Origin of the sequence: Flammeovirga sp. SJP92 (assembly GCF_001583495.1) — a bacterium.
Taxonomy (GTDB): Bacteria; Bacteroidota; Bacteroidia; order Cytophagales; family Flammeovirgaceae; genus Flammeovirga.
The window spans coordinates 57672-173014 of record NZ_LQAQ01000090.1; the positions used below are offsets into that span (position 1 = coordinate 57672).

86 protein-coding genes and 3 tRNA genes (2 of these 89 cut by a window edge) are annotated in these 115343 nt (G+C 33.1%); 61 read left to right on the plus strand and 28 right to left on the minus strand.

Translation table 11 applies throughout. The annotated features are described in order from the left end of the window. The 3 genes from AVL50_RS19125 to AVL50_RS19135 all read right to left on the minus strand — a co-directional run. Window positions 1–1312: the 5' portion of a hypothetical protein gene (locus AVL50_RS19125; RefSeq protein ID WP_062618093.1), read on the minus strand. 1022 nt of this gene lie to the left of the window's left edge; 1312 of the gene's 2334 nt are visible here — the first part of the coding sequence; the start codon lies at window positions 1310–1312; its stop codon lies off the left edge, out of view. Window positions 1313–1331: 19 nt separating this feature from the next. Continuing rightward, window positions 1332–3500 carry an OmpA family protein gene (locus AVL50_RS19130; protein ID WP_082795921.1) on the minus strand — a complete coding sequence of 723 codons (2169 nt, stop codon included), beginning with the start codon at window positions 3498–3500 and terminating at the stop codon, window positions 1332–1334. An 81-nt stretch (window positions 3501–3581) separates the two neighbouring features. Further along, window positions 3582–5138 carry a hypothetical protein gene (locus AVL50_RS19135; protein WP_062618095.1) on the minus strand — a complete coding sequence of 519 codons (1557 nt, stop codon included), beginning with the start codon at window positions 5136–5138 and terminating at the stop codon, window positions 3582–3584. A gap of 222 nt (window positions 5139–5360) precedes the next feature. Here AVL50_RS19135 and AVL50_RS19140 point away from each other — a divergent pair, with 222 nt between their 5' ends. After that, complete coding sequence (locus tag AVL50_RS19140) at window positions 5361–6251, plus strand: 3-hydroxyacyl-CoA dehydrogenase family protein (protein ID WP_062618096.1); 891 nt, start codon at window positions 5361–5363, stop codon at window positions 6249–6251. Window positions 6252–6305: 54 nt separating this feature from the next. Here the strand turns inward: AVL50_RS19140 and AVL50_RS19145 are convergent, their stop codons facing one another. Then, on the minus strand, window positions 6306–6902 hold the full coding sequence (locus AVL50_RS19145; protein ID WP_062618097.1) for a hypothetical protein: 597 nt from the start codon (window positions 6900–6902) through the stop codon (window positions 6306–6308). Between the two features lie 246 nt (window positions 6903–7148). Continuing rightward, the gene (locus AVL50_RS19150; protein WP_157491446.1) at window positions 7149–8372 is read right to left on the minus strand and encodes a glycerol acyltransferase; all 1224 of its coding nucleotides are present in this window, start codon (window positions 8370–8372) and stop codon (window positions 7149–7151) included. Between the two features lie 290 nt (window positions 8373–8662). Between AVL50_RS19150 and AVL50_RS19155 the strand changes: the two genes are divergently transcribed. After that, entirely contained in the window at window positions 8663–9109 is a 447-nt protein-coding gene (locus tag AVL50_RS19155) for a hypothetical protein (RefSeq protein WP_062618099.1), read from the plus strand. Between the two features lie 140 nt (window positions 9110–9249). On the opposite strand, the gene AVL50_RS33735 is transcribed toward AVL50_RS19155, so the two are convergent. After that, entirely contained in the window at window positions 9250–9381 is a 132-nt protein-coding gene (locus tag AVL50_RS33735; protein ID WP_256366134.1) for a hypothetical protein, read from the minus strand. 286 nt (window positions 9382–9667) lie between these two features. Between AVL50_RS33735 and AVL50_RS19165 the strand changes: the two genes are divergently transcribed. Together AVL50_RS19165 and AVL50_RS19170 are read left to right on the plus strand one after the other, a co-directional pair. Beyond that, window positions 9668–10186, plus strand: a complete 519-nt coding sequence (locus AVL50_RS19165; protein ID WP_062618101.1) for a DUF4442 domain-containing protein — start codon at window positions 9668–9670, stop codon at window positions 10184–10186. A 353-nt stretch (window positions 10187–10539) separates the two neighbouring features. Then, window positions 10540–11211: a DNA alkylation repair protein gene (locus tag AVL50_RS19170; protein ID WP_062618102.1), complete on the plus strand. Its 672-nt coding sequence runs from the start codon at window positions 10540–10542 to the stop codon at window positions 11209–11211. A 38-nt stretch (window positions 11212–11249) separates the two neighbouring features. Here AVL50_RS19170 and AVL50_RS19175 read toward each other — a convergent pair whose 3' ends face one another. Together AVL50_RS19175 and AVL50_RS19180 are read right to left on the minus strand one after the other, a co-directional pair. Next, complete coding sequence (locus tag AVL50_RS19175; RefSeq protein WP_062618103.1) at window positions 11250–12053, minus strand: 3'-5' exonuclease; 804 nt, start codon at window positions 12051–12053, stop codon at window positions 11250–11252. Between the two features lie 84 nt (window positions 12054–12137). Continuing rightward, the gene (locus AVL50_RS19180; protein ID WP_062618104.1) at window positions 12138–13973 is read right to left on the minus strand and encodes a hypothetical protein; all 1836 of its coding nucleotides are present in this window, start codon (window positions 13971–13973) and stop codon (window positions 12138–12140) included. 320 nt (window positions 13974–14293) lie between these two features. Here AVL50_RS19180 and mtaB point away from each other — a divergent pair, with 320 nt between their 5' ends. After that, window positions 14294–15613 (plus strand): tRNA (N(6)-L-threonylcarbamoyladenosine(37)-C(2))-methylthiotransferase MtaB, encoded by a 1320-nt coding sequence (gene mtaB, locus AVL50_RS19185; protein ID WP_062618105.1) that lies wholly within the window; start codon window positions 14294–14296, stop codon window positions 15611–15613. 88 nt (window positions 15614–15701) lie between these two features. Here the strand turns inward: mtaB and dnaN are convergent, their stop codons facing one another. Beyond that, complete coding sequence (dnaN, locus tag AVL50_RS19190) at window positions 15702–16832, minus strand: DNA polymerase III subunit beta (protein WP_062618106.1); 1131 nt, start codon at window positions 16830–16832, stop codon at window positions 15702–15704. Window positions 16833–16850: 18 nt separating this feature from the next. Further along, a complete protein-coding gene (gene trpS, locus AVL50_RS19195) occupies window positions 16851–17819 on the minus strand; it encodes a tryptophan--tRNA ligase (protein ID WP_062618107.1) in 969 nt (322 codons plus the stop codon). Window positions 17820–18139: 320 nt separating this feature from the next. Between trpS and AVL50_RS19200 the strand changes: the two genes are divergently transcribed. Next, window positions 18140–18667 carry a gamma carbonic anhydrase family protein gene (locus AVL50_RS19200; RefSeq protein WP_062618108.1) on the plus strand — a complete coding sequence of 176 codons (528 nt, stop codon included), beginning with the start codon at window positions 18140–18142 and terminating at the stop codon, window positions 18665–18667. 72 nt (window positions 18668–18739) lie between these two features. On the opposite strand, the gene AVL50_RS19205 is transcribed toward AVL50_RS19200, so the two are convergent. Next, a complete protein-coding gene (locus AVL50_RS19205) occupies window positions 18740–19087 on the minus strand; it encodes a 4Fe-4S dicluster domain-containing protein (RefSeq protein WP_062618109.1) in 348 nt (115 codons plus the stop codon). Between the two features lie 416 nt (window positions 19088–19503). On the opposite strand from AVL50_RS19205, the gene AVL50_RS19210 reads away from it, so the two are divergent. Continuing rightward, the gene (locus tag AVL50_RS19210; RefSeq protein ID WP_062618110.1) at window positions 19504–20430 is read left to right on the plus strand and encodes a hypothetical protein; all 927 of its coding nucleotides are present in this window, start codon (window positions 19504–19506) and stop codon (window positions 20428–20430) included. A 410-nt stretch (window positions 20431–20840) separates the two neighbouring features. Here the strand turns inward: AVL50_RS19210 and AVL50_RS19215 are convergent, their stop codons facing one another. After that, on the minus strand, window positions 20841–21764 hold the full coding sequence (locus AVL50_RS19215) for a DUF3078 domain-containing protein (protein WP_062618111.1): 924 nt from the start codon (window positions 21762–21764) through the stop codon (window positions 20841–20843). A gap of 142 nt (window positions 21765–21906) precedes the next feature. Between AVL50_RS19215 and AVL50_RS19220 the strand changes: the two genes are divergently transcribed. The 3 genes from AVL50_RS19220 to AVL50_RS19230 all read left to right on the plus strand — a co-directional run bounded on the left by AVL50_RS19220 (window position 21907) and on the right by AVL50_RS19230 (window position 25897). Further along, window positions 21907–22362, plus strand: coding sequence for a thioredoxin family protein (locus tag AVL50_RS19220; protein WP_063850800.1), 456 nt, complete (start codon window positions 21907–21909; stop codon window positions 22360–22362). Between the two features lie 59 nt (window positions 22363–22421). Then, window positions 22422–24548, plus strand: coding sequence for a carboxy terminal-processing peptidase (locus AVL50_RS19225; protein ID WP_062618113.1), 2127 nt, complete (start codon window positions 22422–22424; stop codon window positions 24546–24548). A gap of 227 nt (window positions 24549–24775) precedes the next feature. Next, window positions 24776–25897 (plus strand): GNAT family N-acetyltransferase, encoded by a 1122-nt coding sequence (locus tag AVL50_RS19230; RefSeq protein ID WP_062618114.1) that lies wholly within the window; start codon window positions 24776–24778, stop codon window positions 25895–25897. A 54-nt stretch (window positions 25898–25951) separates the two neighbouring features. Here AVL50_RS19230 and AVL50_RS19235 read toward each other — a convergent pair whose 3' ends face one another. The 12 genes from AVL50_RS19235 to AVL50_RS19290 form a co-directional block, all read right to left on the minus strand. Further along, entirely contained in the window at window positions 25952–26563 is a 612-nt protein-coding gene (locus tag AVL50_RS19235) for a PH domain-containing protein (RefSeq protein ID WP_062618115.1), read from the minus strand. 243 nt (window positions 26564–26806) lie between these two features. After that, window positions 26807–27478 (minus strand): D-alanyl-D-alanine carboxypeptidase family protein, encoded by a 672-nt coding sequence (locus AVL50_RS19240; protein ID WP_062618116.1) that lies wholly within the window; start codon window positions 27476–27478, stop codon window positions 26807–26809. 102 nt (window positions 27479–27580) lie between these two features. Then, window positions 27581–28582, minus strand: a complete 1002-nt coding sequence (gap, locus tag AVL50_RS19245) for a type I glyceraldehyde-3-phosphate dehydrogenase (RefSeq protein ID WP_216595892.1) — start codon at window positions 28580–28582, stop codon at window positions 27581–27583. Window positions 28583–28956: 374 nt separating this feature from the next. After that, window positions 28957–29559 carry a sigma-70 family RNA polymerase sigma factor gene (locus AVL50_RS19250; protein WP_062618117.1) on the minus strand — a complete coding sequence of 201 codons (603 nt, stop codon included), beginning with the start codon at window positions 29557–29559 and terminating at the stop codon, window positions 28957–28959. Window positions 29560–31399: 1840 nt separating this feature from the next. Next, window positions 31400–31924 (minus strand): hypothetical protein, encoded by a 525-nt coding sequence (locus AVL50_RS19255; RefSeq protein ID WP_062618118.1) that lies wholly within the window; start codon window positions 31922–31924, stop codon window positions 31400–31402. A 159-nt stretch (window positions 31925–32083) separates the two neighbouring features. Next, the gene (locus AVL50_RS19260; protein WP_062618119.1) at window positions 32084–33208 is read right to left on the minus strand and encodes an ABC transporter permease; all 1125 of its coding nucleotides are present in this window, start codon (window positions 33206–33208) and stop codon (window positions 32084–32086) included. 56 nt (window positions 33209–33264) lie between these two features. Then, complete coding sequence (locus tag AVL50_RS19265; RefSeq protein WP_062618120.1) at window positions 33265–34383, minus strand: ABC transporter permease; 1119 nt, start codon at window positions 34381–34383, stop codon at window positions 33265–33267. A gap of 2 nt (window positions 34384–34385) precedes the next feature. After that, complete coding sequence (locus AVL50_RS19270) at window positions 34386–35132, minus strand: ABC transporter ATP-binding protein (protein WP_062618121.1); 747 nt, start codon at window positions 35130–35132, stop codon at window positions 34386–34388. 2 nt (window positions 35133–35134) lie between these two features. Next, window positions 35135–36055: an ABC transporter ATP-binding protein gene (locus AVL50_RS19275; RefSeq protein WP_062618122.1), complete on the minus strand. Its 921-nt coding sequence runs from the start codon at window positions 36053–36055 to the stop codon at window positions 35135–35137. 6 nt (window positions 36056–36061) lie between these two features. After that, the gene (locus AVL50_RS19280) at window positions 36062–36979 is read right to left on the minus strand and encodes an HlyD family secretion protein (RefSeq protein WP_062618123.1); all 918 of its coding nucleotides are present in this window, start codon (window positions 36977–36979) and stop codon (window positions 36062–36064) included. Between the two features lie 29 nt (window positions 36980–37008). Further along, window positions 37009–38283: a TolC family protein gene (locus tag AVL50_RS19285; RefSeq protein WP_062618124.1), complete on the minus strand. Its 1275-nt coding sequence runs from the start codon at window positions 38281–38283 to the stop codon at window positions 37009–37011. A gap of 3 nt (window positions 38284–38286) precedes the next feature. Next, window positions 38287–38871, minus strand: coding sequence for a TetR/AcrR family transcriptional regulator (locus tag AVL50_RS19290; protein WP_062618125.1), 585 nt, complete (start codon window positions 38869–38871; stop codon window positions 38287–38289). A gap of 1080 nt (window positions 38872–39951) precedes the next feature. On the opposite strand from AVL50_RS19290, the gene AVL50_RS19295 reads away from it, so the two are divergent. From AVL50_RS19295 to AVL50_RS19440, 29 genes are all read left to right on the plus strand, one after another. Then, window positions 39952–40470 (plus strand): Pvc16 family protein, encoded by a 519-nt coding sequence (locus AVL50_RS19295; RefSeq protein WP_062618126.1) that lies wholly within the window; start codon window positions 39952–39954, stop codon window positions 40468–40470. 14 nt (window positions 40471–40484) lie between these two features. After that, on the plus strand, window positions 40485–41342 hold the full coding sequence (locus AVL50_RS19300) for a hypothetical protein (protein ID WP_062618127.1): 858 nt from the start codon (window positions 40485–40487) through the stop codon (window positions 41340–41342). 126 nt (window positions 41343–41468) lie between these two features. Next, window positions 41469–42953, plus strand: a complete 1485-nt coding sequence (locus AVL50_RS19305; RefSeq protein WP_062618128.1) for a phage tail sheath C-terminal domain-containing protein — start codon at window positions 41469–41471, stop codon at window positions 42951–42953. Window positions 42954–42973: 20 nt separating this feature from the next. Continuing rightward, the gene (locus AVL50_RS19310) at window positions 42974–43435 is read left to right on the plus strand and encodes a phage tail protein (RefSeq protein WP_062618129.1); all 462 of its coding nucleotides are present in this window, start codon (window positions 42974–42976) and stop codon (window positions 43433–43435) included. Between the two features lie 209 nt (window positions 43436–43644). Beyond that, a complete protein-coding gene (locus AVL50_RS19315; protein ID WP_062618130.1) occupies window positions 43645–43824 on the plus strand; it encodes a hypothetical protein in 180 nt (59 codons plus the stop codon). After that, on the plus strand, window positions 43824–46487 hold the full coding sequence (locus tag AVL50_RS19320; protein WP_062618131.1) for a hypothetical protein: 2664 nt from the start codon (window positions 43824–43826) through the stop codon (window positions 46485–46487). The genes AVL50_RS19315 and AVL50_RS19320 overlap by 1 nt, the downstream gene beginning before the upstream one ends. A 12-nt stretch (window positions 46488–46499) precedes the next feature. Next, window positions 46500–49517, plus strand: coding sequence for a hypothetical protein (locus tag AVL50_RS19325; protein ID WP_062618132.1), 3018 nt, complete (start codon window positions 46500–46502; stop codon window positions 49515–49517). 10 nt (window positions 49518–49527) lie between these two features. Next, window positions 49528–50661 (plus strand): hypothetical protein, encoded by a 1134-nt coding sequence (locus tag AVL50_RS19330; protein ID WP_157491447.1) that lies wholly within the window; start codon window positions 49528–49530, stop codon window positions 50659–50661. A gap of 1 nt (window position 50662) precedes the next feature. Then, a complete protein-coding gene (locus AVL50_RS19335; protein ID WP_062618134.1) occupies window positions 50663–55438 on the plus strand; it encodes a contractile injection system tape measure protein in 4776 nt (1591 codons plus the stop codon). An 11-nt stretch (window positions 55439–55449) separates the two neighbouring features. Further along, complete coding sequence (locus AVL50_RS19340; RefSeq protein WP_062618135.1) at window positions 55450–58989, plus strand: baseplate J/gp47 family protein; 3540 nt, start codon at window positions 55450–55452, stop codon at window positions 58987–58989. A gap of 5 nt (window positions 58990–58994) precedes the next feature. Next, window positions 58995–60848: a glycosyl hydrolase family 18 protein gene (locus AVL50_RS19345; RefSeq protein ID WP_082795922.1), complete on the plus strand. Its 1854-nt coding sequence runs from the start codon at window positions 58995–58997 to the stop codon at window positions 60846–60848. Window positions 60849–60851: 3 nt separating this feature from the next. After that, on the plus strand, window positions 60852–61055 hold the full coding sequence (locus AVL50_RS19350; RefSeq protein WP_062618137.1) for a hypothetical protein: 204 nt from the start codon (window positions 60852–60854) through the stop codon (window positions 61053–61055). 12 nt (window positions 61056–61067) lie between these two features. Continuing rightward, window positions 61068–62852 (plus strand): phage baseplate assembly protein V, encoded by a 1785-nt coding sequence (locus AVL50_RS19355; RefSeq protein WP_062618138.1) that lies wholly within the window; start codon window positions 61068–61070, stop codon window positions 62850–62852. A 12-nt stretch (window positions 62853–62864) separates the two neighbouring features. Further along, the gene (locus AVL50_RS19360; RefSeq protein WP_062618139.1) at window positions 62865–63131 is read left to right on the plus strand and encodes a hypothetical protein; all 267 of its coding nucleotides are present in this window, start codon (window positions 62865–62867) and stop codon (window positions 63129–63131) included. Between the two features lie 4 nt (window positions 63132–63135). Then, window positions 63136–63702, plus strand: a complete 567-nt coding sequence (locus AVL50_RS19365; RefSeq protein ID WP_062618140.1) for a hypothetical protein — start codon at window positions 63136–63138, stop codon at window positions 63700–63702. A 1-nt stretch (window position 63703) separates the two neighbouring features. Continuing rightward, complete coding sequence (locus AVL50_RS19370) at window positions 63704–64291, plus strand: hypothetical protein (RefSeq protein WP_157491448.1); 588 nt, start codon at window positions 63704–63706, stop codon at window positions 64289–64291. 11 nt (window positions 64292–64302) lie between these two features. After that, window positions 64303–65388: a hypothetical protein gene (locus AVL50_RS19375; protein WP_157491449.1), complete on the plus strand. Its 1086-nt coding sequence runs from the start codon at window positions 64303–64305 to the stop codon at window positions 65386–65388. Window positions 65389–65390: 2 nt separating this feature from the next. After that, complete coding sequence (locus AVL50_RS19380) at window positions 65391–66125, plus strand: hypothetical protein (RefSeq protein WP_062618143.1); 735 nt, start codon at window positions 65391–65393, stop codon at window positions 66123–66125. Window positions 66126–66136: 11 nt separating this feature from the next. Beyond that, window positions 66137–66520, plus strand: a complete 384-nt coding sequence (locus tag AVL50_RS19385) for a GPW/gp25 family protein (RefSeq protein WP_062618144.1) — start codon at window positions 66137–66139, stop codon at window positions 66518–66520. Window positions 66521–66522: 2 nt separating this feature from the next. Then, entirely contained in the window at window positions 66523–67089 is a 567-nt protein-coding gene (locus AVL50_RS19390; RefSeq protein ID WP_062618145.1) for a phage tail protein, read from the plus strand. A 122-nt stretch (window positions 67090–67211) separates the two neighbouring features. Next, complete coding sequence (locus AVL50_RS19395; protein ID WP_157491450.1) at window positions 67212–70367, plus strand: hypothetical protein; 3156 nt, start codon at window positions 67212–67214, stop codon at window positions 70365–70367. Window positions 70368–70489: 122 nt separating this feature from the next. Beyond that, window positions 70490–80578: a T9SS type A sorting domain-containing protein gene (locus tag AVL50_RS19400; RefSeq protein ID WP_157491451.1), complete on the plus strand. Its 10089-nt coding sequence runs from the start codon at window positions 70490–70492 to the stop codon at window positions 80576–80578. A 782-nt stretch (window positions 80579–81360) separates the two neighbouring features. Then, a complete protein-coding gene (locus tag AVL50_RS19410; RefSeq protein WP_062618149.1) occupies window positions 81361–81846 on the plus strand; it encodes a DinB family protein in 486 nt (161 codons plus the stop codon). After that, window positions 81846–82238 carry a hypothetical protein gene (locus tag AVL50_RS19415; protein WP_062618150.1) on the plus strand — a complete coding sequence of 131 codons (393 nt, stop codon included), beginning with the start codon at window positions 81846–81848 and terminating at the stop codon, window positions 82236–82238. The genes AVL50_RS19410 and AVL50_RS19415 overlap by 1 nt, the downstream gene beginning before the upstream one ends. A 108-nt stretch (window positions 82239–82346) precedes the next feature. Then, the gene (locus tag AVL50_RS19420; protein ID WP_062618151.1) at window positions 82347–82907 is read left to right on the plus strand and encodes a DUF1572 family protein; all 561 of its coding nucleotides are present in this window, start codon (window positions 82347–82349) and stop codon (window positions 82905–82907) included. 14 nt (window positions 82908–82921) lie between these two features. Beyond that, complete coding sequence (locus tag AVL50_RS19425) at window positions 82922–83374, plus strand: DUF4174 domain-containing protein (RefSeq protein WP_172826884.1); 453 nt, start codon at window positions 82922–82924, stop codon at window positions 83372–83374. A 72-nt stretch (window positions 83375–83446) separates the two neighbouring features. Beyond that, a complete protein-coding gene (locus AVL50_RS19430; RefSeq protein ID WP_082795924.1) occupies window positions 83447–84124 on the plus strand; it encodes an outer membrane beta-barrel protein in 678 nt (225 codons plus the stop codon). A 119-nt stretch (window positions 84125–84243) separates the two neighbouring features. Continuing rightward, entirely contained in the window at window positions 84244–85095 is an 852-nt protein-coding gene (locus tag AVL50_RS19435) for an SDR family oxidoreductase (protein ID WP_062618154.1), read from the plus strand. Between the two features lie 154 nt (window positions 85096–85249). Beyond that, window positions 85250–86317, plus strand: a complete 1068-nt coding sequence (locus AVL50_RS19440) for an ATP-grasp domain-containing protein (protein ID WP_062618155.1) — start codon at window positions 85250–85252, stop codon at window positions 86315–86317. 58 nt (window positions 86318–86375) lie between these two features. Here the strand turns inward: AVL50_RS19440 and AVL50_RS19445 are convergent, their stop codons facing one another. Continuing rightward, window positions 86376–88904, minus strand: a complete 2529-nt coding sequence (locus AVL50_RS19445; protein ID WP_157491452.1) for a glycoside hydrolase family 2 protein — start codon at window positions 88902–88904, stop codon at window positions 86376–86378. 442 nt (window positions 88905–89346) lie between these two features. Here AVL50_RS19445 and AVL50_RS19450 point away from each other — a divergent pair, with 442 nt between their 5' ends. From AVL50_RS19450 to AVL50_RS19495, 10 genes are all read left to right on the plus strand, one after another. Continuing rightward, window positions 89347–90420 (plus strand): DUF4856 domain-containing protein, encoded by a 1074-nt coding sequence (locus AVL50_RS19450; protein WP_062618156.1) that lies wholly within the window; start codon window positions 89347–89349, stop codon window positions 90418–90420. 76 nt (window positions 90421–90496) lie between these two features. After that, entirely contained in the window at window positions 90497–91576 is a 1080-nt protein-coding gene (locus tag AVL50_RS19455; protein WP_062618157.1) for an imelysin family protein, read from the plus strand. A 3-nt stretch (window positions 91577–91579) separates the two neighbouring features. Further along, window positions 91580–92926: an HTTM domain-containing protein gene (locus AVL50_RS19460; protein WP_062618158.1), complete on the plus strand. Its 1347-nt coding sequence runs from the start codon at window positions 91580–91582 to the stop codon at window positions 92924–92926. A gap of 5 nt (window positions 92927–92931) precedes the next feature. After that, window positions 92932–95322 (plus strand): TonB-dependent receptor domain-containing protein, encoded by a 2391-nt coding sequence (locus tag AVL50_RS19465; RefSeq protein ID WP_062618159.1) that lies wholly within the window; start codon window positions 92932–92934, stop codon window positions 95320–95322. 219 nt (window positions 95323–95541) lie between these two features. Then, window positions 95542–96123, plus strand: a complete 582-nt coding sequence (locus tag AVL50_RS19470) for a TetR/AcrR family transcriptional regulator (RefSeq protein ID WP_062618160.1) — start codon at window positions 95542–95544, stop codon at window positions 96121–96123. Window positions 96124–96513: 390 nt separating this feature from the next. Continuing rightward, window positions 96514–99528, plus strand: a complete 3015-nt coding sequence (locus tag AVL50_RS19475) for an N-acetylmuramoyl-L-alanine amidase (protein ID WP_062618161.1) — start codon at window positions 96514–96516, stop codon at window positions 99526–99528. A gap of 321 nt (window positions 99529–99849) precedes the next feature. Further along, window positions 99850–101187 (plus strand): dihydroorotase, encoded by a 1338-nt coding sequence (locus AVL50_RS19480; RefSeq protein ID WP_062618162.1) that lies wholly within the window; start codon window positions 99850–99852, stop codon window positions 101185–101187. Between the two features lie 191 nt (window positions 101188–101378). Beyond that, window positions 101379–101452, plus strand: a tRNA-His gene (locus tag AVL50_RS19485). Between the two features lie 163 nt (window positions 101453–101615). Further along, window positions 101616–101689: transfer RNA gene (locus tag AVL50_RS19490), tRNA-His, on the plus strand. A gap of 160 nt (window positions 101690–101849) precedes the next feature. After that, a tRNA-His gene (locus AVL50_RS19495) sits at window positions 101850–101923 on the plus strand. A gap of 178 nt (window positions 101924–102101) precedes the next feature. Here the strand turns inward: AVL50_RS19495 and AVL50_RS19500 are convergent. Then, window positions 102102–102506, minus strand: a complete 405-nt coding sequence (locus tag AVL50_RS19500) for a DUF1987 domain-containing protein (RefSeq protein WP_062618163.1) — start codon at window positions 102504–102506, stop codon at window positions 102102–102104. A 123-nt stretch (window positions 102507–102629) separates the two neighbouring features. Further along, window positions 102630–103322, minus strand: coding sequence for an NAD-dependent deacylase (locus tag AVL50_RS19505; protein ID WP_062618164.1), 693 nt, complete (start codon window positions 103320–103322; stop codon window positions 102630–102632). A gap of 97 nt (window positions 103323–103419) precedes the next feature. Here AVL50_RS19505 and AVL50_RS19510 point away from each other — a divergent pair, with 97 nt between their 5' ends. Beyond that, window positions 103420–104337, plus strand: coding sequence for a 1,4-dihydroxy-2-naphthoate polyprenyltransferase (locus AVL50_RS19510; protein ID WP_062618165.1), 918 nt, complete (start codon window positions 103420–103422; stop codon window positions 104335–104337). 244 nt (window positions 104338–104581) lie between these two features. On the opposite strand, the gene AVL50_RS19515 is transcribed toward AVL50_RS19510, so the two are convergent. Then, a complete protein-coding gene (locus tag AVL50_RS19515) occupies window positions 104582–106249 on the minus strand; it encodes an OstA-like protein (RefSeq protein ID WP_062618166.1) in 1668 nt (555 codons plus the stop codon). 386 nt (window positions 106250–106635) lie between these two features. Between AVL50_RS19515 and tilS the strand changes: the two genes are divergently transcribed. From tilS to AVL50_RS19570, 11 genes are all read left to right on the plus strand, one after another. Next, the gene (gene tilS / locus AVL50_RS19520) at window positions 106636–107988 is read left to right on the plus strand and encodes a tRNA lysidine(34) synthetase TilS (RefSeq protein ID WP_062618167.1); all 1353 of its coding nucleotides are present in this window, start codon (window positions 106636–106638) and stop codon (window positions 107986–107988) included. A gap of 16 nt (window positions 107989–108004) precedes the next feature. After that, entirely contained in the window at window positions 108005–108526 is a 522-nt protein-coding gene (locus tag AVL50_RS19525; RefSeq protein ID WP_062618168.1) for a cyclic nucleotide-binding domain-containing protein, read from the plus strand. 124 nt (window positions 108527–108650) lie between these two features. After that, window positions 108651–109679: a heme A synthase gene (locus AVL50_RS19530; RefSeq protein ID WP_062618169.1), complete on the plus strand. Its 1029-nt coding sequence runs from the start codon at window positions 108651–108653 to the stop codon at window positions 109677–109679. Between the two features lies 1 nt (window position 109680). After that, a complete protein-coding gene (gene cyoE / locus AVL50_RS19535; RefSeq protein WP_062618170.1) occupies window positions 109681–110580 on the plus strand; it encodes a heme o synthase in 900 nt (299 codons plus the stop codon). A 6-nt stretch (window positions 110581–110586) separates the two neighbouring features. After that, window positions 110587–111156 (plus strand): cytochrome c oxidase subunit 3, encoded by a 570-nt coding sequence (locus AVL50_RS19540; protein ID WP_062618171.1) that lies wholly within the window; start codon window positions 110587–110589, stop codon window positions 111154–111156. 129 nt (window positions 111157–111285) lie between these two features. Next, entirely contained in the window at window positions 111286–112041 is a 756-nt protein-coding gene (locus AVL50_RS19545; protein WP_062618172.1) for a cytochrome c oxidase subunit 3, read from the plus strand. Window positions 112042–112081: 40 nt separating this feature from the next. Beyond that, on the plus strand, window positions 112082–112420 hold the full coding sequence (locus tag AVL50_RS19550; RefSeq protein WP_044203502.1) for a cytochrome C oxidase subunit IV family protein: 339 nt from the start codon (window positions 112082–112084) through the stop codon (window positions 112418–112420). A 93-nt stretch (window positions 112421–112513) separates the two neighbouring features. Next, window positions 112514–113188, plus strand: coding sequence for an SCO family protein (locus AVL50_RS19555; protein ID WP_062618173.1), 675 nt, complete (start codon window positions 112514–112516; stop codon window positions 113186–113188). Beyond that, a complete protein-coding gene (locus AVL50_RS19560; RefSeq protein WP_062618174.1) occupies window positions 113188–113775 on the plus strand; it encodes a DUF420 domain-containing protein in 588 nt (195 codons plus the stop codon). Before AVL50_RS19555 ends, AVL50_RS19560 begins: the two co-directional genes overlap by 1 nt. Before the next feature lie 64 nt (window positions 113776–113839). After that, window positions 113840–114010 (plus strand): hypothetical protein, encoded by a 171-nt coding sequence (locus AVL50_RS19565; RefSeq protein WP_371259045.1) that lies wholly within the window; start codon window positions 113840–113842, stop codon window positions 114008–114010. An 88-nt stretch (window positions 114011–114098) separates the two neighbouring features. Continuing rightward, window positions 114099–115343 carry the beginning of an ATP-binding protein gene (locus AVL50_RS19570; RefSeq protein WP_062618176.1) on the plus strand. The gene runs 2478 nt beyond the window's last position, so only the first 1245 of its 3723 coding nucleotides appear in the window; it begins with the start codon at window positions 114099–114101; its stop codon lies beyond the right edge, outside the window.

Below are 115343 nucleotides of genomic sequence, written 5' to 3' on the forward strand. Positions count from 1 at the left end.
CAATGAAAGCTGGTAGGTTATCATTGTATTTAGCTTGGAAATATTTTGCGTGCTTTTTATAACCCACACTTTCCTTGTCTGTAGGAATATTATTGATTCTATCCATCGCCTTCTCACTTTCAGTCCAGACATCAGCTTGAGAACGAATGTATTTCAAGTCGCCTTTCAGACCAGAATTGATCACTTTAGAATAAGCAATCTGATTCAGTAAGTTGATCTTTTGTTCCTTATACTCATAGATGTTTACAGGATATGCGTTCGGGTCATATTTTTTGATTTTCCCAACAGTATACAAGTCCAAGTAAAACCTTTCTTCGCTTGGTGTGGCTGTATTTTCTTTTAAACGAACCAAAGCTTCTAATTTTTCATCATAGCTTGTCACCATTGAACGCATAGAGATTATTTCATCTTTATAGAATTGAAGTACCTCATCGTACCACTTTTCATAATTCCACAACCTGATGTCATTCGTCAAGAAACTGGTTCTTGTTAATCCGTGAATTCTATAATCATCAATTGGTAGAATGGTATAAGTGGTGGTGTAGCCTTCCATTGGATGTACTTCCAATGCTTTTTTGTAAAGGTCAAAATAGAATAAACTCTTCTTGTAATGTTCCTTCATGGGAGCAATTTTTTCAAAAAGAGAGTCGTACTCCGCCATAATATATAATTCCTTGATCGTAGGGTAGGTGCCGCAAACCTCACGGAAAATTTCATTAGCCGTTAAATATTCATTGATACTCGCTTTGAAATTGAGATAAATGCTATCTACCTCTACTTTCTGTTTTGCTAATACTTCTTTTCTTCGGTTTAACTCATTAAAGATATGAGTCATATTTACTTTTTCATCCGTTAGGGAATCATTGGCAGGGAATTGTAGGAATTCCATATAATAACGTTTCCCTTTTTTCTTTACTTCTTTTTCATCTAATCGTCCTTCAAATAACTCTATGTATCTTAAAGCAGAGTCACATGTAGAATGGATCGCCTGATACTCCCTTAGTACATCAAAATCATTAATTCTTTGGAAATAATAATCACTGACTTGAAAAACAGGGTTCAATTCCAAAGGCTGATATTTCATGACTTTTTTCAAATCTTGAAACGTCAAGTCATCGATTTTTGTATCAAAAGTGGGTTTGAATAGAGGGTAAAACTTTTTATAGTCCAAATCCTCATATTTTTCTCTTTCTGCTTTTGTTGCTTCGTCTTCTTCTACCTGTTGAGCAAACACAATGTTATTCAAACCAAGAAGGAGGAACATTAAGAGTAAAGTAATCTCTTTTGATCTATTTTTGCTAAAAGTCTTCATTACTTTCTTTGTTTTTATCTTAGTTGTTGACAGAAAGAACCATTAATTCAACCCTTCTATTTTTGGCTTTATTTTCTTCAGTATCATTGGCTACTGCAGGTTGAGTTTCACCATAGCCTTTAGGAACCAATCTTGCCTTTGGAATACCAAATTGCATCACATACATGGAAACGCTTTTGGCTCTACTTTCTGAAAGTTTCATGTTGTATTTATCACTTCCCACATCATCAGTGTGTGCCGCAAGTTCAACAGTAATGTTCGGGTTATCTTTCATTAGTTTAACCAAACGCTTCAATTCTCTGTAACTACTTTCAATAATTTCAGAAGAGTTGGATTCGAACAGAATGTCTTTTAGAGGTAATTTTGTATTCGGTTTCAATTCTGTAAGGGCAACGTCAAAGTTTTTCTTCGTACCCGCTTTCAATTTTGAAGAGAAGAAAGAGTAACCTCTTGGGCTTCTTACTTCCACTTGATAGTTGGCACCGTCTCTTACTTCCACTTTATACTTGCCATCTTCGCCTTTTTCAGCGGCAATAGCTATTCTTTCATCAGTATCGGTGTTATGTAAAATGATCATTGCTTCAATACCTTCTGCCGTCACAGCATCTTCGATATTGAATTGCATTTCAATTTTTACAGGATCTAACTCAATTGATTTTTCAAAAGTTTGATAAAGTAAAAATCCAGTTAAGTCAAATTGAAACGATTGATCCTTGAAGTTCTCTTTAGCAATAGAGATTTCATATTTATCATTCAGAGGTAATGACAGTTGGTACGTTTTATTTTCCTGCTTAAAGAAAATGGTTTCTAAATACTCCTGAGTAGTCAAACTTTTTACCTTTATTTCTGCAGGGATTTTATGCATAATGTCTGCATCAAAAACTTCTAAGTTTAGTGTGGCAGTACTGAATAAACCAAAATCTCTTTCTTCTTTAGCATAGTGATCTAATCCAATCAAATTCTCTGAAAAAATAGTTGTAGAATATCCCTTTTTATTAACGGTGATTTCGTAGTCAATTCCTTCTGTTAGCACCAATGCGAATTGTCCATCTTCACCCACAGGTAACTCAAATAACTTTTCTGTAGTAGAACGGTCTCTTACTGTGAAAGAAGCTTGTACAGGTTCGTTATTGGCTGTGTCAAAGATTTTACCTTGAATGGTCTTGTTTTTATATTGTTTGAATTCCTCTGGGATGTAAACCGTAAAGATGTCTTCTTGCCCTTTTTCTTCAGGGAATTTCTTTAAGACTTTAGGGTCAACAGCTCCTCTGTTCAAGAAATAAAGGTCTTCGCCTGAAGCAGAGATGGATGCATAAAGATCTGCAGTTTTTGTATTTACAAAATGCATGTTGATGGGTTCAGACCATTCACCATTGAAACCTAATTTACTCATCCATAAATCATAATCGCCTTTACCACCAGCTCTGATTGATGAGAAAATTAATGTTCTACCATCTGAAAGAATTCTTGGAGCTTTTTCACAGCCAATGTTGATAGGAGCGGGTAGCGCTTCTGGTTCTCCCCATGTTCCGTCGCTTTTCTTATGAGAGACCATGATCTCAAAGCAATTTGAACCGTTTTCATTTTGAATGGTATCCATTCTCATAAAATACATTTGCTGACCGTCTGCGGTTACAGATGGGAAGCTTTCATGAAATTCTGAATTGATTGGAGCTCCAATATTTTTAGGAGCACTCCATTTATCACCAATTCTTGTAGAATAGTAAATATCTTCAGCGCCCATACCATTATCGAAATGAGCAAAATAGTATAATGTATTACCATCATATGAGATGGAAGGACCTCCGATAAGGTCATTTTCAGCTCCATAATTATTTACACTATCTACACCAATTGGATCAGACCAAGTTTTACCTTCATCTTCAGTGATCGTTTCATAAATTCCCCACTGTCTGTTCTCGCCTCTGTTGGCTTGGAAGATTAGTACATTACCTTCAGCGTTCAAAGAGGGAGCATACTCTCTGTACATCGGAGAACTTACGTTATCAGGTAATTTGATTTGTTTTTTTTGCTGAGTTTGAGCTATTGAAATTGTACTCATACCCCAAAAGAGCAACAGTGTTAACCAAATTACAATAGTATAGCTTTTTGTATACTTATATAATGGTATAGAATCAATCATAAGTGATACTTGACGTTTTAAAGAAGTTGTTGTAATAGTGTGCATCTTAGCATGATTTCTAAATAACAATCACACAAATTTATTAATATTGTTAAAATATCTTTCTTTTTGGAAGTGATATTTGCATTAATTTGCGGGTAGAGTTGTAATTAGTACTCTTTTCTCAGCGAAAGCGACTTCAGTACCTCCTTCTATTTCACTATTTTCAGGTGTCACTTTTCTATTTTTCGCATTGATTGTTTCAATGTCATCATTAATGAAAATATATCCTTGCTGATCAGTTGTGTTTAGAGGTTCAAAGTTAGCCCCTGTTTTGGCAAACGCTTGAAGTGTTTCAATTCCAAATGGAGGATAGCATTGAAATTCCTGACTTACTTTTACCATTTGGTTCACTTGATCTTGGTTAATAGTATAATTATCAAGTAATAACACTTTTGTACCATCCGCCATATGATAAATAAATCTCACTTTACAAGGACGATTAGCTTTGACAAACAATGACATGATATCACCCATTGCGAAAATCGGACTATTGTTTCCTTTATTGGTAATTACTTCAAGTGATAAACCACTGTTCTCCATCACATCATTTGAGAACTGTTGCTGTACCATCATAGCCTGTTGTAGGTTCTGAGGTTTATATGAAAGGTTGTTTAATGCAGTAATTTTGATTTTACTGTCTGTACTTCCAATAATACTTCCTGTTTCAATATCTCTTAAAATTGAAATGATTGAAAGCTGATCATCGTTCTCCCAGATTGTTCCAGTAATCACATATTTATTTGAAGGGCTTTCTGTATTTGTAACTTTGAACATGCCATCTGTACTTAAAGACAGTTCTAACAACTGATTGAGTTTCCTTGAAAACTTACTGCCCATTTTTGTGTCTTCAAAAGTAAAATTCTCTAACAATAATCCTTGATTAGAGATTTTTACTTGATCTGATAAAGTAGAAGAAATCTCAGCAGATAACTCTTTGATAGATGCAATTTCTCTGTTATTCAATTGAGCTAATAACTTAGAAATATCTGTTTCTAATGTTAAAAACTCATTGTAATTCAAACCTACTTTATCACCCAATGTAATGGAAACAGAATAAAGTTCTTCAATTTCTCTGAAAGTAGGGAAAACGCGTCTTAATTCTTTCTTTGCCAATGCTGGATTCCCGCTTGTAATATTATTTTCCGCTTGTTTTTTACTGCTTTTGATTTTTTCAAGGTAAGAAGAAATGCGATCTCTATTATTTTGAAGAAGATCTTTAATATTGACATAAGCAAATACATAAAGAATCTGTTCTTTTTCATCATAATAATCCTCCACTTTCACACCCGTAAGACTTACATTGGAGAATGAAGTGCTATTCTGTTTAAAATTCTCATATGAAGCACCACTTGCAGACCCAATATCCAGTTTACTCACACTCTCAATACGTACAGAAACGCTTTCTGCCAATTCATTTTTTGCAAGTTGTTTTAAATTGATAAGGTTTTCCTCTTTTAATTCAATAGTGATATTTTCAGCAACTTGAAATCCAACCAAGAATTTATCCTTTGGGAAATAGGCATCTCTATATTCCCTTCTTATCCATGTGGGATCTCCTTTTTTGACGGGCTTGAATGAAGAAAAAGTAATAGATAGAAATACACACAACGTAACATATAACAGTTTCTTGGATGTTTGCATAAGAGATGATTGTATATTGAAGTTATGAACAGTAAAAAAATCTTGAGGTAAATATATGAAAAGGCAATTTTATATAATAATTTATAATGTTATTCTGCGAAATAATTGGATATTATTTATTGTTTTCTGTTTCTTTGTTAGGTACTTAAATTAATGAATGTTTTTTCATTTAATTTAAACTTTAATTTACCAATAAACACAAAATAGACAACAGAATAATTGATGAACAAGATTTCAGTAATCGGTTCAGGTACTATGGGTAATGGAATTGCTCATGTATTTGCTCAACATGGATATGATGTTTCTCTCATAGACATCAACGAACAGGCATTGGATAAAGCAATTGCCACTATTTCTAAAAACCTAGACCGTTTAATCAAGAAAGAAAAAATCACGGAGGAGGTTAAAGCACAAACTTTAAATAACCTCACTACATTTACCTCTTTAGAAGATGGGGTGAAAGATGCTGACTTAGTGGTTGAGGCTGCTACTGAAAATGTAGAAATCAAGCTTCAAATCTTTAGAGATCTCGATCGTTTGACAAAACCATCTGCGATTTTAGCATCGAACACCTCTTCAATTTCCATTACAAAAATTGGTGCCGTAACTCAACGACCTGAAAAGGTAATAGGAATGCACTTTATGAATCCTGTACCTATGATGAAACTGGTAGAGGTAATCAATGGCTACTTGACAGCAAAAGAAGTAACTGATCAAGTTGTGGAGGTTTCAAAGAAAATCAATAAAGTACCGGTGCCTGCTAATGATTATGCTGGCTTTGTGGCCAATAGAATCTTAATGCCAATGATCAATGAAGCCATTATTTCATTGCAAAATGGTGTGGCTGGAGTAGCAGAAATTGATACTATCATGAAGTTGGGAATGGCTCATCCAATGGGACCACTGCAATTGGCAGATTTCATAGGCTTGGATGTTTGTTTGTCCATCATGAGAGTATTACAAGATGGGTTGGGAGATGATAAATATGCTCCATCACCTTTACTTGTGAATATGGTAGAAGCAGGGATTTTAGGTGTGAAATCTGGAGAAGGATTTTATGATTGGGTCAAAGGAAATAACAAAGAATTGGTCGTAAGCCAACGTTTTGAATAGACATAAAAAAGGGGGATTGATCTTAATTGGTCAATCCCCTTTTTATTTTTTCAACTATTGTTGTTGTGTTTTTGCATAAGTGTCAGCCAGTGGCCCTAAGTTAAGGATGTCATAAATCTGCCAACCTGTTGCGGTTTTTCTAAATTTCACTGGTACTTCGTTGGTTTCGGTAGCTCCATCGAGAAGAATAATAAAAGTGATTTCAGCTTGATTTTCTGTCACTTTTCTATCCTTAACGCCTTTGAAATTGGCACCATCACCATTGGCTAATGTCATTAAACCTAATACTTCAGAACTTATACTAACTTCAGTGGGAATTTCTATTTTCCCTTGCTCAATATTATTTTGAATTTCTTGCTTCACCATTTCAATGATAGATGGACGCATAAATGCAATCAAACCTGTAGCAATATCAAGCTCACCATTATTTTTTGTCGTCATGTATTGGATATATTGATCGATTACACTGTTGACAACCTGATCAACATCAACACACTGATTAAATGTTTCTAAATCTTTATTGTCTATTGACCTTTTAATTTTGATAAAGGTCATTTCTGGAGAATCATTTTGAAGATAATAATATGCTCCTCCACCAATTAACAGAAGTACTAAAGCACCTAAAAGTATTTGGACAGTTTTTTTACTCATTCTAGTATTTTTTCATTTCAAAAGTACTCAATCAAAAAATAGTTTTTATTCATTCTTTTTTTGTAAGCACAACGCAAAAATGCCCCTAAAAGGGTTCTATTGAAAGTTTTCTCAAGGTTGTAAGCACAAAATATTAAGAAGAAGCAATATAAAATAATTTCGATTAGTTACTTAATTAGCCCTAAATAAACAAAAACAGCACTTGAAATCATATTCCAAATGCTGTTTTATTACTATTTAAGATTTTTATTTTGATGAAAACAGATGTAGTAATCCTGCAATTGGAGTGTAGAAAAGTACAATTCCAGGATTATCTAATAAAGTATCAACAACTGTCTCAACGGTAATTTCTATGTCTTTATCATGATCAACTATTGGCTGAACCATTTCTAATTGTTCTTCCATCTTTTTAGGATATTTTCCTCCATTACTAATAGCGGCTTTCTCTTTTGTCTTCTCAAAATCATCTTTATGTTTATTAAAAAGAATAGGCCATAAAGCTGGGAAGAACTTAAATGTTCTGCTCATATTTTTCAGGCTGACTTCTAGTAAATCCCAAAGGTTGTAAGGCTTCTGACCGTACAAATCTACAGCCTTCTGCAATTCAATTTGCATCTGATCATGAATCACTTCACTCAATTCTAATATTTCCTCTTCTGAAATATCCTCAATATTTCTATTGCCCAACATCTCATAAGGCTTGATTCTTTTGCCTCTCACAAAAGTAAGATTGGCAGGGAAGGCAAAGTAAAACAACCAAGGTTGAATTGGGATTAAAGTTGTCATAAACCCAATTGGTAAAAACGGTATTCCAAGTTTCTGCACAAAATCATTCAACAAAGAAACACTGTAGCTGAATGGGTTAATGAACTCTCCATTTACTGTGGCAAACGGAATAATATCAGTTTTGTATTTAATACTCATTCTTAGCGTTGAAGTAGCCAATCGCTGTAAAGTATATTTATTATTGAATCCTTTTCCAATACCAGGTACACCTTCTGGATAAACTAAAATATTGGATCCATTATAGTGCATAGCCGTTTCATAATTCAACCATGTAGCATCGATAGCTCCAAGTCTTTTCCAGAAGTGTTTGATCATGAAAGGATTCATAAATTGACTTCTAGATAATGCAGGAGCGGTAATAGCCCTTACACTATTTTTCATCTCAAAATTATTTTTCTCAAATAATCCAGAAACAAAGCTGATGGCATCCCAAGGGAAAGCCATGCCTGAGTGATTACTCGCGAAAATTAAGGGATGATCTGGATTGTTTCTTTCAGGAATGTTGTCAAACCCAACAAACTTGACTCTAAAATAGCCTTCATTGATATGTTTCAGTAGGATTTGAGTAATACTGTAAGCATATCCAGCATCAAAGTAATCATCTAAGATGTGTGCATTATCTTTAATTTCTTTGGGTGCTGATTTAATAATTAGATCCTCACTTACTGACGTACTAGTACTCATGTTTTTGGTGTTATTATCTACACTGTCATTTTTTATATTGTGAAGATCAGTTTGTTGAGTGGTCATTTTTTGAATTATTAAAGGTCAATCAATTGGACTTGTTGTAAACAAAAGTAAAGCTTTTCCTCCAATAAATTCAAAATAATAACAGAAATAACCATTCATTTATAGTATTTAGAATAAAGGTGAATTATAAAATATATCTTTAATACAAATTATATTTCCAAATCTATAATTACTTTTAATCCTATATTAGGAAAAAGTAAACTTTAAGAAAGCCATAGCCATAGATGAAAAACAAAAGCATACTTACCATCATATTATCTTTCACAGTGTCTTTTGCCTTTGGTCAAATTGACGCAGTAAGTGATAGTTTAGATGGTGTAATCACAACTTCTATTGATGCTTCCCAATTCAAATTCCAGCACTCTCAAGAAATTGAAGAAGGTTTTTATGAAGTGATAAAAATAGATGAGCTTTCCGATTTTTATCTGGTTTTTATTCAAAAGGATAGCTTGAAAAGGACTATACATTCTGAGAAGAAACCTTTTAGAAAGGGAGAACAGTTGAAGGAAGGAAATCGCTATTTTTTTAAATTATCATGCAAGGACACGTTGAGGAATGGACTTTGTGTGCCGACTATTCCGCATGTCACTTACTTTAATAAATATATAGGTCATGAAATAGGACAATTGATGGTAGCGGAGAATCTTGTTGGATTATCTTTGAAAGAATAATATTGGGAGTACATACATCCCTTTTTTCTAAAGAAATTATTGTGATATATATGAAAGATTAGATGGATTATTTTTTTACAAAAAAAACCTCAAATACTCAGAGAAGTAAATGAGGGGTTTTGAATTTTATATTCTTCTTCTTAAAGCTCAGTTAATACGCCAAACCATTCAGTGCCATATCCTTCTGTTACTTGTGCGTAGAAATAAAGATCTACAGAGATCAAACCTACTATGATTAAGCCTAATGTGATAAATGCATTTCTAACTAGCATTTTACTCAAGAAAACTTTATAACATTTAATGATTATTGCAATGTTGGCAACAACTAAATAAAGTGTAATAAACGGAGCCATATTAGTTTTTTTCGTGAAACATAATTTTATCTTCATTAACGTAGCTCAGAAAAAAGGTTAAGTATTTTCACTTAATAAACTCAAATGAATATTTATTCATGTAGATTATTTAAGGTTGTTATGATATGGAAAGTTTTGTTTATTGATTATATTGTGAAACAAATCATTCATTATTACCAATAAACACAACACTTTAGACACAGAAATGAATACAACAGAAACTCAGAAAATAGAATTGACTGAGGGGCAAAAAGCGTTTTCTAAGAAAATGCTAAGTCCTTTTAAGTTCAAACTATTTACAATGACACAAGTACCTCTTGGTTTTATCGCAGGGATGAAATTAGTAGAGTTAAATGGCAATCAATGTTCAACTACCTTACCTTATAAATTCTTAAATAAAAATCCATTTAAGTCAACTTATTTTGCAGCACAAAGTATGGCAGCTGAACTTTCTACAGCTGCGTTAGGAATGCTTCATCTCAATGAACATTTAAAAAAGATCGCATTTATCATTGTAGATATGGATGCAGAGTTTCACAAAAAAGCTGTAGATAAGGTGACTTTCGTTTGTAAAGATGGACACTTGGTGAAGGAGGCCATTGCAAAGGCTTATGAAACAGGTGAGGGACAGGTAGTGAAAATGGAAACAATTGGGACTATGCCTGATGGAACTATTGTTTCTAAATTCCATTTTACATGGTCTTTTAAAACAAGGAAAAGATAAAAATATGATATTATAAGTTTTAAAATAATGCACTTCGGAAAGGAGTGCATTTTTTATGCCTTGATGATCACGGAAATTAGGACAAAAAAAAGCAGATCATTAATGATCTGCTTTTTTTAGTGTTGTGTGTGCGATTGTGTGTTTCAAACATCAAGATTATATTTCTACAATCTCGATTAGCATTGTGTGTTATTACTATGTTGTTTATCGGTAGTACAAATATTGCAAAAGTGTACTTAATACACAAGTTTTAAATGTAATATTTACATTTAAGTTTGTGTTTTAACTAAAATTAACATTAATAATCCAAAATCATCTATTATTTAGAGGATTATCATCAAATAATCATATTTATGAAGGAATACATCACGACTTTAGAAGAGTTATTTAAGGAGAATTCTGATGCTGAAAGAGCCTTACAGCAGAAGGCTTATATGAGGAATCAGTTTGAATTTTATGGATTGACTTCTCCAAAAAGAAAGGAATTGCAGAAACCATTCTTGCAGAAAGGGTATTTGCCAGAAAAAGAAGAGGCCTTTAAAATAATCAAAATACTGTGGCAGAAACCGCAAAGAGAGTTTCAATTATTTTGTTTGGACTTGTTGGATAAATATCAAAAAAAGTATGAACCGGAAGATATTACTTTTTTAGAATGCCTTATCACTGAAAAATCATGGTGGGATACAGTTGATTTTTTAGCGTACAAACAAGTAGGAGCTCTTCTTAAGAAGTTTCCCAAACTGCAAAAAGAGTACTCTTTAAAGTGGTTAGCTTCTGATGATATGTGGTTGCAGCGAACAGCAGTATTGTTTCAGTTGAAATATAAAAAGGAACTTAATACTAGTTTGTTGGTGGAGAATATTGAACCATTGTTAGGTTCCAAAGAATTCTTTATTAATAAAGCAATTGGGTGGGTGCTTAGAGAATATAGCCGAACTGATCCTGAATGGGTGATTGAATATGTAGGCCAGACAGAGTTAAGTAATTTGAGTCGAAAGGAAGCGTTGAGACTTTTGGAAAAATAAAAAGGTTGATACACTAAGTATCAACCTTTTTGAAGATTTTATGAGAACTGACTCTTTAATCTTAATTGAGTCAACTTGTTTTTAGTGTCTAAAGCAAAATCATTATTAATGATCCAATCATAATAATGAGGATCTTTCTTTAAGGTATCAACCACAGATTTGCCTTTATATTTTCCGAAGTTGAAAATAGCATCACCTTCATTATTCAAGACCATTCTTCCTGCAAAATCAACCAAATTACTTGCTGTAAGGTCGTGAAGTGCATTCATGTCATTTTTTACAGGTTCATAATCTTTTCCATGTTTGTCTTTGATGGTTACACCTTCATAATGCTTCACCTGAGCATCAATAACATCTAGTGTGGCAATGGTGTCTGCTTCTGCTGAGTGAGCATCTTCAAGCTCTCTACCACAGTAGAATTTCAACGCTGCACCTAGTGTTCTAGGTTCCATCATAAAGAAGATTTTTTGAGCATCCACAATTTTTCTGTTGCTAAAATCAAATTCAATTCCTGCTCTCAAAAATTCTTCTGTCAATACAGGTAAGTCAAAACGAAGAACATTATAACCGCCAATATCACAACCTTTCATGAAAGCGGCTATTTCTTTAGCAATTTGTTTGAATGTGGGTTTGTCTTTGATGTCATCGTCGTAAATACCATGAATTTTACTTGATGATGATGGGATATGGCATTCTGGGTTTACTCTATACGTTTTAATAGTTCTATTGCCATTGACATCAGCCTTCACCATGGAAATTTCAATGACTCTATCTTTTGTAACATTAGTACCAGTTGTTTCTAAGTCAAATACCACTAATGGGTTACGTAAATTCAAATTCATTCTTTGTCTTTCTTGTCTTTAGTTGTTCCTAAGTAGCAGACGTCATCATTGTGATTTAATGCTGTCATATTACTTACTAAAAATTTATTTTTGAAGCCATTGTCTATATAAAAACTGTTGTTCTTTGGATGGATTTTCTTCTTTATAAAAGACATCATACTCCTTTTCTTCCAAGATAAGAGTTTTGGACTTCAGATTTATTATTTTCCCATTTCTCCTAACTTGGAGTTTCAATTTAGGGAATTTTTCAGGGTGATTGATGTAATTATTCATTAAATCACCAATATTTTCCATAGTAACTGGAGTGTTATTCATTTTTAAAAGAACATCTCCTGTTTGATAACCGATTTGTTTACCAAATTCATCCATATCAACAACATCTTCTACAAATATTTCATCCTCGTCATTGATTGAAATTCCAATATTTCCAAAAGTGGCAAAAGTATTGATTTCCTCAGGATTGTAAGTTATGCCTACTTTTTCGAAAGTTTCTGTGTAGGGGAAGGTATTGGGAGCATCAACAAATTTTTCTAGAAATACTTTTACTTCAGGAACACCTGTAATGCTATCAATCACGTTGAATAATTGGTCGTCTTTAAATGAACGGTCTGAGCCATAAGTGGTGCTCAGTTCTAGCATCAAATCTCGCAGGTTGTATTTTCCTTTACTATTTTCAAGTAATATAAGGTCAAGTGCTAAGCCAATAATTGCTCCTTTTTGATAGACATTTCCATACTCACTGCCATATTCATCCAAACATTTTTTACTTAATTCTGTAAATGGAAGATCGTCTTGATAAGTTGACTTTGCTGTAATAATTTTACCTCTCAGTGCATCAAGATATGTTTCCTCATCAATTAAGTTGTTTTGAACTAATGCAAGCCCTGCGAAGTATTCTGTTACACCTTCATACAGCCATAAGTGCTTCGACATTTTAGGTTCCATGTAATCAAAATTAGCAATCTCTTCAGAGTGAATACTTAATGGAGTAATGATATGAAAGAATTCGTGTGCGGCAATTTCCTGTATTACTGGAAGAATAACGGAAGGACTTTCTTCTGGAAGGAAATAAAAAGAACAATTCCAATGTTCTAATGCCCCCATGGCTCCAGATACGCTTGGCTTATCAGTAAGGTAAATTAAGAAAGAATAATGATCAGTAGGAAGTTGATCTTTCAAAAATGTTTTTTGAGCCTCTAATACATCAATCAGTTTTTGTCCCACCAAGTCTGCATTCAATTTATTATTGGGAGAGTAGATGCTCACAAAAACTTTAGTTGTGCCTACATTTAAAGTGATAGTATCTGCCTCTGTGTAAATAATTGGATTATCTACAAGGCGATGATAGTTGATGACATTGAAATGATCAGTTGTGGCATCTCCTTTAGCTCTAGTAAGGGCACTGCCACCATACAAATTAGAAGGTTTTTTGACTTCAATGTGAAAAGGAAAGTTTTCCATTCCATCAAAATAGCCAAAGAATCCATGATTATTAATAACAAATACGTCTTCTTCTTCAATGTTGGTACCGGCAGGCTCAAATACCTTATTAGGCAAAGATGAGTCCCACGTGTCATCAACTATGTATTGAATCTTACTTAAATCAGTAATGTTGGCAATTTTATACTGATTCTCATTCAGCTTATTTACTTCAATAGTTTTTCCTTTTGAATCATAAGCAATTAGATTAGAAACAAACCTTCCGAAATCATAGATTTTATAGGTTCCAGGAACAATAGCTGGAAATTGGAAGATATCACTTAATGGCGGAGAGTCAATGGTTAAGGACACTTCTAATTTGTCCTCTTCAACATTATTCAAATCTATATTATAGTGATATTGGAATGTTTTGTCTTGTGAAAAACATTTTGTGTTGCATAACACCGATATTAATATAATAAGCAGTAAATAATTCTTCATTCCAAAAATTATAACATAGGACTAAAAAGTGAGTTTGGTACCCTTAAATGGATGTCAAACTTGCTCCAAAAAGCATAAAGTCTTCAAATTTAATAAAGTCTGAAAATTATTATTAACACTCTTGTCACTTTCTATTCTATTTAGTATTAAATATTTGACTTTGAATTATTTTAATTTGAATTAACATACGTTCGTCTATTAATTTCCAATTCAGTAACATTCTCCGTACTTTTGTACTCCTTTATAAAATAAGTACTGAAGCAGAATTAAAATATATTGATTTTGTTTGAGTGCTCACAGGTGATTAACAGTCTGTTAGTATGAGAAAAGTTGCGTTCTACACGCTTGGTTGCAAGCTGAATTTCTCGGAGACGTCTACAATTGGTCGTCAGTTTGAAGAGAAAGGCTATAAAAAAGTTGAATTTTCGGATACACCCGATATATATATTATAAACACTTGTTCTGTGACTGACAATGCAGATAAGAAGTGTCAAAAGATTGTTCGTGAAGCGAAAAAAATTGCTCCAAATTCATATGTGGCAATTATTGGCTGTTACGCTCAATTGAAACCGAAAGAAATTTCTGAGTTGGAAGGTGTGGATGCTGTATTGGGCGCCGCTGAAAAATTCAGATTGCTAGAATTGTTGGATGGTTTTGTGAAAGACGAAGCTCCAAAGGTTTTAGCTACGGAAATTAAAGAAACGAAAGAGTTTGTTTCTGGTTATTCGATGAATGACCGTACAAGAACATTCTTAAAAGTACAAGATGGATGTAACTACAAATGTTCATTCTGTACTATTCCTTTGGCAAGAGGGAAGTCAAGAAGTGCTACTATTGCTGATATCATTAAAAATGCTGAAGAAATTGCTGCTACTGATACAAAAGAAGTAGTATTGACAGGTGTGAATATCGGTGATTTTGGTATTATTGATGGAAGACGTCAGGAAAGATTGATTGACCTTTTAAAAGAGTTGGATAAAGTAGAAGGAATTGAAAGATTTAGAATTTCATCTATCGAACCTAACTTATTGGATGAGGAGATCATTGAATTCTGTGGTCAGTCGGATAAGTTTGTTCCTCATTTCCATATTCCATTACAATCAGGTTCTGACAAAATGTTGGAACTGATGAGACGTAGATATAGAACGGATTTATATAAATCACGTATCACTGAAATCAAATCTCAAATGCCTGATGCTTGTATCGGTGTGGATGTGATCATTGGTTTCCCAGGTGAAACGGAAGAAGACTTCTTGGATACTTATAACTTCTTAAATGAATTGGACGTTGCTTACCTTCATGTATTTACTTATTCAGAAAGACCGAATACAGATGCAGTTCACATGGATGGAGTAGTTCCTAAAGCGGAAAGAGCAAAACGTTCGAAGATGTTGAGAATCTTATCGGATAAGAAAAAGAGAGCATTCTATGAGTCTCAAATCGGAACACAAAGAACTGTTCTTTTCGAGCATGATATTGAAGAAGGGAAAATGTTTGGTTTCACTGAAAACTACGTGAGAGTAGAAGCGAAATATGATCCTGCTTTAGTCAACGAGTTGAAAGATATTGAATTAGTGAAGGTGAATGATCAAAATATTGTAGAGATCAAAGAGCCAGAAATCGTTTACGAAAAACACTAATTTTTCATTTAGATATAAAAAAATCCTCTTTTCAAATCGAAAAGAGGATTTTTTGTTTTCAAGCAGTTGCTTAATGTATTCTTACGGATTAGTAAGAAAAGTTGTGAAGCATGATTGGCATCACAAGCATTAAAATATTTTCATCTTCACCTTGATCTTCAGGAACAATCAATCCTGCCATACCTGGCTCAGACAATTGTAAAGTGATACGATCAGAAGCGATGTTGTTTAAGATCTCAATTAAGAATTTAGCATTAAAACCAATTTCTAAATCTTCACCATCGTGCTCACAGAATAAACGCTCTTTTGCTTCATTAGAGAAATCTAAATCTTCAGCAGAAACGAATAATTCATTGTCTTGGATTTTGAAACGTACTTGGTTGGTAGTCTTGTTAGCATAAATAACAATACGCTTTAAACAACCTAATAACGCTTGGCGATCCAATGTGATGTGATTAGAGTTGTTTAATGGAATTACGTTCTCATAATCAGGGAAACGCTCATCAATTAAACGAGCAATCAACTTCATGCTACCGAAAGTAAACACAGCGTACTGCTCATTGAACTCTAAAGTAATATCTAAAGATTCTGAAGGAAGGATATTTTTCAATTGCGTTAATGCCTTTTTACCCATAATAATAGGAGACATCACACCATTTACTTGAATATCGTTTCTTCTGTATCTTACTAATCTATGAGAATCTGTAGCCACAAAATCAGAGTGCTCTTCAGATAAGTTGAAGAATACGCCGTTCATGTTAGGCTTCATGTCGTCATTACTTGTTGCAAATAAAGTATACCCAATTGCATCGGCTAATGCTTCACTTGTCATTGACAAAGTATTTGACATTTGAAGATCAGGATTAGTAGGGTAGTCCTCAGCATTTTCACCTGCTAATTTATAACGACCGTTGTCTGAACTGATCTCAATTGTATACGTTTCGAAATCAATTGTAAAAGTAACAGGTTGCTCTGGTAAGTTCTTTAATGTATCCGTAAGCATTTTTGCAGGGATAGCAACGTTACCGTCAGAGTTAGCCTCAACGTTCACTTCAGAAATAATTGTCGTCTGCATATCTGATGCAGTAATTCTTAATACCCCACCTTGAATTTCAAATAAGAAATTTTCAAGAATAGGCATAGATGGGTTATTAGGGATAACACCATTCAACATCTGAATTTGCTTCAGAATTGTAGATGTGGATGCAATAAATTTCATTATCTTTTTCTTCTATTTTTAGAAACCAACTTTTTGACGAACTTCCTCCAGCTTCTTCAAAGCAATTGCTTTTGCTTTTTCTTCTCCAATGCTAAGTTCTTTTTCCAACTCATCAAGATTTGACATATAGTAGTCAAACTTCTCTCTTGCTTCAGCGTATTTGTCTAAGATAAGATTCAATAAAGCAGTTTTAGCATGACCGTAGCCATAGTTACCACCTGTATAGTTATTTCTCATCTCTTCGATTTGCTCTTCAGAAGCAATCAATTTATACATTGCAAATACATTACAAGTATCAGGGTCTTTTGGAGACTCTAATGGTAATGAATCTGTTTGGATCTTCATCACTTGCTTTTTCAGCTGACCTTTTGGTAAGAAAATATCAATTACGTTACCATAAGACTTACTCATTTTACTTCCGTCAGTACCAGGGATTGTCATGATCTCTTCATCGATGACAGCCTCAGGCATTACGAAAGTTTCACCATATTGACGGTTGAAAGCAGAACAGATATCTCTTGTGATTTCAATATGTTGCTTTTGATCTTTACCTACAGGTACTTTCTCAGCATCATACAACACGATGTCAGAGGCCATAAGTACAGGATATGTAAATAAACCAGCATTGACATCAGATAACTTGTCAGATTTATCCTTAAATGAATGCGCATTAGCTAACATCGGGAAAGGTGTTAAGCAGCTCAAGTACCACGTTAACTCACAAACCTGAGGAATCTTCGATTGTCTGTAGAAAATATTCTTTTTAGTGTCATAACCCAAAGCCAGCCATGTAGCAGCAGTAGCATACACGTTGTTCTTTCTTTCTTCTGCATCTTTGATGGTTGTCATCGAGTGCAAATCAGCAATAAAAAGGAACGCCTCGTTATCGTCTGACTTTGAAAGTTCAATTGCAGGTTGGATTGCACCTAAAACATTTCCTAAATGTTGTCTTCCAGAGCTTTGTACTCCTGTTAGAATTCTTGCCATGTTTAATCTCTGACTAGTCTAAATTTTTGTCTTTAATTTAATGTGCGAAATTAACAAAAAAATACTCCAACAAAAACTAAATACTTCACAACATTTCGCTTTCTTTTTCAAAAAAGTGAACACTTGAGATAATTACGGTCTTCATTTTAGAAATTTGTAAGATTTTATTCAATGAAAAATAATCAGGTTTTAGATTCTAAGATGAAATAGGAATTATTATTTAATAAAGCTGAGAATATATGTCTATAACCATGAGTGACTTTAAACATTGTTCTTCATATTGCAGACATATTACCTTTAAGTAGTTAAAACAAATAAACATGGCATTAATAAAAAAAGTAAAAGGCGTAGCTCCAGTGATTCCTGAGAGCTGTTTTCTAGCAGACAATTCAACAGTAGTAGGAGATGTGATAATGGGTGAGGAGTGTAGTGTGTGGTTTAGTGCTGTTGTAAGGGGTGATGTAAATAAAATCACTATCGGTAATAAATGTAATATCCAAGATGGTGCGGTAATTCACGCAACATATCAAACTTCAGCAACAACGCTAGGCAATAATGTGTCTATTGGTCATAATGCTTTAGTACATGGCTGTACAATCCATGATAACGTTTTGGTTGGAATGGGTGCCATTGTGATGGATGATGCTGTGGTAGAGGAAAATGTATTGATAGCAGCGGGTGCAGTTGTATTGCAAAACGCCCGTTTAGAGTCTGGTTACCTCTATGCAGGTATTCCAGCAAAAAAAATTAAACCATTAGATGACAAATTGAAAGCAGTATTTGAAAGAACAGCTAACAATTATGTAATGTACAGCAGTTGGTTTGATGAAGAAGAAGTGGAAAGATAAGCGATTAAAAAAAGGGTTTCATAGTTTGAATTATGAAACCCTTAATTTATAGAGATGAATTAGACTAAAATCTTATTCATCGTGAAGCCATTCTTTTTTGGCTAATAATTCGTCTTCAGTTTCTCTGTAGTCTGGGTCATCAACACAGCAGTCTACAGGACAAACAGCAGCACATTGTGGCTCCTCATGGAAACCAATACATTCTGTACATTTGTCTGGAACGATGTAGTAAAACTCATCCGATACAGGTTCTTGCTCCTCTTCTCCATCAATTGCAGAACCGTCTTCTAATTCTACAGAAGTAAGAGCTGTTCCTTCACCCCAAGACCAATTTACACCTCCTTCGTAAATTGCTGTATTTGGACATTCTGGTTCACACGCCCCACAGTTGATACACTCGTCTGTGATAATAATCGCCATATTGTTTTTCTATTTTAAAAAAGAGTCAATCGGTTAGTGGTTCGCTAACATCAAAGCTGATTTGACATCTTTGTTTGTTTACTATTTCAAACATATCAACTTTATTAGCCGTGATATGTTTTACAAATTTGCATCTTGTATTTACAAAAAACAATAGTAATTGGATTTCATTGATGAAAAACTGCAGGATTATGGGGGTGTTATTATCAAAAATTATAATTTAATAACAAAAAGTTATAACTGAAGAGATTTGATTGATCTTGGTCTAGTACAAATAAAAATAGTATTTTTTTAAGGGTCTTTTGTGAAAAAAATCGGTTTTGGAACTTTTTCCATAACATTTATTTACAATTTAATTTTAAAATCGTTAATATTAGTTATTATAAATTTTACTGATTTCTAAACTTGAAGCTCTTATGATTAAATTAAGAACCCTACTCTTATTAGTCCCATTTTTCGCATTATTTTCATGTTCTGATGACGAAAGCAATGGGCCGGGTCACAACACTTCACCAATAACAGCAGACTGTAAACTGTCCTCTTATTCTTATGTTGAGTCTTATGACAGTTCAAGCATAAACCTGCTTAGATATGAAGAAGCTAAAACCTATACCTACAACGAAGATAAGTTAATTTCTTACCTAGATGAGGCTACACTAAGCGGCTTAGACTCAGCAGGTGATAGACAAGAAAGCTCACAGTCATTTTTATTTGAATTCGAGTATTCTGGAACTGAATTGGTGTCAATATTGAATAATGACCGAGAAATATTAGGTATAAGAAATGTGGATGGAAGACCTTACATCATTTTCGCTGAATCTACTTCTGGTGGCCTAATAGAATTTGTTTTAGAATATGACGGTCAAAATAGATTGCAATATATTTATAATAGAGAAGACGAGGGAGATGACATTGCTTCAATTCCTCATTATGAGATTGTTTATGGTACAGATGGAGATATTGCTGAATTTAGTCAGGTAGCTTCAAATGGAACAAAAGAATTAATTAATGATTTTAATTATAATGATACGATGAAAAACCCTTACCAAGGTTTTGTTTTCTTTCTCCTTTCTATTTTTGAAACCTCTTTTGAAAATGATGGGATATTTTTTGCTGATGCTTCCAAATTAAGCCCAGGTATAACAGAGTCTTATAGATTAAGCATTTATAATGTTAATACAGAAAGGTATGAGAGATTCAATTTCGCGGGAGAATACAGTGAAGATATGACTTATACTACTAATGTTAATAATTATCCTAAAACAGGAAGTATGAGCTTTAATATAACAGCAGGTATTGTAGCTTCAATTAATGAATCCTATTCTTATACAAACTGTGATTAATTTCCTCGCTATTTGTAATACTTTACTTTAAGTGTTATACTTACGTTACACACTTGAACTTTCGTATTACTACTATGGAATTATTCATCGGCATTATACTCATCTCGATGCCAATATTATTTGCTATGGGATTATTGGCGTTTATGATGACTGGGCCAAAAGAAAAGCAGGAGGTAGCCTCTGATTATACTGAGGCTAACAATGAGTAACTATTAAGAATACTTGCAATAATCCAAAACGGGATGCCTTTTACAAAAGCATCCCGTTTTTAGTATTATTCAAAACAAAGATCAATTCAATGATTGTTCTTTTTACAAAATAAGAAATTGTAATACATGTTTTGAATTTGTTTTATAAGGTTGTAATAATTTGATCTTGATATATAGTATATTTTAAATCAATAATTAAACTTATTCAGCAGTTCCTAATCTGTAGACCAATCCAACATTGAGTGCGTGTTTGAATTGTACTGCTTGTCCTTCAGTACCATCATTTCTTGTTACTACTACATCTGGGTCATAAATCAATTGACTTGTAAAGTTCACATTCAAGAATTTATTTACTTTCATATCCAAAGTTAAATCCCAATTGACTACCCATTCTGTTAGACGGCTGTACTGAGAAAACATGTTGTAAATACTTTTGAGTGTTACGTTTTTGACAATTTCTTTATCAAAACCAACTTTAACATTCATACCCAATTGATCTCTAAATTTTTCTCCTGCTTCAAGACCATACTTTTCAGAGAAGATAGTGTCTCTTACAAATGTCATACGATTGGCAACAGGTGAAAATGTAATGTAAGCAAACTCTACAGGAGTGTAAGTTATACCTACATTCAAGTTCAAATAAGCAGGTGCCATGAAGTCTGAAATTTGTGTTTCAATTTCAACTCCTGTTGCATCATCTACGGCATATTCATAACCCTTGTCAAATTGTGTTCTAAAATCACCTGCCGCTGTAAGAAGTACTTTTTTATGCCATTTGTAGCTATAATCAGCTCCAAGATTTAACTGGTCATCTGTTTTCTTGAATTGAAATGCACTATTATCTTGATGGATTAAACCGTAAGCTAGGTCTGTGTAAAGACGTGTAATTGCTCTATCCGTATTTCTGATGGCTTTGTAATTTAAAACACCGCCAAATGAGTACGAACTTTCACCACCACCGGCCCAGTTTACTAGACCCACATTGGAGAAGTTTGCACCTACCTGTCCTGTGTGTTTCCATTTCTTTGGAGGCTGGTCAACGGATGTGGAATCCTGAGCAAAAAGAGAAGATGTAGTGAAAATGAACAGTACAAAAAGAATTAGATTTGAATTTTTAAATTTCATTATAAAAAAAATGATTGAAAATTTTAAAATAGTATTGAAGACTAAATGTTCTTATAAAGAAAAACAATATAAAGAAATAAATAAAAAATAACGTCGATTAAAAATTTCTTCATATATTTCATAATCATCTCCGTTAATTAATATGAACAAGATATCATTATTTTTTCTAATTGGTTTTACCATGATTTTCAGTTATTCTTTTAATGCTTTGAAAGTCAATGGAGAAATTAGTTGGAAGACAGCAGAAGAAGCGATCACTTTATCAAAAAAAGATGGAAAACCCATTTTTATTGATGTGTACACAGATTGGTGTGGTTGGTGTAAAATTCTTGATAAAAAAACTTTTCAAAATAGCGATGTTGTAGAATATGTCTCAGAAAACTACCATGCAGTAAAACTTAACCCCGAAAAAGAAGGATCATTTCAATTCAAAGGAGAAGAGTTCACCAATGAATCGTTTGCGGTGTCTCATGATGTAAACAGTTACCCTGCTATAATTGTTATACATCCTAAGGGGAAGAATAAAGTATTCGTTGGTTACAGAGATTCTGAAAGTTTTTTAGAAATTTTAAAAAAATATAAACGCCAAGTTGATTAGATTTATAGTTTGAAAAATATACCCATTTTAAAGAAATAAAATAACGAGAATAATTTAGGATGATAAACAGAAAAAAAGCACTCATTTTACCTGTACTATTAGTTGGGTTGGGATTATTTGGGTTTTCATTATTAGCACGGATAGAAGCTCCAGAAGATAGCAATAAAAACGCAATTAAAAGAAGTCTATTATTTACTGCATTAAAACAAATGCACTACAATAGTGTGGAAATTGATGATGACTTCAGTGAAAAGGCTTACGATCAATATTTAAAGAATTTAGATCCAAACAAAAGATACTTTCTTAAAAGTGACATTAATAAGTTCAGCAAGTCTAAAGATAAATTAGACGACGAAATTAAGAACAATTATAATACTGAATTATATGAGCTTTCGGTTTCTATCTTCAATCAAAGAAGAAAAGAAGTGGAAGAAATCACTGCTGAAGTTTTATCAAAGCCATTTGACTTTACAAAAAAGGAAGAAATTCTTTTTGATAGAGATGAAATGAGCTTTCCGAAAAATGAAAAGGAAAGATATGACCGTTGGAGAAAGTCATTAAAATATGCCGCTCTTTTAAGAATGAACTCTAAACTAAAAACAGAGGAGTCTAAAAAGAAGAGTGCTGAGGAAAAAGGAGAGGATTACACTCCTATGACCTATGAAGAAATTGAGGCAGATGTAAGAGAAAAAGTCTTGACTAACTATAAAGACGTTTTTGATTATATGAAAAAGCAGGATGAAGAAGATCACTATGCATTATATATTAATTCTATGATCTCTATCTATGGTCCTCACACAGAATATTTCCCACCAGAAAGAAAAGAACAATTTGATACTGAAATTTCTGGTCATTTTGAAGGAATTGGAGCTAGATTACAGCAAACGGGTGGTGAAGTGAAAGTAGTAAGTATTATCACAGGTTCAGCATCTTGGAAACAGGGTGATTTAGAGGCAAATGATTTTATTCTTAAAGTTGCTCAAGGAGAAGAAGACCCTGTAGATATTTCTGGTATGTCTTTGAAAAACTCAATCAAGCTAATTAAAGGACCAAAAGGAACTGAAGTTAGGTTAACAGTGAGAAAGCCTGACGGAAGAATTGTTGTGATTCCAATTATCAGAGATGTTGTAGTGATTGAAGAGTCGTATGCAAAATCTGCGGTTATTGAAGATAAAGAATCAGGAAAGAAAATTGGTTTGATTCACTTACCAAGTTTCTATGTTGACTTCCAAGATAGAAATGGTAGATCAAGTGGAAAAGATGTTTATCAAGAAATAAAGAAACTGAAAGCACAAAATGTAGACGGTATTGTTCTTGACTTGAGAAATAACGGTGGCGGATCTTTAGGTGATGCTGTTGAAATGGTAGGTCACTTTGTAGGTAGAAGCCCAGTAGTTCAAGTGAAGAGTAAAATCTCAGGTTCTAAAACATTAAAACCTGAGTCAAATAATATTGAATATGATGGTCCACTTGTAGTGATGATCAATAGAATGTCTGCTTCAGCTTCTGAAATTGTTTCAGCTGCGTTACAAGATCATGGACGAGCAGTTATTGTTGGTTCTAACTCGTTTGGTAAAGGTACTGTTCAACGTTTCATTGATTTAGATAGAATGTCTCGTTTAGATGACTACAAGCCATTGGGATCATTGAAATTGACAATTCAGAAGTTCTATAGAATTAATGGTGGTGCTACTCAAGTAAGAGGGGTTAGTCCTGATATCAAACTTCCGGATACTTACGCCTATTTAGAAGTGGGAGAAGAAGATCTGCCTTACGTTTTACCTTGGGATGAGGTAGAGCCTTCTAAATACTCTATGTGGCCTCAACAATTACCGATAGCTGACTTGAAAGCAAAATCTGAGCAAAGAGTTGCAAACAATGATGTGTTCAAAATGGTAGAGGAAAATGCACTCCGTTTGAAGAAACAAGATGAGAAGAAATATTATACTTTGAATTTAGAAGAGTTTAAAGTAGAACAAAAAAGATTGGACGAAGAGTCTAAGAAATTAAGAGAAGCTACTGATACACATGATGAGTTTGAGGTGACTGTAATGAAAGACCATTACCAAACTTCTAAACCTGATTCAGTGATTCAAAAATCTGCTGATAAGTGGGCTGAAGCTATCAAGAAAGATGAATATCTTAAGGAAGTAACATTGATTATTTCTGATATGATGGTACAATAAATCAACTCTATCTTTTATCAAAAGGTCATATTTCTATTATGGAAGTATGACCTTTTTTAATTCTTAATTTTTGATGCGGTCTCTCATCCTCAATTTGTAAATTTTAACCTTAAATTTTTCCAAGAAAATAACTTTTCTATCATATTTTTAACCGAATCAATAAAATGGTTTTTATATTGCGTTCCTATTAATGAATCAAAAAAGAACGATAGGAATAAATATAGATCATGAGTATTGAGATACGTCCAGTAGTAACTAAAAAAGATCAAAAGAAATTCGTAGACATTCAATTTGAACTTTATAAAGGAAGTGAATTTTGGGTGCCGCCAATCAAAAAAGATGAACTTTCAATTTTCGATGCAAACAACCCATTTGAAAAATTTTGTGACACTCAATATTGGTTAGCCTACAAAGAAGGAAAGTGTGTTGGTAGAATAGGTGCTATTATCAATTCAAAATACAACGAGAAGGCGAATGAGTCTAACGTTCGTTTTACAAGGCTTGAATTTATCAATGATAGAGAAGTTGTTCAAAAATTATTAGAAACAGCAGAACAGTGGGGTAAGGATAAAGGAATGACAGGTATTGTTGGACCTTTAGGATTTACAAACTTGGATCATCAAGGTATGATGATTGAAGGGCATGATCATCTTCCTTCTGTGGCTTCTGAATATCATCTTCCATATTATAAAGAACACCTTGAAGCTTTAGGGTATGATAAATTAGTGGATTGGATTGAGTTCAGATTAACAATGGACGATGCTGTAGTTGAAAAAGGTATTAAGGCTTCCACTTTATTGATGAAGAGAACAAAAACAAAAATTGTATCTTTCAATTCATCGGACGAATTAGTGGCTTATGCTGATGATATTTTTAATCTATTAGGAGAGGCTTTCAAAGAACTTTATAGTGTTATCACTTTCGATAAAGAGATGGTAGATTACTATAAAAATAAATTCTTGAAACTTCTTTCTCCTAAATATGTGAAATTGTTAGTTACTGAGGAAGAAGGTGAATTAATGGGCTTCGTGATTGGTATGCCTTCTCTTTCTAGAGCACTTCAAAAGGCAAACGGGAGTATTCTTCCATTAGGTTGGTATCACATTTATAAAGCATTAAAGAAAAATGATACTTGTGATATGTTACTGACTGCTGTTCATCCAAAATTACAACGCCTAGGTGGTGGTGCAATGTTAGTTGGGCAGTTGCAAAAGACAATGAGCGATAATGGTATCAAATATCTTGAGACTACAGGTATGTTTGAAACCAATCAGAAAGCGATCCAAAATTGGAAGAATTACGATCACATTCAACATAAGAGAAAAAGATGCTTTACCAAAGCACTTTAATATAAAGAGAAAAAAGAAACGGCCAATGATTAATCATTGGCCGTTTTCGTATGATTAGTTGTTGATATATAAATCAAAAACCTCTGAGAAATCTTCCCTATGGAATTCCTTGTATTTACTTGTTTTCCATGAGAAAATATAGTCATTCAATTTCTCGAACTCTTCAGCATTTGTATTGCTTCCCAAAGTTCCTTTCAATGTTTCCATTGCCAATGTTACACTTTCTTGAGATTGAGTAAATTGGTTGAAATCGCTATCTTGAAGAGAGGCAATTTTAATTAAGCTTTTGTATAAGTCTTTAAGCCTCTCAATCTGTTTTCTGTCAACATCAATGCTGAATGCACTTTCTCCAAGGTTAAACTTAATTTCTACATCCAAATCAATATTTCCAGCTGTTTCAAGTTTTACACCTGAGAAGAAATATTTTTTATAAGGATATCTGTAAAGAGTTCTTCGAGTATTGATAGCTGAAGTGCCATCAAGGTGGATTAGTGCTGTGTTTGTAAAGCAGTATTCGTCTGTTTTAGATTTGATCAAGAAGAAGATTTTTTCTCCATCTTCGTGCATGATATAATCATCTGAGTCAACTTTGTCATAATCAACTGGGTCGATGATTTTTCCGATGTCACTAAGACCCATGACATCTGAAGCTAGTTTTTTAAACATAAGATTACGTTTTTGAATTGTTAAAAAATGGAGGGTTACAAAGTACCAGCTTTCTCAAGCAACTATTTTGATTTAGTTAGAATACATTACTTGACTGTAGTAACGTTTTTATCTATGTGTTTATAGTCTCAAAATAGGTGCATGAAGTTTCTAGGTTACTTCCATTTATCTCCTAGAGTATAATTTAAATTGCTTGAAAGTAATACAATAAATATTTTTGAAAAAGAATATTTACACTATTAACTAAATTCTTCCAAAAGTATGGCTTAATCTATTAATTTCATGGTCAATTTCTGTTTTCCATGCACATCTAAACCATTGTGCCGCTTCTTCTCCAACATATCTCCAGTGCCAAGCCTCTTGTCTGATGTTTTTTTCAATTCTGAAATAATAAGTTGGTACCCATCCATAATCAAAAGCATGATTTAAGAGCCATAGAAATAGTTTGGTGTTTTCTCCAGCGTATCTTATATCTATGGTCGTTAAGAGGTGATGCTCTGAATATCCAGGACGCTCAGCCCTAGTAGCACCATGCTTGTTGAAGACAATCTGTTGTGTTCTTTTATTTCTATAGGAAGAGCGGATGTTTATATGGATATTTTTTTGAAATGCTTCCTGCTTCATTTTTGAATAGGCCTCATAAGCAGGGTAGAGGAGTTGGTTATTTTCAACCTCTTTGTATTTAAAGTCTTTGATCTGAATAAAATCAACATAATTGAAAGGGACTCCAATTGGCATTCTCATAAAATCATAATAGATTTTTGTCGGATTAATGTCTATTCCTTCTTTTTGGCTGATGAATGTACTTAGGTTTACTCTGTATTTCCAGTTCTTTTTTGAGAGTTCTGAATCACATTCTTGGGCTATAATTGAATGAGTAAAAAAAGTTAGAAGGATAAAAAAATATTTGTGCATTTGTATGAAATATTGAATCAAAAAATCTGTACAAATGTGATAATAAAAAAGGGCAAATCCGAAGATTTGCCCCTTATATTTAGACTTGTGTCTCTCTACAAATTAAGCGTTGTAGATGTGAGCTACAAGGTCAAGAACTTTGTTAGAGTATCCGATTTCGTTGTCATACCAAGAAACAACTTTTACGAAAGTATCAGTTAAAGCGATACCAGCGTTAGCGTCAAATACTGAAGTTTGTACTTCACCGATGAAGTCGTTAGAAACAACCATATCCTCAGTGTAACCAAGAACACCTGCTAATTCACCTTCTGATGCTTCTTTCATAGCAGCACAGATTTCTTCGTAAGTAGCAGCTTTCTCTAAGTTCACTGTTAAGTCAACTACAGAAACGTCTGGAGTTGGAACACGGAATGCCATACCAGTAAGTTTTCCGTTTAATTCAGGAATAACTTTACCTACTGCTTTAGCTGCACCTGTAGAAGAAGGGATGATGTTTTGACCAGCACCACGGCCACCTCTCCAGTCTTTCATTGAAGGACCGTCAACAGTTTTTTGAGTAGCAGTTGTAGCGTGAACTGTAGTCATTAAACCGTCTTTGATACCCCACTTGTCGTTAAGAACTTTAGCGATAGGAGCTAAACAGTTAGTAGTACAAGAAGCGTTAGATACGATATCTTGACCAGCATATTCTTTGTTGTTTACACCCATAACGAACATTGGAGTTGCGTCTTTAGAAGGAGCTGACATAACAACTTTCTTAGCACCAGCAGTGATGTGCTTACGTGCAGTCTCGTCAGTTAAGAATAAACCAGTTGATTCAACAACAACCTCAGCACCTACTGCGTCCCACTTCAAATCTTCAGGGTTTCTTTCAGCAGTTACACGTACAGTTTTACCGTTAACAACTAAGTTACCGTCAACAATTTCAACAGTACCGTTAAAACGTCCGTGAGTTGAATCGTACTTTAACATGTAAGCCATGTACTCAACGTCGATAAGGTCATTAATTCCTACTACTTCGATATCTTCTCTTTCTACTGAAGCACGAAATACGAAACGTCCGATACGGCCAAAACCGTTGATACCTACTTTAATTGCCATAATTTTATTTAAATATTAAATTGAATAAATAATTCTTCAAAAATTGAGAGTCTATGACCTTGGATAAACTTGTTTGCCCTTGTCAATAACTACATTGCAAACGTACTTACATAGTTTGTCTTGTGGAATGATAAATATCATTATTTGTTGGCAATTTTACACAAAATGCAACCAAATATAAGTGTATCAAAAACCTTTATTTCAGTAGTTTATCCAAAAAAATAAAGGGGTTACAGAATATTGTATCTGTAACCCCTTTATTATGAATGTAATGCTTTTGTAGAGTGGAAAAAAATACTTTTAATGTTTGGTGTTTAACAACTTGTTAATTGATTTGGGTTGCTAAAACTTATTAACGATATTTTTTTCAACTTTTATTACTTTTTCTTATTTCCAAAAATAAAATCAACAAGATTTCTGACTTCGCCGTCTTTGTTGGCTTGTTGAAACTTTTTATAAATCTGAAAATGTCGCTCTGGATCGACATTGAATTTATCTTTTCCTTCCTCTAACTTCTGTTTTGATCTATGAAAAAGCTGTCTGCAGTGGTCTGCTTTTTTTCTAGCAATTTCAGTGATCTCATTATAATTTAAATTAAATGCTTCTTTCATAAGGTAAACTCCCAATTCAGCATCATTTAATTTTTTCATCATATTTCTAAGACCTTCAGAAATTTCAGTGGCTTTGTCTGATGACCAGTGTTCGATAGGATCAAAATGGAAGTTATGGGTAATGTTTGCCCAATTATCAACTAGGTGTTCTTTTTTTCTCTTTAATGCTTCAAGATGATTTAAACACGTATTAGTGATTGTCTTTATTAGGTAATTCTTAATGTCTGCAATCTTAGAGAGATCAACCTTAAGAATTTTGATAAAAGTGTCTTGCACCATATCCTCAGCATCGCTGGCTACTCCAAGTATCCTATAGGCTACGGCATACAATAATGGACGATATTCTGTTATTGCTTGTTCAGCTGACATAGTGGTGGTTACAAATGATAGTTTAAAATTGATTTCATAATTAAGAAATCTTCATTATATCTTATTTCCCGCAAAATAATAAAATAAATTTTCCTATGAGCTATAAAATCAAATATAAATACTATTTCTAAGGTTTATTAAAAAATGAATGTTTGTTCATTGTTTTGTTATATTTCCATAACAACGAGCAATTGTGTTGAATCTAGTCAATGAAAGGTTTGAAAGGGGAGCTGTTGCACTTAAGGTTACGATTTGAGAATAATAAAAAAAAGAGTCTGAAGAAACTCCAAACTCTTTATTCATAACCCAAAAACTAACTATTACTCTTTTTCTTTTATATCTTAAAATCACTTCTAAGAGTGATCGTTTTTTCAAAATTTACATTACAATAAACGGTCTATAGATATGCTAGGTTTGTCATTTTCAGTGAACAAACTTTAATAGTTGAACTTTTCTTTCTTCGTTTTTTTTGATTGATGAAATTCTACCCTTCTAGAAAAAAATGTATACAAAAAAAAGAGTTCGAAGAAACTTCAAACTCTTTTTCATAACCCAAAAACTAACTATTACTCTTATTCTTATATATCTTAAAATCACCTCAGAAAGTGATTGTTTTTTCAAAACTTACAATTGAATTAACGGTACATATAGAGGTCAGGTTTAGTGATTTAAGTGAACAAATTTTAATACTGCTACTTTTTTTGTTTTGATGCTTTTTTACGTTTGTAAAGCGATTTTTTTTGATTTGAGGGTAACAGTAAAACCTAATTTTAGTGTATAAAAAAAGAGTTCGGAGAAACTCCAAACTCTTTCCTAACCCAAAAACTAACTATTACTCTTTTTCTTATATATCTTTAAATCACCTTGAAAAGTGATTGATTTTTCAATATTTACATTATTATAAACGTCCTGTTGTAGAGAAGGGTTTGGTGCTTTGCGTGAACAAGTTTTAATGTTTGAACTTTTTTCTCAACGTGACTTAGAAAATAAAATGTATAAAAAAAGAGTTCGAAGAAACTTCAAACTCTTTCTAACCCAAAAACTAACTATTACTCTTTTCTTATATATCTTATGCTCATTTTAAATGAGCCTCTTTTAATCAACTTACATCTATATTAACGGTGAATCATCATTCACTGTTCTAATATTTGTGTGAACAAATTTTAACGAAGAAACTTTTTTTGATTATGTCTAAAACCGTATTAGAATTTAACATTGAATACAAAAAAAGAGTTTGAAGAAACTCCAAACTCTTTCCTAACCCAAAAACTAACTATTACTCTTAACTTTTATATTTTTAGATGCCTTTATCGACATGTTTAAATCAAATTTTATAATTGTTTTAACGGTGAATCGTCATTCATGTTTCACGTTATTTGTGAATAAAATCTAAAGGTTTTGTCTACTGCTGTAAACAAAAAAAGAGTTTGAAGAAACTCCAAACTCTTTTTCATAACCCAAAAACTAACTATTACTCTTTTCTTTATATATCTTTGATTTCAAGTGTATTACTTGTACTTTTTTATCTTTTTATAATTATACAAACGGGAGATGTTTCTTGTGGTTGTGTTATTTTTGTGAATGAATTTTAAAGTAATTTTAGATAAATATTTTAATTTTCACACTTCACTTTTCATGCATAAAAAAAGAGTCCGAAGAAACTTCAAACTCTTTCTCATAACCCAAAAACTAACTATTACTCTTAATCTTATATATCTTGAAACTTATACAATGATAAGTTGTTGTTCTCTTTGTTTAATTAACTTAACGCAAAGTAAATCTATCCGTTTCAATATTCTATTTAACAAAAGGTAATGCTAATTAATGAGTGTGAATTTCTTTAAAATAAAGTACCAACTTCCTCTTTCAGCTTCATTAATGAGACATCTAAAGCAGATGCTTCATCACTTATACTTTTTTCTAACAGTGCTTTAGCTAAATCAAAACCTGAAGCATTTTCAGGAAGATCTTTTGCAACGTTATTGATAAAGGAAATACTTTCTTCTTTGGCACCTCTGATCATTTCCCAAAGTTCTGGACTAACATATATCTGCTGAGAGAGATTATGGTTGAACTCATCTCTGATAGTGATCAGTAAGCTTTGTTGGAAAAGTGTTGCAGAGATTTCATCATAGTTGATTCTGTCTAATAATTCTCTGTAAGTAATTCTTTCTAGAAATAAGGCTAATCTTTCATAGGCTTGTAACCTCAAAGGTAAAGTCTGTTCTATCTGACTACTCTTCACTTTTATTGAAAGAGTATCATATTCTTTCTGTAAAAACATTTTTACAATAAAGAAAGCACCGTATAAGACAAATCCAGCTGGAATTGTCATTTTTAATAAATCTGCTATGTCTGTTGTCATATCCTAAAAAATTTGATGCAATATTAGTAACCACATTCGTGTATATCAATTTTTAATGCTATAGAATGACAATTCATACAGATTAATCATTCGATTTACTCAAATGAATGACAAAAGTCTTGTAGAAGAGAGAGTAATTGTAACTTTTGAGTTACTGTTTTACCCATTTGTTTTTCGATAAGCAAGAACAGACATCGTATTAATGATGATGGCATAGATCCCTATGATCAGGAAATTTATTTTGATATCATCCCAAGTAGCTCCTTTCAGTAAAACACTTCTCATCACTTCAATAAAATACCTGAAAGGATTTAGGTAAGTAATCTGCTGTGCCCATACCGGCATATTTTCAATAGGGGTAAACATACCGCTGAGCAAAACAAAAATGACCATGAAAAACCAAGCAATAAACATGGATTGCTGTTGTGTATCTGCTAGTGTTGATATAAACAACCCAATTCCCAAAACGACTAGAAGGTATAACATGGCAAAAAGAAAAATCAAATAAATTGGCCCCAGCATAGGAACGCTAAAAGCAAGTTTTGCGATGATCAAGCCAAGACTTAAAACAAACATGCCTATACACCAAAATGGCAAAACCTTTCCCAGTATAAATTCTCCTTTGGTAATTGGCGTTACATTTAGTTGTTCGATGGTTCCAATTTCCTTTTCTTTTACAATATTCATTGAAGTCAGGAACATCCCAATCATACTTACTAATAAGACAAGTAATCCTGGTACCATGTAAAACTTGTAGTTGAGTGTAGAATTGTACCAGTTTTGCATGGAAAAATTAACTTTGAAAGGTGTTTTGTTTTGAGCAAGAAGTGCTTTGTTCTTATTAATGTACTCTTCTCTAAATTCTTGAATGATAGATTGAGCATAAGATGCCGAAATACCAGCTGTCATACCGTCTATTGCATTTACTTTAGCAGATAAAGAGACAGGTGTGTTTTGTGTCAAACTTTTTTCAAAATCATTAGGGATTTCAAGACTGATATTTACTGAGCCTTCTTGCAGTGATGTTCCTTTAGTGTCGGTGGCATGTTTAAACTCAACTATATTAAAATATGCTGAAGCTTCATACTTTTCTATTAAAGATTGAGATAATTGAGAATGATCTCTGTCTACTATTTCTAGTTGTATGTTTTTTACATCAAAAGTGGCGGCAAAAGAAAGGACCATTAATTGCATGATAGGCATTACAAAAATGATAGGCAACATTCCTTTGTCTCTAAATATTTGTTTGAATTCTTTTTGGAGAATGAATTTTAATGCACTCATAAGATTTTGATTGAAATAATTAATACAAGATGTTTTAACCCAAGTCAAACCTGTTGTTATTCCAATCTGATTTTAAAGCGCTTTATACTTACACCCATTAGTAAGAAGAAAATGCCAACCAAGATCAATGTTTCCTTTAATATAAAACTTAAAGTAGCTCCTTTGAGCATTATACTTTTGATGATGATATTAAAGTAAGTTGCAGGGACAATCTTTGAAACTATTTGAAGCGGAAGTGGCATATTTTCAATGGGGAAAATGAAACCAGACAGTAGCATTGTAGGTAGAAAAAGGGCAAATAATGAAATCATTAATGCGAGTTGCTGCGTCTCCGCAACTGTAGAAACAAAGATTCCTAATGCTAAAACTACCAAACAGTACAAAATGATCTCTCCAATCAATAAGGCATAACTTCCCATAACTGGTACTTCAAAAATAAATTTCCCCAAAGCAATGATAAAGGAAGCATTGACAAAGGAGAGTAGAAGATAAGGAATAACTTTCCCTAACAATATGATAGAAGCATGCATAGGCGAAGCCAGAAGTACCTCCATAGTTCCAGTTTCTTTCTCTCTTGTAATTGCAATTGATGTCATCATGGTACAGACCAGCATTAATATAATCGTAATGAGTCCAGGTACAAACATGTATACAGATTTAAGCTCTGGATTATACCTCATTTCAACTTCTGTATTAATAAGAGCAGGTGGAGGCATTGAAGTAATTTTTAATTCTTGTTCCATCAAATACTGCTGTACTTGCAATTGTAAATAACTACCTATTTGTGTACCTGTGTTGGGATCTGTGGCGTCAGAAATGATTTGTACATCGGCTTTATTCTCTTTTCTTAGGGTTTCCCCAAATTTTGGAGGGAAAACCAATGCGGCTTTAATTCTACCTTTCTGGAAACCATCATCTATCTCATCAAAAGTTGTAAGGTAACTGTCTAAATCAAAATAGGAGGTAGATAACACTTTGTCAGTGATTTGAGTACTATGTTCATCTTTTGATAAATCAAGCACTGCAATCTTCACATTCTTAATCTCATTGGAGATCGCAAAACCAAATAAAACGATTTGTACAATAGGAATTCCAAACAAGATCAATAATGTACGTTGATCTCTAAAAATATGATAGAATTCTTTTTTGATTATTCCTTTTAATCGATCAAACATAATTATTGGAGTTTATAATTTTCACCTCTTGCAATTTTCACGAAAACCTCATCCATATTTTCAGAGTTGAAATCAGATTTCAACTCTTTTGGAGAGCCATAGCCAGCAATACGTCCATCTACCATCATAGAAATACGGTTACAATATTCTGCTTCATCCATATAATGTGTCGTAACAAAAACGGTAGTCCCATTGTCAGCAGCTTCATAAATCATTTCCCAAAATTGGCGTCTTGTGATAGGGTCAACACCTCCTGTAGGTTCATCAAGAAAAACAATTTTAGGTTGATGTAGTGTGGCTACAGAAAATGCAATCTTCTGTTTCCAACCCAAAGGCACTTCTTTTAATAGTTTATTCCGAACATCAGAAAGCCCTAGCCTTTCAATCATAGTGTTACCTCTTTCGTTGAGTTGTTCTTTGGATAGACCGTAAATTCCTCCAAAAAACTTAATGTTTTCCAAAAGGCTCAAATCATCATACAAAGAAAATTTCTGACTCATATAGCCAATGTTTTTCTTGATTTTTTCTTGTTGGGTAAAAACATCAAAACCAGCTACAGTTGCTTCACCTGAAGTGGGTGAAAGAAGCCCGGTCAACATTTTCATAGCAGTGGATTTACCAGCTCCGTTAGCACCTAGAAAACCGAAAATTTCTCCTTTTTTCACATCAAAAGAGATCTCATTAACTGCTTTGAAGTCACCAAAAGCTTTGGTAAGTTTTGTTGTTTCAATTATTTTTTCTGAATCCATAACTACTGCTTTTGATTGTTCATTAATCGGATGAAAACATCTTCAGTATTTGAGGCTATTCTCTCAATACTGATTTTACTAAAACCTTTATCTTTGAGGTAGCTATTTAACTCACTGGAAATATCATTTTCTCTTTGGTCTGTATAATGCAATTTTTCTCCAAACGGAAATACACTATCCATATATGGATATTCTCTCAGTGCTTTGATTAATTTGTAATTCCCTTCATTAGTTTCTAAAGCATATAAAGTTTTGCCCAAAGAACTAGCTACATTCTGTGGGGTGTCAATTCTAAGTATTTCCCCATCATTCATCAATGCCACTCTATCACAAAGATCTGCTTCATCCATATAAGGTGTAGAAACAATGATGGTTATGTTGTGTTGATGCAGTCCCTTAATGATTTGCCAAAACTCTTTTCTGGAAACAGGATCAACTCCTGTAGTGGGTTCATCAAGAAACAAAACTTTTGGGTAATGTATTAAAGCTGAGCACAAGGCTAGTTTTTGTTTCATTCCCCCTGATAAAGCCCCTGCTTTTCTATCATTAAAAGGTTCAATTTGTTGGTAAATATCCTTTATTAAATTGTAACTCTTTTTAATAGTAGTACCGAAAATTGTGGCAAAGAACTCCAAATTCTCTTTCACAGATAAATCTTCATATAATGAAAATCTCCCAGGCATGTAACCGATGTGATTCCGGATGTATTGATACTGTTTATTCGGGTCTTTTCCCATTACAGAAACATGCCCTTCATCTGATAGGATCAGAGAGTTTAATATTCTAATCAATGTGGATTTACCAGCTCCATCTGGTCCAATCAGACCAAATATTTCATTTTGTTTTACATCAAAAGAAATCCCTTTTAGAGCTTTCACCTCCCCATAGCTTTTTCTTAAGTTTTTTACTTCAATAACCGCCATAATGCATTATTTAAAGTTAACTTCAGCAGGCATCCCAATTCTGTAAAAACCGTCCTTGTTTTCTACTTTTACTTTAAAAGCATAAATAAGGCTTACTCTTTCTTCTTTTGTTTGAATTGTTTTAGGAGTGAATTCAGCTTTATCAGAAATCCATTCAATTACACCTTGAGTTTGTTTCATTGCACCTTCTTTAGTGTCAGTTAAAACAGTTACTTTTTGTCCTACTTTAATAGTAGACAATTGTGAAGCGGATGTATATGCTTTTACTTTTAAAGTGGAAAGATCTGCTACTTTATAAAGAGGTTTTCCAATGGAAGTCATTTCACCTTCTTCCGCAAATTTCTGTAAAATTGTGCCTTTAACAGGGGCGATGATTTTGCAACGACTAATTTGTTCATTGATCAGATCTACTTTTCGACTCAAAGGTTCATACTGACTCATCGTCGCTTTATTAGAATCCTTAATTTGCCTTTTTGTCGCTTCGAGCTGTTTTTCATTAATAGCTAAGGATGAATTTACATTATCTAGTTGTTGTTGCGTTGCCGCTTCATTGGCGAAGAGTTTTTCTAACCTTTCTTTATCAATTAAGAGTTTCTTTTTCTGTGCTTCAAACACTGCAATTTGTTCATGAATACTCATTACCCTTGATCCAAGTGCAGCAATATTGGCTTCTACCTCTTCTTTTTGCAACTGAAGTAGCACCGTGTCTATCTGTCCAACAGTTTCTCCATTTTTTATTTTGTCACCTTCTTCAATATCAAGATTGATAATTCTACCTTGACCTTCAGAAGAAATAATTACTTCTACTGCTTCAAAATTTCCGTAGGCGTCAGATTTCTCATCACTTGAATTACAACTGAAAAAGGTTCCTGTTATGGCGATACTAATTAATAATGATAGGGGATGAATTGATATATTTTTCATTAGAATTGATTTTAAAAGTGAAAGGAAGGTTAAAGGAGTCCTTTTGTCATTGCTAAATGATATTGAGTCTGCAATAACTCAAGCTCATGGTTAGAGAGGTTTAACTTGGCATCAACCATGGCATTTAATGAAGAAATGTACTCAGAGGAAGTAACTGCGCCATTATCCAAAGCTCCTTTTGACCTTTTCGTTTTTCTTTCATGAATTTTTATTATTTCATGATCTTCCAAGATTAAGCTATTAAGTTGATCAATACGGGACTGAATTTGTGAGATTTGAATATTTAAGCTTTTATTAAAAGTTTCCAATTCAGAATCAATCACCTCTTTCTGAATTTGAGTAATCTGTCTTTCTTTTTTATTCTTTCCATAATCGAATGGAGACCACTTCACTCTTACACCAAATTGATAAAAAGTGTCCCCATTAATTTCAAAGAAGTTATAAGGATTGGGATTGCCATATCCACCTAAAGCATAAAGAGAAATTTTGGGCATTCTTTCGGTTTGCAATAGGTCTTTACTTCTATCCATTTTAGAAGATTGAAGCTGATACATTTTTAACTCAGGGCGGTTAATAGCAGTTGAGTTTTGATTGAGAATTGTAGGTCTAACCAATACAAATTCATTCCATTCATTTTCTCTTTCCAACCAAATTCCAAGTACTCTTAGTGCACCCTTTTTTTGAGCCTGAATAGAGAGAAGTTTTTGTTTAGCCTTATGATATTCCACTCTCAACGCATCAGTTGTATTAGGGAGAACGACACCACCCTTTTCAAGTGTTTCAATTTCTTTTAATTGATTTTCAATTTCCTTAATTACACCTTCTTTAATTAGAAGTTCTTGTTCTTGATAACTTAAGGCAGCGAAATAAATCTGAGATACAGATTCTTTTATTTTGAATTGGCTGACTTCATTTTCTTGTAATTTGATATTAAAGTCAGCGTCCTTGTCGGCTAACCTTTTCTTTTTGATGGCTCCATCATAAAGTAAATAATCTACAGAGGCATAAGTTTGCCATTGTGTTTTGGGGATTTCAGGAAATAACCCAATTTGTGCCACCTCAGGATCAGTAGGAGCAACAACGTCAGAAAAGTATCCTACTTGACCTTGAAGGTTGAATTGGGGTAGTTTATTTTTCTGGATTGATTCTACTTCATTGGCGTGGATTCTTTCAAACATTTCTCTTTGCTGAGAAATGGGATGCTTTTCCAAAGCTTCTTGTTCTGCTTGTTTAAAAGTGATGGTGGTTTGTCCGAGTAGTTGATAACTAAACCCAAACAATAATAAAATTAGTATACGTTTCATTCTTTATTTGATCATAATTCCGGAAAGGATGATTTGAGGAAGTATTTTTTTTCTTTCTTCAAGGAATTCTTCGAAAGTGGTTGTTTTTTCAAGCCCTAATCCAAGAAGCATTGGTTTTGCAATAAATGGGAATACACAACTTCCTAGTACTGTAGTTGTCAATTGAAAAGGGTCTATGTGTTTAAACTCCTCATCGTTTTTCAGTTCCATTCCCAATTTCATGATACCTTCAGCTATTTCAGGAGGAGGAGTTAATGGCATTTTATTCATTGTGAGTTCCCCAAGAATAAAGGTCAAAAGGAGTGGATTTTCTTTGAGAGAGTCAATGTAACCGTCTACAAAGTTTTGAATTCTCTTATCAAGAGGAAGTTCTTTTTGAAACAACTCTTGTTTTAAAGGAAGGAGCATTTTTCGAATCAATCCCACAAAGACCTCTTTAAATAATCCTTCCTTGTTTTTAAAGTAATAATGCAGGAGGGCTTTATTTACACCAGCCGCATCTGCAATCTCTTGCATTCTTGTTCCACTCTTTCCTTTCTTTTGAAAGATATCTCTGGCCACTTCAAGTATTTTTTCTTTGGAATCCATTTAACTATTTGGTTGATGAATTACCAATTTAACCATATGGTTAACATGAGTCAATTTTTTTAACCAAAAAGTTAAAGTATATTTTTATGATTACTTATTTAGTATACTTTCTTAAGTTTTGATTGCATTATTTAAATATTACAATTCTAAGAATTATAGGAGTGGTCACTCAGTCTTGCTAATAGTTAAGCCCAAATGACTCATCTGCTCTTAAATCAAGATTATTCCCCTTAATAAGAATAAAATTGTTGCTTTTAAATCTCGAAGTAATGTTATGTAATTCGACTTTTACGCTTATTTCCTACTCAATTTAATGAAACAGGTTGAAAGATGAAATTATTTGTTTAGACGAAGAAATTATTTCAAAAGGACTTTAAAATATTACTATTCTTAGATTCTATTGTGAAGTATGAATATATTTTCATTTTATTGAAAATATATCGCGTCGTTTATTTTTATTTTTTTGATTAAACATTACATTCGAATTGCGAAAGTAAAATGATTACATTTTTTACTTCATAATACAGCAGGTAAACTATTTTTTTTACAGTGTACGTTTCTCAATTCAAACGCTAAAATTAAAAACTTTTAGAATATGAAGAACAAACTTAAAGATGCTAGGTGTTTTCAATGTTACAATATTATATACAGATCATGATAACATTATTATAGACTGACAATAAATATGTTACAGTAAATAATCTCAAACTTTGACAAAAGCAGGTTATTGTTAATACCTATAACAAAAAGTTCAAAATTTATTAAAAAATCTATATCATTTGTCCGAAATGTTTTGTGTATTTTGTGATCGAGTTCAGTAACAGGACTGAGACTCAAAAGTCTAATGGACAAACCGTTTCAACAATAAATTAAATTAATATCGTTTATAACGTTCATCTTTCAACAAGATGGAATAGGTACAAATCCAAAAGGTTATTATTTAATACTCTTGAGAAGAAACCAATTAAAGCAAAGTAGAACTCTCTAATTAACGTTTTAATATCAAGCAATTCGAAAGAAAATAATAAGAAATACTCTTAGAAGTACTTAAAAAGTAAACGCTAAAAAACCAAACAGCTGATGATTTCTATACTGACTGAGTTTTTACAAAACGAACTAATTGATCTAATTTCAACATCAGGAAAAAATGTTAAGGTTCATGTAGGTCCCATTATTGGAGCTGAAGGGGAAGTGCATGTTATGAATGCTGCAGGTGAGTCTTTACTGCTAATTAACTTGATTAATTTATCAGAAGAGATTTATGGCACCGTCAAGATGCAACCTAATGCTACTGCCTTGAATTTGAAGTACATGTTTTCCGTTTCCAATAATGACAATTACTTGGAATCCTTAAGCATTCTATCGGATGTTATTGCTTTTTTTACTGCAAACCATACTTATACACCTGAAAATGGTCCTGGTATTGAAGGTTTAAGACAGATGAATTTCAAGATGTTTAACATGGAAGATAAAGATCTTTCAGGTGTGTTTATTAGCATGGGTATGAAAAAGATACCTACTGTTTTTTACGAGTGTAGAATGGTGACTATCAAAAATGCAACCACTGCACCAATAGGAGGAAGTTTAGCCGGCTGGTAAACATAATGTAAATCATGGCATCATTACAAAAAATAACTTCGATACGTTTCCTGCCTGTACTGAGCTTAAAAACAAACTTTTCAGGTTTCGATACTGATATTCCTTTTTTTGATATTAAGCCTCTAAACAGTACTGAAAATCTTTTAAGGGAGATTGGTGCAATCCATCGACCTATTGATAATCAATGGCAAAGCAGTATTGCACAAGGAGACATTCAAAGGAGCCTTTTGATTTTAGAACAATTGGATGATGAATACCTTTATTTTTCCGTTTCCTACAAATCAATAGAAAGTTATTACTTGGCAGATTTTCCATTAGAGAATATGGAGGATACCCTTTTTCAGGGAGAAATTGTTTTTGACAAGAAATCAGCTCAATTACAATTTAATCAGGCCTTGACTACGAGTAGTAAATTGAAATCTTTTGATCAGATTGGTGCTCATGAGTTACCAGTGCAGTATGCTCAACTTCAGTCAATTTTTGCTATTGTTAAACTAAGTAAGAAATCTTTTGTGGATTGTTTAACGCACCTGGAAAAGACATACAAACCTTGGGTGGTTGATTTAGCAATCAATAGTCGAAAATTAAAATTCAAGTATGTTATTCAAAAACCAGTATTTGAAAAATATAAGCTTTTAGTTCCGAAAGGAGAAAAAGAATATAAGCAGATTATAAATGAGGGGAAATTGGAGTTTATTTCTTCTGTAACCACAAGTGCTTCGCCATTGGTTCTCAAAGGGAGACAATTGCAGTTAAGTGTTTTGATGGAGGGAGAATGGAAGGTTATCAAACAAGCTTTGCCATCACCTACGACAGGGAATTTAAACTTTGATCCAAAAACAAAAGAACCTCAATGGATAATGAATATGTAGTATTTCAATGGGTTAAAAAACTAACGGTCATTTCTTCAATCCAAGTGATGGCAACTTCTTCCCAATGCAAATGCTAACTATTATACAGCAGTTAATTTTTTAACGAAAAACAAAACAATTGTCATCATGGCTATTAGAATTGCAACGCCGGGTGTTTACATTCAAGAGAAGAATGCTTTCGGCAGCTCAATTGTAGCTTCGCCCACAGCTATTCCTGCTTTTGTTGGATACACTGAGAAAGCAGACAAAAATGGGAAACCATTACAAAACGTTCCAACCGTGATCGATTCTTTAGATGCTTTTGAAAAGTTATATGGTAGAGCTTGGGTGCCTACATATGCTCTTCAAGAAACAACAGCTTCTGAATCAGATATTAAAGTTGGTGATAAGAAATATGAGCTGTTCACAGCTGAAGATAGATATTTCTTATACGATAGCTTACGCCTTTTCTTTACAAATGGAGGTGGTAAAGCTTACATCGTTTCAGTTGGAGTTTACGGAGAAGAAGTCGATAGTGATAAAATCATTAGAGGTATCCGTACTTTAAAGACTGCTACTGAACCTACACTTCTTGCTATTCCAGATGCAGTAGCTTTGGCTGCTCAAGCATGTGCTGGAGTACAACAAGAGATGTTACAACATTGTGAAGCTGATGATAACAGATTCGCTGTACTTGATGTACAAGATGGTTTATCAGCACGTTCATATGATGAAGAGGATGCTATTGATAACTTCAGAAATAACCTTGGTAAAGTAGGATTGAAGCATGGTGCTGCATACTACCCTTGGTTAAACGCTACTGTAGTATCTGATAAAGAATTCTCTTATGTTCACTTTGATTCAGTTGAGCAAATTGTTGAAATCTTAACAGACGAAGCAGAGTTATTGTACGATAACGACAGAAAGAAACAAGAAGCAGCAACTGAGATTCAAGGTTTATTGGAGGCAGATGGTTATAACGCTGATTTACATCAGACATTAAAATCGATTTCTCCTACTTACAAAGCGTTGATGGTTGCTTTGGCAAATAAACTTAACGTATTACCTCCTTCAGGAGCTATTGTAGGTGCTTATGCTAGAGTTGATGCTGTTCAAGGTGTATGGAAAGCACCTGCAAACGAAGGTTTAGCAGGCGTAGCATCTCCATATGTTTCTCTAACAAACGAAGATCAGGAAGACCTTAACCTTACTGTTGGTGGTAAGTCTGTAAATGCTATCCGTTCTTTCGCAGGAGAAGGAACAGTAATTTGGGGAGCAAGAACTCTAGATGGCAACTCTCAAGATTGGCGTTACATTAACGTTCGTAGAACAATGTCATTTATTGAGGATTCAGTAAAAGCTAGTGTGAAAAGCTATGTTTTTGAGCCTAACACACCAATGACTTGGGTAGCTGTTAAAGGATCAATCGATGCTTTCCTAACTACACTTTGGAATCAAGGTGCTTTGGTTGGTACTAGCCAGTCTGATGCATTCGTTGTAGACGTTGGATTAGGATCTACAATGACACAAACTGATATTTTAGATGGTATGATGAAAGTAAGTGTAAAAGTTGCTATCTCAAGACCAGCTGAATTTATCGTATTGACTTTCCAACAACAGTTACAATCATAATTTTTAAACGAGAATAAGAAATGGCACAAGAGCTAGAATATCCAATTCCAAAGTTTCGCTTCACTGTAGATTTAGGTGGAGAAGAAGTTAGTGCTCAAGAAGTTACTGGCTTAGAATCAGAAGTGGAATTTATTGAATATAGAACAGGTGATCATCCAACAGACGTTAAGATGAAAGTTCCTGGCTTACAAAAAGTGAGCAACATTACTATTAAAAGAGGTCTTTATAATGGTAATAATTATCTATTTGATTGGTTCCAGCAAGTAAAAGATGCTCGTAATGAGAATGGATCTTTTGAGGAGCACAAGCGTCTAGTAACAATTACTTTGATGGATACAATGGGTAACCCTGTGTTCAAATGGACTTTAACTAATGCTTTCCCTGTGAAACTTTCAGCTCCAGACTTGAATGCCGAAGATAACGGTATTGCAATTGAGACGATTGAATTAGCACACGAAGGCTTGATGCAAGAAATCGCTTAAACCTGTTTAGAACATCAATTTTCAGTTTTGAAGGTCTCTATCGACTGGTTTTATAACTAGTGGAATATTTATAAATATTCAGTAGGGCAGAGTTTTCATTAAAGGAAAGTTTTGAACATACTATACTATTTCTCTCAGAAGAAGTATGAAACAATGTGAATTGTTTCTGCTTCTTCTTTACTGATTAATCACATTGATGATTTTTAAACATGGAAGAAAGTAACAAAAAAGTGAGTTTATCATTCACGTTAGAGGAATTACAGTTGATAATAGGAGGGTTAGGAAAGCTTCCATTTGAGAAAGTATACCAGCTTATTGGTAGAATCAATGCAGAAACCAACCTTCAGTTATTGGAGGAAAAACAAAAAGAGGAGATCGATAATAAGTAATGAGTGCGAAAGAGGATTTAATACCATTTGATATAGTAAAAGAGGGTAACCCCTATGTACTATTAAATGAAGCAAAAAAGTTTTTAGCGACACTTCAAAATGAGAAGTGGACGGACTTTGATACTCATGATCCAGGTGTGACTTTATTAGAATATTTGTCAACTGGGATGACTGAGATGAGTATTCGTGCTGCTTCAGGTATTGAAAACTACCTTACTTATGCTCCTTATAAATCTGCAATTCTAACACAGGAAGAAGCTTTTTCTGTACTTCCTGTGACGATGAATGACTTGCGAAAGGTATTGATCGATAAATTTGTGGAAATCGAAAATATTTGGATTGAACCAGTTTCTTCAGATGTCACTTCTTTTGAAGGGCAATATCAACTCATTGTAAAATTTAAAACTCAATATCAAGGTAGAATTGATGAGGAAGTTTTATTGGACAATATTCTGGAACATGCGCAGCAATATAGAAATTACTGTGAAAAAGTAATGAGTATCACTACTGCTAAAGAAACAAAAGTAGTAGTGCAGGCAGATATTGAAATTGTTACAGATGTAGCTGTAGAAGATGTTTTTGCGAAAACACTTTATGGGCTCAATCGATTTTTTTCTCCGCAAGTGGTGATGTCTTCTTATGAAGAACTCATTGGACAGGATAAAACTACTTCTAAAATATTTGAAGGACCTCTTTTAGGCAGGGGTTTCATTCAAGAAGAACAATTACATGATAGACAGTCTTCAATTTTAACTTCTGCAGTGATCAGAACCTTAATGGAAATTGAAGATGTTGTTGGTGTAAAAAACTTAAGCTTACTATCAGAAGGGATAAAAGAAAATTCTCTTTTGAAACTTGAAAATGCAATACCAATTTTTGATGAAGATGATATACAAAGTATTCACTTTTTGAAAAATGGAATTCTAATCACACAGATAGATTTTGAAAAGGTATATGCATTATTGGATCAATTAAAAGCTTCAAAAGAAGGTTTGTCAAAAGGGAATAAGAGAAGAAAAACAACGTCTGTTATTTCAAAAACTAACCCTATTCCTAATAAATACCTAAAATCATTAAACCTAAAAGAAATGTTTCCTACAGTGTATGGCGTAGGAAAATTTGGTCTAACTAGAGGAGCTACTTCAGAAAGAAAAAGAGCAGTCGACCAATTTAAGACATTCATCAATTTTTTTGAAAACCAAAGCAATGAGTTTTTTGCTCAGCTGTATGACCTTCCTAAATTATTTTCAGCGAAAGGTCTGGTTTCAAATGATGATCTAACATACAGTGAACAAGGGTTTTTAAAATCAGCTCATTTCAATAATGACAAGAAGAAAAATCGAATCCTTGATTACCTAATAGGTGTACATGGCGAAAAATTTGATAACGAATTGATCAGTTCATTTACACCTTATCACTCTCAAGATGAAATAATACAACGTCTGATCTTTTTTAAAGCCTATTTTTTAAGATATATACCGTTGTTACTTAGTTCAAAATCAAGTGTACAAAAAGTAAATTCATCTTTGGGAGATTGGGGTATTACTCCATTGCACCTACGCCTAATGCTCTTTACAGGAGTAGGTAAAAATAATGACGCATCTATTGCTTTAGATCAGCCTCCACTTTTATTTGATTCAAATAACTCACTTTTTGAATTTGAGGAATGGAATACACAAAGAGCAATTAAAGAATATGATACTTTAGAGGGACATACATTTGATTGTATTGATACAGATCTTATAGTAAACCCTCGTAAGGCAGAACAACTTATCAAAGATCATCTGACTTTAGATTTGATGCATCAGTGCATTTATTCTAAAAACTTATATGTGGTCAAAACAGTGGATAAGCAATATGGAATTGTTTATCACAGTGCTGAAAAATCCAATTATCTACAGTTGGAAACGTATTCTACTTGGGATGAAGCTGAAAGAATGTTAGTAGCCCTTCACAAGAGAATATTAAGACTTCATGATGAATTTGAAAGTTTTCAAATTGTAGAGCACCCAAACCTTCAACCGTCAACAGAGGAAGAGTGTTTTGGTGTTTATGTTTTGAACGAAGAACAAGAACATATTTTAATGAGTGATGTTTCTCTTGATTTTGAAAAAAGAGAACAGCTTATGAAACTTTTACCTACCTATTTCACTGAATTTGATCGCTTTGATGTAGAAAGATTGAATGACGGTAATTTTAGAATGCTTTTCAAAGTTCCTGAATTTGGATTGAACTGCATAGGGATGTATGATGATGAATCTGTTCAGAAAATTCATAAAGATAAAGAGCGGTTATTCAATTACCTCTCTGATAAATTTGATACAGTCAGTTTAGACCGCAAAGTAAGCAGACATATTACCTTGGATAATGCTTCTGTTCAACAACAAGATGGTGTTGAGCGTGTTGTTGAGCAGTTTTTCAACTTCACAATTTCCATTGTTTTTCCTTGTATTTCTCATCGATTTAGAAACAATGAATTTAAGGTAATGATGCAAAATCTTTGTCGTGAGGAAACTGCAGCTCACATTCAAGTTAATACAAAGTGGCTTGAGCCAGAACAATATTACACTTTTGAATCTTACTTGTCTCAATTGAAATCAAATGATATTTCAAAAGAAGATCAAGTAATACTAAGGGACAATATGCTATCACTTTTACATTAATAGAACCCAAAAATGAAGACAAGTACAATAGAAATATCACAATTGGAAAACCCTTTTTTAGGGTTGCAACCTTTCTCAAGAGACAAAGCACATTTATACTTTGGTAGAGAAAAACATGTAGAAGAAGTAGTGAATAAATTGATGGAACACCGCTTTTCTGCAGTTTTAGGTAGATCAGGTATTGGTAAATCCTCATTTATTTTCTGTGGTATTTTCCCTTTACTGGAAAGTAGGTTAGATCACATTACTTATATTTTTACACCAGGAACTCACGGTCCATTGAGAAAGTTGGTGGATGAAGTTTTTAAAGAAGAAAGTGATGATGTGAGATTGACCATTTTCCAAAGTCTTTTGGTAGATGGTACTTCATTTTTTGAGTTTTATAGCCGATTAAATCATACACAGATACCTGTGATGTATATCGATCAATTTGAGGAACTTTTTAGCTATGATCTAAGGACCAATAATATGGACTTGGAGATTGTGAAGTTTGTAGAATTGATAGTATTACTTGCTACATCACCCGTTTCCAATTTTCATATCTTGCTTACAATGCGTTCTGATTTTATCGGAAATTGTGCAGATTACCCAACTTTAACGCAATGTATCAATCAAAGTCAGTTTTTGATTCCTCAAATGTCGATTGAGGAGAAGAAAGAAGCGATAATTAAACCTTTAGAATGGGTAGGTGTAGGCATTAATGATGAATTGGTAGAATTAATCCTTCAGGATTTAGGAAATAAGCAAGATCAATTACCTTCAATGCAACATGCAATGATGAGAACTTTTGAGCATTGGAGAAATGAGCAAATCTTATCAGAACCGATAAAACCCAAAAATTACCTTTCTGTAGGAGGTATCAAGGAAAGTCTTTCTATTCATGCCAATGAAGTTTTTAATACTTTAAATGATGAGCAGAAAGTAGTTTGTGAAAAGATATTCCGTTGTATCACAACAATTAATAAAGAGGGAAAAGGTGTAAGAAATCCTTCTTCTTTGCAACGAATTATTGAAATTACAGGAATTGAGGATATTACTATTTTAAAAGAAGTAATTGATACATTCAGAAAAAAGGAAAGAGCCTTCTTACAACCTAGAGAACATATTGAAATTTATGAGCAATCAGTAATTGATATTACTCACGAATCACTAATGCGTTCTTGGGCTTTACTGAAAGAGTGGACTCTGAAAGAAACAGAATCTATAAAGAGGTATTTAAAGTTAGCTGAAGATGCTGAGGAATATCAAAAAGGCAATAGGTCAAGATTAAGACAGCCTGAGCTTCAGATTACTATTAACTGGAGAGAAGAACAACAGCCTACTTATGAGTGGGGTGTTAGACATAATGCTTCTTATGAGAGAACAATGGAGTTCTTGTCATTTTCTGAAAAAGAAGAAATCAAGGAACTGGAAAGAACAAAGCTGATTCAAAAAAGAAGAACAAAAATATCAAGAATACTTGTTGTTATTTTCTTGTTTTTGGGATTAGGAGGAATTCTATTAGGTACACATGCTTATCAAAAAAGTAAGCAAGCTGAACAGAAGAAAGAAGAGGCGGAAGCTTCAAGAATTAAAGCTGAAGAGTCTCAAAGAATTGCAGAAGGTAACCGTAAGATTGCTGAGGAAGAAAAAGTAAAAGCACAAGTTGAAAAACAAAAGGCGGAGAAGGAGAAAATAAGAGCGGAGAGAGCTACCATTCTTGCAAGAATGCAGAAAAAGAAAGCTTTGGATGCAATGGTGCAAGCTGAAGCATCATTTAAGGAAGCAAACGTTCAAAAAGAAAAGGCAACAGAAGCAATGTTCCAAGCAACTAAAGCTCAAAGGCGTGCTGAGAGTGCCAACTTAAGAGCAAACAGATTGCAAAACTTATCAACTGCAAGGGCTATGGCATTGAACTCTTATCAAGTGGATGATGATGAAATCCGTTATTTATTGGCAAAGCAAGCAATGATAGGTTATATCAATAATGATGGCGATGGTTTTGAAGCTGAATTTTATGCTGCCTTTCATAATGCCGTTAAGCATTACGAAGGTGATAGTTATAATTTAGTCGGACAATCTAAAGGAATGGTGAGAGAGTTTATTCAGCATGACCAAAAAATTTGGGTAGCAATGTCAACGAATAGTTTAATTGAGCTATCTGCTGATGTTAGTTCTGCCAATCAAGTTGAAGGTGTAGTAAGAGGTATGGTGAAGCCTACCCAAAACCATAAAATTGATTATTTCAATTACAGTAATTCTTTAGTTCAATTTGATATAGCAAATTCGACAACGGAAACAATTATTAAATCTTTAGCAGATGAATCTGTATTGGGGGTATATCGATTGGAGGACGAGGTATTTATTGTTTTTGACGTCAATGGAACAGTTACTAAATGGAATAAGAAGAATGATAAATATTCTTATCGTGAAATTGATAATGCGGCAGTAGGTAAACTCGGAGAACTTACTACTTCACTTTACGATGAAGAAACACAAAATATATTTATCTCTTCAAGAAAAGGAGAGATAATCGAATTGTCACAAGATGCTGAACGTGTAATTTCTTCCTTTTCTGTTGGAAGTCATCACATCTGGTCTATGACTAAGAAAGGTGATAATTTATGGGTAGGAACTGAATCTGGAGAAATCATGTGTTGGGTGAAAGACGGTGATCAGTGGACGAATACTTTCAAAACTGATAATCATAAAGCAAGAGTAAATCATATTGCAGTTCACCCAACAAAAGATAATCTTGTAGCAACTGCAGGTTTTGATGGTTATATCAGACTATGGGATATTAATGACCCTCAAAAAGAGAAACTATTGATTACAGAAGATGTTTGGTTAACAGCCTTAACTTTTTCAATTGACGGTCAGCATTTAATTACAGGTGATAAGATTGGTAGAATTAAGAAATGGTCATTAACTATTGAAGATCAGCTAGACAACCTATCACATGTAAACAGTAATATTTTATCAACTGAAGATTGGGATAAATATGTAAGTGATGAGATTGAATATGATTCAACTTTCTATCATTTCAACTAATGACATTAACATGCAAAAACTTCATTTTTTAATCTTAATACTACTTTTTAGTAGTTGTTTAAACGAGAAAACAGGCTTACGTGATGAATCATTACAGATACTTAGTAGTGATGGAAATTACCTTGCTAAAAACTTAGTGAATTATGATAACGATTATCTGATTACGGGTGTTAGGAATGAGAAGTCTGATGTTTCTTCCATCAATTTTTTGGATGTAAAAACTTGGGACGAAGGACAGGGATATATTGCTGTTTTAAATAATGTAGGTGAACCAATTATAACTTATACAGATGATAGTGTTGGGTCCATTTATTCTTCGATAAACTATGATAAAGATACTATCTATGTGGGAGGGACACATGATAATGAATTTATGTGGCTCAAGTTTTTGAAAGGCGAAAGCTCTTTTAATGACCCATTAGAAATTAAATGGAAAAATGAAGAGTTTTCTGAGGGTGTTATTAATCTAATTCAAAAAGTTGGAGATAGAATTATTGTTGTTGGAAGAGGAAGTCTCAGAAGTGGAGGGGAGAAAGTTTATCTAGCCGGTTTCTCAACTGACGGGGAATTGCTATGGGAGAAAATGAACGATAGATTATCACAATATATTCTTCCCAAAGAAATCAAAGAAGAAAATGGAAAGGTTAAAGCACTTGTTTGGGAAATCAAAGAATTTGAAACAAAAGAAGAAGTTGCCGAATACACAATTGACCCTGAGTTGGGACTTATTGAATCAGTAAACTTTTTATCTGTCGATGACTATTACTTTACAGATGCCACATGGCTATATAATGGAATAGTTGGTTTAGCAAAAAGTGAAGGTAAAGAAGATAAACTTTTTTGGATGCCTTCTTCAGGTGAAGCTAAAGAGATTGAATATGATTATGGTGGAACTGAATTGGGATATCTAATTGGTAAGGAAAATTACTTTATCGTAACATCTCCACTTGAAGGAGACTCTGAAATCAAATACCACAATATTACAATCAATGGCTCAGGTGATGTATTATCTCATGAAGAGTTTATTAACTCAGTGGATAGTAGATTAATAGGTGTTGATTATTTGCCTGGAGATGATCAATATTTAACGTTGACATCTTCATTGTTAAAGTTCAAATATGTATTAGAGTTTAGAAAAAACTAATATGAACGAATTGGTCAAAGTAAATATAGATTTTATATCAGAAGGTTCTTTACATGAAGGGATTATAAAGTTGGAGCTAACGAACTTTATTGAATCCCAATTGTTGCCTATGGTCGAAAAGGAGGTGGATAAATATGCTGATAGTACTATTTATATTGATCAATTGAATATTGCACTCTCTTCAACTATTTTGAATTATCAGAAAGATACTTATTCCACCGTACAAAGGGTATTGAGTGATAAGCTTCATGAATACAACTACAGAATTACCGCTGATAATAAAAGTGCGCCTTCTAGTGTAGAAGAAATATTGAAAAGAGATAGAGAGAGTTTTACACATACTGAATTGTCAAAAGAAGAGTGTCTGTTAGTGTTTTTAACTACTGGCATTATGCCATGGTACGATCAAGACAGACTAAAGGAGGAGTTAAGTAAGATTGAGAATAAAAATAATTTATCTGTTCTTACTCAGGTATGGCATTTAATGTGTTTGAAGAAAAAATATAATGTATATTCTTTTCTTGCTTTTATAAATAAGAAAAACTTATTGGATGATTTTCTACTTCAGCTTTTAGCAAAGTATCCTCTTTTAAGAGATGTACTAAGTGGTATGAGTAAAGAGGAAAAGAAAATAGTTTTATTACAGGTATATAACCAAGGGGTTAGGAGCAGTGATGTAGGAGAAACCTTTCAGGAAAGTATCTTAAGAGCAGTATTAAAAAGAAATTTTAAGCCTTCAATTGTTGATACTATACTAAATATAGTAAATAGTAATTTGAGGCTAACGGAATTATGTAAAGTAGAATTGATGCTTTACATAAAAAAACAAAGAAATAAGCTTAGAAGAGGCTTGTTTGTAAAAGAAAAGAAAGTCGAACAGCAACTTCTTTTATTAGAGGAATCACTTTGTTCAAAAAATTCTAAGCTTGAAAATGAAATAGAGGCTCAAGAAGTTGAAGAAGATGTTTTAACTTTAATGGAATTCTCGCAGTGGAAAGCATCATTTATTGAGCAACAAGTCTTAAGCTTTCTGTTGAAAAAAGAATTAGACCCTGCTTTTGAGTCTCAATTGTCTGCAAATCCCATTTTACTGTTCCAGTTCTTATTGGTGATTGTTCAGAGAACAAACGAGAGAAAGATAAAAGGATTAAAGAAGTTCCCGCAACTCTATTTTATTGGTGATAATGCAATCATTCATCAATTATTATTTGCGATCATCAAAGATCAACCTGAGGGCTTTTTGAATAGTAAATTAATTCAGCAGGTAACGGATTCAACAGAGATTGCTCATGTTAGAACTTTTCTAATTTCATCACTAGGAGAAAAATTAGATGTTGAACTAAGAAAAGTGCTAACCTATGAACTTTTGCTGTTGAAATTATTACTTTCTCCAGAACAACTATTAAAAAAATCAATAAAATTTGATCAGAAGTGGGCTGAAGTGTTAGAGTACTTCAACTTATTCTCTTCTTTAACTAAAGAAGAGAAGACTCAATTACTGCTGTCCTCGACTTCTTTAGAAACAATATTTGTACTGGCATTACAGAGTGAAAGTACTGTGTTTTTAGAGCAATTTGATCAAAAAATAATAGCAAAAGCATTATTTACTGATGCTCAAAAGGTATTAAAACTTTACCAGTTTTATAATAGACATTCTTTTAACGCTCCAATTACATCTGAAGAGTTTGTGAGTGTCATTGTGGAAAGTTTTCCTTCAATAAAGAATGAAACTTCAATGTTGATTGAATTTGATCGATTGGTCAATGATTTGAATATTCCTGAGATCGAAGATGTAACGGCATTATTGATGGATAAACCTTCAAATAAAAGGAATGATTTGAAGGGAGAATTGAAGGAAGTTTTTGATCATTTCAAAAGCAATTCACAGTTGACAAAGCTTGAAAAGACGAACTTTTTACTATCAACTGTTACTGAAGAAACAATCTTTGGAGTAATTCTGCAAAAAGTTATTACAGACTTTTTTGAAATTTTTGATGAAGTACAAATTGGATTAGCATTATTTTCTGATAAGAAGAGTGTTACAGCATTGTATCAATATTATACTTCACAAGAACCTACAGCTTCTGCAGAGGATTTTGTGAAAGTGATTATGACATTTTTCCCTTCTTTTAGAAGTAAGGGTAGAGCAATATTACAGTCTTTAGAATTGGAGAATGAAGGGAATACTAGTCCTAATTTTCAGAAAGAAGATATTGCTTTCAATCTTAAACAGTTGCTTCAAACTTCTAACTCAATCCATGTAAAACGAGCTGATGTAGTATCATTTTTCAAGAGACGTCCTCAGGTAACTAAACAAGAAAGAACAATCTTTTTACTTTCTTCAGCCAGTATAGAAATAATTCTAGAATTGATCATCTCAAGCGAAAAAGACTCTTCAACAGCTCAATTTTTCGAATTGTTTGATAGAATAACCCTTGGAAGCTCTTTGCTTTCTAAGAAAAATGATGTCATTAAGCTTTATCAATTTTTTATTGATCAATCCAATAACAATTCTGTATCATTGGATGATTTTGTAGAAGTTATATCAGACTACTTCCCAACATTTGAAACTCAAGTCCGAGCAATTCTTGAGTACAATGAAATAGTAGGAGGGATTCAATATATAGACAAAGAAAAAAATGTTGCTTTAGCGATTGATCTTCTTCATAAACAGTCCGAAAGAATCAATAAGCAATTGGTGATACTTATGGATTATCTTAAGAAAGATCTTAAAATCAGCAAAAAGAAAAGGACAAAATTATTACTTTCTACAACGGAAATTGAAATAGTTTTTCAGCTATTTTCAGTAACTAGTATATCTAGTTTTTTTGATGTTTTCAGTCGAAAGCTGATTGGAACTAAACTATTTTCTAATGCTGAAAGTGTGCAGTCAACTTATCAGTTATATTTAGAATATTTTACAGATAAAAAGACAGAACAAGAAGAGAATTTTATTCAACTTGTTACCAATGAATTCCCAGCTTTTGAAGATCAAGTAAGATCAGTTATTCAAAAAAAATTGGCTAAAAATGCTTCTCAATTAACTCTTGAGCAAATTTTAAAACAATCTGTATCAATTGAAGAAAAAAGAGAGGATATCATTACGTATTTTAAGCTCAGCGAACAGCTTTCAAAAGGAGAGAAAACAAAACTTTTAATTTCTTCAGCTTCCATTGTAATCATAATGGAGTTAATTATAGCCGGAGACGAAAAGTTGTTTTTTACATTATTTGATAAAACTGAACTCGGTAATGCATTATTTGCAAATAATACAACTATAATCACTTTATATCAGTTTTTCAGTCAACAACAGCAATACAATGTAAAAACGACCGATGAGTTTGTGAAATTAGTAGCTAAATATTTCCCCACATTAGAAACAAAAGTAAAATTAATGTTGGGAGTTGTATCTTTAAATGAGGGAGTAAGTACAGTTGATTGGAAAGACTTTATTTTCTCTGATCAAAATAAAGTTCAGATTTCTTTTAGTGCTATTCAATCGCAGAAAGTCTTAATTATTACTAATTTAGTGAATTCTCAAACTATACAATTAGATATAGAAGAGAATGTACTTGGTATTACTTACCTAAGAGAGATCTTTGAATTACATCAGCCTTCATTAAACTCTACTTTACAATTAATCAATGCGATAAATGCGATTGTTTATCAATTTAAAGAAGAGGATAGAAAGAAGGTTGAAGCTATGATTGATTGGGTAAAAGAAGGAAATACTGAATTAATCTCTAAAACGAATTATGAAAGTATTTCATCTTTGGAGATTCAATTATGGTTGCAGTTAATTATTAACCGAAAAGAAGGTTTATTCGATCTGGAACAAAAAGAAGCTTTAATTCAATACTTCAAAAAACTTCATCGAAGCGAATTAGATGCTCATAACTCTTATTCTGTGAGACAAAAGAATAAAATCTTCTGTTATTTGAGTTTGAGTTATAAAACAAGCTTTGCTAAACAGCTACAAAAGCTTGAACAAAATTTGAATCAGACATTTTCAAAATTATTTACAGCAATACAAATTGCTGACTATATAAAATTACTTCAGAATGATATTTTCTATTCACTACTACATCAGGATACTTTACAAGCAGGTTTGATCGTTAAAAGAATAGAAACTGTATTTCCACAAATCAATTTCAGTCGAACAAAAATTTATAAAATAACTTGTGAACTATTAAAGCTAACAATTGACAACAAACATATCGAAGAACTAAACGATAAGTTTGAGCAATCTATTCCACAGAGGAAAAATATGACTATAGAGGTGCAAAATGCAGGTCTAATCATTTTGGTTCCTTATCTGCCATTATTCTTGAAACATCAAGGTTTGCTAACAGAAGACAATAAAGCTTTTAAGGACGAAGAGAGTTTACTAAAAGCAATTGGCTTGTTGCTTTACTTGGCACAGAAAAACCTATTAGTAGATGATGACAGACAACTGATTCTTCCGAAGATTTTATGCGGGGTTGATATTGAAACTCCCATAACATTGGACTTTGAATTGACAGATGAGGAAAAAGAAGGAGCGGATCATCTTCTAAAGACAGTTATTACTCACTGGGGGGCCTTGAAGAAAATGGAGCCGGATAGTTTAAGAATCATGTTTTTTATAAGGGATGGACAAATCACATTTAAAGACGATTGGTATTTAGATGTAGAACCCAATACCTACGACATCTTTATGAAGATGCTACCATGGTCAATTAAGATTAATATGTTGCCTTGGATGGAGTGTAAGATTTTTTGTGAGTGGGGTAAATAAACTTTTTAAGAATGATTTACAATGGTACAAGTCAGGACAGTAGGGAGTTATCACAATTAGTGGACAAAGGCTTTCAACTTAATGACGTCGATTTAAGAGATATACTAACGAATAACTTTCAGTACTTAGAAGAGGTAGGACAGGAAGCTAGGGATTACTGGTACACAATACTTTTTTCTGATTTTTCAGTTCTTGCTGAGTTGAAAGAGCTCGATATTTCCGTTTTTCAGAAAAAAAATAATATCATTTTTCAAAAAGTAAGACAGTTTAATCGCCCTCAGAAGAAACTTAAATTCTTAAAACAAGGTGTTTTCTTAGTTTATGAATTACTTAATTATTACCATAAATGGATAAAAAATTATAGTAAGAAACAGCTTTTCGACTCAGAGATTTTCTTGAATATAAATACAACTCTTAATGCAATTTCAACTCAACTAGACCTTGAGTTTTTGTGCCTAATTGAAGATGAGGTATTGCATGATGTTTTGGTTAAAGTACAAAGGTTGATTCGCGAGATTTTTCAATTTATAGATTATTCATTTGAGGAATATTCTGTAGAGAAAAAGGATCATGCCGTAGTAGCTCAAATCTGTCAGAGATTAAATATTAGATTGATTGATAATCTATTTTTGATGAGTGGAAACTCTGAAAGATATTTCAATGAGTTAATTAATCTTTCAACTAATCAGCCACAGATTGATTTGATCATGGCTTATCAGCATATCTATCAATATCCACAGAAAATGCTGAACAGTTTTCCAAACAGGTACCTTAACCTTTATTTTAATTCATTATTAGACGAAAAAAGAAAAGAAGAGAAAGTAGATTTTACTTACTTGAGTTTTAAATTAAACGATGGCGTTCGTTATGCAAGAATTCCATCAAAGACGAAATTTATTGCTGGTAGTGATGCTTTACGAAAAAATATATTATACCAATTAGATTACCCAGTAGTGGTTAATACTTCAGAAGTTTCTCATCTTGATTTGAGTAATGTTTCTTACAAACACATTGGGAAAAAATTCCCTCTGAAAGTAATCACAGCAATAAGACAGCAAGAAGCTGAAATTAAGGAAGGAGAGTTTATCAATAGAAACTTATGGGACAATCAAGAGTCATCAGCCTTGCCGGTAAGTTTTTGTATTTGTGATCAGATATTGCAATTGGAGAATGGAGATAGGGAAATTATTTTCAATTTCCAGTTTAAGCAAACTTCTATGGATAAACTAACCCAGTTGATTTCTAATGTAAGAGAAATAACGGGGTGGAGTGGAAGACAGCTTTTTAATAATATTTTTGGAGATATTTTCAATGTTTACTTTTCATCTGAAAATGGTTGGGTGAAAGTACAGAAGGTTATTTTTCTTACTTCAAAATATTCTCCTAATTCCTTATCTTTTAAGGTGATTATCAAGGCCAATGAGCCTTCTGTTTGTAAACCAAATAAGAGTATTCCTTCAAGCGATATGTTTGACCATGCCGTATTTAAGTTTACACTTAACACAGAAACATACCTTTATGGCTATTCATTCTTGTCAGATTTGGTACTTGATAGGGTAGTCATACAAACTTATGTGAACGGTTACACAGGTTTTAAAGCTTATAATCAGCAAGGACAATTAGGAACTGATATTCCTTATAATGCATGGGGAAATCAACCTAAGCAAGGTGATTTTTTAGTTTTAGGAAGTACAGAGATATTTTTTAAACCTATTGAACAATTAAGTTTAAGAATTAACTGGTTTAATTCACCTATGCATCCCAATGGTTTTACTGGTTATTATGAGAATTATGAATTAGAGGAATTAAAAAACTCTAACTTTAAAATTCAAATTGACCAACTTAAACAAGGAAAATGGGCCAATCTTCACGAGAGAAATATGTTTTCGAATATCCGATATAATCCTGATGGAGAAGTGGAAGATATTGGAGGTATTTCTAAACAAACTGACCTCAATGATATTAACTTTCAACCGCCTATAACAATAGAAGAGGCTCAAAAGGAAGATCTAGCTGGGTTTTCAAATTATGCTAAGAATGGTTATTTGAAGCTGACGATCTCAAGCCCTGAAATTGGATTTGGTCATTTGGTCTATCCACAACTACTTACAGCACAGGTTAAAAATGGAATGAGTATTAATCCTTTTAAAAAGAAAAAGGATGTTGAACTTCCTTCACCTTATATACCTGTCATTGAAAAAGTAGAAGCAGACTATATTGCTAAGACATCTATCATTTTAGATAATAAAATGATGAAGGAAGAAAGTTCAACAAAGCTTTTTTATGGTGTAGGTGAAATTATTGTTCCTGTTAAAGATGATAACCCTAAACTTCTTCCGGCAATCAACGAGGGGATTATTCTTGATTTGGGAGTTGACAATTCGGTTGAAGGAGATATAGTATCTTTCTTGTTTCAGATAAGATCTACAACTGATCAAGAAATACAAACAAGTCAGCATCAGATTGAATGGGAGGTATTACATAATAATAAATGGGAAAAAATAGCTGGAGCCAATATTTTAAATGATGAAACAGAATGCCTTTCAAAAACAGGTATGATTTCTATCAAAGTTCCAGAACATTCAACAGACCATCAATTGAAGCCAACTGGTAAACTATGGTTGCGGATTTATATTCCAAATGTAATTGAAAATTATGCAGTAATAGAAAGAGTATACTCCAAAGTGGTTAAAGTTGGATTGATTTTACCTGATGATAGAGAACATTATGATTTTGGAAAAGAATTAGAAGCTCAATCTATTTTCAGATCCAATACAAAACTTCCTGGTATTAGAAGTATTGAACAGCCATTGCCATCATTTGGAGGAAAAAGAGCAGAGGAAAGTGGTGCTTTTATCAATAGGGTATCAGAAACAATTAAACATAGGAACAGACCCGTTACCACTTGGGATTATGAACGTATTCTATTAACAGAATTTCATGAAATCAATCAAGTGATTTGTATTCCAGTTTCTGAAGAAAATAGATCATTGTTAATTGTCATTATTCCAAAATCTGAGGAAAAATTTCCAATTGCATCTAATAGTTTATTACAAAGAGTGGAACGTTTTCTGAAACATATTATTTCACCTCATGTGAAATTCAGTATCTGTTCTCCAATCTATGAAACAGTGAAAATAAATGTAGCTATTTCATTAAAAGAAGGTTACACACAAGGCTTTTATTTGGATGAGATTAAGCAACAACTGACACAATACATTGATACCATATCATTGTCAAATGCAAACCGATTGGTGCTTGGAGGTAAACTTCACCTTTCTGATATATTAAGTTACTTAAAAACAATTTCTTATGTGGATGGGATTAAACATCTTTCCATGGTACATTTAGTGAAAAATGAGAGGAAATATAAATTAATAGACACAGCTCAAGAAGATTATTCTGATAGCTTTATTGAAGCATCAAAACCCTGGAGTGTACTTACTTCTGCGGCAAGTCATGAAGTGTATATCAACATTCCAAATAATGATAAAGCAGGTATCAATAACCTAGAATTAGGAGTGGATCTAATTGTTAATTCATATAGCTAAGCAACATGTTACAAACAAATAAAAAATACAAAATACTATTACTGATGCTCTTCCTTGTTGCTTCATTACCAATGTATGCTCAAGAACAAAAAGAAGAAAAAGAAGAGGAGAAAAAAGAGCAGAAAGGTCTTAAGGTTATGCTTCAAGACTACGTAAAACAATTTAATGAAGAACCTCCTGCTGAAGAGGAAAAGGCCTCATCAAAAGAACAAAAAGAAGCGGAAGAGGAAAAAGCAGCAGAAGCTAGTACGGATTCTACAAATACAGCTCCTGAAGATGCTGTTTTAGTAGAAGAGAGTGTAGCGGAAGAAGATTCAATTGCTTTGGCTATTGAGGCATTAGAGCAAAAAGCGTTTATTGATACTTTACAGATGAAAAACCGTTTAAGAGAAGTAAAGAAAAATAAGATAAAGGGAGATTTTACAGAATCTGAATGGCAGAAGAAAATGAACCTAGTTAGCAATAAATCTTTGGAAGGTAACTATGATTTATTGGATAATGTGGAAGTATTTGGGTGGCATCCGTACTGGATGGGTAAAGGTTATGATTCATATAATTTCTCTTTATTGAGCACAATCGCATATTTCTCTTATGAATTGAATCCGGTAGATGGTAGTTATTATAGTATTCATGATTGGGAAACTACAGCCTTGATTGACTCAGCGCATTTACACAATTGTAAAGTATTACTGACGGTGACCAATTTTGGCTATAATAACAATAGAACATTTTTAAAGAATAGAAACGAACAGCAACAGGCCTTAATTAATAAATTAGTGACATTGCTTTTTCAAAGAAATGCCGATGGTGTTAATATAGATTTTGAAAATATCCCTAAAGAGCAAAGACAAAATTTCACCAACTTTATTATCGATTTATCGAACTCATTAAGAAAGTCGAACCCTAAATTCAAAATATCACTGACAATTCCTCCTAAAGATTTTAACGGAGTATTTGATATACAGAGTTTAACACCATATGTAGATCAATTTATTGTGATGGGATATGAGTTTTATGGTCAGAACAGTGCAATTGCAGGTCCGGTTGCACCAATTGAGAGTGGTGATTTTTGGTGGGAGTTTAATATTGAACGAAGTGTTTTAGAATATAAAGTAGATGGAATTCCTTCTGATAAATTAATTTTAGCCTCTCCATTATATGGTGCAGAATGGATCACAGAAGATTTAACTTATCCTTCCAAAGCAAGTCATTTTGTTGGTTACTTGACTAAGAAACAAATTGATGGGAAAATTGGAGGAATTCCTGTACAGCGAGAAGCCTTAAGTGGAAGTGCATTTCATGTCTACAGAGATGAATGGGGCAGGTATCATCAAATATGGTTTGAGGATAGTGTTACTCTTCAGAAAAAAATTGATCTAATCAAAAAGCATGAATTAAAAGGAATTGGCTTCTGGGCTTTAGGTTTTGATAATGGCAATCCAGAAATGTGGATTAAGGTAAAGGATAATTTCACAGTTTTACCTGAAAATGCACCGTCTGGATTTTCAATGGGTAAGACCAGAAGATATATCAACTATGCATTACGTATTATTTCAAACCCTAAAACTATTCTCACAAACCCAAGCATGTTGATGTACATGTTTGGAGGTGTGATGGGAGTTAATTCATGTTTCATCATATTTTTTCTTTCTTTCAGATATAGGCTGACAAAATTAATGAAAGTAGCCAGTTCGACTTTGATTTTAGTCTTTACAATCATTGGTCTGGGCATATTTATGATCACTTATGACTTTGTAAGTGCAAAGGAAGTAATACTCATGATATGTGGGATACTCCTTGGAGGGTTAGCCTTATTTTTCCTTAGTTATCGATTTTTCATCAAAAAAGAATTGCCTTAGATTATGTCTGTAAAAATAAAAGAGCTAAACATTAAGATCGAAATCAAGAAAGATTTCCTTACTCAAGAACAGCTGATGGATCAATTCATTCAAAAGCTATCTATTGACAAGCTTCCTGTAGAATTTATTGAAAGCCTTGCAGAGAAGTGTAAAGAAGAAATTGATAATGATCAAAGAATATTAGGAACCAAATTTGGCAGGTTTTAATAGCAAAGAACAATGACAAAGAAAAGCGAATTATATCATACCCGAACCAAAGTAACTATTGAAGCAAACGGTAGTGAGTTGGAACTTTATTCTTATCAGTTGAAAAACCTGAGCATAAATTATTCTATTAATGATACTCCTTATTGTAGTATTACATTGATGAATTCAAGAAGGTCAGTAGATTTTTCATCTGTACAAGATTTATATCCATCTAATGAAGTGAAAATTTACGCCGAAAATGATTTTGTAGAAAGATCACTAATATTTGAAGGTGTAGTTTCTAAGTATGGCACTCAAAGCAAAGGAAGAAAATTTATGACGGTGATTGAAGTACTGCATCCGGTATTTCGCTTAAAGCGTAGAGTCATCAATCGTTTATTTGCATTGAGCTTACCAGAGGTGGTAGATAAGATTTTTAGCGATTATGGATTAACAGTCGATAATCAAATGGATATTGAAGAAGAGGAGTCAGACAGTAGGATAACTCAATATCAACAAAATGATTTTGAGTTTGTCTTATCAAAAATAAAGCAAGCAGGCTGTATGTTTTGCCCTTCCGCAGAGGAATTGTCTGTGAAGGATGTGCTGGGGGATGGAACTCCTGTAATGGAAATAAACCCAATTCGAACTACTCGCTTTAATGTGTTTATGGATATTGAGGATCTGCATGATATCGCTAATATCAGTACATACAATGTTGAGGATATGATAATAGAACAAGAATCCTCAGAATCTGTCTCTTTTGAAGCAGGAGATACTAGTGTGGATGCGGCAACAGTATCTGGTGCGTTAGATATTGGTGCTCAAGAGGTCATTTCTTTTGGGCAAGAAAACACAGCAATCCGTAAGAAATGGCTGACACATAAAATTCAAGAAAGTAAGCTGGGTAAAGTAAAAGGTGGAATAACAATAGAGGGAACTGTTGATGTAAAACCAGGTGACTTTGTTACCATTGTTGAGGCAGGTTCAATACTTGAAGGAGACGCATTTGTATATGGAGTTGAACAGCACCTTGAAAATGACAATTGGAAAACCACTTTACTTTTAGGGGTTTCAAGTGATGAAGAGCAAGCAAGCCAACAACCTACTTTAGATACAAATTTTGCTATTACTGGATTACAGCATGGGATTGTAAAGCAAGTTCAAGATAGCGGTGATCAACATGCTACAGATCAGTATTTAGTACAAGTAGAATTGCCCCTTTTAATGCAAACAGATTTGTCTAATGATGTGGAGCCTTTGGTATGGGCAAGATTGGCCACTTTTTATGCTGGAGAATCTCATGGTACTCTTTGGTTACCTGAATTGGAAGATGAAGTTGTAGTTGGTTTTTTAGGTGGTCATCCTGATAATCCTGTCATTTTAGGATCAATATTCAAAAACTCAGATGAGCACCCGCATATTGGTACTGAAGGTTATAAGTCAATTGTCACTAAGAGTAATTTAGAGTTGGCGTTTGATGACGAAAACGAATTAATACATATGCATTCAGAAAGTACGCATGTGACTTTAGATCAAGCCAATGGTATACTTCATTTGAAAGTTACAGATGGAGATACTGTCTTGACTGAATGTATATTGGATAAAGAAAATAACATTAATATCAATAGCCCAGATGGTGAGGTTAATATTAATGCAGATAAAATAAACCTAACAGCAGCTTCAGAGATGAAGCTAGAATCGGCAAGTAGTCTGTCAGTAGATGGGCAGGAAGTTACATTGGCTTCACAAGCTAAAATGGGAGTAGAAGCCGGTACGATGTTAGAATTAAAAGGATCACAAGTATTTATTAATTAATAAGTAAAAAATATGAAACCTGCAGCAAGATTAGGAGATACATACGAGTGTAAAGCTCACCCTCCGGCACCACCATTAGTTTTACCATTAGTGCCTAATGCTACTGTTTTTATCAATAAAATACCTGCAATGGGAGTACAGCCATTACCATGTGGGTGCCAGCCAGTATTAACAAGCAATACGGTATTTATTGAGGGTAAGCCAGCAGTTAGGGCAGGAGACTTATTGCCTGCTGGAACAATATTGAAAGGGAGTAATGATGTTTTAATTGGAGATTAGTCAAATGGAAATAACAATAATACTGGACGATAACAAAACGAAAATTATCTTAAAAGCAATTACAAATGTAAGTACTAGTGTATCAGCTTCTGGGTTAAAACCAAAACCTACTAATCCTGCTAGTGGTAAGAAAGGAGAAAGTTCAGGTAGCGATGATGATATAAAAGATGGTCCAGATGTTTCACGTATCAACAAGAATTTCTCATTTACTGCATATTTAGATGATACAGGTATGCTTTATGATAAAGTTGATAATGATCCTGATATTAGATCAACGATAGATTTGATTCAAGATGGTTTGATGAATGTGAAAGACAGAATACCTAGGGTTGTAACCTTTGCTAGTGATACCATTGGAATTGCATCTGATCATAAATTCCTTATGACATCATTCAATACCACATTTGAATTGATGAGTAATGAAGGAAAACCATTGAGAGCTAAAGTAGATTTTTCTTTCGCACAAGAATTTGAGCCTAGCGGGGGTTCTAGCAGTACTTCTAAAGATGAATCTCAAAACTCTCAATCTTCTACACAAAATAGTCAAGAAAGTTTTAATGGTAGTGTTTAAAATGAAGAGTAAAATTTTAAAAATTAGTCTTTTCCTTTTTCTATTAGGAAGTTTTCAAAATGCAATGTTTGCTCAAGAAAAAGAGGGTATTGTAGAAAAGGTGAGAGCTTTTGTGCCAAGTTATGTTGGAGAAAATGATAAAGATGCTTACCAATTACAAGCCATCAATCACCATAAATTGTGGTTTTTTATATTAGATGATAAAAAGTCATTGCATGTTTTGACATTTGAAAATGATTCTCTTCAAAAAACTTCAGAATTTTTTGAAATGGGACTTTTCAAAATAGTAGATAAATATGGTATGAGCTGTGAAAATAAAATTGCACCAGTCAATGATTTAACTCTCAAACCCTACTATAAATTTAAGAAAAAGGCAAGCAAGGATTTTGAGAGACTTTTGTATTTAGAATATGGTTATGTTAAAAACTCATTTTTTAGAAAAGTAGGAAATGTTATCATTTTTCCATTTACTTTTTTCTTAAGTAATGAAAGCTCTTATGATAAAGCCATCAAAAAAATGCAAAAAGTGGAGAAAAATATTCAGAAACAGCAAAATGCCTATCAGTCTATAGCTTCTCCTTTGCTTTAAAAACTAACATTATGTTGAAGAATTTTAAAACTATACTATTACTTCTCTTCAGCTTATTACTACAGCAAACTGTAATGGCACAGATGGATTGTGCCGAAAAAATGGTGAAAGCTCAAAATGCTTTTGATAATGGTAATATTGAAGAGGTGGATGGTTTATTGAGGGATTGTCTGAAAGGCGGTTTTAATGATAGTCAGAAGGAGAAAGCATACAAACTGTTAGCTCTTTGTAATATCTATCAGTTAAAGAAAACAGAGGCGGAATCAGATATTAAAAAGTTATTGAAAACGAATCCTTTTTGTACTGTAGATGAGGAAAATGACCCTCAAGAATATATTGAATTACTTAATAATTTCAACAGACAGCCTTCTTTTTATTATGGTGTAGAAGCTGGCGGTAATATGAGTATGGTTGAAGTTGACCAAACTTATGTTATCACACAAGATGTAGAATCAAGTAATTACAATGAGCAATTTGGATTTGAGGGAAACATCAACTTTGGTATGTATCTCTATCATTGGATTGATTGGGGTGCATTTGCCGGCTTTAGAATGTCGACGGTTGAGGTAAGAGATAAAAATGTTTTGGGCATATTGTCAACAACTTATCAAGAACAACAACAGTTTTTCAAGTCAGGTTTGATGATCAATATTAATTTCAGAAAACACCCTAAGAACATTTATCTGACACATGAAAACGAAAAAGATATCACCACTTCACCATTGTATCCATTTATTAGATTATCGGGTAGCTATAATCAGCTGTTAAGTGCAGAGGCAAGTATTAGAGGAACTTATAATTTAGAAGGGAGTTCAGAAACAACCTCAGATCAGCGATCTGTAATGGATAAGAGATTTAAACAAGAAATCCGAGCTGGAGGTGGTATTGGAGTTAAGAAACAATACAAAAGAGGTGCATTTTACTTTTTGGTCCAATACCAATATGCATTCCATGATTTAATCTTAGAGTCAGAACGCTATAAGGGAGATGTCTTCCTTAATTCCTATGCTTTTATTGATAATGATTACCGTAATCATCTCATCACATTTGAGTTTGGTTATCAGCACTACTTCTACAGATTCAAAAAGAAAAAATAAATATGGCATTATTAGATAGAAATACATTAAAAACTTTTTTCAACCAAGGGAAATTACCATCTCAGGAAAACTTTCATGACTTGATAGAATCTAGTGTAAATAAACTAGATGATGGCTTGTCTAAAAGTATGGATGAAGGTTTAATGCTTTCTCCAGTTGGTGATACTAATAAGTTGGTGAGTTTTTTCAAGAACATTGAAGATCGTAGCCCAATCTGGAGTTTTACCACAGGACAGGGCAGTAGAGAATTACATTTACAGAATCTTCAAGGTGAAAGTATTATGACTTTTGGTCAAGAAGGTCAAGTGGGTGTCAATTGTCCACAGCCTCAACATTCATTAGAAGTGGGAGCAACCCTTGGTGCCAAGGGAAGAGTAGGAACACTTTATAAAGGCAGTGTGGAAGCTAATGGAAAATGGCATCCAATCATTGAAAATCTTAATGGGTGTCATGCTTTTGAAATTGTGGCAGGGGTAGGAAAAAAGAAGACAGGTAAATATGCTTTAGTGATTGCGCAGGCAATCAGTACTTTTGGTGATGCTCATGATAGAATTCGAACTACCCAGGCTTACTATGGTTCCAGAGGGAATATGATTGAGTTTCGTTGGAAAGGTGAAACTTATAACTACAGATTGGAAATGAGAACAAAAGGTAATTACGAAGGTAATACTGTCGCCAACTATCATGTGATGTCACTTTGGGAAGATCAGTTTATGGACGAGTCATTTATTGAATAAATCATACAATTATGAAAAATTATACAGGTTGGAAGTTCCCTCCATCATTCAATGATAAAGGAACCGAAATAGAAATGGTGTCAGACCATATTGATATTAGAGAAAGCCTTTATATCCTTTTTTCTACACACCCTGGAGAACGCCCTGTCAATATTCATTATGGGTGTAATCTAAGACAGTTTTTATTTAAAAGGTTAACTGCTCAACTTATTCAGGATATAAAGTTCACCATCAATGAAGCCATCATTAAATTTGAAGATAGAATTGAAGTGATGGAAATATCCATTAACGAGGAAGATGAAAAAGATGGGAAATATTTAAGTATAAATATTCTTTACAGAATCAAAGAAACAGGAGAGGCAGGAGAGTTTAATTATCAAAGTGAAACACAATAGTTATGGCAAAGAAAAACCCACCAGTACGTTACAACAAGGATGAATTGAATGAATCATTTGTAGGACCATCCGTACCTGTATTAGCAGGGTTCCGGTTTAAGGTAATTACAATAGGTAAAAAGCCCAATGGTGAGATCCAAAATTGGGATGAAGATACAATAAATACTAATCAAGCCTTTGCATCATTTCAGAGTATATCAAGGATTAGTGCTAAAATGAAGACAGAAAAAATCTCTTTATTAGGTGTCAATAACCGTCAGTTTCATGTGCACAGTGGAGTAGAATATGACGATGTAGTTTTTAAAAAAGGGATTTTATCATCAGAAATGAATCTTAGTACACCATTTTTAGCTAGTATTCAAGAGATGTCTACTACGGACTATAGAGTGAATAAGTTAAATTTAATTGTTGTGGCCTTTGATCAGAAAGATTCCCCAGTCTATGCTTTAAAATTAGGAAGATGCTTTCCAACAGCTTGGGAAATGGGAGAGTTTAATGCTGAAACAGGTGAATTGCTGATAGAAAGTGTAACCTATTCTGTGGCAACAGTTGAGGAATTGCAGATTTAAATCATTGATAAGACTTAATAAGTTAGCTTTCAAGGCTTAATAATAAACCAGTTTTGACTTAGAAATTTCAACTTTAAAGCAAAGAAAAAGATATAATTCTATCTCAAAAACAAACTCTTCAAATGGCAAACAATATTACAATTGACAACGTCAACAGGCATAATATTCTAAAACTAAGTGTATTATTTTTCGCAATAATTTTTTCATGCTTAAACAAATCAATTCTTGATCATTTATGTGATGTGACTGTAGAACTTTTGTTTGAGTGGGGACGTGTAGCGTTGATACTTTTTACACCTTTTGCTTTTGTATTATTTCTCTTAAGCAGGCATTTTTCAGTGAAGAAAGCCCAGATAAATACTATGCTGTTGTACGGCTTAGGAGTTTTAACAGCCTATTATTTGGGTGTGGAAAAGTACAAGTGGGTCACTGCTGATGTTTTCCAAATGGGATGTAATATGTCTATTTATATGTTGTTGATCATGATGTATGCCCATATCTACAATCGTATAGAGAAAGTATTGAAATTTACCTCTTTAGATAAAGTCATAACACAATATTTTTTAATAGGTTTTACACTTTCAACAACCGCATTCTATTTTTTTACAGTTTATATTGATGCCTACTTCATTTACATTACACCTATTGTAACGGTTGTACTTATTGTATTTTGGTGGAGGTTGTTGAATAATTATTCATCACTTAAACTGGTTAATCAGAATATCCTTGTGATCCGTTCTCGACATTCCTTTAAAAAAGTAGTGACCAACAGGTTTTATCATCTGATTATTTTGAAATCAATATTTCTTACTTCAATGAAATGGATCTTGGTATTGCTGATGTTTTTTCAGGCAATGACACATTTCAAAGAAGACAAGATTGCTGTGTTGGGATTTGAAGCTATTATTTTCGGAATTATAACCTTTTTTGTATTTGGAGTCCGAAGACTATTTACCAACCAAATCATTGATAAATTTGGTAGACTCTCCATTTTCCATGTACCTCCATTGATCTTGATATTATTTTCAGGTGCTTCTATTGCTATTCACTATTTAGTAGAAAATCAGCACGAGTCGTTTATGGGTATTCCATCATTACAGATGGTAGTAACTTCCTTATTATTTGTATTATTTTTTACTTACCTCTACAGTTTAGAAGATGAAACGAAGAACGATGTGTATCAAACTATTTCAGAGGAACTCAGAAGCGACTTTTTATTAATCAGCCAAATTGCAGTTTCCTTTCTTTCCATTTTCCTTTGTTATGGGCTTTACTATGCATTTGGTAATATGGATGAATACAAAGAATTGTTGTATTTCGGTTTACTAGCATTGGTATTTTCATACATGGTGGTGACGTTCTTTTTACGTAAAGATTACTATCAGGAATTAGAAGATGCCATTGGTGATAAATCCTTTAAATATTCTGTTTTATTTCCCATTCTCAATTTATTAGCCAAAAAAGAAATTTCACAAATCAATGTTCGGTTATTGAATTTACTAAAGAAAGTAGCACCGATTACATTGGATAATAACCTTCCTTCCTTCATTAATCATAGTAATGATGATGTGCAATCATTTGCTGTAAACGAAATGTGGAAAGAAGGAAAAATTGACTTATTAGTCCATCTACAAAAAATTATCAAATATAAAAGGTTCTGGCAAAGTCAGAATGCAAACCAAATTCATGATGTATACCTAGATCTTTCTGAAATAGAAGAACGTATGGACAACAAGAGTTACATAGAACAGTTGTCATTGTCAAAGCTTTCCGAAGAGAGAAGCCTTGGAGCAAAGCTGTCGGTTCAACTTCCAAATGACAAAAGATCTGCAGTTTTGAAACGATTATTACAAGATCCAATCATGAATGTGAGAAGAGCGGCAATTATTTCTTGTGCAGAAGGGGAAGTATCTGATAAGGTTTATGCAGAAATGGTCAATAATATTTCCCAAGTTGGTTTACAAAATGTGGTAATAGACGCAGTGTACAAAGTAGGAGATCATGTAACGGATATGTTGCACTCCACTTTTAATGCAGTAGGCCAAACCGTCTTGACACAAGAAAGAATTCTTCAATTGTACGGTTTATTGAATACAGAAAAATCATATGCATACCTTCAAAAAGCCTTGAATCATACTAACCAGAAAGTGTATTTGGCTGCCTTGGATACCTTAAGTGTAGTGGAAGGTACCATTGATAAGAATATGTATATAATTGAAAAACATATAGAACTTCTTGCAAAGCAAATTGTATGGAATTATATGGCGATTGTGGAGATTAATAAAAATAATATTGAAGATCAAATTCTTGAAAGTGCTTTGATTGAAGATTGTTTGGATAAATTGGACGCCATCTTAAGGTTCTGTGGTATTCTTTATGACTATCAAACTTTTGCTATTGTAAAATCAGTAATTAACAGCAAGACGGAGGATGAAATTAACTTTGGTGTTCAACTTTTGGAAGTTGCTTTACCCAATACATTGGAGGTAAAACCTATGATCATCATTATCTTCAAAAAACTGTCTTTTGAAGATAAATTAAAGGAACTGGATGTACACTGGCCTGTTGAATCAGAAGAATTGAACGATATTATTAATAAACTAATTTATAATGATGCACAGCTGACGAATAGGTGGTCAAGAATTGCTACTCTGCATTTGATCCCAACTTTACATACAGATCATTTTAAGAGTACATTGATTACACAGTTAGAAAATGAGGATCACCTAATACAACAAACGGCTTTTATCATTCTATCCAACTTACTTCCTAAAGATGAATTGACAGAAGTGATGTATCGTCTGACTTATGATAATGTATCTTTAAAAGAATTATGGCATGGTTACACATTGAAAAATGAAACCATCAACGTAATGGAAATATTAATGGGTATGAAAAAATCACCTTCATTTATCCACCTTGATGGAGATATTATATGTGATATCATGGATATTTCAGAAGTGGTAGATATCAAGAAAAATCAAAGACCTCTAGAATATTATTTTGAAGAGGAAGTGCCTTATATCTATGTACATATGGGAAGCTTAGAAATTGAAATCATCGATAAAAAAGGAAAACGTAAGCATAGCATTGCGTCGCAACAGTGGTTCAATCCAATGGATGAGTTCTTTATGGAATTACAACAAATATCGTGTGTATCAAACACAACAACTCAAATCCTAATCACTCCCCAAGATGAATTTGAAAGCTTGGTAGGAAGGAAAGCAAAGTTATATCACTTTGTAGAATCTGAAGTAAAGGAGCAATTTACACATTGAAAAATATAACATTCTATGTGGGTTAAACTTACAATAGGATATCATTTAAAAATAAAGCAAATAAATAAAAAACACTCTATTGGGAATATTAAACCAATAGGAAATTCAAGATAAGACTAATCATGAAAATAACTTTATCTCTGTTTATTATGTTGATTTCTGTGCTGGGAATCCATAATAGTTATTGTCAAACTTATTCTGGGACCAATTCTTTTGTTGCGGGAGACAATATGATAGATTTAACTGGGAATCGCTTTTTGTATTCAGGTGAATCTAACTTTGTGTTTCAATTTTCTACAGTAGACCCTTTGCCAACAGGATTTACTTTGATAGATACCTATGAGGATAATGGAACAGAAAAGAGTACACAAATAACTTTTTCCGATGGTGATAATACTATCAATATTAACCAAAGTGAAAATGCTTTAGTAGGTGATGTTACCTATAATGAAACGTCTAGTAAATATGAAATAACAGTAAATTCTCTCACTTTTATGAATGAGTTTGCTAGTACTTTTACTTCAGATAGTAAAATTGAAGGAGTATTTACTTTAAATCTTTCTTTTCAATATACTAATCCTGTAAGAAGTTCAAATACAGTTTACCTTAGACTAAGAAAGATACATGGACATAGTGCACCAGAAATAACACTCCATGATGGGGATCCTGCAAATTCTGCTACAGTATCCATGTCAGAAGTAGTATTCAATGATTCAGATTTTGATTGGTACTCTTATGATTTGTCAGGTACAAGTTATACACATATAGTTTATGGAGCGGGTGGGACTCCATTAGCGATCAATAATACTGCAATAAACTATTTTAAAGTCAATTCTAGTGGAACTTTGGAGGCATTATTAACACCCCCTTATGATAATGAGGAGAATGTAAAATTTCACATAGAAGCTGATGAGGTTGGTTTTAGACCTACTTTAATTATAGATAATCGGAGCCCTGAAATAACTATGACCTCTCAGCCACCATCAAGTGATCAAGAGTCAGTAGAATATCAATTTGAATTAGTCGGATTAGATTTTACGGGTCTTTTAGAAGAAGATAATGAATATTTCTTGGAGTTTTATACAGATTACAATAAGGATTTTCTACTAAAAAGGATAAAATTAGATAATGAAAATGTTACATCTATAAATTCTAAATATACTTTTCCATTTGTTGCTAATGATACACCTACTGAATTTTTCAATGGTAATAACGTCTTGTTTATGAAATTGTTAGTTGAGGATGTTTTTAATAATGAAGCTACTTTTGAAGGTATCACTTATATAACACAGCCAGATTTCTTTATCTCAATGGATGAAACCATTAAAGAAAAGGAAGTCATTAATGGTACAACATTAGAATTTTACCATAATTTATTGAACTCTAACATAAATGAGGATGAAAGTACAGCTACTTGCACAATCAATGGGACATCTTCAACAGCAACAATTAGCTTTTCTGAAGCAACAGCATCAACTTTCGAAGTTAATATACCATCGAATATTGCTGAAGGTACATCTATTGAATTAGCAGTAACCTTGAAAACAAACACAAATGAAACTGCGACTTATAGTCATACTGTAATATATGATAATCTAGCTCCAAGGTATGATTCTAATAATGATGCTCATGAAGGTATAGTTGATAGTTGGATAGATTTATCTCAATCAACAGTTTTTAAATATACGGTAACAGAGAATGATTTAGATTTAGAGAAAACCGAATTAACAATTGGAGATAAACAAATAAAAGTATCATCTTCCTCCAAGGATAATGATGATTATGAATTAAGGTTTATATTAGATGAGGCGTCTTTTATAACAAGTGAAAGTGGAGATATTACTGTTGGACCGTTAAAGTTAGTGGATAAAGCAGGAAACCAAACAGAAGGATTAAGTTCAACCTATAGTTACAATAAATTTTCTAGTATTACGTTTGGGGATGTTGTTTATAAAGTTGATAATGAAGTGGTGAGTTCTGTGAAACATAACGATAACTTAAGCTTAACAATTCCCATTGAAAGTTCGGGAGTTATGGTAGGTGATGAGATTGCAGTTCAGTTTTATGGTGTAAATGGTACTCCTAATATTACTGGGGAAACAATTATATCAGGTGAACAAGAAGGTGAATATGAATTAAGTTTTAATGTAAATATTCAAAATACAGTTTTTTATAATAACATTCCAATTAAATTCGATGTTTCAATTACAAACAAATCTAAGATAACGAAAAGAAGTGAATTAATTGAAGGCCCTGTGGCTAATTTACCATCCAGTTTGACTATTTCTAGAAAAAATACTGATCAAGAATATGTAAATAATAATTTTGAAATACTTTTTGAACATACCCAAACAAATAATACCCAAATAGATCAAACCAGGTCATTTGCTGTTCTTAAAAGAAAGTTAAACAATGGTAGTTTTTTAGATGTTACACTAGGTGAAAATGATGGGTTGGAATTCCAAGAGAATAGTGACTTTAAATTTGTGACATCAAATTTGAATACACCGTCTGAAGGAGATGAATTAAGATTGGATATTAATTTATATGAAAGTGGAGGTACAGGAAATCAAGCTTTTCATAGTTCTACCTTAATTTACGATAATACAGCACCAACTTATAGTAGTTTTGTACATGAAGAATTAAATTCCACTGGTAATGGTGGTAACACAAAATATTGGATAGACCTCTCCAAATCTACAATATTTGAGTTTACAGTTACTGATGCTCACTTGGATATAGATGAATCTAAATTATTTGTAGGAACAGATAGTTTACCTGTTTTATCATATACTGAAGTTGAAGATGATACATATAAGTTAAGGTATGATATTGGAGAGGTTCTATCAGGTAATACAGGATCTAGGTCAATCACCTCTTTACGTCTAAAAGATAAAGCCGGGAATACAACTACTAATACTGGTGTAAGTGATACAACCTATTATTATGAAAAACAACTTGACCTACCATTAACATCTAGTGATGTTCTATATTATAGTGTAGGACAAGGGAATCAAGAAACGTCTATTGAAAATAATATCGGAGAAGATAGTATACGTGTACTAATTCCTTATAGTACTACAGGAAATGTTGATAGTGTAAAGGTAAAAGTATTGAATGCGAGTGCAGGAGAGTTTTATATTCCTAATAATCAAATTAGTACCACTAATAGAGCAGGTATTAAATATATAGTTTTTGATGTTAATGTGACTCCTGATACATTTTTTTCGAATAGACTATTTGCATTTGAAGTAAGCTTAAGAAATAGTTCCTATTTACACTTTTCAAGTGGTAGAATCGAAGAAAAAATGATAGAGTTTGAGACATCATCTGGTGTGCAAGTTACGAGAGTTGGACCAAGCCCAATGTATGTTGGCTCTAACTCAAAAGTGGTTTTTGAACATAATATTGAGAGTGCAACTTTAGATACCTTAGCTTCAAAAGCAGAGCTTTTTTCTACCAGTGATAATACACTTCTAGTAGAGTTAAATGATAATTTTACAATAGAAAACCATGATAATAGATTCGAGGTTTTTATTCAATCTCTGGATGATGAGGGGGTATCTACAGGTGATACTTTGACTTTAAAAGTAACCTTAAAAGTGGACGGCAATGATGTTATTCATGAGTCAGAAGTTATATATGATAATACACCACCAATAAAGAATAGTGATACTGAGCCTAATATTAATGAAATAGTTTTTAGTGATAGTACTAGTTATTGGTTTAATTTAAATGAACAATTAATTTTTTCATATAATATAACGGAATCTATTTTAGATATAAATGAGTCAAAACTGATTGTTGATGGTGAAAGTATTGCAGCTACTGATTACCATCTTAATGCTACTAATAATTATAATCTAGATTTTGATCTTGGAGAAGTTCTGAAGAATAATTTTGACTCCTTGACCATAGATTCATTAATTCTTACAGATTTAGCAGGAAATACTTCCATAATTACTGATATAAGTAAAAAATATTTTTACGAGCGTAATGTTGATTTACCACTAACAACAAGCTCTATTAATTATTATTCAATTGCTGGAGTAGATTCAACATTAATTGAAAATGGAATTATTGAAGAAGGTATAGTGCGAGTAAAAGTACCTTATAATAGTGAAGGTATTGATAACATTTCTGAGGTTAATTTGTTAGGTACGATTGAGACAGTAACTGCTACTAACATTAAGACAGAGGAAAGTGAAGGTAATAAGTATATAAGTTTTGATGTCAATGTTACACCTACAAAATTTATCCATAACAGACTTTTCGCTTTTGAAATTAAATTATCAAATAATTCATTATTAGAGTTTTCAAGTGGACGAATTGAAGGTCCTGTTTTAAAGTTTCCATCTTCTTTCTATATAACTAAAAATGATCCTACTATAAATTTAATCAAGGCATCTAGTAAGATTGAGTTTAGCCATAACAAAGAAAATCATAACGGAATTGATAAAGTTAGATCATTCGTGAAAATTGAAAATGAGGATGGCAATGAAGTAATAGGTGCTACTTTAAATTTTGATGGTTATTCAGATAACAATTTTAGTCTTGACATTAGAAGTGATAGTTTACAATATGCTGAAGGAAATGAAGTACCTGAAGGTACTAAGCTAACATTTGAAATTACATTATATGAATCAGGAGGATTAGGACAGGTAGCCTTTTTATCAACTGTTTTTGAGTATGATAATCAATCTCCTAGGTTCTTGTCTATAGCTACATTTGATGGTATTTCTCTTTATAGTGAAGAAGATTGGATTAATCTTAGTAATGAAACATATCTTAATTTTGTCGCAGAAGATAATAATCTTAAAGTATCTGAGTGTTTATTAACTTTATCGAATGGAATAACCTTAACAGCAATAAGTGATGAACGTGGAACATTAAAATTTGAACTTCCAAAATCTTATTTAGAATCAAGTAATACTAATGTAAATATATCTCTATTAAGGTTAAGAGATGTGCTTGGTAATGAATCATTTAAAACAATAAGAAAGGTTGATGCTAATGGGAGTTTAGTGCCTTATCCATTGTATTATGAATATTCTTCAAAAATTAATATTGCTGCAAATATAAAATATAATAATAGCATATTAAATGTTAGTGATGTATTAGATGGAGGAACAAATGTTAATATTGAAGTACCTTACACTTCAAGCGATCTTACAGATGTTAAGATTAGATTCTTAGGGACTAAAGGAACTCCCCCTGAAATTAATGTGACAAGTTTTACTGATGATGAAACAGGAAAATATTTTAACTTTTCATTCAACTTAAGTGAGAATTATTTTAATAATAATCAAAATCTTAAATATGAAATTATTGCAACTAATCTTTCGAATGAAACAAAGTCACATGTAGTTACAGGACCTATTATTCAATTCCCTTCTAATTTTTATATTTCACAACCTATTACTGATGTTAAATATATAAAAACAGGAACCTCTTTAAATTTTCAGCATAGCAAATTAAATAGAGATTTAAATAAAGGTAGTTCTAAAGTAGATTTAAAAATTGATGGAACTGTAACAGATATAACGGACCAATTAACGTTCAATGCTAATAATTTGAATACATTCAATGTGATAGTTCCTGATCTTTCAGATATTACAGAAGGTCAGATAGTAGAAATAAATATCACGCTGTATGAGTCTGGAGGTTCTGGAGAAATCGCAAGGCAGACATTTAGCTATATTTGTGACAATACAGCCCCCCAATATGTATCTACATACTTTAATGACTTTAATAATATTGGGACACTTGAATCACCTAACTATTGGATGGATTTGACAGCACCAATTTTATTTAAATTTAATGTAACAGACCTTGATCTTGATGTGTCAAATTGTCAATTACATTTATCTAGTGGAGTTTCTTTGCAAGCTAAATCATATGAAAATGATATATTATCTTTTGAATTACCAAAAACAGATCTTTTAAATAATTCTGGTAATGTAGCTTTCACAAAGCTTGATCTTTATGATAGAGTTGGTAATCATAATGAGAAAAATTATGATGAAAACTCTCCATCTCCAATCTTTAACTATGAAAAAGAAGGTAATATAAGTATTAAAAGTGTTGAGTATAAAGATGCAAGTCAAGCTCTAATAACTAGTGGAGGAGTATTAGATGTAGGACAGTATTCTATAAAAGTAAAATATAACTCTGCGGCTTTTGATAAAGCTTCAATCAGATTTTTGAATACTAAAAAACCTTATGAAATAAGTAATGGATTGTCTTACAATAAAGGAGAAAAGTATTTTACTTTCAATATTAATGTAACAGAAGAATATTTCTTTAATAATAGTAAAGTTGAGTTTGAAGTTCAATTTGAGAATCACTCTTCTGTTCTAAAAACGATTAAGGTAAATGATAATTTAACTGCTCAATTCTCTGTTGATTTTTATATTACTCGTGAAAATCCAAATGATATTTATGTTAAAAATGGTTCAATAATTCGATTTAAACATAGTAAAACAAACGATGCAATTGATAAAGAAAGGTCTTTGGTTGCTCTAAAGGTAGGAAATCAAACCATAAATGACATTCCAGCCTTAATTTTTGAAGGGAATAATACCTCTAAAGCATTTTCTTTCAGAATGCCAGAATTACCAACTGTTATAGAAGGGACTCTAGTAGAATTAAGCGTAACTCTTTATGATATAGGAGGATCTGGTAAACAAGCAAAGCTAGTTACTTCATTTATATATGATAATGATGTTCCTGATTTTAATAATTTCACATTTACGGGAATTAATAACTCAATACCAATTGATATGGATACTCTTGAAGCTCCTTGGATTGATAAAAGTGAACTGACATTCTTTATGTTTGAGGTGGAAGATTTAGCATTAGATATCGAAGGTTGTAAACTGTTTGCTGAAGTTGACGGTTCTAAGAGAGAATTAGAAATGTACCGTTTTATTACTAGTGGTTCTGTTACAACGTTGATCTATAATCTTTCGAATGAGGATGTTGAAGCTAATTTTAATATTTCAGGTGATGTGAAAATTCATAGCTTAGAGGTGAAAGATAAAGTAGGGAATAGAATAGTATATAATAGTGATAATAATACAAATTTCCCTCAAGTAGAATATGTTTATGAAAACAATTTCACTCTTGATACTGATAATATTAAATATTATAAAAGAGATAGTGACGTTGAAATCAATGATAATTTAGAAGGCCCAATTACGATTAGAATTCCATATGTAAGTAATGGATTAAGTGATGTTGAAGTAGAATTTCAAGAGACTAAAAAATCTATGATCATACCGTATGATTCGATGAGATTTGATCCTGAAAATCAATATTTAGAATTTGACATTGCTGTAAGTAACGAATTCTTTGAAAGTGATAGAGCTTTATCTTATGCTATCAGAATGGTAAATAGTTCTATGGTAGAAAAGAAGGTAGCATCTGTTAAAGGTCCAAAGATGAAGTTTACAACTCCATCTGAAATTACAGTTGACTTTCCAGACCTAAAACAAAATAAATGGCTGATCGAACATACAGATGAAGAAGAACTGAAAGTTGTAATCAAAGGTAGAGGAGAATCTGTTGATGATGAGCCAGTGTTGAATGCAAATAAGATATCTGTAGTATTAGATAACAGGGTTATTTATGAAGTCACGGAGAACCTTATTAGTAAAAAGAGTTACACATTATACTTGCCAGCAAGAGTTTTGCCAAAAGATACAAATACTGGAAAAGTTAAATTAGGACAAAAGGAGTTGTTCTTCAGATTATCTAATGATGTTGGTTCCAATGATGGAGCAGGGCGTTCTGTAACATTATCTGATATACCTGATATCTTAATCAATAGAGGATGGCTTTATTATCATAGAACAGGTGATACTTTTACAATAAAAACGAATTTGGATCAGAATTCGGAAGTTGAGCAAATTAATTATACACCTATTAATACACCTTTGATGTCACCTTCAGATTTATGGAAATTCTATGGAGAAGGGACAACAAATGATGATATTGATGTTCGTATTACAGCTCAAGCATTGGATGTAAATACTGCATTATCTACAGATGAAGTTTCGGTGAGAATTACAAATACAGATATTGTCACAAATTTAGATGAGAGCTATTGTAGTAATAATAATTCTGACAATGTGATCACAATTGACTCTAAATATTCTGATAGAACTGAAGATATTCATTTGGAACTTTATCGAGTGAATTTGGGTAATCTTGAAAAGATTGATGCTTCAGGTTTTATGGAGATAGATTCTGTAAATTATCAATTTGATCCTAAAGTTATTCATCAAGACAAAGAGAAAAGAACAGAAAGTTTTAGAGTGAAATTAGTGTATCACGGGAGTACTGGAACAAGTAATATTATGCTTGGTTACAAGGATTTTCAAACTATTTTCGAACCAGATGTAACTGCAGATTTATTGATGTTACAACCTGTTATTGGTGAGTCTAGTGTCCTTTCAATAGTATTGACAGATTTTAAAGACAGAACATACAAATTGCTAGAAAATGAACATCTTGACATCATTAATGATGTCATAGAAAGTTCAAACGGAGAGTTTTTAGTAAGATTAAAAGACAGTTTTACAGGAAAGTATCTAAATCTGGAATTAGAAGTTTACTCTGAAAACGGGCGTTGTGAAATCTACAGGTCTTTTAAAGTGGAAGTTTCTCAAAAACATGTTTCACTTTCTGAGGATGATGAAATTCATATTGCTTTTTCTAATTTAGAAGACTGGTCTAAAAGTTATTTGACCCAGAATGGCGAAACACATGTATATGAAGATGATTTTGAGGTGGTGACTCCTTGGCATGCAACTTCTAATCAATGGAAACTTTCAGGTAATCAAGATAAAGGACATACAGCACTAACTTCTCCAGTTTATGATCTTTCGTTTTTGAAAAATGATGATTCAGAATTCCGTCCAATGTTGAAATTCCTTTATAATGATCAGACTGTAGAGAGAAACGGCGTGTTCTTACAGCTAAGACAATTAGAAAAAGGAGCTGCTGAACCTTGGGTGACTGTTGGAAAAGATAATGAAGTTTGGAATTGGTATAACACTTATAGCCTTTATAATAATGACTTGAATTCTAATGAAAAAAGTTATGCATGGTCAGGTGGATCAGGTCAACTAGAAGGAAGATTACCATTAGATGAATATTTAGTCTCAAGTAAAACGCTTGACAAAGTACAATTCCGCCTTGTATTTGCCTATGGTGAAAATACAACGGATGCTTTCCAGCCAATCAGTCTTGATATTCAAAATAGAAAGCGTAATGTAATTATCGAATCGTTTATTCAAGCCAATAATGCAGATCACCACAGTATTGAGGATCAAATTCAAGAATTGCTTTCAATTCATACTACTGCTGATCAGGGATATATGCACAATTATTATTTAGAGAGAAAGCTAGGATGTTCTGATTCATTATATGACAGGGGTGCTGAAAAGGTTGAAGCTCGCCGTTTATGGTATGGATTGAATTCAACAAACGAAACAGATGCACTTTATTCTTTAGCAATTGACGGAAAGCTTTTTGAAGGAAATAATAGTCAGTATTTTGATGACAAGATTTCAGATGCTATTCGAAGATCAGTGTTGAAAGATGAACCGGTGGATTTAGATTGGAAGATTGAAGATAATAAGCTAATAGTTGATTATGCAATCAAAGATACCTTAATGAATAAGTTTGATGAATTATTGTGGATGTTTACTTTTGGAGATGAACAGTCACAAATTGGTCAATGTAATCCTATGAACCTTACAGTAAATAACAATAACCAAGTGATTGGAGCAATTGTTACTAAAAAGGCTGAAGGGCAAGGTACCGTTGTTGCAGATCTTAGAGAGATTACTTTCGAGATGGGTAAAAACTTCAAATTACAATTGTTATTACAGCATTTAGGAACGATGGAAATTTTCTCTGCTACACAGATTCCTATTAAGAGAGATATTATTTCATCTATTTCTCCATCTCAAAAAGTGGACATGAAGTTGTATCCTAACCCTGTAAGAGATGTGTTGAATATTACATATCAACCTACTCCAACTACAACTTATGTTATTCATAATGTAGAAGGTCAAAAGGTAGCAACAGGAAATTGTAATGGTACAGTAATAAAGGTGAGAAGCTTACCACATGGTATGTACCTATTATCTCTTTTCGAGAATGGAGAGAGAATTGTAGTGAAGACTTTTATTAAAGAGTAAATCCAAACCCCATTAGAAAATAGTAAATCTAATGGGGTTTATTTTTTACAAACAAGTACTGAATGTGACTACTCTTTAGGTTTGTTAGAAGTGAGTGTTTTCAATTGAATTATCCTTATGAAATTTAGATGTGCCATGACTAACTTTTTACTAATAACTTCCTTTGTCCTATTTTTTACAACTCAAGTAAAAGGACAGGTTTTGAGAAAATAATGATTTCAGAAAGAAATTATAGTAATAATAGTACAATAACTAAAGTTTATGAACTTACTCAAGATGGTGACTATATTAACCTGACATCATATCAATATGCTTTTACTTTTTCTTACTTAACATCAGAAATTAATCGTCTGGAAAAACTAATAAAGATTGAAAAAGATAGAAACCTAAAAAAGCATATAAGGACACGTTAAAAATCACCCGGAAGAAATTGGAGTTTGTAATCTCCCCTGATAAAGATACAACTTTGATAAGTCATCATTCCGAAACTCTTTTACGATAAGAATACAGTGACTTAAATTCCGCATTGGAAAATGTGCTGTCTAGTTCTAAGCGTGACTTAATGGATGTTTCATTACTTGATTCTATTTGTATTCATGGCTTTACCTATTTTTTCGAAATTGAGAAAACAAGTACCAAAACTATTGAATTCAGCATTTATTGCCCCTCAGAGAAAAGATATTCAATTCTATTTTCATTAATCTGTGAACTAAAAAAGTGAAACCTGTATAATATTAAACTAGGTAACATGTTTAATTTATCTTCAAATACAATTTATGAGTATGAAAAACAAAGAACTCGAACACTTACTCCAAAAGTATTTTAAGGCTCCTCAACAATTAAAAGAAAAACTAAAGTCTATTGATACAAATCAACTCAGCTTTAAAAGCTCTGAAAGATCGTGGAGTGTGAGAGAAGTTATCATTCATTTAGCAGATAGTGAAGTGAATGCTTTTTTACGTTATAGAACAATTATCGCTGAACCTTTTAGAGAAACTTATGTTGTGGATGAATGGAAGTGGTCTCAGGAATTAAAGTATCAGGTTCAAGATATAACTCATTATCTCGATTTATTTGAATCATTACGCTTGATTACTTATCATCAATTATTGTTATGTACTGATGCAGATTGGGATAAATATGTAAAACATTCTTATTTAGGTGAAATTACTTTGAAAAAGTGGTTGAAAATATATGTAGAGCATTTTGAGCAACATATGAAACAAATTGATAAAGTACTTTCACAAACTACCTTTGATGTAAAATAATGAAATTTCCAGTAACACCCTTAGATGTAAAAAATGAGATTGAACTTACTATTGAAAAGCAGAAACCAGTTCAGAGTTTGAGGACAAGCCAGCTCATTAAAGTACTGAAAAAAGTGCCCGAAGAGATTATTGTTGAAGGAGTGATTATGACTATTGAGGATAAAAATAATGGTTTCTGTCAACAAGAAATCGCTAGTAAGATCTTATCATCAATCAATCCAAAATCATTATTGGATATAAAAAATGTAATAGATCGTATTATAGACAACTGGGATAAAAGTTGTGAAGAAATAGTCTATTGGTTAGTGGAGAATTATGGTTTGGAAGTAGTAAATTCTTATTTATCCACTTATCAAATCATTAAACACAAAAGCATCAAACCGACAAGCTAAAGACGATGGTTTGGTGGGTGAAGGGCTATAAGAAGTCAGAATAGAGAAGAAAAATTTGTACATTAGTGGTAACTAAAAATCAATATTTTATTTCTCATTTCATTTTTTATGAAAAACGAATTCATTATCAGTATCAGAAAACAGTTTGAATATTATAAGTTCTTAGGGGAACAATGTTTTAATCAATTAAATGAAAAAGAACTTTTTTGGCAATACAATGAAGATTCAAATGCCATATCAACGATAGTCAATCATTTGTCGGGTAATATGAAGTCTAGATGGACTGATTTCTTAACTTCTGACGGAGAAAAAGAATGGCGGAATAGAGATCAGGAATTTGAAAGTACTATAAAAAGTAAAGAAGAATTATTCATTCAGTGGGAAGAAGGTTGGGAGTGTTTATTTACAGCTATCGATTCAATAGATGAAAACAATTTTGAAACAAAAGTATTTATAAGAAATCAAGAACATACCATTATCGATGCTTTTCATCGTCAACTCGCTCATTATTCTTATCATATTGGACAGATAGTCTTTGTTGGAAAGATGATAAAAGGAAGAGATTGGAAAAGTTTAAGTATTCCCAAAGGAAAATCTTTGGAGTTTAATGAAACGAAATTTTCTAAAGGAAAGCATAAAGGTCATTTCACAGATGATTTAAAGAAATAGCTATGATTTTTTATATGAAACGTTTTGCAAATATATTTTCCATTCTCTTACTTGTTTTTTCTATTCTTTTTTCTTCATTTGATGTTGTTCAGAATTTAAGTGATTACAAGTGGACGAACAGGGTTTTGATTATTAATGCTCCCATTAGTTTAAGTGAGAAATTCCAAAATCAACTCATAGAAATTCAACAGAATTACACAGGTTTGAGGGAAAGAAAAATTGTCTTAATAACCATCGTTGGTACAAAATATTCAGCCCTTGATTTTACAGATCCTGAGTCTAACACTCAATGGAAAAGCTTGACGAAAGAGTTGGAGGAAGTATGTCATGAATCATTTGAAGTAGTGTTGATTGGACTTGACGGAAGTGAAAAGTTAAGACAAACTGAAGTTTTGTATAAAGAAGATTTATTTCAATTAATAGACAGAATGCCAATGAGAAGATTGGAAATGAATGAAAATGATTAATCTAATTTTTATCTGTTGTATATTATTTATAATTTAGTATTGCAAATTATTTATATACTAACAGATGTGTTTATGAACTTTTCAATCTCTTTCAAAAGAACACTTTATATTCTGCTTTTGTCGCTAACGTGTAGCAGTCTCAATGCCCAGGATTTTTATGTGGGATTGGGTACAAATGTTGCGGGGTTAGATTATTCTCCAGAAAATACTCCTTATAATGTCGTTGATAATACTTATCAATTAGGTTTTCAAATAGGTGCCACTATGGAGTTGAAAATCAATGGAAATATCTCTTTTTTTCCTCAAATGTATTTCACCCAAAAAAGAAAAAAGGTTAGTCAATTGATTAATATTGACCAGCAAATTATCATGCATACGATGAGTAAAGGAAACGCTTTTACAATGGATGTTCCTTTAAATATGAAGTTTGATTTTAATTTGGGAAATACAAAGTTATTTGCTCTCATAGGACCATTTATGAATTTTTATTTATTTGATTTAGGTGAATTATATATAGATGGAATTAAAGTGGATGAAGAGTTTCAAACAACTTATTTTTCAAAGGTTGATTATGGTATTAATCTAGGAATGGGAGTTCATTTACAAAGGTACTTAGTAATGCTAACCTATGACTATGCCATGGATAGAACAGTCAAAATGAATGACCCTTTTAGTGGTGAAGAATTTGAGTTTGAAAGAGATGGCGGTAATGCAATTAAACTAACAGTAGCTTATAAATTAAAAAACTAGATATCAATTTCTGGTCTGTTTGTTATGATACTTAATAAGTTAAATTTCAATCCCTCATCAATTTTTATTAGATTCGGTTACCTTAATCAATTTGAGTTAACCCTAAACATGTAGCTATAATGAAAATTGCAGTAACTGCGGCAAGTGGTCAATTAGGAACAGCAATTGTAAATGCTTTAAAAAAAGAAATTGGAGCTGAAAATGTTGTTGGAATTGTACGAACTCCCGAAAAAGCACAACACCTTGGTATTGAAATCAGAAAAGGGGATTACAATAGTCTGGGAGAATACACAGAAGCTTTGAAAGGTATTGATAAAGTACTATTGATTTCAGGTATGGGAGATCCTGAAGCAAGAATTCCTCAACATAGAAATGTAATTGAAGCTGCCAAACAAAACGGTGTGAAGAAAATTGTTTACACTAGTATTGTAGGGCAAAGTGATGGGAATTCTTTTAGTCCAATTGTGAAAAGCAACCGTCAAACCGAAGAAGATATAAAGAATTCTGGATTGGATTGGTCATTGGGGAGAAATGGAATTTATATAGAACCTGATCTTGAATACATTGAGACTTACAAAAAGGAAGGAGAGATTAGAAATTGTGCAGGGGATGGAAAATGTACTTATATAAGTAGACCTGAGTTGGGCTATGCTTACACTAAAATGCTCCTGGGAGAAGAACATAATGGTCATACTTATAATTTGGTAGGAACAGCAATCACTCAGCAAGAATTAGCTGACTTTATCAATGAGGTATACGGAACTTCAATTGCCTTTAATGGAGTGTCTGTGGAGGAATATACCGCTGAACGGAAAGGTGTATTGGGGGATTTCTTAGGGGTAGTGATTGCAGGAATCTATTCTGGAATAAAATCAGGTGCTTATGATGTTTCTTCAGATTTTGAGAAAGCAACAGGAAGACCTCCAAAGAATACATTGGAGATGATTAAAGCATACCAGAGAGAGCATTAACGGTACGTTATTAAAGATTTTTTGAGAACCCATGACTTCAATCATGGGTTTTTTCATTATATTAGTATTCTGTAGTTCATATAAAAAAGAACTAAGCGATTAAAAATGATCCAAAAGCTGAAACTCAAGAATAACTATTAAAATAATCAAACCAATGAAGAAGATTGCCATATTATACCAAGATCAACCGGCTCCAGCTATTAATGGAATAACCAAACCAATGAAAGAAGGGGGATACTCCGATAGTGGAGCAGATATAGCCTACGAGTTGTCCAAATATGGTTTTATTGTGATCACTCCTCAAGCGTCTCCTAACATTGAAAACGATTTGGATTGGGTTTTCCCAGATACCGAAGATGGAATCCTAGCAGCATTAAATAAAGGTGCAAATACCTTTTGGATGAATACTGTACTTTACAAGCATCATCCAATACACAAATTCTTTGACCGTAATATAAAACTTATTGGTCAGTTGCCTTCAGATGTGGAGTTGTTTGATGATAAATTTTATACTAACGATCTTTTGAAAAATCAAAATGTTCCAATTCCTAAAGAACAAATTCTGTCAAAAGGAAGTAATTTTCATGAAATTGAGGAAATGCAATTTCCAATGGTTGTCAAGCCTTTGAGAGGAAGGGGGAGTCAAGGTGTATCTAAAGTAGAAAATATTTCTGAGTTGAATACAGTTTTAGATGACCTGTTTAATGCAAAAAAATATGGCAGTTCAGTGTATGTAGAAGAGTTTTTGGAAGGACAGGAGATTACAATAACTGTAATGCCGGCAGGGGAATACATCATTGACCATAAAGAAGTCGAATATGTAAGGCCTTGGTGTTTGCCTGCAGTGAAAAGAATCAATCATAAGAATGGAATAGCACCTTACAGTGGAGAAGAAGCTGTTATAAAAAATAGTATGGTTTTGGAAGATGATGAGTTGTATTCTGAAGCTGTTTTCAAGATTTCTCAACTTTGTAGAAGGGCGGCAGAAATCATAGAAATAAAAGCACCAATACGCATTGATTGCAGAGCCAATAAAGAAGGAAAGTATTTTATTTTTGATATCAATATGAAACCCAATATGACTGGAGCTTCAAGACCTCATCGTATGGACCAAGATAGTTTGATTATGCTTGCAGCGCGGAAAATTGGTTGGGAATACATCGATTTACTCAAAAATATTGCGTCTCAAAGTTGGAAAGTAAAAAGTAAGGTGCTTGCATAACAAAAAAAACAGCCTCGGAATAGTTGTATTTCTCGAGGCTGGCTTTTTAAATTCTTAATTATTTATTTTCTGGAAAACCAAAAGCCTTAGGCGTTTGAGCATCGCTTTCGTATTTACCTCCATTTTCTCCAGTGAAATCTTCAAAGAAATGGTAATAAGATCCGTACAGACCATATTTATTTTCAAGATCCATTCGTTTTTTCATCCAGACTTTAAACTCCTTTGAAGCTTCTTCTTGGTTGCCAATTAAGAAGAAGTAATCATTTTTAGAGATAATATTTCCCTTCTGATCTTTTAATTCCAACTCTACATAGAATTTCTCATTTACTTTAGAAAGGACATCAGCATTTACATCTACAAATTTCTTTGCACTATTACCTTCAACATTACCAAAAGTGAACTCTTTTTCTTGAAGAACATTTCCATTGTCATCTTTAATTTTTAAAGTGGCAGATGTTTTTTTGTAATCTTCATAAAGATCATTGATCACCCAAAGCTCACCTTTGAAATTTTCATTATTAGACCATCTTCTCTTATGGAAGTTCAAGCTGATTAATGTCGGTTGATAAGCTTTTTTTACAAAATCAAAAGAACGTTTTGGTTGTTGATAGTTGTCTACAATTCCCCATTTCATATCAGGCCAATAGGTAATAAAGTGACAAAGAGCAATACCGCTTAATTCAGGTTTTTGGCGTCTGAAATATTCTATGCCATTTTGGAAAATAATACCCTGAGCGTCTTGAGATGCATTGACAAACTCTTCTAAAGAACCTTTCATTTCACTTCCAAAAACATCCCAGTTCTGCATTCTCAATCTTGTAAGATCAGCCCAGTGGTGCCCCCAACTTAAACCAGGAGTCCAAAGTTCATCTTCAGGAATGAATTTCTTCAAGCTTTCTACAGAAGGCACAGAAGTAATAGCAAATTCAGGAACGATTGGGAATTTTAGTGTTTGATACCAATCTTCGTGTAACCATTTGCCCATGTCGTAGAAGTAACGCAAGGCATGCACTGCTTCTTTACTTTTGTAACCTGCCGCTTTTGAAACATGACACGTTAAAGGAGAATCTGGGACATACGGTAGGTTAGCATAGGCTTGAAGAGAATCTCCAAGTTCTTCTAAAAAGGCTCTGCCAAATTGAGGGTCACGCGTACGGAGTAACATTTCTTCACCCCCTTCCATCATAATCAATGATGGGTGATTTCTTCTTTCCTTGATTACTTTTACAGCTTCATCAAAAATCTCAGTAAGTTGAGCTCTTTCCGTTGGAATATTCCCTGTGCCTAATGGAATCATATCTTGCCAAACCGTGATTCCCATTTCATCACAGTACTGATAGAATTCAGGGATTTCAGGTGGGTGCCATCCAAAAATTCTAATATTATTCATATTGGCTTCTTTTGCTAAACGGATCAACTCTTTATATTCATCTAGAGAAGTTCTTCCTACAAAAATATCTGGAGGTCCACCCCAACATGCAGATCGGATAAAGTGGAATTTACCATTGATATAAGTAGATCGAGGAAAACTTACATCCACATCTTTTTTAAATCCAGGGTTCCATTTCGAAGTAACTTCTCGAATACCAAAAGTGATGGCATTGAAATCATGGTTACTTTCTTTTTCTTTTAATGTAATTTTCGCTTCGTATAAATTTGGTTTACCCAAGTCCCAAGGCCACCACAATTGAGGTTTTTTGAGATGAATGGTCTTTGTGATTTTATGAACACCAGGCTTTACGTCTTCATCAAAAGCAATTTTGATTTCCTTGCTTTCAAAGTTTTTACCTTGTAATGAAGTGACAAATGACATTTTCTTCGTTTTATTAGAAGTGTTTTCAACACTCATTTCTAATGAAACATCTGCAGTGCCGTCTTTATTGATTTTATTGTTTGCGTAAACATCTTTGAAACGCACTGAACCCGTTCTGATCATTTTAACAGAGCGGCTGATGCCAAATGGAATCAAGTCTCTCCAATAATCTCCAAACCAAGGTGTCTTCTTACCTGCCACACTTGCATTGACTTGTGGAGGAGGGGCAAGTTTAATCACCAACATATTTCTAGCTTTTAGAAAATCATATTTGTGAATTCTTAAATATTCATTGACATTAAATCTAAAAGAAGAAAAAGCACCTTCATGTTTACCTAGGTAATGACCGTTGAGCCATACTTCACAGCTATAGTCAACACCTTCAAATAAAATATCTACGACTTGATCTTCAATTGCCTCTGTCACATTAAATTGATGAGCATACCACCATTCATATTGTTGTACCCACTGAGCTTTGACGCTATTTCTGCCAAAATAAGGGTCTTCAATTATTCCAGCTTTCCATAGATCAGTATAGACATCACCTGGAACTTTAGCATTGTTCCATACCAACGTTTCTATATCTTCAGGTGGAATTTTATGTAGTCCATGCTTTACACCTTCACCAGGAAGCATCATTTTCATTTTCCATCTATAGCCATCTAAAGAGCGTACAGCTTGTTCATTTTGTTCGTGAGGTGTTGTTGTATTGGGTTGAGACCAACTATAAGTGAAGGTCAGAATCCCTAATAACACCATAAATAATCTTTTCATTTCAATTATAAGGTTGATGCGTTTAGATTGTTTTAAAAGTTTCTGGACTTTTTCAGCCCAGGCATTTATTGTATTTGATTGTGATTCAAAACTCATCAATTGTGTTCTTAAAGGCTATTTTTAGCTATAGACAGGGTATAGACAATGCCTTTTTGGGTATAGACTGAAAGTAGACATGAGAAATACTAGCCAATATTCCTTATAGAGGATGATAATGTGTTTGTAGGTAATCCTCATTAGTGAGCAAATTACGTTGTTTTAATAGTTGAAGGAGGTAATAAATAGTGGTGTAATATAATGATATTGAAAATGAGGTAGATAGATAATTTGCTTTAATCTTATTTAAACTAATTTTAAATAATATTTGGATTAAATCTAAATAAAGAATAATTTTGCTCACGTTAATTTCAACTATTAGTAAATTTTTTCACATCCATAAAAAATGAAAATCTATTCTTCTTTAACTAACAAATTTGCTACAGCGGCTCTTTTAGTTTCAACTTTATTTTCTTGTTCAGAAACTGAAGAAATTATTAATGATTTAGATCCAGGGTTTGACGTACCTACTACTTACGCTTTTGATAATGTAGATTACTCAGGTCAAACTGCTAGAATCCAAATGTTGGACTCTTTGGAAAGATATATTAAGTTAGGAAATGATGGCACTACAAACTTGGAAGAGTCTGTAATGAAATCAATTTTCTCTAATGAATCAGGAACTTTATTTGACTCTTCTAAAGATTTAGAAAGCAAGACTTATGATGATGCAGGTTTAACTGTGAATGTAAAAGCAGAAGTATATGAATACTTCAAAAGTGCAGAAGCTGCTTCAGGTAATGTCGCAAACATCTATGAAGGTCGTTTATTTGATGCAGAAGGTCACGAACCTGCACAAATGGTTGCTAAAGGTCTAATGGGAGCTACTTTATACTACCAAGCAGTTTCTTACTATTTATCAGATGAAAAATTAGATGCTGATAACGAGGAGATTACTGAAGGTAAAGGAACAGCAATGGAGCATTACTGGGATGAGGCATTCGGTTATTTTGGAGCAGCGGTTGATTATTCAGTAAATTCTGATGCAACAAACTGGTACTGGGCGAAATATGCTAAATCACGTGCAGGTGTTTATGATGTTTCAGGTGATATTTTCAACGCATTTTTAACAGGTCGTGCAGCTATTACAGCTAAAAATTATGATGTAAGAGATGCTCAGCGTGATATTATCGTTGCGAAATGGGAAGAGTTAGTAGCAATCAACGTTATTCATTACTTAAATGCAGTACTTTCAGATACAAATGAAGGTGACAGAATGCATCACTGGTCTGAAGCATTAGCTTTTGCATGGTGTTTACAGTACAATGCATCAAAGACAATCACAGACGATAACTTAGTTAAAGTTATTACAGCACACGGTAACAACGTTGATGAGTTGACAACTGAGAATATTATTGAGATTAAAGGTATTCTTCAATCAACTTATGGCTTCACAACTGAGGTAGTTAACAGTTTATAATATATCTTTGCACCCTCAAACCAATTTACAAATTGGTTTGAGGGCAATTTCATTCATTTCACTTCTGAAGTTTATTATGAAACTATTCAAATTTTTTATCACTATTATCCCTGTTCTTGTTTTCTTTTCATGTTCTGAAGAAAATCAAAACATTGAGCTTGACTTCTCACAAACTGACATGTTAGGCAATTATGCCAACAACATTATAAAACCTTCAATTAGCGATTATCAAACTTCAGTTACGACACTTGATGAAAAAGTAAAAGCATTTGTCAGTAACCCAACAGAAGAAACTTATGATGCCGCAGGTTCAGCATTTATAAATGCTTATCAGAACTGGGCAACAATCAATGCGTTCCAATATGGTCCGGCATTAGAAAATGCTTTTTTAACTTCCTCAAATACTTTCCCAACCAATTATACTGAGTTGGAAGCTGATATTGAAGCTGAAAAATTAAACTTAGGAGCGGTTACAGCCAATAACAAAAAAGGACTGCCAGCAGTTGATTATCTTTTATTCAAGGATGACAAAACAACAGTGATTGAGGCTTTCAAAGCGAATGCATTTAGAGGTGAATACTTAAATGCAGTGGTAACTGATCTATTAACAAAGGCCACATATGTAAATGATGCTTGGGCTGGTGATTACGCTTCTACTTTTGCTGTGAATGAAGGAAACGATCCTAGTAGTTCTCTTTCTTACATAGTGAATGAATACAACAAAGCTTTTGAAAGGTGTAAAAATCAAAGGGTAGGATATCCTTTGGGTAAGAACTCACTTTCTGGAAAGTCAAGTCCTTTATCTGTGGAAGCTTATTACGGGGCAAATTCTTTAGATCTTTTGAGAAGAAATATTACAACTTTAGAAAACGTCTTTAAAGGATACGATGGAGTGGGGCTAGACGATTATTTGACAGCTTATTATAATACAGGTTCAATCCAAGAAGATTTATCAGCAAAAATATTAAATCAGTTTGCAGTGATTAATCAAAAATTGGACAACTGTCAAAATCCTTTTTCAAATCACATTGAAGCACAAGATCAAACAGTAGAAGAATTATATACAGAAATGTCGAAGTTAGTAGTAATGATCAAGTCGGAAATGCCTTCTGCTTTATCAGTGAAAATTACTTACCAAGACTCGGATGGAGATTAGAGCATGGGGTACTTTAATAAATTAGTCAACAAACAAACCTCGATTGCACCCTTGGTTGTCTTCCGAATGATATTCGGTATTATGATGGCCTTGAGTGCAGTCCGTTTTTGGGTGAACGGTTGGATTGATAGTCAATTCGTTCAACCCAAATTCTTTTTTCATTACTTTGGTTTCTCTTGGGTAGAACCGTTAGGTGAGACAGGAATGTATTGCATTTTTATTATAATGATAGTTAGTGCAGTAGGTATAGCTTTGGGAGCTTTCTATAGAATCTCTTCGGTGCTATACTTTCTTACGTTTACCTATGTGGAGTTAATAGACCTTACAAATTACTTGAATCATTATTACTTTGTCAGTTTGATGGCGTTTATAATGATTTTCTTGCCTGCACACAGAAGGTTTTCTGTAGATGTGTACCGTAATCCTGAAACCTATCGGAAATATGTTTCAGCATGGACTATTAATATTGTAAGACTACAATTAGGTATCGTATATTTTTATGCCGGAATAGCAAAGATCAATGCAGATTGGTTATTGAAAGCACAACCTTTAAGATTATGGTTGGCCTCAAGAGCTGATCTATTTTTGGTTGGGCCATTATTGAAATACAAATGGGTGGCTTTTGCTTTTAGCTGGATTGGGTGTATCTATGATTTATGTATTCCTTTCCTTCTGTCAATAAAAAAATACAGAGGTTTTGCCTACTTCCTAGTGGTTGCGTTCCACATTATGACGGCAGCTTTATTCCCTATTGGAATGTTCCCATATATTATGGTTCTTAGTACTTTGATCTTTTTCTCAGACAAGTTTCATGAAAATATTATTCTTTTTCTGAGTAGATTTTTCAGTTCAGAAAATTTAGCTGTACAAGTAAAAAGAGGACGGATTAATTCAATTCCTCAGCAGATTATACGTTTTTGCTTTGCTGTATTTATTTTGCTTCAATTGATATTTCCTTTTCGATATGCCCTTTATAAGGGAAATCTATTTTGGACAGAACAAGGATTCCGTTTCTCTTGGAGAGTGATGTTGATGGAAAAGTCTGGAGCAGCAACATTTTATGTGTTGAATCCTGAGACAAATCATAAAATAGAGGTCAATAACAGAGATTACTTAACACCTCTGCAAGAAAAAATGATGGCTACACAGCCGGATATGATTATTCAGTATGCACATTATTTACAAAGTGTTTTTAAAGATAAAGGGGTTAAAAACCCTAAGGTTTATATAGATTCTTATGTTTCTCTTAATGGAAGAGCAAGTAAGCCCTACATAGACCCAACAATAGATTTAACGAAGTTGGAGGATTCTTTCGCTCCTAAAACATGGATACTTCCCTTTAAGGGATAATTTTTATGACAAGGTTTTTATTCATTACTCTACTATTCATTTCATCACTGACTTCTTTTTCACAATCAGTTAGCGGTAAGTTGATACAATTTGATTCTCAAGAATCCATTGAAGGTGCAGATGTTTACATCAAAAACACCAATATCAAAGTGAAATCTGATAAAAAAGGAAATTACATTATTTCGAATTTACAGAAAGGTAAAGTGTATACAATTGGTGTTTTCAAATATGGATTGACACCAATGGAAAAAGACATCAAGATTACTTCTCAAAGGCAGGAGTTGAATTTTACAATGAGAGTGATTGAGAAGGTATTGGATGAGGTAGATGTAATTGATTTGACCGAAACAGCAGAAATTACAAGACTCGAAGCAGTAGAAGGAACTTCCATTTATGAAGGGAAAAAAAGTGAGGTGATTCAAATTGATAACCTTACTGCCAACTTAGCAACAAATAATTCAAGACAAGTTTACAATAGAGTGCCAGGTTTAAATATTTGGGAGAGTGATGGAGCAGGTATTCAGTTGGGTATTGGAGGAAGAGGCTTGAGTCCAGATAGAACCTCCAATTTTAATACTAGACAAAATGGGTATGATATTGCAGCCGATGCACTGGGTTATCCGGAGAGTTATTACACACCACCGTTAGAAGCTGTTGATGAGGTTCAGATTGTAAGAGGCGCTGCATCTTTACAATATGGAACACAGTTTGGAGGTTTGCTGAATTTCAAAATGAAGAAAGGTCCCGCTAACAAGCCTTTTGAATTTGTCACTCGTCAAACTGTTGGATCATTTGGCCTTTTTAATTCCTTCAACAGTATTGGAGGAGAAAAGGGGAAAGTGAACTATTATGCATTGTATCAATATAAAGGTGGAGACGGCTGGAGACCTAATTCAGGTTTTGATGTAAACACGGTTTACACAGCAGTTGACGTGGATGTGAGTGAGCGTTTCAAAGTCGGTTTTGAATTCACACATATGGATTATTTGGCACAACAGCCAGGAGGTCTAACAGATGAAGAATTTGAAAGAGATCCTAGAGCTTCCTATACTGATAAAAACTGGTTTAAGGTGAATTGGAATGTTGCAGCGGTTGATCTACAATATAGAATCAGTAATAGTGCAAAAATTGAAATGAAAAATTTTGGACTTTTTGCGAGTAGAGATGCTTTGGGTTTGAACTTGAATAAAGAAAATCCTTATGCTGAGCCTCGCTTGCTGGTTGCTGATAAATTTAGAAATGTTGGTTCAGAAATCAGGTATTTACAGCATTATAGTTTAAATAACAGACCGTCGGTTTTTGTAATAGGTTCAAGAGTTTATTACGGTAATGATGATAAAAAGCAAGGTGATGCTTCTGACGGAAGGGATGCAGACTTTAATTTTTCTCATCCTGATTCATTACTTTCAGATCATCAATTTAAAATTAAAAATTACGCGTTCTTCGTTGAAAATATCTTCCAAATTACTGATAAATTCAGTGTTACACCAGGTGTTAGATTTGAGTTGATAGAAACTTCAGGAGAGGGGTATTATCAAAAGACATTCTTTGAGGTGGGAGATGATGGATTGATCCAAGAAATTACACAAGCAGAACCTGATACGATTAATAACAACAGATCAATCTTGATTGCAGGAATTGGGCTAAGCTATAAACTCAAAGAAAATTTAGAGATTTACGGTAATATTTCACAAAATTACAGAGCAATCACCTATTCAGATTTACGATCATTGAATTCTAATGTTCGAATTGATCCAGATATGAAAGATGAAAGAGGGTACTCGGCAGATATCGGATTGAGAGGGAAAACAGATTTCCTTAATTTCGATGTTAGTGGATTTTACCTTAGATATAACGATAAAATTGGTTTAGCCAACCCAGCCAATCCAATTCGTACAAATATTGCAGATGCTTATACAGTAGGAGTTGAAGCGTATGGCGAGTTAAATATTATGCACTTTATTAACCGTTATGCTCAGTATCATTTAAACCTGTTTGGTAATGTATCCTTCATTCAAGGAAAATACATCTCTGAAGATAGAGTATATGATGGAAATGACGTAGAACTTATTCCGCCTTATAACATTAAAGCAGGAATTAACACTGGATATAAAAACTTTAATTTGTCGCTTCAATATACTAAAGTAGATAAGCAATACACAGACGCAGCAAATACAGAAAAACCACTACCTGATGCAGTATATGGACCTGTACCAGCTTATTATGTTATGGACTTATCAATGAAGTATAATTATAAGTGGTTTGGGATTGAGACAGGTGTAAATAACCTGACCGATAATATGTATTTTACACGTAGAGCAACAGGTTATCCAGGACCTGGAATTATACCAGCTGATGGTAGAAACTATTATTTTACGTTTCAGTTTAAGATCTAAGATAAGAAACATCTTTTCGGCTTTTCGTTATATTCCATAGATTATTTTGTCTATTTTCTTGGAAGCTATTAAGTTTATGATAAATTTGTGATACGTAAAGTGAGAACTTATTCATTTATCTTATCATTGGAAGCTTATTTGAAATCATCACTTTATGTATGATTACGCTCAAATAAAGCATTTAGGCAATTTCTAATTTACCTCAATTAATTTTAAACAATGGCGAAAAGTATTGACGAAACTAAATTACAGCGAATAAAAGAAGCGACAATTGAAATGGTCGTAAGCAAAGGTTATGGAGGGGCATCAGTTTCGTCTATTGCTAAAAAAGCCCAAGTAGCAGATGGGTATTTATACAGACATTACCCTAGCAAGGCTGCTTTAGTACAGGCACTATATTCATCAAACATTGAATATTTCAGAAATATCATTTTTAAACATATGGAAGAAAAGGAATCTTTGGAAGAAGTGATCCTTCATTTCTGTATTGAGATATTTACTTTAGCCAATGACAATCCTTCAAGAGCAAAATTCATCAATATGCTGATGAACGATTATACTTTCTTAATGTCAAAAGAAATGACGCTCAAAATTCCAGAATCTTCAAAAGCTATGGTACAAAGAGGATATGATACGGGAGAGGTAGACCAAAATATTAACGTGGAAATGTTTAATGCAGTTTTTCCAGCTATCCCAATTCAGTACGCTTCATCTAGAGCAACTGGGGTTTTTAGTCATGATAGATTAGTGGAGGATGATGCGAGAATTGTAACGACTTTATGTATGAAAGCATTAAAGTAAGACAGAAATAAATTTTTTAGTGAGGAAGGTCATCTTTTTAAAAAGGGGGCCTTTTTTGCATTTCTAGGTATTTATATAATATTTGATTGTAATATTTAAAGAAATTGAGAAAGATGGTAATTGAATGTTATTATTTTCTAATTTCTATTCTTGTTTTTAAAACAAAAGTTATAAATTTGAACATGTTTTTCTCAAGAAAAACGACAAAAATAAAACAAAGTGCAGAGTGATTAGTGTTGTGAGAAGAGGTTTTATTTTTCTGAATTTGAATTATTGTATGGGAGTAGTAGCCCATACTTTTATATTACTGAAGGTTAGAGGGACTAGTTTTACTTTGTTCCTCTTTTTTCATTAATACCAATTTTTTTAATGGTAAATCACTAAATAACGATGAATAAATTAATACTGACCATTTTTTTTTCACTCCCCTTTTTTTACAATGTGAATGGTCAAAGCATCCAGCAAATTCAAAAATCATTTAATCAATATTTAGAAAAAGCGAAATTAGGTGAATATCGTTTTCAACCTGATTCTTCTGCGGTTTTGGATACGCTATCTTTCTCAAAAAAGGCAGGTAAGATCTATTATTTTCTAAGTAAGCATTGGGAATATTCTCCAATAAGAATAGATGACCTTGCTTCAATAGAGAAAAATGTCAGAGAAAACCTTGGAGAAAACTACAATAGATATGATTTAATTTTCTTTGTGGGTAAATCCAATAACAACGACTTTCAGAAATTATCTAAGAAAAATAAATGGCCAATTGTACCTAAATATTATCTAAAAGATTTAGTGCCGAATTATTATAGAAGTACACATCCATTAGATCAAGAACGCCAGTTAATCAAAAAAGACTCAATCCCTTCAATCCATGTTATGAGGGTAGATAACAATGAAAAAGAAGTAATCCAAAATGGGCTTTTAGGTAATCATTTGGCCATTTGGAATAGTCATGGACTGTATTATGAAAATTCCTTGAAGAGATGGGAATGGCAACGAGCAAGGTTGTTTCAAACTGTAGAAGATTTACTGCCTACTGCTTTTGTGCTACCTTATTTAGTGCCAATGTTAGAAAATGCAGGAGCCAATGTTTACCTTCCAAGAGAAAGAGCTATCCAATCGAAATTATTGGTGATTGACAATGATGGTGAAAGAGAAGGATACGAGGAAAACAAAAATGTTGTGGCAGGGGCAACAGGTTTTAAGCATAAATTATTTTACAACGACCATGAAAATCCTTTTGAGTTAGGAACATCAAGAAAAATAAAAGCAACAAGTAAGAAGAATCAGATTGCTTTTTCATGGAAAACAAATAAACAATTAAAAGGAGAATACGCTGTATATGTATCTTATGGTTCCAATGAGTTACCTGTAGAAGATGCGCATTACTTTGTAAAACATAAAAAGCAGAAAACATCCTTTATTGTCAATCAAAAGATGGGGCAGAAGACTTGGGTGTACTTAGGTACTTTTGAGTTTGATGGGTCTGAAGAGGAAGGCGTGTATTTAACATCTTACTCTAAAACAAAAGGAAATTATATCTCTGCAGATGCCGTTCGTTTTGGAGGTGGACTAGGGAATATTGTTCGGGAAGGGGCTTCAAGCCAACGAGCAAGATATACTGAAGGGGCGAGGTATAATTTGCAATATTCAGGTGCTCCTGAACATGTTTATTCATTGAATGAAGGGAAAAATGATTATAAAGACGACTATCAATCCAGAGGTGAGTGGGTGAACTGGTTGACAGGTGCTTCATTTGCAAAGCACCCTAAAGTGAAGAATAGTGGTCTTGGTATTCCAATTGATTTAGCTCTTGCTCTTCATACAGATGCAGGTGTATCTAAATCGGATACAACAGTGGGTACATTGGCAATCTATAGTACCACAAATATGGACAAAGGAGTTTATTTTGAAGATGGACAATCTAGATTGACAAGTAGAGATTTGGCAGATATTGTGCAGACACAGATTGTAGAAGACGCTAGAGTATTACATGATTCTATTTGGAATAGGAGATCAATGTGGGATAAAAGGTACAGTGAGGCTGTTTATCCAGACGTTCCAAGTGTTCTGATTGAATTACTCTCACATCAGAATTTCAAAGATATGTGGTTTGCATTAGATCCCGTTTTTAGGTTTGATGTTAGCCGTTCCATTTATAAAGGAATTCTTAAGTATATTGCATTCCAGGAAAACAGAGCATACACCATACAGCCTCTTCCACCTACTCATTTTTCAGTTTCACTCAAAAGTAACCATGCACATTTAAGCTGGAAGCCAAAACTTGATAAATTAGAAGAAACTGCTGTTCCAGCCTTTTATAAACTTTATACCAATGTAGATGATCAAGGATGGGACAATGGTCAGGTCGTCAAAGATTCAATAATCGTACTTCCAATTCAAAAGGAGCACTTTTATAGCTTTAAAGTAACAGCCGTTAATAGTGGTGGAGAAAGCTTTCCAACTGAAGAGTTAAGTATGGCGGACTTTGGAAATTCACCTATTTTAATTGTAAATGCATTTGATAGACTTTCATCTCCCGGTTTTATATATACACCAAGTTATGCAGGATTCAATCATCTTGACCAAGGAGTGGCGGATCATAAGGATCTGTCTTATATAGGTGAACAATATGATTTTAATCCTAATTCTCCATGGCTTGATGATGATGCACCTGGTTTTGGTGCTTCTTTTGGTGATAAAGAAACTACAATCATTAAAGGCAATACATTCAACTATCCAGCTGTTCATGGTAAAGCGTTTTATTATTTAAAACGTTCATTTGTGTCTTGTAATCAAACTGCCATGGAAAATGGATCAATTAAACTAGAAGATTATTTCGCAGTTGATATTCTTTTAGGTGAACAGAAAAATGTGGATTTACATCAATGGGGAAAGAAGACCAAGTTTACTTTATTGTCAAAGAATTTAAGGTCTGAAATTGAAAACTTCCTGAATCAGGGGGGTAAGCTCCTTATTAGCGGTGCTCACTTAGGTTCAAGTTTGTTTTTTGAGGAAGATGGATTACCCAAAGGAAGAAAACATCAAGATGTACTTTTTGCAAAGAATGTACTGCATATGATCGGTAGAACTAATCAGGCAGATAGAATTGGTGAAGTGCATAGTGTAGATAAACTATTTTCAAATTTGAATGGAGTGAAATATTCTAAAACAGATGATGGAGAAATCTATAGAGTAGAGTCGCCAGATGCTATAGAACCTTGGGGTAAAGGAGGGAAGCAAATTGGTAGATATTCAAGCAATCAAAAAGGAGCAGGAATATGTTTTTCAGATGGTAAAAAGAAAATAATAGCATTAGGATTTCCTTTTGAAGCTATACTTACTGAACAAAAAAGAATAGAAGTAATGGAGGACTTTTTAAAGTTTTTCAGCTCTGTTCAATAGGTGTTTTATAATAGTTATATGTTAAAATGTTGGTTTTGAATTGTTTGTGTCTTAATTATGCACAAAAAGGTTAAGATTCTGAAAAATCTACTCCTTCATTGCAGTTCTGTACGTATTATGTAAATGAACAAAGACAAAATATAAAGTCTTAGGAACGTAATGGTTCTTTTCACTTTATAAACTAAACGGTTGTGTAAACAACTGCATATAACTGACAAACTGCAAAAAGGCCTCATAAGTTGAGGCTTTTTTTATGTTTAATTTTTAGAAGAAAAATCGGGGTAGTATCTTCACAATTATTTTTTAATTAGTACATATATCATGGAGAAGATTCTTATCAAAAACGCACAAATTGTCAATGAAGGGTCCATCTTTAAATCTGATGTTAGGGTTGTAGATGGTAAAATCGAAAAGATTGAAACTTCATTGGAAGCACAAACAGACGAAAAGGTTATAAATGCGGAAGGTAAATATCTTCTTCCTGGCTTGATTGATGATCAAGTACACTTCAGAGAACCAGGCTTGACTCAGAAGGCAAACATAGAAACTGAATCAAGAGCGGCAGTTTCAGGTGGTGTAACTTCATTTATGGAGATGCCGAATACTAAGCCTCCAACTGTAACTATTGAAAAGTTAGAAGAGAAATATGAGATTGCTTCAAGAACGTCTTTAGCTAATTATTCATTCTACATCGGAGCTTCTAATGATAACTTAGAAGAGGTGTTGAAAGCAGATCCTAAACATGTTTGTGGTATCAAAGTATTTATGGGGTCTTCAACAGGAAATATGCTTGTTGATAACGAAGAGACATTAGCTAACTTATTCAAGAATGCTCAGATGATTATTGCTTCTCATTGTGAAGATGATCCAATGATTGCTGAGAATTTGGAGAAGTATATAGAAAAGTATGGAGAGGACATTCCTATGGAATGCCATCCTGAAATCAGAAGTGCTGAAGCTTGTTACTCTTCTTCATCAAAAGCTGTGGCATTGGCTAGAAAGCATGGAGCAAGATTGCATATCCTTCATATTTCAACAGCAAAAGAGTTAGAGTTATTTGATAATGATATTCCATTAAAAGATAAGAAAATTACTTCAGAGGCGTGTGTGCATCATATGTGGTTCTCAGATGAGGATTACAAAGAGAAGGGAGCATTCATCAAATGGAATCCAGCTGTGAAAACAAAAGAGGATGGAGCTGGAATTCTTTCAGGTGTTTTAAATGATAAAATTGATGTAATTGCTACAGATCATGCTCCTCATACATTAGAAGAAAAATCAAATAAGTATACTTCTGCACCTTCTGGTGGTCCTTTAGTACAGCATTCTTTACAAGTATTATTGGATTTCTATAAAGATGGTAAGATTTCTTTAGAGAAGATTGTAGAGAAAGCATGTCATAACCCAGCTATTTTATTTGAGGTAGAAAATAGAGGTTATGTAAGAGAAGGATATTGGGCAGATTTAGTCCTTGTTGATCTTGATGCTCCTCAGAAAGTTGAAAAGTCTAATATCAACTATAAATGTGGATGGTCTCCGTTTGAAGGACATACATTTGCTTCTACAGTTACACATACTATCGTTTCAGGGCACTTAGCTTATGAAAATGGAGCGTTCCATGAAGATGTGAAAGGTAAGCGTTTAACGTTTGATAGATAATTATTTTTACAAATTACCGTAAAAAGGTAGTTTGGAGATAAAAGAGATAGTTTTGATTGTATTACTATCTCTTTTTTTTTAATTTTTTGTGGCTGATTTACAGTTGATTTTGTGTTGTTGAATTTTGTTTACGTAAAATAATGCTGTTTTTCTAAACTATTTTTCTACCTTTGCACAGCAAAAAACAAATGGCGATCGTAGCTCAGTTGGTTAGAGCACCGGTTTGTGGTTCCGGGGGCCGTGGGTTCGAATCCCATCGTTCGCCCAAAAGCTTTCAAGAAATTGAAAGCTTTTTTTGTGAATACCAAATTATAATAATGTAATTAGGTGATTTACAGATTTATGATATAATTAATGACTTATTTTCGAAATAATGTTTGGAATTATCTAACTTTTAATTGTATCTTTGCACAGCAATAAAGCAAATGGCGATCGTAGCTCAGTTGGTTAGAGCACCGGTTTGTGGTTCCGGGGGCCGTGGGTTCGAATCCCATCGTTCGCCCAAAGTTTTCAAGAAATTGAAAGCTCTTTTGTGATTGTAAAATTAAAATAATGTAATTCTATGGTTTGTAGTTGATTGGTTTTATTTTAATTTTATTCACAAAATATTATTTGTGTAATTAGATGTTTAAATCATATCTTTGCACAGCAAAAAACAAATGGCGATCGTAGCTCAGTTGGTTAGAGCACCGGTTTGTGGTTCCGGGGGCCGTGGGTTCGAATCCCATCGTTCGCCCAAAAGCTTTCAAGAAATTGAAAGCTTTTTTTATGCCCAATTTTTAATACAGTTAAAAAATATAACCTCTTTCTTTTGATTGAAATTAAAAGAGTATGGTTAAGTTTAGGCATAAAAAAAGGCAAATGAATTGCCTTTTCTTTTAGTTGATAAATTTTTTAATGAATATATAGCATTTTTAACTTGCTATTTGGTGTTTTTTGTCGCTCATAATGATAGAGATATTCAACTCCACATCTTCAGCCATTGTTTCAATGTCTTCGTATAAGTCATCATCATTTTCAAACACATACCATTTTATTGATATGATTTTGTTTTCGTGAGTCCATTCTTTTAAAGTAGTTAGAATGTCAAAGATACCTTTTGATGATGGAGTATTAAAGTAGTTGACACCAAAAGTTAAAGAAAAAGCATTGTTTTCTTCTAAATACTCATTAATCCAATTCGTTACTTCTCTATACAAGTAAAATGCGTTTTCATGGAAAGAAGCTCCAGTGATTTCTCCTTTGCCATTATCCGCGTTCAGAAAGATTTGCGGTATTTGCTTATTTTGAGAAGTTGCGTTAATAGATAGATTTTCCATTGAGATAGTTATGTTAGTCATACAATCGGAATACACAATTCAATGATTACCATTGAGTTATTAACAATGATAATGTAAAACCTACACTTATACAATTATTTCCTTAAAAAATTATAAGAAATATCAATTTTTAGTTAATATTCTTTGTAATTGTTGAAGTCCTTCACTGCCTCCCTTCTCAATAATCTCTATATTTCTGAGATCTGCATTTTCAGGAGCCTTAGGATCAATCAGATAAGATTTACAGTGTGATGGTGTAAAATGTATAAGGTTGGCAGCGGGGTAGACTTGGAGTGAAGTGCCTACAACAATGAATATGTCACTTTGCTCAGTGATTTCAATAGCGGTTTCCATAAGAGGAACATCCTCTCCAAACCAAACAATATTGGGCCTGAGTTGACTTCCTCTTTCACACTTATCGCCTATATTGATTTCATCACTTTTCATATCATATATTAAATGCTCATCCAAAGTGCTTCTCGACTGGAATAATTGCCCATGAAGGTGTATGATGTTACTTGATCCAGCTCTTTCATGAAGGTTGTCTACATTTTGAGTAATTATGGTGACATCAAAGTCTTTTTCCAGCTCTGCTAGAATTAAATGCCCTCGGTTTGGAACTGCTTTTTTTGCTGCTTTTCTCCTTTCGTTGTAAAAATGTAGAACAAGTGCTCTATTTTTGCTCCATCCTTCAGGAGATGCCACTTCCATAATGTCGTGTCCTTCCCAAAGACCGTCACTTCCTCTAAAAGTTGCAATTCCGCTTTCAGCTGATATACCTGCACCCGTCAAAACAGTGATTTTTTTCCTTTTCATGTAAAATTCTCTCTAAACGTTATAAAATAGATGTGCTTTTGTCATTTAAAGAAAGTAATATTGTCAGAACTTTTTAAAGAACATAATTTATTTTACAATGAAAGCTTGGATTCAGGCCTTTAGATTACGAACACTTCCACTTGCACTATCAAGTATTATTCTTGGTAGTTTGTTAGCATATAAACAGTTAGAAGAATACTTTAGCTATGAAGTAGTTGGTTTGTGTGTTTTGACAACAATTTTTCTACAAATACTATCTAACTTAGCGAATGATTATGGCGACTCTGTACATGGAGCAGACCATGAAGAAAGAGAAGGACCTTCAAGAGCAGTGCAATCTGGTGCTATTTCATTAGGAGCCATGAAAACAGCGATGATCATATTTAGTATGTTGTCATTAGCTTCAGGCCTGTATTTATTATATGTCAGCCTAACATCTTGGACAGAATTCTTTTACTTTTTAGGATTAGGTGTCTTATCCATTATAGCGGCTATTACCTATACAGCAGGGAAGAAGCCTTATGGATATGCAGGACTTGGAGATCTGAGCGTTTATATTTTCTTCGGTCTTGTAGGTGTAATTGGGAGCTATTATTTACAGGTAAAAGAATTAGACCTTTTATTGTTACTTCCAGCATCGGCTTGTGGTTTATTGGCGGTAGCTGTGCTCAACGTAAATAATATTAGAGATATTGAATCAGATATTAAAGCTGGGAAAAAATCAGTGCCAGTGAGAATAGGCAGGAAATGGGCAGTTTTATACCATTGGACTCTTTTATTTGCTGCAATGGGCTTAGGTTTACTTTATGTGTCATATCATTTTGAATCCCCGTTGCAATGGCTATTTGTTCTTACATTTCCATTATTAAGAAAGAATGGTATGGCAGTGACACGTTTGGAGCAACCTTCAGAACTTGATCCTTATTTAAAACAAATGGCATTGTCTTCATTATTGTTTTCATTGACATTTGGTATCGGTCAGATACTTCCATTGTATATTGATTTAGGTTTTTAAGTACTTAAGTACAAATTCAAAATTATCTAATACTAATTCTATTTATTGTTTTGCGATTACCTCCTTCAAAAAACTTTTAATAGAACCACTATTAATACGTTTTTTAGCGTTGTACTCACAAAAAATAAATTAGAATTAACTATGATTTATTTTTGACTTAGTACTTAATACCTTTAGCATAAATAAAAAAGCGAGTTGACTTATGTGAAATCAACTCGCTTTTTTGGTGCCTTTCTATATTTGACTATTGTTTCTTCTTCAATCGACTAGTGTCGAAAAGCTTTTCTCCTTTGTAGAACTTATTCAATACTTGTGAACCATTCCAAAGAATTTTAATTTGATCTGCTTGTTGTACAGGGTCCCTTGGCATTGGGTCAGGTAAGTCAGTTCTCATTCTGATTCTTTCCAATAATTCTTCTCTTGGAGGCATTTCATCAAACCTGTTCTTGAATCCAGGTAAGTACATGTCAGGTTTCTGAATCTTACTTGGCGGAAGTACGTTTGAATTATGTTTTGCATTATAAATGATATTCTCTACTTCATTGTTTTCTATAAAATAAAGAGACATAGAAGGACAGGATGATTTGTTTAAAGCGTAAATATGCTTTTTGTCGTCCGTAAGTTGGAAGAACCTAGTCATACCATTACCCTTTACATCCACCTTGTAAAGTTCATTATTCTCAAAGTGAGCAATGATTTTCTTACCCTTCACTTGGTTAAAGTTTTGAATTGTATCTTCTGAAATGATAAAACCATTTTTATTCAAGTACAATCTCTCAACACCTTTAGACGTAATATCAGTTCTGATGGTAGTGGCGGTCATCTGAGATTTTTGTGCCCAGATTCTTGGATCGTCATAGAAATAAATCATTGAGTCATTGTAGAAATAAACCAATGAATCACATCTAGATTTCATATCATAAGACCACATCGCTACATTATGGTAGGCATATAATGTGTTTTCCTGAGTGGTAGTATCATTAATTGAATGAAGTGTATCCGCTGCTAAATAATACATGTCCATCCAGTTGCCTTTGATGGGTTTTGACATTAGGGCATCACCATAAGCAAAAGTAGAACTGTCTTTATGGATTACAACGTCAGCATAAATCATGGCAGTATCTTGCTTACTGAAGAATACCACATTGCCAAATGCTTGACTATCACCTGTGTCCTTATTGGTGTCAATTTTATCACCAATCAAAATGTATTTCTCATTTTCAACCACCGCAGAACCTTCAAAGTGGACCATGCCATTCTCATTATTATAAGTACCAGCATTAGCCACTACATCACCATCTTTACTTGTGATAGTGGTACGTGTATTAAAAGTGGAAATCTTAGTTTCTCTATCGTAAATTAATTTTTCTGTTTCAAGATGTTGCACCTTCACAGAATCATCCATTACAACATTTTTGATGAAAATTAATTCCTTTTTTTGAAGATAACCCTCAGTGGAAGTCAAAACCATAGTTTCTTGAATTACCTTACCGCCTGTTAAGTATTTTGCTTCTTTTGTGGCAGTGTAATAATAGAGCTTGTCTGTGGTAAGCGTAACATCCTCATCAATTAGTTTTACAATTCTACCAGTAATAATTACCTCACCTTTCGTTTTTCTATAGTCAAGTTTATCTCCGTATATTTTTGTTTTTTTATCAACAACAATAACATTACCCGTTGCAACTACATCTTCTGTTTTACTGTTCTGACGTGCTTCATCGCAATAAATAGTTGTTGATTGTTGAGTTAGTATCACCCTTTTTCCTGGTGCACTGTAGAATACTCTATATCCTGGGATACCTTTAGATCTAGCAGCTTTTATCCTAACTTTATCTTCTTGCTGTCCATAAGATTGAAAACTTTGAAGTAATGTAATAAAAATAAAAATGCTAAATAAAATCTGTTTCTTCATTGTGTTTTTGCTGCTTAAAAATGTGATCACATTCTAGTGAGAGAAAGATTCTCCTGTCAAAAGTGATGACCTTTGCTTTGTAGACTATTCAGTAAACATTACAAGAATGCAAATTTATCCTTGTTGCGTCTAAAAACAATATTTCATGGACTTTTAATGGAAAAATATTTGTAATTAATTTGACTCCAAACGGTAAAATTTAAGTTAGCAGAATAAATAAGTACGAAGACGGAAATAATTCACATTAATTCTTATTATTGTTTTGTGATTACTTCTTCTAAAAAATGTAGATTGGAACTGCTGTTCTATTCGTTTTTTAGAATTGTATTCACTAGAAATAGAAAGAATCCGTATTAATAATTTTTGGACTAAGTGCTTATTTGTATATGATAGACATTCGTAAAACGGTTAATGACCAATTTTTAACTTTTCTTAATCGAATAGGTGTAAAAATCAATGAAAATAAGCTATTGTTAGCATTTAGCGGGGGTGTTGATTCAGTAGCATTAGCATTGTTTTTAAAGAATAATAATATCGATTTCGGTTTAGCTCATATGAATTTTCAGCTGAGAGGAGAAGATTCAGAAAAGGATGAACTCTTTGCTAAAGAGTTTGCTGATGAAATTGGAGTGCCAATTTTTATTAAGAAGGTGGATACAAATAAGGAAGTAGAAGAAAATAATCAATCAATTCAGATGGTCGCCCGAAAACTCAGATATGATTGGTTTCAAGATATTCTTAGAGAAAATAATTATCACTTCATTGCAACAGCTCATCACAGGTCAGATCACTTAGAAACAATTTTGTTTAACCTAACGAAAGGAACTGGAATTGAAGGTTTGCATGGAATATTACCAAAAAGAGGAAATGTTGTCCGCCCTTTATTATTTTTATCTAAAGATGAAATAATACAAATAGTGGAGGAAAGTAAATGGGAGTGGAGAGAAGATAAATCAAATCAATCAACAAAGTATGCAAGAAATAAATTGAGGCACCTTGTAATTCCGGTGTTAAAGGAAATAAATCCATCAATTGAGAAAACAATTCAATTATCATCAGAGTTATTTTATCAAGTTGAACAAAACCTGTTTTATCAATTAGAGACCTTTAAAAAAAGATATATAAGGGAATCAGATCAGGAAATAGCAATTGATATTAGGGAAGTGCAACCTATCGATGAAATACTTTTGTTTTATTATTTAAAACCCTATCAGTTTGATTATGTAACAGTTCAGAACCTTTTTAAGAATAGACATAAATCTTCACTTGTTTATTATTCAGCAAATAAGGTGATGGCATTACATACAACTCAAAATGATGCAATTTTGAAAGAAGAAACAAAAACCATTGCTGATTTTGATGTAGCCACAAATATTACAATGGAAGAAAAAGAGTTTTTCCATAAAAATATTAAGCTGGTTGTAACTGAAAGAGAATTGGTTTCATTTGATGACATAGAAGTTGGAGATTTATTTATTCCAGAGATTTTCTTTCCCCTAACAATCAGAAATGTGAAGAAGGGGGATAGAATAAAGCCTTTTGGAATGAAGAGTGGAAGTAAAAAAGTTTTTGATTTATTACAAGATGAAAAGATACCACAATACCTGAGAAGTGAAATATTAGTTTTGGAATCTAAAGATGGAGAAATATTAAGTGTTTTGGACATTAGGAATTCAGAAAGTTTGAGAATAAGGAATTTTCCTTGCAAATTGATGAAGATTTCTATAGAAAAGCATTAATACTAGATATACGTTCATGTTTAATATCTTTAAAAAGACATATAACCACGAAGAAAGAACACTCTTCGATTTTATGCGAAGAGGCATTTTGTTTTCCAAACTAACAGACGATGAACTCTCAAAATTTACACCTCATTTACATCTGAGACATTACACCAAAGGAGAGGTTATATTTTTTAGAGATGACCCAAGTCAAGCACTTTATTTAATTTCAAGAGGTATTGTGACTTTGAACATAGATATAGAAGATAAGTTTGAAGATTTAGTTCACCTAAAGGCAACAGACACTTTTGGTGATAACGCAATTCTTGAAGGAACAAATCGGCCTTACAATGCTGTTTGTTTCTCCGATCATGCTGATGTTTATGTGATTCCTCAGGCAGTTATTCATAATATTTTTGAGGAAAACAATAAAATCAAAGCGAAGATGATGACAAGCATGGCGGAGATATACGACAGATTTACAGGACATTTATTCCGTGCTTATAAAGAATCATTTGGATTTTTTGACCTTGGAAGAGCATTTATGCCATTTTAAGGTGAATTTAATCACAAATAAAACATGACAAATGTCATATAAATCAGATGTTTTTTATATTTTTGCGTTACAACCTATGAGTTGATCTTTGTTCCTTATTAATAAAGGTTAATTGATATTTAGTATGAACAGCAAGAATGTAACAAACAACGGAGCACTCTACAGAAGATTTGGAGTTATTACTGTATACGCAGTTTTTTTCTTAATTCTGGTAGGAGGGATAGTGAGAAGTACGGGTTCTGGAATGGGGTGTCCCGATTGGCCTAAATGTTTTGGAACTTGGGTGCCACCCACAGACGTAAGTCAGCTTCCAGAAGATTATAAAACAATTTTTGCAGTTCAAGGAAGGGAAATTGCAGATTTTTCACCCATTAAAACATGGATTGAATACGTTAACCGATTGGTTGGAGTTCTTATTGGAATTTTTGTATTCCTAACATTGGTTTTCTCTTTCTCTTATAGAAAAGAAGATCCTATTGTCACTTGGTGTTCTTTTTTAGCCTTCGTATTGGTAGGTTTTGAAGGATGGTTAGGTTCAAAAGTAGTTTCTTCAGATTTACACCCAGTATTGATTACGCTCCATATGTTGGTGGCGCTTATAATTGTTGGAGTATTGATTTACGCCGTAGCGAGATCACACAAAAAGGAATTAACGTATAAAGATCCTCACAATATCAAGAAGATCAATAAATGGTTATTTGGTATTTTGATGTTGTCATTCTTACAGATTATTCTAGGAACACAAGTGAGGGAATCTGTAGATATTGTAGCAAAAAGTTTTGATGAACAACAAAGAGAGTTGTGGATAGATCAATTGGGTTGGACATTTTTTGTTCACAGATCATTCTCCATCGTGGTGCTTATCCTCAATATTGTCTTTGTAAAACATATATTCTCTGGCACTGAAGTTAATCACCCATCCAGATTCTGGTCAAAAGTAATGTTAGGCCTATTCGGGATTGTGATTGCATCAGGAGCAATAATGGGTCATTTCGCCATTCCTGCTTTCCTACAGCCAGTTCATTTACTCTTAGGGTCACTGATTGTGGGATGTCAATTCTACATTGCATTGTTAGTGAATCACTCAAAAGTTCTGGAGAACACTATATCTCATGACAATAAGACATTCAAACAAAAAAACGCAACAGCATAAAATGTTAGTAGCAGAAGTAAAAGAAAAAGAGCAGTTGATAACACCGAGGAAGAGTCGGGTAAAGGATTTCTATGACTTGTTGAAAGTGAGACTGACTATGGTCGTCGTTTTCTCCGGAATCTTTGGTTATTTGTTGGGCACAAAAGATGCTTCTGTAGTTGAATTATTAGCGTTGACGATTGGTAGTTTCTTAATTACCGGCTCAGCCAATACCATCAATCAAATTCTTGAAAAAGAATATGATAAGATGATGAAGAGAACAATGAATAGACCGCTTCCATTAGGGATAATTACTCGTAAAGAAGCTGCTATTTATGCTATTGTTCTTGCATTGGTTGGTGGAGCAGTGATGTTTTCATTCTTAAATGTTTATTCAACATTACTCTCATTGTTATCCTTAGTGTTGTATGCATTTGTATACACACCTTTAAAAAGAATTACACCGTTGTCCGTACTTGTAGGGGCATTTCCTGGTGGTTTTCCTCCAATGATAGGTTGGGTGGCTGCCACTGGATTTATAGGGATTGAAGGCTTGATTTTGTTCGCAATTCAATTCATGTGGCAGTTCCCTCATTTTTGGGCTATTGCTTGGGTAGCAGATAAAGACTACAAGAAAGCAGGTTTTAAAATGTTGCCATTCAATGGAGATAAAGATGTCAATACAGCAATTCAAATTTCGATATATACCATGTTCTTATTGCCAATGGGCTTCTTGCCAACACAATTTGGCGTGACAGGTTCTATCTCAGGAATTGTAGCAGCATTAGCCGGTGCAGGATTTTTATACCAGACGTTCGGTCTAATTAAAGAAAAAACAGATAAGGCCGCATTGAAAATTATGTTTTCGTCCTTCATCTATTTACCCATTGTTCAAATTGTATATTTAATAGATAAGATTTAAGAAACTATGTCAGTAGCAAATACACCTAAACGTCCATTAAGCATGCATCCAAAGAAATTTGCGATGTGGTTGTTCATCGTTAGTGTAGTGATGATTTTTGCCGCTCTTACCAGTGCATACATTGTAAGACAGGCCGAAGGGAATTGGTATACATTTGAATTGCCAAACATTTTATATGCTAGCACAGTTGTTATATTAGTAAGTAGTTTGACAATGCATTGGGCTTACCTAGGAGCAAAGAAGGATAATATGTCACAATTGAAAAGTGCTATTACTTTGACTTCCGTATTGGGCTTTGTTTTCTTGTTCTTGCAATTTGTTGGTTGGGAAGAATTAGTGGACATCAATGTTTATTTTGTAGGTAATCCATCAGGGTCATTTGTGTATGTATTAACAGGATTACATGGCTTGCATATTATTAGTGGTATCATCTATTTAGGGATTATATTAGTAGAATCATATAGAAATAAGATCAATTCATCAACTATCGTAAGAATGGAAATGTGTGCTAATTATTGGCACTTTTTAGGTGGATTATGGGTTTATCTCTTTGTTTTTCTGCTTTTGAATCGCTAAAGAATGACAATCGTCATAAAAAAATAACACAAATGTCATCAAATAGTTGTTATTGTTAAAAATCGACCATTTATTTGTGTTAGGAAATATAATTCAAACAGACACTATAAAAATAACTTACAATTTTTTATGTCATCATCTACAACTTTGAAGAATCCCGTAATTACTAAATGGGATGGTGGAGAGAGACCAATGAAAGCAACTTATGGAAAACTGATGATGTGGTTTTTCTTAGTATCAGATGCATTTACATTCGCGTCTCTATTAATCGCTTACGGTGTGGTTAGATACATGCACCCAGCATACGAAGGCCCTTACTCAGCTTTTGAATTTGCTACAAGTTCAGAAAACTTTTACTGGCCTATTCCAGAAAAGGTATTTAATGCTTTCCCTGGTTTACACGGAGTAGATGCTCCATTGATGTTCGTAGGTTTAATGACATTTATTCTAATTTTATCTTCTGTAACAATGGTATTAGCCGTAGAAGCAGGAGAAAGAAAATCTAAAGCAGAAGTTGAAAAGTGGATGCTTTGGACGATTGTAGGTGGTATTACTTTCTTGGCTTGTCAAGCATGGGAATGGTCTCACTTTATTCATGGTACTGACGAAGGCGTTATCAGAGACGGTGTTCAGATTTTTGGTGCAAACCTTAGAGAAAATCAATACGGACCTCAGTTGTTCGCTAGCTTCTTCTTCTTTATTACAGGTTTCCACGGTATTCACGTTACAAGTGGTGTTATTATCAATATCGTGATCTTCTACAACGTAGTAATGGGTACTTACGAGGAAAGAGGTACTTATGAAATGATTGAGAAGGGAGGTTTATACTGGCACTTTGTCGATTTAGTGTGGGTATTCGTATTTACTTTCTTCTACCTTGTATAAGACTGAAAATTAGATTTAAAAACCATTAAAGAATAAAGATATGGCACATTTTGATGCTTCAATGACACCTGAGCAAATCAAAGCAGCTAAAATGAAAACTGTAGTGAAAGTAACTGCAATTTTAGCTATCGTAACTATTATTGAATTTATCTTTGCTTTTGCATGGCCTGATGGCGCTAGCAGAACACCGTTAAATATTATTTTTGTTGCTTTAACTTTAGTGAAAGCAGGTTATATTATTTGGGAATTCATGCACTTAGGTCATGAAACAAAACTTTTGAAGTTTGTTATCTTGTTCCCATTACTGTTTTTAGTATGGTTATTAGTAGCCCTTTTTGATGAAGGTGGAGCAGTTGTAACTGCTATTCAAAATTGGTAAACCCAAATTTTGGATAATATTAATCAATAATATGGTTTGATTTCTTCACCTTTGTAGAAATCAAACCATATTTACTTTTAGAGCACTTTATTAATGAATAAACCTAATGCAAAAAAATGGATTTTCTTATTCGCACTTATAGGAACTCCATTATTCATTTTCTTCTTCCTTAAAAACTTCGGAACGAACGAATACAAATTAGAATCTCCAGAAGAACTTCAAGTGTATAACTTAAAGTCTGTGAATTGTACACCAAATGAAATAAATGGTGTGCATAGAATACCCTCTTTTGATTTTCTAAATCAGGATAGTGTGCGATTTACAAATAGAAACCTGGAGGGTAAAGTGTATGTTGCGGATTTCTTTTTTACCTCTTGTCCTGATATTTGTAAAGCAATGACTTCAGGTTTACTAAGAGTGCAAGAACGTTTTAAAAATGAACCTAATGTGGAGATTTTATCATTCTCTATTGATCCCAATTACGATACTCCAAAAGTCCTGAAAGATTACGCATCAAAATATAAAATTGATACCAATAAGTGGAATCTTTTAACAGGAGACAAACAAACAATCATGGACTTAGGGCAGTGTGGTTTCTATATCACTGCTAAAGAAGAAGCCTTAGGTCAAAGTACATCACTATCACATTCAGATAAACTGATTATGGTAGATACAGAAGGTAGAATCCGTGGCTTCTACAGTGGTACTGATCAGGAAGATGTGAAAAGATTATTAACCGAGATATCAATACTATTAACAGAAAAATAATGGAACAAGTTTTAACAAACAAGAATGACAAACTGCCAATGATTGTAATTGGGGTGGTGTCAGTTTTAATACCAATTGTTGTAGCATTACTACTTTTTATACCTCAAACGGGTAAATTGGGAGACTTAGACGTTTCTTTTTTACCTCATCTCAACGCCGTAATTAATTTCTCTTGTGCTGTAGTTCTTTTGTTGGGTGCTTATTTTGCAAAAAAGAGAAAGTTAGAGTTGCATAAACTAATGATGTATATTGCATTTACATTAGGAGCAATTTTCTTGGTATCTTATGTGATCTATCATTTTCAAGGTGGACATACTGTTTTTGGTGATTTGAATGGCGACGGCATTTTATCCGATGCAGAAAAAGCTGAAGCAGGTGCTTTGAGAACTATATATATAGTGATTTTATTATCACACATTGTTTTGTCAGCTGTTGTAGTACCATTTGTATTATTGGCTATTTATTTTGCCATTACAAAGCGATTGGATGCTCACCGTAAAATTGTAAAATGGACTTTCCCAATTTGGGAATATGTTGCTGTAACAGGTGTTATTGTTTACTTACTAATCAGCCCATATTATGCTTAAGAAAATATTTTTATCAATTGTTCTTTCTCTGATAACTACCATTAGCATTTTTGCACAATGTGCCATGTGTAGAGCTACAGTTGGGAATAATATCAGTGACGGAGCAAGTGCAATCGGAGCAGGCCTAAATAATGGGATTTTATATCTTATGGTAATGCCTTATCTTATTATTTCTTCTATCGTTTATTTATGGTATAGAAAAACACAAAAGGAAAAGCAGGCACTCTCGATGTAATTCTGTTTTCTGCAGAATTAAAAAACTTCAATAAGTTCGTCTTGTTGAAGTTTTTTTTTGTAGTATTGGGTATTCCAATCCATTTTTTATGACAGCTAAGCAATTTTTTAGAGACGTATTCAGTGTTAAAAATAAAGTCATCATTGGTGGTGCCTTTATGGTATTATCAACCGTCATTTATCTGGTCAATATTGAGTTTTATAGTGACGAGAAATACGATTCTTATGTTCAGGACAGAATTGTAGATTTGAGTAAGAATGCAGATGACGCTATCTACGAAATAAAGCAATCATTGAAGGGGCAGAAGGGAGAGAAGATACAATTCAAATCTTTAATGTCAGTAGACGGTGAACCTACTTATATTTTTAAGAAGGGAGAGCTAGTTTACTGGTCTGATAATAACTTGAAGTTGAAATACATTGAGGATAAGTTATTTAATTACTTTGTTGAAGATGTTATAAAAAAGGAGGACTCTTATTATTATGTACGTAAGTCTAACATCTTATTGTACAATCAGGATTATGAGATTTTTGTAATTGAACCGCTCTTGATTAAGTCAAACTATCAATCAATTATTCTTCCTGACTATGTCAATAAGTTTGTTTTTGGTAGTAGACAGCAACCAAAACTAGCCAAATTTAAAGTCAATAGTAATTATAGGAATATTACAACTAAGTTGGATAAATACCTTTTCTCTATTGATGTCTCCAATAAAACTATCGTTGAGTTCTTTCCTTGGCAATATTTCTTAGTTTGTGTATTGTTGACCGTGTTTTTCTTGCTGTCATCATTAAGCACCTATATCACAGGTAAAATAAATGAGGGATATTCCATTTTTGTGATGCTATCTATTTTCATTATTGGGGTAGTGTTGTTACATCAAGTTGTACTTGATATTATCAGTAATCCATTAATCAAAGATGAATACAAAATACTTGAACCAATTAAAACTTCATTTGTAGGTTCATGGGATTCCATGGGAGTAATATTGTTGGATTTTGTTTTTTCATTGTTGATTTTCCGCTGGATTTCCAAAAATTTTAAACATCTCTTTTCTATTCGCTCTATTATTGAACTTGATTCGAGAGTGAAAATAGGAGTGAGTGTGATTATGATCATTGGTTATTTTTTCATTATCAATGGTTTTAAGGAAGTATTTGTCAATGTGCTTGAAATTATACTCGAGTATGAAATGGAATTGACTTTCTTTGAAATGAGTACGTTGATCTTTCTATCTCAATTAATCGCATTGATGGGATTTTTGATGATGGGTTTGATTGCACACTTCTTCATGAGATTAATTTGCTGGTGGTTAGATTTTTATGGGAAGTCA

What these genes read in the sequence shown, in the direction of transcription:
- AVL50_RS19130 (WP_082795921.1), bottom strand. Translation starts at nt 3,500, where the DNA reads ATGCACACTATTACAACAACTTCTTTAAAACGTCAAGTATCACTTATG.
- AVL50_RS19135 (WP_062618095.1), bottom strand. Translation starts at nt 5,138, where the DNA reads ATGCAAACATCCAAGAAACTGTTATATGTTACGTTGTGTGTATTTCTA.
- AVL50_RS19140 (WP_062618096.1), top strand. Translation starts at nt 5,361, where the DNA reads ATGAACAAGATTTCAGTAATCGGTTCAGGTACTATGGGTAATGGAATT.
- AVL50_RS19145 (WP_062618097.1), bottom strand. Translation starts at nt 6,902, where the DNA reads ATGAGTAAAAAAACTGTCCAAATACTTTTAGGTGCTTTAGTACTTCTG.
- AVL50_RS19150 (WP_157491446.1), bottom strand. Translation starts at nt 8,372, where the DNA reads ATGAGTACTAGTACGTCAGTAAGTGAGGATCTAATTATTAAATCAGCA.
- AVL50_RS19155 (WP_062618099.1), top strand. Translation starts at nt 8,663, where the DNA reads ATGAAAAACAAAAGCATACTTACCATCATATTATCTTTCACAGTGTCT.
- AVL50_RS33735 (WP_256366134.1), bottom strand. Translation starts at nt 9,381, where the DNA reads ATGCTAGTTAGAAATGCATTTATCACATTAGGCTTAATCATAGTAGGT.
- AVL50_RS19165 (WP_062618101.1), top strand. Translation starts at nt 9,668, where the DNA reads ATGAATACAACAGAAACTCAGAAAATAGAATTGACTGAGGGGCAAAAA.
- AVL50_RS19170 (WP_062618102.1), top strand. Translation starts at nt 10,540, where the DNA reads ATGAAGGAATACATCACGACTTTAGAAGAGTTATTTAAGGAGAATTCT.
- AVL50_RS19175 (WP_062618103.1), bottom strand. Translation starts at nt 12,053, where the DNA reads ATGAATTTGAATTTACGTAACCCATTAGTGGTATTTGACTTAGAAACA.
- AVL50_RS19180 (WP_062618104.1), bottom strand. Translation starts at nt 13,973, where the DNA reads ATGAAGAATTATTTACTGCTTATTATATTAATATCGGTGTTATGCAAC.
- mtaB (WP_062618105.1), top strand. Translation starts at nt 14,294, where the DNA reads ATGAGAAAAGTTGCGTTCTACACGCTTGGTTGCAAGCTGAATTTCTCG.
- dnaN (WP_062618106.1), bottom strand. Translation starts at nt 16,832, where the DNA reads ATGAAATTTATTGCATCCACATCTACAATTCTGAAGCAAATTCAGATG.
- trpS (WP_062618107.1), bottom strand. Translation starts at nt 17,819, where the DNA reads ATGGCAAGAATTCTAACAGGAGTACAAAGCTCTGGAAGACAACATTTA.
- AVL50_RS19200 (WP_062618108.1), top strand. Translation starts at nt 18,140, where the DNA reads ATGGCATTAATAAAAAAAGTAAAAGGCGTAGCTCCAGTGATTCCTGAG.
- AVL50_RS19205 (WP_062618109.1), bottom strand. Translation starts at nt 19,087, where the DNA reads ATGGCGATTATTATCACAGACGAGTGTATCAACTGTGGGGCGTGTGAA.
- AVL50_RS19210 (WP_062618110.1), top strand. Translation starts at nt 19,504, where the DNA reads ATGATTAAATTAAGAACCCTACTCTTATTAGTCCCATTTTTCGCATTA.
- AVL50_RS19215 (WP_062618111.1), bottom strand. Translation starts at nt 21,764, where the DNA reads ATGAAATTTAAAAATTCAAATCTAATTCTTTTTGTACTGTTCATTTTC.
- AVL50_RS19220 (WP_063850800.1), top strand. Translation starts at nt 21,907, where the DNA reads ATGAACAAGATATCATTATTTTTTCTAATTGGTTTTACCATGATTTTC.
- AVL50_RS19225 (WP_062618113.1), top strand. Translation starts at nt 22,422, where the DNA reads ATGATAAACAGAAAAAAAGCACTCATTTTACCTGTACTATTAGTTGGG.
- AVL50_RS19230 (WP_062618114.1), top strand. Translation starts at nt 24,776, where the DNA reads ATGAGTATTGAGATACGTCCAGTAGTAACTAAAAAAGATCAAAAGAAA.
- AVL50_RS19235 (WP_062618115.1), bottom strand. Translation starts at nt 26,563, where the DNA reads ATGTTTAAAAAACTAGCTTCAGATGTCATGGGTCTTAGTGACATCGGA.
- AVL50_RS19240 (WP_062618116.1), bottom strand. Translation starts at nt 27,478, where the DNA reads ATGCACAAATATTTTTTTATCCTTCTAACTTTTTTTACTCATTCAATT.
- AVL50_RS19250 (WP_062618117.1), bottom strand. Translation starts at nt 29,559, where the DNA reads ATGTCAGCTGAACAAGCAATAACAGAATATCGTCCATTATTGTATGCC.
- AVL50_RS19255 (WP_062618118.1), bottom strand. Translation starts at nt 31,924, where the DNA reads ATGACAACAGACATAGCAGATTTATTAAAAATGACAATTCCAGCTGGA.
- AVL50_RS19260 (WP_062618119.1), bottom strand. Translation starts at nt 33,208, where the DNA reads ATGAGTGCATTAAAATTCATTCTCCAAAAAGAATTCAAACAAATATTT.
- AVL50_RS19265 (WP_062618120.1), bottom strand. Translation starts at nt 34,383, where the DNA reads ATGTTTGATCGATTAAAAGGAATAATCAAAAAAGAATTCTATCATATT.
- AVL50_RS19270 (WP_062618121.1), bottom strand. Translation starts at nt 35,132, where the DNA reads ATGGATTCAGAAAAAATAATTGAAACAACAAAACTTACCAAAGCTTTT.
- AVL50_RS19275 (WP_062618122.1), bottom strand. Translation starts at nt 36,055, where the DNA reads ATGGCGGTTATTGAAGTAAAAAACTTAAGAAAAAGCTATGGGGAGGTG.
- AVL50_RS19280 (WP_062618123.1), bottom strand. Translation starts at nt 36,979, where the DNA reads ATGAAAAATATATCAATTCATCCCCTATCATTATTAATTAGTATCGCC.
- AVL50_RS19285 (WP_062618124.1), bottom strand. Translation starts at nt 38,283, where the DNA reads ATGAAACGTATACTAATTTTATTATTGTTTGGGTTTAGTTATCAACTA.
- AVL50_RS19290 (WP_062618125.1), bottom strand. Translation starts at nt 38,871, where the DNA reads ATGGATTCCAAAGAAAAAATACTTGAAGTGGCCAGAGATATCTTTCAA.
- AVL50_RS19295 (WP_062618126.1), top strand. Translation starts at nt 39,952, where the DNA reads ATGATTTCTATACTGACTGAGTTTTTACAAAACGAACTAATTGATCTA.
- AVL50_RS19300 (WP_062618127.1), top strand. Translation starts at nt 40,485, where the DNA reads ATGGCATCATTACAAAAAATAACTTCGATACGTTTCCTGCCTGTACTG.
- AVL50_RS19305 (WP_062618128.1), top strand. Translation starts at nt 41,469, where the DNA reads ATGGCTATTAGAATTGCAACGCCGGGTGTTTACATTCAAGAGAAGAAT.
- AVL50_RS19310 (WP_062618129.1), top strand. Translation starts at nt 42,974, where the DNA reads ATGGCACAAGAGCTAGAATATCCAATTCCAAAGTTTCGCTTCACTGTA.
- AVL50_RS19315 (WP_062618130.1), top strand. Translation starts at nt 43,645, where the DNA reads ATGGAAGAAAGTAACAAAAAAGTGAGTTTATCATTCACGTTAGAGGAA.
- AVL50_RS19320 (WP_062618131.1), top strand. Translation starts at nt 43,824, where the DNA reads ATGAGTGCGAAAGAGGATTTAATACCATTTGATATAGTAAAAGAGGGT.
- AVL50_RS19325 (WP_062618132.1), top strand. Translation starts at nt 46,500, where the DNA reads ATGAAGACAAGTACAATAGAAATATCACAATTGGAAAACCCTTTTTTA.
- AVL50_RS19330 (WP_157491447.1), top strand. Translation starts at nt 49,528, where the DNA reads ATGCAAAAACTTCATTTTTTAATCTTAATACTACTTTTTAGTAGTTGT.
- AVL50_RS19335 (WP_062618134.1), top strand. Translation starts at nt 50,663, where the DNA reads ATGAACGAATTGGTCAAAGTAAATATAGATTTTATATCAGAAGGTTCT.
- AVL50_RS19340 (WP_062618135.1), top strand. Translation starts at nt 55,450, where the DNA reads ATGATTTACAATGGTACAAGTCAGGACAGTAGGGAGTTATCACAATTA.
- AVL50_RS19345 (WP_082795922.1), top strand. Translation starts at nt 58,995, where the DNA reads ATGTTACAAACAAATAAAAAATACAAAATACTATTACTGATGCTCTTC.
- AVL50_RS19350 (WP_062618137.1), top strand. Translation starts at nt 60,852, where the DNA reads ATGTCTGTAAAAATAAAAGAGCTAAACATTAAGATCGAAATCAAGAAA.
- AVL50_RS19355 (WP_062618138.1), top strand. Translation starts at nt 61,068, where the DNA reads ATGACAAAGAAAAGCGAATTATATCATACCCGAACCAAAGTAACTATT.
- AVL50_RS19360 (WP_062618139.1), top strand. Translation starts at nt 62,865, where the DNA reads ATGAAACCTGCAGCAAGATTAGGAGATACATACGAGTGTAAAGCTCAC.
- AVL50_RS19365 (WP_062618140.1), top strand. Translation starts at nt 63,136, where the DNA reads ATGGAAATAACAATAATACTGGACGATAACAAAACGAAAATTATCTTA.
- AVL50_RS19370 (WP_157491448.1), top strand. Translation starts at nt 63,704, where the DNA reads ATGAAGAGTAAAATTTTAAAAATTAGTCTTTTCCTTTTTCTATTAGGA.
- AVL50_RS19375 (WP_157491449.1), top strand. Translation starts at nt 64,303, where the DNA reads ATGTTGAAGAATTTTAAAACTATACTATTACTTCTCTTCAGCTTATTA.
- AVL50_RS19380 (WP_062618143.1), top strand. Translation starts at nt 65,391, where the DNA reads ATGGCATTATTAGATAGAAATACATTAAAAACTTTTTTCAACCAAGGG.
- AVL50_RS19385 (WP_062618144.1), top strand. Translation starts at nt 66,137, where the DNA reads ATGAAAAATTATACAGGTTGGAAGTTCCCTCCATCATTCAATGATAAA.
- AVL50_RS19390 (WP_062618145.1), top strand. Translation starts at nt 66,523, where the DNA reads ATGGCAAAGAAAAACCCACCAGTACGTTACAACAAGGATGAATTGAAT.
- AVL50_RS19395 (WP_157491450.1), top strand. Translation starts at nt 67,212, where the DNA reads ATGGCAAACAATATTACAATTGACAACGTCAACAGGCATAATATTCTA.
- AVL50_RS19400 (WP_157491451.1), top strand. Translation starts at nt 70,490, where the DNA reads ATGAAAATAACTTTATCTCTGTTTATTATGTTGATTTCTGTGCTGGGA.
- AVL50_RS19410 (WP_062618149.1), top strand. Translation starts at nt 81,361, where the DNA reads ATGAAAAACAAAGAACTCGAACACTTACTCCAAAAGTATTTTAAGGCT.
- AVL50_RS19415 (WP_062618150.1), top strand. Translation starts at nt 81,846, where the DNA reads ATGAAATTTCCAGTAACACCCTTAGATGTAAAAAATGAGATTGAACTT.
- AVL50_RS19420 (WP_062618151.1), top strand. Translation starts at nt 82,347, where the DNA reads ATGAAAAACGAATTCATTATCAGTATCAGAAAACAGTTTGAATATTAT.
- AVL50_RS19425 (WP_172826884.1), top strand. Translation starts at nt 82,922, where the DNA reads ATGAAACGTTTTGCAAATATATTTTCCATTCTCTTACTTGTTTTTTCT.
- AVL50_RS19430 (WP_082795924.1), top strand. Translation starts at nt 83,447, where the DNA reads ATGAACTTTTCAATCTCTTTCAAAAGAACACTTTATATTCTGCTTTTG.
- AVL50_RS19435 (WP_062618154.1), top strand. Translation starts at nt 84,244, where the DNA reads ATGAAAATTGCAGTAACTGCGGCAAGTGGTCAATTAGGAACAGCAATT.
- AVL50_RS19440 (WP_062618155.1), top strand. Translation starts at nt 85,250, where the DNA reads ATGAAGAAGATTGCCATATTATACCAAGATCAACCGGCTCCAGCTATT.
- AVL50_RS19445 (WP_157491452.1), bottom strand. Translation starts at nt 88,904, where the DNA reads ATGAAAAGATTATTTATGGTGTTATTAGGGATTCTGACCTTCACTTAT.
- AVL50_RS19450 (WP_062618156.1), top strand. Translation starts at nt 89,347, where the DNA reads ATGAAAATCTATTCTTCTTTAACTAACAAATTTGCTACAGCGGCTCTT.
- AVL50_RS19455 (WP_062618157.1), top strand. Translation starts at nt 90,497, where the DNA reads ATGAAACTATTCAAATTTTTTATCACTATTATCCCTGTTCTTGTTTTC.
- AVL50_RS19460 (WP_062618158.1), top strand. Translation starts at nt 91,580, where the DNA reads ATGGGGTACTTTAATAAATTAGTCAACAAACAAACCTCGATTGCACCC.
- AVL50_RS19465 (WP_062618159.1), top strand. Translation starts at nt 92,932, where the DNA reads ATGACAAGGTTTTTATTCATTACTCTACTATTCATTTCATCACTGACT.
- AVL50_RS19470 (WP_062618160.1), top strand. Translation starts at nt 95,542, where the DNA reads ATGGCGAAAAGTATTGACGAAACTAAATTACAGCGAATAAAAGAAGCG.
- AVL50_RS19475 (WP_062618161.1), top strand. Translation starts at nt 96,514, where the DNA reads ATGAATAAATTAATACTGACCATTTTTTTTTCACTCCCCTTTTTTTAC.
- AVL50_RS19480 (WP_062618162.1), top strand. Translation starts at nt 99,850, where the DNA reads ATGGAGAAGATTCTTATCAAAAACGCACAAATTGTCAATGAAGGGTCC.
- AVL50_RS19500 (WP_062618163.1), bottom strand. Translation starts at nt 102,506, where the DNA reads ATGGAAAATCTATCTATTAACGCAACTTCTCAAAATAAGCAAATACCG.
- AVL50_RS19505 (WP_062618164.1), bottom strand. Translation starts at nt 103,322, where the DNA reads ATGAAAAGGAAAAAAATCACTGTTTTGACGGGTGCAGGTATATCAGCT.
- AVL50_RS19510 (WP_062618165.1), top strand. Translation starts at nt 103,420, where the DNA reads ATGAAAGCTTGGATTCAGGCCTTTAGATTACGAACACTTCCACTTGCA.
- AVL50_RS19515 (WP_062618166.1), bottom strand. Translation starts at nt 106,249, where the DNA reads ATGAAGAAACAGATTTTATTTAGCATTTTTATTTTTATTACATTACTT.
- tilS (WP_062618167.1), top strand. Translation starts at nt 106,636, where the DNA reads ATGATAGACATTCGTAAAACGGTTAATGACCAATTTTTAACTTTTCTT.
- AVL50_RS19525 (WP_062618168.1), top strand. Translation starts at nt 108,005, where the DNA reads ATGTTTAATATCTTTAAAAAGACATATAACCACGAAGAAAGAACACTC.
- AVL50_RS19530 (WP_062618169.1), top strand. Translation starts at nt 108,651, where the DNA reads ATGAACAGCAAGAATGTAACAAACAACGGAGCACTCTACAGAAGATTT.
- cyoE (WP_062618170.1), top strand. Translation starts at nt 109,681, where the DNA reads ATGTTAGTAGCAGAAGTAAAAGAAAAAGAGCAGTTGATAACACCGAGG.
- AVL50_RS19540 (WP_062618171.1), top strand. Translation starts at nt 110,587, where the DNA reads ATGTCAGTAGCAAATACACCTAAACGTCCATTAAGCATGCATCCAAAG.
- AVL50_RS19545 (WP_062618172.1), top strand. Translation starts at nt 111,286, where the DNA reads ATGTCATCATCTACAACTTTGAAGAATCCCGTAATTACTAAATGGGAT.
- AVL50_RS19550 (WP_044203502.1), top strand. Translation starts at nt 112,082, where the DNA reads ATGGCACATTTTGATGCTTCAATGACACCTGAGCAAATCAAAGCAGCT.
- AVL50_RS19555 (WP_062618173.1), top strand. Translation starts at nt 112,514, where the DNA reads ATGAATAAACCTAATGCAAAAAAATGGATTTTCTTATTCGCACTTATA.
- AVL50_RS19560 (WP_062618174.1), top strand. Translation starts at nt 113,188, where the DNA reads ATGGAACAAGTTTTAACAAACAAGAATGACAAACTGCCAATGATTGTA.
- AVL50_RS19565 (WP_371259045.1), top strand. Translation starts at nt 113,840, where the DNA reads ATGTGTAGAGCTACAGTTGGGAATAATATCAGTGACGGAGCAAGTGCA.